The organism is Dorea sp. MB18-49, from assembly GCF_023669465.1.
Classification (GTDB): domain Bacteria; phylum Bacillota; class Clostridia; order Lachnospirales; family Lachnospiraceae; genus Dorea_A; species Dorea_A longicatena.
The window spans coordinates 230,687-346,029 of record NZ_JAMOYX010000001.1 but is presented as its reverse complement, the minus strand read 5'-3'; the positions used below and the strand labels follow the sequence as shown (position 1 = coordinate 346,029).

Sequence of the window (115,343 nt, the reverse complement as noted above, 5' to 3'; positions counted from 1 at the left end):
ATTTTCTCCGTATTTATTCACATAATTATTGCATTCATTGTACCACGATAGTTACAAATATTGTTATAACTGGCCATGAATTCCGGGATTTGTGGCCATGAATTCTTGAAAAAACGTCTGCTGATACAGAAAACTTACCATTGGCAAAGCTCCTTACAGATGTTTTGGCAGCCAAGCAGCTCCTTACGAACACATGGCAACACAAAAGAACTGCTATTTTAAGACTTTACTCCTAAAACAGCAGTTCTTATTTTTTCAATCATTTACTTCTAATATTTTCAACCAGCAGCTCGTACTTTTCTCATTTCCGATAGATATTCCATCTATTCCGCTTTATTCAGTCCCATGTCCTCACTCGCTTTTGTCACAGGAACTTCCACCATCACAGAGTTGTCATCAATCTCTACCGAATATGTCTTATGGATCAGGCAGTTCACCGGATCTTCTGTTGCAACAACTACTGCAAGTCTGTGTCCTGGCTCTACGGTATATCTTGTCGTATTGAGATATACGCTGTAATCGTGATATTCGCCTTTTTTAAGCTCGATACTGTTCTGTGCTGTCTCCGGCGCATAACCTGCTTCAGGATTACACAGATCTGCAAATGCACGTGTGATCACGCGGTATTTTTTATGTACAGTATTAAATTCTGCCTCATCAAATGCCGGAAGATCTCCACCATTAATGATTCCGCCTTCTTTTACTGTCGTGACCGGAACAATATTTCTTTCCGGATCTACAGTCTGGATACTGTCGAATTCTTCGTCACATACATCACAGAGAAGCACTGCAATCTCTACATCATCCATTTTGCCGGATACTTTGGAATTACCAAGCTGCATGGTCAGTGTATCCACATCGTTTCTGTTTTCCGGATCGAAATCTGTTTCGATATTTCCGTCTTTTAATGCTGCCTTTAAGTTCAGGCATACCGTTCCCTGTACAGTCACGGCTTTTTCAAATGGATCTGTCACATAGCGCTGAGCCATATTTGTAGACTTCAGTGCCATCACATCATCGAAGTTTTCTGCACTGACACCAGCTTTTTCCCAGTCTGTATCAATCACTGTCTTACTCTCTTCTTTTGAAGTAAGCTTCATGGTATACTCTGTTTCCCATGCACTTTCTGTTTCCCATTTTTTCTGATCATAGTTCGTCTGAGCAAGTACTTCCGGCATCTTTTCGGCACCATTTTCTACTCCGTACAGATAATGGGATATCCATTCATTTACGATATCATCATAGAATTTTCCATCGATCAGGATTCCGTAATTCTTATTCGCCATGGTCGGTGTGATATGCGGCCCCTGATGAAGGATCAGTTTCACTGTCTGCCCTGCCTGTTCGAATGCGGTATGCATCATTTCGAACTGTTTTGTAGATACATTTTCGTCGTTGAATCCATGTACAATCAGTGCACTGCACTTGATCTGGTCTGCATGCAGACGATAGTTTCCGGCTCCCCAAAATTCCGGATCATAGTCGAATCCGCATTTTAACTGCTGAAGACTTAATTCATGATGGAATGCTGCAATATCATCCAACTGTTTCTCAGATAATGTCTCATCGTTATAACGGCTGGAACAGAAATATGCCAGGAAACTGTTCAGCATCTCTTTCGGCCAGTAGCGCTGTGCACCCTGCATATTCTGCTGTGTATACCAGTCTGCGATACCTGCAACCGGAACGATTGTTTTCAGGCCTTCTACGCCTGTGGTTGCAACTGCAAACGGCATGGTTCCGGCATAAGATCTTCCGGTCATGGCAACATTCCCATTCGCCCAGTCTGCCTTCGTCTCGATCTTTCCTTCACGGTCTGCGTAAGCCACTCTGTCGCCATGCAGCCATTCTACAACAGATTTGAATGCATCTCTTTCATACTCTGAACCGACATAGTTGAATCCATCTGAGCCAAGCGCTCCGAATCCGGCACTTACAACCACTGCAAAGCCGCGCACCAGATAATAATTGAAGTTATCCAGATTTTCATATACCATGCTGTTATTGTTTCCTTTATCCGGATAATACCAGTCTGCCGGATCTGCCTTTAATGCAAGATCCATGGCACTGATCATTCCTTCCGGGATACGTGCAGGCACTTCTTTGTCAAGATCTGCAAAATCAATTTTGCGGTATTCTTTGCTTTCCACTTCTTTCATATGATCGTATCCGTCTGCCTGTACACCGGCACAATACGGACGTGCCTCATATAACGTTGCCGCCTTATAATTGCCTTCTACGGCACTTCTTGGAACCTGGATGAATGCTTTAACGAGATCTCTCTTTCCGTCTCCATCCATGTCATAGTCAGATTCCACATATACACAGTATCTTACGATACTTGATGTCGCAGGATCGTATTTTTCTCCTGTCTTTCCGTCTGTGAATTTGAAAACAGGCTGTGCAAGTCCATTTTCGAATACCGGTACTTTACTGTAATTCTTTTCTTCCATTGTAAAAACCTCTCTGATTCAATATTTTACCTAAGGAATATTGTACCACGCATTTCGGAACCGGGCAAATTTTCTTTCTGAAAATATCTGGAAATAACTGATACAGAAAAATGCGTAAAAACAGTTTTTTATCTGTTTTTACGCATCTGTAATATATCCAAAATCGTATCATACACTGACGGATTGTCTTTGATCACAATCGCCAGTTTTTCTTTTGCCTGATTCAGCTGATGAAAAAGAAGTCTCACATTTGATTTTCTGCCTTCACTCGTTGTTATACGGGTTATTTCATAAGAAGCTTCACTAATCTTTCCCGCACGGAGATAACCGTCCTCATCATAATAATACTGTTCATCCAGTACGGCTACCAGGCAGTTCACATCCCGCATTGCCGGATTCTGATAGAGATATCCCCGTCTCGCATAGCCTTGCATCAAACATACTGCTTCTGTATCATCATTCGCATACACCACTTCAATATTAGGATAGCCCTTCTGCCCTTTTCTCCGCGACAGATCCAGCATGTTCTGAATAAAGGAAGAAAGTTCTGCATTTGTACGGATACGGTTCGTCATATGAAAGCTCTGCACATCCGGCAGGCTCGCAAGTCTTTGCGATATTTCACGATCCAGTTCTTCAGGCGAGATCATGTCTTCCGTATCACTGGAGAAGATTATCGGAATCTGCTTTTTACATTCTTCTAATATCTTTAATTGCTCCACAGAAAGCAGATGTGCCTCATCCACCAGAATAGCACTGTATGGCTTTAAGAATGTATCAAACGCTTCTTCCGCACACACATTTTCTGTCATCGTCTGCTTTGCTGCCTGAAGTGATAACTGACGATCCGACAGAAAATCAATCCGGCGCAGACGTTTATGTAAAATTCTCCAGTCCTCTCCTGATTCTCCGCAATGAATCATGCAGACTCTCTGACGTACCGACAGCTTCATCGCAAGATCATACAGAAGCAATGTCTTTCCCGTCCCCGGAAGTCCGCTGAACCAGTAATAGTCGGAATGTTTTGCTCGGATTCCTTTCAGGATCTGTCGTTCGATATCTCTTTGCTGTGCCGTTAGAAAATATTCTTTCTGTAAAAAGCGTTCCGGCTCTCTGAGCGGTGAGATCAGATAGAGTTCTGCGCGGAACAGTTCTTCGATATTCCCGTCATAATCCGGACTTTCTCTTTTCAAAGCTCTGCATAATTCGTCCCAGTCTGCCTCTGCGATATGATCATGATTCGTCAGTCTTACCAGACGGTTCTGGCTGCTGATATAAGTATACGAATGAATCGTTCTTCCAAGCACCGACAGATAATAGCGGTTCTGCAAAAGCTGTCTGCGAATGGCCTCATCCGATACCACACCACTTTTTAACTCAATATTTACAATCTGGTCTTCTTTGATCTGAAGAAGATCAAATTCTTTTCCCAGTCTCGGAATCTGAAACGAATAAAAGAAACGAAGTGCATATACATCCTCCATACAGGTTTCCAATTCGGCTGTCAGTGCTTTCATACTTTCCAGTTCCCATTCCCGCATTTTCAGAAAATAGTCTCTTCCGGATAACTGACGTTCCAGTTTTTGCAGCTGTTCGATATTCTGATTTCTTGTGATCGTATAAATGGATATAGATTTCATTTTTTAATCTTTAACCCTCTTAGATATTCTTTCTGCTCTGGCGTGATCCGGTAACTTTCGATAGCTTTTTGGATCGTCTTATTATGCGTCCAGACATCTAATTTTTGCTTTTCGATAAACGGGAGAATCTTATCATACTGCTTTGCAAGCGCCGTCGCAAAATACCATGCACGCATCATATTTACATAATATTCTTCCGAACGAATCTGTGCCACTTTCTCCGGGTACTCCATCTGAAATGCATCTTCCAGATAATAGCGCATCAGCATACTGATACCGAACCGGATGGTATATGCATGGTCGGATTCCATCCATCGGTATACTTCATCTATAAATGTATCCAGATGTTTCTTCACTACCTTGACCGCAAGCATATCGCAGGTCGCCCAGTTATCAATATACGGAAGAAAACGTTCCAGTTCTTCCAGACATGTGTCATAGTCTTTAATCTGTTCGATCAAAAGTCCATGCAAATTATTTTCTTCGTAGTACTGATGTGGCAGTATCTGCAGATATTCTTTTGCTTCATCCGTTTTTCCATACTTCTTCGCAAATACACGAAGTGCCGGCGTCCGGACACCGATGATCTTTTCTTTGTTGACTGTCGGCATTAGTTTTGCATGGAAGTCGCGGTATTTTAAGTCTTGCAGCTCAAAAAGACGGGTTTGTACGTTGGTTATGATTGTTGTTTTATTCATATTTTCATCCTTGATTCTTATATTTCCCATGTCAGGCATATGATCTTTTATTTATTATATCGCTATTGCGATACAATTTCTATTGTTTTAAACGCATTAAACAGCACTTCTCCTCTTTTTTCTTGCCAAAAAAACTCTCACACAAACCCCCACAATCAATCCAACAACAATTATCGCCCAAAGCGACATCTGTTCCGACATCGGCAATGTTCCCCATTCATCTTTGCGCAAAAAGAACCATAACATATAACACAGGAAATAAATCACTGAAAACACCCCTTCGATCCAGGGATTCGAATATCTCAGCTTCCTTTCCGGGATTTTCTTATCCAGGTAATATGCAGCAAAGAACAGTGCACCCCATACAGCCCAGCATATAATATTCACACACATAGGTCCGTGTGAAAAAAGAGGAACCTGCAATACCGCAACCGCTGCAATTCCTAATATATATATGATCATCTGAATTTTATACAATAACGGCTCATCCAGCGATGCAATCCAGGCTTTTTCTGTCTCTTCCTGATAGTGTTCCGGTTCAATCCTTTTTCCAAGCATGAATTCACTGACACTGATATCCAGTATCTGACACAGTGGCTCGATCAGACTGATGTCCGGGAATGATTTTCCATTCTCCCATTTTGACACAGCTCTGTCTGTCACGCCCAGTTCTTCTCCCAGCTGCTTCTGCGTCAGATTTTTTTCCTTCCTGCATGTCGATATAAACCTTCCAAGTTCTAATGGTTCAACCATATGCGTCACCTCCTGTCGGCTTTATTATGCCATATTTCTCCCAGAAAAGCACTCCACTTATGGTTGAACGCCTCTAAATGCCGCTAATTCTCACTAATTCTTATGAAAATGGAATCAGATATCACTGAAGCGGCATCTGCGGATTCACCCATAATACTTTCACCGCATTTTCATCTGCCGGATCATCCTCTTCTTTCTCCAATGATTCCTTCACAAATTTTTCGACCCTCGCCGGAGCCTTTTTAACTTCATCATTTTCCTGCCACAGGATCTTTTTCTCACCGGATCTTCCGATATAGTCAAATTCCGATACCTTTGTTCCATTTTCTGTGACGATCTGTCCATCTTCGAACGGAATGACATATGCAGCCTCTTTGAATGTAATATACATCACTCTTGCAAATGGATTTATACTCGAATCCATAGATATTTCATATGTGGCAGTGTTCTTTGGCTCGCGCACGGCTCCAACCGCATCTTTACCTGCTGCCGTATTTGTATCTGTGTCTGTACCTGTCTGAGGATAAGACAGGCCTGTGATTCTGCGCTTACTCTTCACATGTACATACAGTCTGCCATCCTTTAACTGATACACTTCTTCTGTCTTTATATCTTTTGCCGCAATTCTCGACAAATGATAAGACTGAACAGCATCCGAAGACAGAATCACCATCAGCATCATACAAATCAGTAAAATAACTCCGCCTGCCATGACAATTCTTCGGTTTAATCTTTTTGAGACCTTTTCTGAGAACTCCCGAAAGACTTTCCACTCTTCGTCCATGCCTCCTGTTTCATCTGCTTCTATCGGAATCTCGCAATCCATCTTTTGCAGATATGTTCTGCAGGATTCGCATTCTTTTATATGTTCTTCTATTGCATTTCTGCTTTTTTCGCTGCATATATCATCCTGATATAATGGCAGCAGATCTCTGATGATTTCACATGGAATCTTTGCCATTATGTACTCCTCCTTTCCATAATCTCCTGAATCTTCACACGGGCTCTGTGATAGGTAACTCTCGCCCATGTCTCCTGCTTTCCAAATATCTGTGCAATCTCTTTATAATTCAATTCTCCAAGCACCTTTAGTGTAAATACCTCTTTATAAGGTTCGTCTAGATAATGAAGGATCTGATAAACCGTCATGGCTTCGTCCTTCCGAAGCATACGTTGTTCGGGTCCTTCCGTTTTTCCATCTCCATATGCCTGTTCTGTCAGTTCCTGATCCGTACGGTGTTTCTTTCTGGCATAAGAAATGTATTCATTCCTGGCAATCTGACACAGCCAGGATTTGATACTGCATTTTCCCTGGAAATGCTTTACTCCTTTTAGTGCTTTGAAAAATGTCTCCTGTGTGATCTCTTCTGCAATGTGCGGATCCTTACTCATTGCGAGAACGAAATAATACACATCCTGAAAATAGGTTTTATAAATTTCTTCCAACTCAAGCTTCAAGTACCTGTCACCTCCCTTCTGTTATCTATTAGACGCATGAATTCCATTTTTGTTACAGCCTTTTACATTTATTTTAGAATAATCTGCAAAATATGTCTTGCATCCTTTGATATAAAAAACTCCCTGAGCCCCAAAGACTCCGGGAGTTTTATATCTTTATATGTTCGAAAAAGCTCACTCTGCCGTAACCGCCATCGTCCTGTGGATCTTCTTCCTTACAAACCAGAAGCAGATCACCTGCATGATGATCGTTGCGATCCAGGATACCGGATAAGACAGAAACAAGAAAGTCAGTGATCTGTGTGAAGGGAACAGTCCATAGATCCAGATAATCCGGACTCCGACCGTACCGATGATAGAAAGAATCATCGGTACCGTGGAATATCCCATTCCTCTCAGTGCTCCCGGGAACAGATCCATCAGACCGCACAGGAAATAGGTAACGGTTGTATAAGAAAAGATTTCCATACCGTATTTGATAACATCTGCCTGATTACTGTAAATATGCAGAAGTTCCGGTCCGAATATGTACACACTGCTTCCGAGGATCAAAGTTACCACAACTGAAAGGATCATACAGTCAATCAGAACCCTGTCCATACGTTTTAATTTCTTCACTCCGTAGTTCTGGCTTGTGAAGCTCATACAGGCCTGTGTGAAGGAGTTCACCGACACATATAAGAATCCGAAAATATTATTCGATGCCGTATATCCTGCCATTGCGATCGATCCAAAAGAATTGACCGATGACTGCAGCATCGCATTTGAAATATTGATTACCGTGCTCTGGATTCCCGCCGGAACCCCGACTTCAAAAATCTGCTTCAGATACACGGATCTGATCCGAAGCTTTGCAAGGTGAAGCTGATAGCTGCTCTCTGTGTGATGCAGGCACCGGAGTACCAGGATACAGGATACCAGCTGGGATATAACGGTCGCAATCCCGACGCCTGCTACATCCAGATGAAAACCGATGACCAGGAACAGATTCAATACTGCATTAATCACTCCGGATACGATCAGGAAGATCAACGGACGTTTGGTATCCCCCACTGCCCTTAATATGGCTGCTCCATAGTTATACATCATAAAAAATGGCATACCGCAGAAATAAATCCGCATATAAAGTGTGGATTTGGCAATTACATCATCCGGTGTCCCCATAATTTCCAGTGCGCCTCTGGCAAAGACCACTCCAATCACCGCCATCGCCACTCCGCTTACCAGAGCAAGTGCAATAGCCGTATGTACCGTCTCCGACATTTCTTTTGTTTTTCCGGTCGCATAATATCTCGCTGCAAGTACATTTGCTCCCAATGAGATTCCGATGAAAAGATTGGTAAACACATTGATCAGTGCCGTTGTCGAACCCACCGCTGCGAGCGCCTGACTTCCGCTGAAACGTCCCACTACCACGATATCCACCGCATTGAACATCAGCTGTAAGATTCCTGACAGCATCAGTGGTATGGAAAATGAAATCAATTTGTCCATGATGGTTCCATTGCACATATCAATCTCATATTTATTTTTCTTCAAAACAACTCTCTCCTTTTATAGTAATATCTTCAATCAAAGCATAAAGCCGTATTTTTTATTGTAGCATAGATTTACCGTTTGTGAACATTTAATTATTAATTCGTTTTACATGTGTAAAGACATTTTCCTTGACAGAACATCAAAAACAACCTATAATCACTTAGCTTATATGTTTTCATTTACATTCATTGTAAACATCCATATCAGTAAATATAAAAAACGTATCTCTGCAATGTTTCCCCACTATCTGAAAAGGAAGCATCTCAGAGATACGTTTTTTATTTATTAGAACATCTTTTAAAAATTAATATCTTCGATCCTAATTCTCTTCCGCATAGAACACATTCTTATCCAGTGCCTTGTTCTGGTGTGCAACGATTGTTGTACATACAGCATCACCTGTGATATTAACGGCAGTTCTTGTCATATCCAGGATACGGTCGATACCCATGATCAGACCAATTGCCTCAACCGGAAGTCCGACAGAATTGAATACCATTGTCAGTGTTACCAGACCTACACTTGGCACACCGGCCGTACCGATGGATGCAAGTGTTGCAGTTCCGATTACAGTAATATAATCTGTCATACTTAAGTGGATTCCGAATGCCTGTGCGGCAAATACAACGGCTACCCCCTGCATGATCGAAGTACCATCCATATTGATGGTCGCTCCAAGAGGAATGGTGAAAGATGATATCTTCTTAGATACACCCACCTTCTTGGACAGGGTATCGATTGACAGCGGAATCGTTGCATTTGATGTTGCTGTTGAGAATGCGAAGGCCATAACCGGGAAGAACTTCTTGATAAATTTCAAAGGATTCAGTCCGGTAAATATCTTCAGTAAGATCTGGTATACACCGAAACACTGGATTGCCAGTGCGATCAATACACCGATCATATATTTTGCCAGCGGTACAAATGCACTGAATCCGATGTTTGCAAATGTGCGGCTGATCAGGCAGAAGACACCAATTGGGGCAAGTGCCATGATCATCATCGTCATTTCCATCATGATATCATTAAACTGGCTGAAGAAGTTCGCAACTGTCTCTGCACGTTCTCCTAATTTTGCAAGGATCACACCGATGATCAATGCAAATACGATGATCTGCAGCATCTCTCCGCTTGCAAGAGAATTAATCGGGTTATCCGGGATAATATTTAACAACGTGTCTGTCAATGAAGTAGCCTTCATAGTTTCTACAGATGCTGCATTAGTCTTGATCGTGCTCATGTCCAGTCCCACACCCGGATTGATCAGGTTTCCGACAGACAATGCTACGGTAACCGCAAGTGCTGTTGTTGCCAGATAAAAGATCAGTGTTCTTGCACCGACTGTACCAAGCTTCTTCGTATCCCCGATCGACATACTTCCGCACACAAGCGAACAGAATACCAGTGGTACAACCAACATCTTCATCAGTTTGATAAAGCCTTGTCCGACCACGTACAGTACACCTTCTACGATAATGTCGTCTTTGATATGTCCACTTGGAACCGCATAACATAAAATAATTCCAAATATCGCTCCTGCAAGCAATGCAATAAAAATCTTCGTTGTAAGTCCTATTTTCTTCTTTTCCTTCTTCTGTGTCTCTCCCATATTAGTCCTCCATTCTCTCATCCATATATTCTTTCAGTGAAGCTCTCCAGTCCGGCATCTCGTATACATTGATGATACGAAGGATAAAATTATCCAGAACCGCATATGCTGGTCTTGTAGAAGAAAGATCCGATTCGCTGGTCACTACCGGGCGCAGAGTGATCCTCTTTCCTGCAAGTTTCAAAACTTCCTGCGCAAATTCATAACGATTACATACACCCTGACAGGTTGCATGGTACGTTCCGTATTCATTCGTTTTGATCAGATAAAGAATAATACGTGCCAGGTCTTTTGCACTGGTCGGAGAACCAAACTGATCTGATGCAATCAGAAGTTCATCCTTTGTATCTGCTGCATGAAGTACGCGGTTTACAAAATTATTGCCATTTCCATACACCCAGTTACTGCGCAGGATGAAATGCTTGTGTGTAAATTCCTTTACATAATTCTCCCCTGCTCTCTTGGAACGTCCGTAAACGGTCTTCGGATTTGTGTCATCGAACTCCGTATATGGGGTATGCCGGATTCCGTCAAATACATCATCCGTGGATATCTGTACCATCTTGGCCCCTGTCTTTCTTGCCACAATACTTAAATTTCTTGCTCCCAGCGCATTCACACGGTATGCAAGCTCCGGTTCTTTTTCACAGAGATCTGTATCTGTGACTGCTGCACAGTTGATGATCACATCCGGACGGTTGATCACTCCGAAATTCAGCACCTCATCGGTGTCCGTAATGTCTAATTCTTCCTTATCTGTGTTAAACACTTCCATTTCCAATGGATCCAACACTTCATTGATGGCCGATCCGATCTGTCCGGATGCACCAACAATCCATAATTTTAACATATCTGCTTCCTCCTCATCTGTCGGGACTGGCTGACGCCAGTCTCTCTGCTTTCCTTTTAATATAGCTAGTATACACAAAAAAACCGTCAGTTTCAATTCTTAACCAACGGTCTCAAATCTACTCCTCTATGGTATTTTTTTCCACACATCGGTAATGTCAGCGTTTTTACTGACCTCCTGCACCACTTTTGTGCTGCTTATATGTAGAATATCTTTCCCTTCATTCTGCATAAATACAAACACCGCAAACAGAATCATACAAATAAATGTACGAATTCCCAGGCTTCCCTGTTCTGCCTCTTCCTCACCATACAGTTCACTATAAGATGCCCTGTATCTAGGATGTATTGCCGGTATCCCGGATTCCTGATAGCTGTAACGTGTCTGTTCCAGAAGTTCTCTTCTTCGCTTTTCCGCTTCATTCACATGCGCTCACCTCTGAAACAATATATGAGATATCTGTTTCACTCATGTGCAAAACTTACTGCATACAGGCTCTTTTTCATGTTTTCTAAGAGTTTCTGCTTAACGATCTGCCAATTCTTTTACGATATCTTCCCATGTCAGACCTTTTTCTACCATCAGAACCATTGCATGATACAGGAAATCCGCGATCTCATATTTGACTTCTTCCGGATTCGGATTCTTTGCTGCGATCACAACTTCCGTTGCTTCTTCTCCAATTTTTTTCAGGATCTTATCAATTCCCTTATCAAACAGATAATTCGTGTAAGACCCCTCCTTTGGATTCTCTTTACGGTCTACGATCGTGTCATATACCGATTCAAAGATCCGAAGCGGATTCGTCTCATCATAGTCAATTCCTACAAGCGGCTGGAAGAAGCAGGTCGGATTACCGGTATGGCATGCTGCTCCGATCTGATCTACTTTTGCAAGCAATGTATCCAGATCACAGTCAATCGTCAGGGATTTTACATACTGGAAATGACCGCTCGTCTCCCCCTTTACCCAGAGTTTCTGCCGGCTTCTGCTAAAATACGTCATCTTTCCTGTCTTGATCGTCTCATAGAAAGATTCCTCATTCATATATGCCAGCATCAGGATCTCCTGTGTCTTATAATGCTGGACGATGACAGGGATCAGGCCCTGATCATTGGTCTTAAACTGTGAGAACTCCATCATACTCTCAAAAGATGTCATCTTAATTCCTTCTTCCGTACACTTATCTTTGAATGCCACGCAATCAATATCTGTACGGCTTACATATCTTCCCGAAAGCCCCCGGACACCCGGGCATTTCAAAATTTTAAATAACTCTGACTCTTCTTCCGTATCCGTAATGATCACACACGGTACATCTGTTACATTCATAATGGAATTCAGATCCAGTCTGTGCATAAAGACAATTTCACTGCTGTAATCCTGGATCAGATGCTGATGTTTGAACAATGCATCAAAATCATTTAATGATACCGCAAGCTTCTCTTTTCCGAATCTTTTTGCCGCATCCTCAATCAGTTTGACACTATCCGGCTTAGAGAAATTCAGCATTGCCCGTTTTGCACCTGTATACAGAATCTTCTTAATATCTTCCTGGCGTCTGATATTGCCGCCTGCGATCATCGGGATCCTGATCACACGATTGATCCGTTTCATCAATGTGATCGTTTCATCATGTTCTTCATCCGAATCTGAGAGATCCAGCACGATCAGTTCATCTGCACCGTGATCACTGTAATATTTTGCAAGTTCAATTACGTCTTTGGATACAACAGTCGGATCATCAATCCATCTGACCGCTTTCCCGTCTTTTATGAAAATGCAAGGTATTAATCTTTTATAACTCATGTCTGTCCGTCTCCTTTTAGAGGCTTCCCTTTGTGGTCCATGCCTCTTTTATCCTTGGCTCTTCCATTGTCGCCATATCAAGTGCTTTTCCGAACGCTTTAAACAGCGCCTCCGCCTTGTGATGATCGTTGATACCATCCAGAATCTTCAGGTGGATATTCATCATTGCGCTGTAAGAAACTGCGTAAAAGAATTCCCTTACCATCTCAGTATCCATCTCACCCATCTTATCTGACACAAACTCTGCATTATAATTCAGATATGGTCTTCCGGAGAGATCCACCGCACAAAGTGCGAGTGTCTCATCCATTGGAAGCATAAAGTGGCCATAACGTTTGATTCCGGCTTTATCTCCTATTGCTTCCAGAATAGCCTGTCCAAGTACGATTCCCGTATCTTCGATGGTATGATGACTGTCCACTTCCAGATCCCCTTTCGCATGTACCGTCAGATCGAACAATCCGTGTCTTGCAAATCCATTCAACATATGATCAAAAAAACCGATTCCTGTATCAATCTCCGTCTTTCCGGTTCCATCCAGGTTCAGAGTTACCGTAATATCCGTCTCCTTTGTCGTTCTTGTCCTGGTGACTGTTCTGTTCATAGCTCCTCGCCTCCTTATTTTTCTGCTGTCTTCTACTCTTCGCCCTCAAAACGGACTTTGATAGAATTGGCATGTGCCGTCAGCTGCTCTGCCTCGGCAAATGCTTCAATATCTTTATGTATATCGCGTAATGCTTCTTCCGAATATCCGATGATACTTGATTTTTTAATGAAATCATCCACAGAAAGCGGTGAGAAAAATTTTGCTGTACCATTGGTTGGAAGAACATGGTTCGGTCCTGCAAAATAATCTCCCAGTGGTTCACTTGCGTATTCCCCGATAAAGATGGCACCGGCATTCCTTACTTTTGTCATCACATCATATGGATTCTTTGTCTGGATCTCCAGATGTTCGGATGCGATCTCATTTGCAATATCAATCACATCATCCATCGTATCTGCGACCAGGATATAACCGTAGTTGTCCAGTGATTTCCGGATGATCTCACTTCTGGAAAGTTCTTTTAAGAAACCATCCACTTCATCCGATACTTTCCGGGCAAGTTCTTCAGATGTTGTGACCAGGATTGCAGATGCAAGTTCATCATGCTCTGCCTGTGAAAGAAGATCTGCTGCCACAAATCTTGGATTTGCCGTCTCATCTGCAATAACAAGAATCTCGCTTGGTCCGGCAATTGCATCAATGCTTACATAACCATAAACTGCTTTTTTCGCCAGAGCAACATATATATTTCCAGGTCCTACGATCTTGTCGACTTTTGGAATGCTCTCTGTTCCGTATGCCAGAGCAGCAATCGCCTGCGCCCCGCCGACTTTATAGATGACATCCGCGCCGGCTTCATGTGCTGCAACCAGCGTGTTTGGTGTCACTTTTCCATCTTTTCCGGGCGGTGTGACCATCACGATCTCATCAACTCCGGCTACCTTTGCAGGTACAATGTTCATCAATACAGAAGATGGATATACAGCTTTCCCGCCCGGCACATATACACCGACTCTGTGAAGTGGTGTGACTTTCTGTCCCAGGATTGTTCCGTCCGGTTTGCTGTCGAACCAGCTGTACTGTCTCTGTTTTTCATGATACGTACGGATGTTCAGAAGAGCTTTGCGGATGATCTCCACCAGTTTTGGATCTACTTCTTTATATGCCTCTTCAATCTCCTCTTCTGTAACCTTAATATTGTCTGCAGTGATATCTGCATGATCAAATTTCTTCGTATATGCAAATACTGCCTGATCCTTTTCTTCTTTTACATGAGCGAGGATTTCCTGAACTCCCTGTTCATACTGACCGTAATTATTCGGGCTTCTCTTCAGAAGATCCTCCAGTAAGTTCTCTTTTGCATCTTTTGTCAAACGCTGTATTCTCATAGCCTTAACCGCCATCCTCTCATTTTATTTTCTTTCTGTCTGTACAGTATTATACCTGCTCCCGCAGTCTTGTCAGCAGGTCTTTGATTCTTGCGCTTTCCATACGCATACTGACCGGATTCACGATCATCCTAGCAGACAACGGACATACTTCCTCCAACACTTCCAGACCATTTTCACGGAGGGTTGACCCTGTCTCTACAATATCCACGATCACTTCGGACAGTCCGACGATCGGTGCAAGTTCAATGGAACCATTTAACTTAATGATCTCTACAGTCTGGTGCTTCGTGTTATAGAAATAATCTTTTGCAATATTCGGATATTTTGTTGCTACCCGGATCAGTTCATGATGCTGCAGAAGTGGTGCGGCATCTTTGTATCCGCATACACACATCTTACATTTTCCATATCCAAGATCCAGTACTTCATGTACCTTACGTCCTTCTTCCAGGATTGTATCTTTTCCAACGACTCCGATATCCGCTGCACCATATTCTACATATGTCGGAACATCCGGTCCTTTTGCAAGAAAGAAACGGAGTTTCAATTCTTCATTGGTGAAAATCAGCTTCCTGGAATCTTTATCTTTCATCTCTTCACAGGTAATCCCGATTTTCTCAAATAATTCTAATGTCTGTTTTGCCAGACGTCCTTTCCCCAGGGCAAATGTCAGGTATCTCATAATGTCTAACTCCTATCTGTACTATTCACGATCTTCTGCTCTCCGGTAACGAGATTGACCATCGTTACTTCTCCGGTCTCCTCGATATATACCAGACTTCCGGCATAATAATCATTTCCGTAACGGATATAATCTTCCAATCCACTGTTTTCATCCTTCTTCAGAAGTTCTGCATTCTTGGCTTTTCTACGGAAATCCTTCGCAAGGCGGATTGCTTCAAGCTGTCTTCCTTCCGCATATATGATGATCGTATTCTTTCTTGGATATACGATGCGGATCTTCTGACGGGTCAGTGCACTCACCAGTTCATCAATTACAATCGCAAAACCGATAGATGGTGATTTCTTACCGAACTTTTCGATCAGATGGTCATAACGTCCCCCCTTTACAACTGCATCCCCGGTTCCGTAAGTATAACCACGGAACACGATTCCTGTATAGTATCCATAGGTTCCTGTCATGCTCAGGTCAAAAGTGACAAATTTTTCCACTCCGTAATAGCGCAGGATGTGGTATATCTTCTCCAGGCGTCTGATTGCCATCACACCTTTGGAATTCGGCGCAAGGTTTTCCGCTTTTTCCAGGATATCAATTCCTCCGATCAGTTCATTCAATGCTGAAAATGCTTCTTTGGAGCTTCTCTTTGCCTGAATACTGTCCAGAAATTCTTCTACACCGAAGTAATTGCGGTTACCGATCAGTTCTCTTACTCTTTCTTCCGCCTCTTCATCCAGACTTGCATCTTCGATCAGGCTCTGGAAGAAATCAACATTGCCGACGCAGAGCTGGAATTCTTTCAGGCCGATCGTCAGCATTGATTCGATCACCAGAGCAAGCATCTCTGCATCTGCTTCTACTGAATCATCTCCGACAAATTCCGCACCCATCTGCGTTGTCTCTCTTAAACGTCCCTGATAGCTGGAATGGTTCACGAATGTATTCCCTGTATAGCACAGACGGATTGGAAGATTCTCATCTTTAAACAACGTTGCCGATGCTCTTGCGATCGACGGTGTGATATCCGGTCTTAATACCAGTGTGTTTCCGTCTTTATCAAAGAATTTATAAAGATCATTGGCCGGTGTCGTTCCGATCTCTTCACGGAACACATCAAAATATTCGATCGTCGGAGTCTGGATATCATGATATCCATATAAATGAAATACTTTTTTCAATCTGCTTTCCAACGCAAGTTTCTTACCACATTCTACGTTATATATATCCCGTACTCCCTCCGGAGTGTGTAATTTCTTCTTCATATGTCCTCCAAGTAGTAATGTTCTTTTTGGTACTTTAGTGTGCTACCATGTTAAAAAATCACTTTGCATTATACGCAGTTTCACCTGTTTTGTCAAGTTCATCCCGAAGTTCCAGATCAAGATTCAGTGCATCCAAATACGGAACATAGCATCCACGGAAAAATTTCATAAAAAAGCGCTCATCCAGCTCATCAAAACGGAAGCTCTTTCGACCCCCGTTCTGCGCCCGCATCCAAAACTTATACAGTTCTTCAAAACGCATATAATATAAGATATTTCTGGAAGAATAGTAGATCAGGATAAATGCGATTCCCTGCTGTTTTTCAAAGTTCTTCATAAACTCTACCTGATGTTCATGAATATTCTGAAGCGGAAATGTCTCCGCCACACATTCTTTTGCATCAAAACACACCGGAATTCCCTGTACCGCTCCAATATAGTCGATCGTACTGCGCTGCTCAAAATAAGCGAGCGTGATCTGTCTGTGTTCTTTATCCATCCGCACCGGTGTGATCGGGGTCGGAATCTTCTGCATCAGTGCCAGATTCTTTTCCAGATACCACTCATTGGTACGGTTGACCATATCTTCTAATGTAGAACCTCTAAGGCCTCTCGAGTTCCATGTTCCCATGCTGTCTCCTTTATCAGTTTCCAGAAAACCTCCGGTACCTTTGCATAAAATGTCTTTCCGGAAAGATTCTCCAGTTCTTTCTTCATCCCCGGCATTGTAAGCTGATAAGCATGCAGTACCTGGTCTTCGATCTTCCATTCTTTTTTATAGCGGTCATTCCATTTCTTAAAGCCGTATTTGTAATCTCCGAGAAGCGGATGTCCGGTACTCGCCAGATGTGCACGGATCTGATGGGTACGTCCGGTGATCAGATGTACCTTCAGAAGCGTCATCTCTTCATTCCACGCGATCGGGACATATTCTGTTTCTATAGGAAGGCCTTTTGCATCTTTGGAAAAGCCTCCCTTTGAAAGGCTGACACGGTTCGTCTTCTCGTCTTTCACAAAATACCCCCTGATGTGTGCCGGCTCCGTGATCCTGCCCTTTACAATACACAGATAATATTTTTTCAGTGTACGTTTCTTGAATAATTCTCCCATCTGCTGTAAGCCTGCCAGACTCTTCCCGGCAACAATCAGACCGCTGGTATTCCGGTCCAGACGGTTGCAGATCGACGGGCGGAAGGTCTTAAGATTCTCTCTGGTGAGCTGCCCGGATTCCAGAAGATATGCTGTCACATTCTCCACTACCGATACATCTGTTTCCTTCGCCTTCTGTGACAGCATTCCGGACGGTTTATTGATAAATATCACATTCTGATCTTCATAGATCACGTCCAGCTTCACCGTATTCTTTATGCTTTCTTCCACCGTCTTTCCAGCTGCCTGAAATTTGGCAATGGTATCATCTGCCAGAAACAGTTTCACGCTGTCTCCTTTTTTCAGATGTTCGTTCCCGGTTGCTTTCTTTCCATTCAGCACAATATTCTTTTTACGCAGCATTTTATAAATAAAGCTTCCCGGTGCTTCGCTCAGATATTTGCGCAGCAGTTTATCCAGGCGTTGTCCCGCCTCATTGTCATGAATGATCAGTTCTTTCATATTCTCTTCTAACTCCCGCTGTTTTCTACATAGAAATGTTTAAGATGATCTTCCGGATCTTTTTTTCTCTTCGTAATGATTCTTTCTGTTCTACCGCTGCCATATTATTCATGCCCTCCGCACGCGATAAAAATGCAGTATAGTCATGGAAAATCTTCACCGTCATCTTATCATAATGATTGTCTTTCAAAATATCTTTGATATGACGGGCAAGTGCCGCCTCATCGGTCTTCGGATTGCTTGCATATCCGCAGACAATGTGCCCGGATACAACCACTGCATCCAGAGGCATAACCTTCTGTGAACTGGTAATGATCATATCATATGCCTTCAGGATCAGAGGTGCTTTTTCCTCCAGCTCCTGGTATTTTGCTTCTTCAATACTCTTATATGGTGCCATTGTGATAAATTCCACCAACATCTTTGCTGCCGGAAGGCATCCGACTACCGCTACAACGGTAAGCAGATTCAGTCTGGATCCGGTCTGAATATATCCAGTTACAAAGATTGCGATCACAATTGCAAATTCTACGACCGCTCCCAGAAGATATTTCTGTTTTCTTGCCTTTACATATCCCGGCTGTCCTTTTTCTGTTCTCATATTGTCTGTCCTTTTTGTTTTCTATTTATAATTTTTCTGTAATCGTCTTTTTCTATCATGAAAAAACATTTTCCCAAGCTCATAGACATTCCGTATATGCCTTTATAAATCCGCATGGTTGATCTTCATCATCCCCCATACAAGCAGGCGATCCGGAAGGATCTTGGAAAGGATTCTGGAACCTTTCATTGCTGCTCCATATACCGAAACGCATCTTCCACGCACGCTGTCTGTAAGTGCCTGTGTCACCACCGCTTCCGGTTCGGCACAGAGTGCTTCTTTTTCACTTGCCGCAAGCGCACCGGCCCGGTCAAAGAATTCTGTACGTACCGGTCCCGGACACACTGCCGTTACCAGGATTCCCCGTTTCTTCAATTCTGCTGCCAGTCCCTGTGAAAAACGCAGTACATATGCTTTGGAAGCCGCATATACACAGAATCCCGGCTGTGCACAGAACGAAGCTGCCGAAGCCAGATTGACAATCCGGCTGCCTTTCGACAGATATGGCAGGCAGATTCCTGTCATTCTGGTGAGTGCTGTACAATTCAGATCAACCATGCCACACTGTTCTTTCAGATCAATGTCACTGACGTTACCGATCTTTCCATATCCTGCCGCATTTACAAGCATCCTTACATCTGCCTGCCGGCGATCCAGTTCTCTTTGCAGTTTTTCGAAAATATAGTCTCTCTGCATATCCCCGTCGAAGATCCTGACCGGGATCTTTACCTGTTCCTGCAGATTTTTCAGACGGTCTGTCCGTCTTGCCACTACCCATAATTCATCCAGGTTCTTATACAGCTGCGGGATCTGAAGCGCAAATTCCCTGCCCATTCCCGACGATGCTCCTGTAACGATCGCTATTTTCAACTTTAACACCTCTCTACATCCATCCGGCTGCCGGTTTTTCATCATTTTCCCTTTATGCTATTTCTCTTGCTGTTATTTCTTCTTATGCACATTCCGGATCGATTTCTTTTTCTGTCTGCTTCTATCCGTTCCTGTATTCTGTCTGCTGTTCTGTCTGTCACTTTGCACAGTATTTCTTCTGGAATGCTCGTTTTTGTTTTTCCCACGGTCATTCCGTCCCGGTTTTCCGGAAGACTTCTGATTCTGCGTTTTCTGTCCCGGTACTTTCTGCTGTGATCTGCCTTCGAATTTTCTCGGGCGTATCAGACAGTGTTTATCAAATCCTACCAGATCCATGCGGTGTGCCTTCTTCAGAGCCTCCATGACCAGATCATAATTCTTCGGATCCCGGTACTGGATCAGAGCTCTCTGCATTGCCTTTTCATGCGGATTCTTCGGCACATAGACCGGCTGCATCGTTCTTGGATCCACGCCTGTATAATACATACACGTCGAGATCGTTGACGGTGTCGGATAAAAATCCTGTACCTGTTCCGGCATATATCCAAGATCCCGGATATGCTCTGCTAGTTCTACCGCATCTTTCATTCTGGATCCCGGATGTGAAGACATCAGATACGGCACAAGATACTGATCTTTGTGGATCTTCTGATTCATCTTATTGTACTTTTTCACAAATTCCTGATATACACTGTTCTCTGGTTTTCCCATCAGTGTAAGAACATCATCCGATACATGCTCCGGTGCAACCTTTAACTGTCCGCTTACATGATAACGGCAGAGTTCCTCCAGAAATGCATCACTTTTATCCGCAACAACATAATCGAACCGGATTCCCGAACGGATGAATACCTTCTTCACTTTTGGAATGTCACGCAGTTCTTTCAGAAGTTTGATATAGTCTCTGTGATCTACTTTCAGATTCGGACACGGCTTCGGGAACAGGCACTGGCGGTTCTTACACACGCCACGTGTAAGCTGTTTTTCGCAGGATGGCTGGCGGAAGTTCGCCGTCGGACCTCCTACGTCGTGGATATAGCCTTTGAAGTCCTTTTCCTGCGTAATCATCTTCGCCTCATCTAACAGCGACTCGTGGCTTCTCACCTGCATGATCCTTCCCTGATGGAAAGTAAGTGCACAGAAGCTGCAGCCGCCGAAGCAGCCACGGTTGCTGATCAGACTGAACTTGACCTCTGAGATTGCAGGTACGCCGCCGTCCTTCTCATAAGAAGGATGGTAGGTCCGCATATAAGGCAGTCCGTAGACATCGTCCATTTCCCCTTCCGAAAGCGGAAGTGCCGGTGGATTCTGTACTACATACAGATGATCATTATATGGCTCTACCAGCCTTTTCCCGGCAAATGGATCGGTATTGCAGTACTGTGTATAAAAGCTTCTTGCATACTCCAGCTTATCCTGCTTCATATCTTCGTATCCCGGAAGAATCTCCGCGTCATAGACACTGTCCAGACTCTTCGTCTTATAAACCGTTCCAGCGATAAATGTGATATCACTGACCGCAATACCGCTGTCCAGAGCTTCTGCGATCTCAATGATCGAATGTTCTCCCATTCCATAAGATATCAGATCTGCACCGGAATCCAGCAGGATCGAACGTTTTAATTTGTCTGACCAGTAATCATAATGTGCCAGTCGTCTGAGACTTGCCTCGATCCCTCCGAGGATGATCGGTGTCTTCTTATATACCTGACGGATCAGGTTACTGTATACAACCGCTGCGTAATCCGGACGCTTTCCCATCACGCCTCCCGGCGTATAAGCATCCGTTCTGCGGTGCTTTTTCGACACGGAATAATGATTCACCATCGAATCCATATTTCCCGCAGAAACAAGGAATCCCAGTCTCGGTTCTCCAAGGATCGTAATGCTGTTCTTATCTTTCCAGTCCGGCTGCGCAATGATACCGACTTTAAATCCATGCGCTTCCAGAAGTCTCGTAATGATCGCATGTCCGAAAGACGGATGGTCTACATAAGCATCTCCGGAAATATAGACAAAATCCAGCTGTTCCCATCCCCGTTCTTCCATATCCTTTTTACAAATCGGTAAAAATTTATTTTCTGACATTCTCTATCTCCTCTTCTGTCAGCAGCCGGTATTCTCCGGGCTTCAGATTTTCATCCAGGCACAGGGTTCCCATGCGTTCTCGCTTCAGATAAGTAACTTCTTTACCCACTGCAAGGAACATCCGCTTCACCTGATGGAACTTTCCTTCATGGATCGTAAGGCGGATCTCAGATTCTTCTGCGCTCTTCATAATGTCAAGTTTTGCAGGTCTTGTCATCTCTTCTTCCTCTGCGCCGATATCGATTCCTTCTGCGAACCGCTTTACATCCTCTTCTGTAACCATTCCATCTATTTTTGCATAATAGACTTTATCCACATGCTTTTTCGGTGCCAGCAGACGGTGTGCCAGATCTCCGTCATTCGTGATCAGAAGTAATCCTTCCGTATCTTTATCCAGTCGTCCGACCGGGAAAAGATCCTTTCGTTTCTTGTCTTTGATCAGATCGATCACCGTAGTATCTCTCCGGTCCTCGGTCGCCGATACCACGCCGCCCGGCTTGTTCAGCATATAATATTCATACGACACATAGGAAATGTTACGGCCGCCTATTGTAACTTCATCGCATGTCTCATCAATCTTCGTATCTGCTGCTTTTACCACCGTCCCGTTAACGGTAACTTTCCCCTGACGGATCTGCTTCTTTACCTCCTGGCGGGTACCCACACCCATCTCTGCCAGATATTTATCCAGACGCATCATCTTAACACAGCCTCCATCCCGGCAGATATTTGTTCTTCAACGTACCATTCGATACCTTTCCCCATCCAAGCGGGAATCCGTCTACACAGACCAGATACCAGCCTTTTGCCTTTCTCTCTGTCAGATCATCTACATCCAGCGTCTCCCCTTTCAGATAACGTCTGACTCTTTCATCTTCGCATGGAAGATCGATGATCTGTGCATATTCATCCTTTTTCAAGCACATGGCAAATGCCTGGCTCGGTTCAAAACGGTTCTTCTTCAGTTCTCCAAGCAGCAGTCCGGTTCTTAAGAAACGGATTCCTCTCACATCCGGAAGCCCTTCCGGCATATAGTAAATGCGCTCTCCATGGATATCCAGTCTGGAACCATCCAGTTTCCATGTTACCTGTTTCATGAATTCTTCCAGATCTGCCGGAATTTTTCCTGATTTCTTCTTTGGTTTCAGCTCTTTTGCCGGCAATGGTTCTCCCTTTTGCAGAAGGGCAACGTAATGTCCCTCCCCTTTCATCTTGTGCGGGAAGATGCGGACTGTTTTTTTCAGTTCTTCATCCTTTTCTTCTGTCACTTCCGGTATTCCCGGGCAGAATCCCTCATAGTTTTCCATCGGAAGTACATGGAATTCCGGATATTCTTTTTTCAGGTGTTCAATGATTCTCTCATTTTCACTTGGATCAAATGTACACGTCGAATACAGCATGAGACCGCCCGGCTTTAACATTCTTGCAGCCTGCAGGATGATATTTCTCTGCAGATTACTGAAGAATTCCGGTCCGTGTTCTTCCCATGCTTTTACCATCTTTTTATCTTTTCGGAACATTCCTTCTCCGGAACATGGTGCATCGATCAGGATCTTGTCAAAATATTCCGTAAAATAATTCTCCAGACGTCCTGGTTCCTCACTTAACACCAGAACATTTCCGATTCCGAATACCTCAATATTCTTAAGCAGTCCCTTGGCTCTCGAACTGCTGATATCGTTGGCGATCAGCACGCCTTCTCCCTGTAATTTTGCTCCTAATTCTGTCGCCTTTCCTCCCGGAGCCGCACATACATCCAGAACCTTATCTCCCGGCTCTACCGGAAGACGGTTCGCCGGTGTCATGGCACTCGGCTCCTGAAGATAATAAAGGCCGGCAAAATAATACGGATGCTTTGCAGGAGACACTTTGTCCCCGTCATAATAGAATCCATTTTCGATCCACGGGATCTTTCTGATCTCAAACGGACATATCTTTTCAAACTCTTCTACCGAGATCTTGCCTGTATTCACTCGCATGCCATAATATCTTGGTTCTTCATAACAGGCAATATATTCGTCAAATTCATCTCCGAGAAGTGCACGCATCTTTTCTTCAAATGCTGCTGGCAGATTCATATATTTCTCCTCCGTCGTTATTATTTACAATTTTTAAGTACCAGTTTCAGGAATTCCCAGCTTCTCTGCGTAGACGCAATATCCAGACGTTCATTATAAGAATGAATATCCAGAACATCCGGTCCGCAGGATACGCAGTCCAGATCCGGACGTTTTCCGAGGAAGATTCCACACTCCAGTCCACCGTGGATAATGCAGATCTCCGGCTCTTTTCCATAAACTTCTTTGTATGCTTCTACCATGACCGGACGGAGTTCTGACTGTGGCTTGTACTGCCATGCCTGATATTCGCTGGAAAGCGAACCGCTTCCTCCGAATGCTTTTGTCACAGCATCTACTTCTTCCAGCACCTGCTGCTTTCTGCTGTCTACTGCACTTCTGATCAGGAATGCTGCCTCCACTCCATTTTCTTTCATAGATACCACACCGAGATTTAAAGAGGTCTCTGTCGCGCCGGCTACTTTACGGCTGTATTCTTTTAATCCATTCGGGCATGCCGTCAGGTATCCTACTACTTTTTGCGTAGTACCTTTTGAGAACACTACTATATTTTCTACTTTTTCAGTTTCTGTTTTTACAGTCAGGCCTGGTTCTTCTCCCATGAATTCTGCATTCCATATACTTTCCATGTCCCGGATCATAGCAAGGATCTCTTCGCAGTCTTCCGGTTCTGCAAGGATAGACACGTGTGCTTCCATCGCAATAACGTTGTCTTTCGAGCCGCCATAGATTTCGCTCAGACGGTAATTCTTCTCTCCTGCAATATGATACAGCAAACGTGCCATCATCTTATTCGCATTACCACGTTGTCTGTGGATTTCTTCGCCGGAATGTCCGCCCAGAAGCCCCTGGATCGTAATCTTGATCACCTCTCCGGATGCAGTCTCCTTTTCTACCGGGATCAGTCCCTGATAACGGACTCCGCCTGCGCATCCAACCGTCAGCGTCTTCTCTTCTTCCGAATCCAGGTTGATGAGTTTCTTTCCTTTTAATACTGACAGGTCGATAGCCTCGGCACCTTCCATTCCAAGCTCTTCATCTACAGTAAATACTGCTTCGATTGGTGGATGTGGAATATCTTCGCTGTCCATCAGTGCAAGCGCCATTGCAACCGCAACGCCGTCATCTCCTCCAAGCGTGGTATCTTTCGCCTTTAAAAATCCATCTTCTACATATAATTCCAGTCCGTCATTTTTAAAATCATGTGTGGAATCCGATGTCTTTTCGCATACCATATCCATATGTCCCTGCAGGATCACCGGTTCACTTTCTTCATATCCAGGTGTTCCAGGCTGGAATATGATCACGTTATTCACTTCATCCTGAATCACTTTTAAGTCTCTTTCCTTTGCAAATGCCACCAGATAATCACTGATACGTTTTGTATCGCGGCTTCCTCTCGGGATCACACTTATTTCTTCAAAAAACCGGAAGACTTCTTTCGGTTCTAATTCATTTAATACTGCCATTTTCCTACACTCCTTCTATATTACACTGTTATCTATTATCTAACAGTCTTCATAAAAAATCAACCTTATCCATACAATGAATTAACAAGGTCCTCCGGGAGATTCCTATGTCCAGACGTCATTTTCTTACCATTCCGATACTGATTTTTTTCTTATGTATGCTGTCATTTCCACAGACAGTCTTTGCCGGTGCCAGTTACGGACTCCTCCTGTGGTTCCGGCATGTCCTTCCCACATTACTTCCCTATATGGTCCTGATCAATATTCTGATCCGCACCCCTGCACTTCACTGGATCTGCCACATCACATCACCGTTTCTATGTCCGCTCCTTGGCACTTCTTATTATGGCACATTTGCAGTACTCACTGGCTTCTTATGCGGATATCCGATGGGTGCCAAGACAGCTTCCGACCTTCTGGACGCTCAGAAAATTTCGCGTTCGGAAGCCTCTTACCTTTTGTCTTTCTGCAACAATACAAGCCCTGCTTTCATCTTAAGCTATGTTGTCATTCAGAATCTGAAAAAGGATTCTATTTCCATTCCCTTTCTTCTTATTCTTACACTTACGCCTCTTATGATGAGCTTTGTCTTTCGTCTTTTCTACCGCGCAAAAGACCATATCCATCCATTTTCACACATGATGCAGGTTTCTTCTTCAACTGCTTCACAGTCTGAAAATTTATCCGGTAATTACTTCGACCGTTGTATCATGAATGCATTCGAATCCATCACAAAGGTCGGTGGATATATGATGATGTTCTCTGTCCTGATTCAACTGCTTGCGTCTGCTCTTCCAGACAATACAGCCTCCCTTCTTCTGTATTCCAGCCTGGAGATCAGCACCGGAATCCGACGGCTTGCGTCATCCGCACTGTATACCTCCCATAAGATTATTCTGTGCGCTGCACTTACCTCTTTCGGCGGCTGGTGCTGTATTGCCCAGACATATTCCATGATCTCCGGCAATCACTTACCAATCCTGCCCTATATAGCAGAAAAACTGGCCACCGCATTGGTAACCAGTCTTCTTATCTCCGCTTACATATATGCTATTTGATTGTATCTTAATCCAGTGTGTCATCTTCCTGAATATCATAACCAGAAACTGACATATCATTCGGATACTGATTCTCATCATCCAGATAATCATCCTGTCCATAAGCATCCTGCTCATAATTATTCTGCGGATATTCTTCTGCAGGATATTCATCCTGTGGATACTCCGACTGTACACTCTGTTCTGTCTCCGGCGGAACATCCAGCTCTGCTCTGTTGTTACGCACCATGTCATAACATTCCTGAAGAGAATTTACAAGACTGTCATACTTCGATGTATACGTATCCAAGGTACGTCCGATCGCACTCTCTGCCTGAGAAAGAAGATCATCTGTATAATGAATGGCTCCGATACGAATCTGGTTTGCATCATTTGTTGCATTATCCAGAATCTGCTGTGCCTGTGCAGTTGCTGCAGTTACGATCTCATTTGCCTGCGCATACGCCTGCTGCATGATCTCATGTTCACTTACCAGCTCATTTGTCTGAATCTGTGCTTCCTGAATCATTCCGTCTGCTTTTGCCTGTGCATCAGCCAGAATTGCGTCTTTGTTCGCAATAATCTTCTGATAACGCTTGATCTCATCCGGTGTCTTCATACGAAGTTCTCTTAACAGTTCATCCATCTGGTCTTTATTTACAATAATTTTTGTTGTCGACAGCGGCTGGAATTTACAACTGTCAATATACTCTTCAATTTCCTCTATGATCTGCTCAATACGGCTGCTCATAATATTTACACTCTCCTTTTATGTTTCATTTTCCCCCAGACTTTCTGCTCTATGTAATCCGGCACAAACTGGGATATATCTCCTCCGAAGGCTGCCACTTCTTTTACCGTGGTAGAACTCAAATACGAATACTGCAGATTCGTGATCAGAAATATCGTCTCCACATCTGACGCAAGTTTATGATTGGTCTGCGCCATCTGTAATTCATATTCAAAATCAGTGATTGCCCGAAGTCCCCTTATTACAATCTTCGCATTCAGCTTATGGGCAAAATCCACCAATAATCCTTCAAATGGAATAATCTTAACATTTGGTATGTCTTTCGTTACTTCCTCTAACATTTTAACACGTTCTTCTACGGAAAACAACGGGGTTTTTGCTTTATTATTCAGCACTCCGACTACCAGTTCATCTACCATTTCAGCAGAACGTTTTATGATATCCAGATGTCCGTATGTGACCGGGTCAAAGCTTCCCGGATAGATTCCTGTTAACATATTTCTTTCCTTCCCGCAGGTTCCAAAAATACATGCTTATTTGTCTTATATTCTTTTTCTTTGATAATGTTATATCCAAGATCTTCTGCATAATCAAAGTCTGTCTCTTTAGAAGCCTCTACAATGATGATTCCTTCCTCTGCCAGCAGCGATGATTCTGCCAGATAAGTCAGCACACTTTTTTCCAGTTCATGATTATACGGTGGATCCATAAAAATATAATCAAACTGTTTTTCTCCTTCTAATTTATAGAGTGCTGTCATCACATCCATCTGCATGGTCATCCCTTTTCTTTCAAAATGTGTCTTCTGAAGGTTCTCTTTGACACACGCCATGGCTTTCGGATTCTTCTCTACAAATACCGCTTCCATTGCTCCCCTGCTCAGAGCTTCGATCCCGATCCCGCCGCTTCCGGCAAACAGATCCAGAAAGATACTGTCGTACAGATATGGAGCGATCATGTTAAATAATGTCTCCTTGATCCTGTCTGTTGTTGGTCTGGTATCCATGCCTTCCAACGTCTTTAACTGTGTTCTTCTTGCACTTCCTGCAATGACTCTCATATTCTATCCCCTCTCTTTCCTGTCTGTTCCAAGCTTTCTGTAACGGTTCATACAGGCATAGATTTCCTGTATACGCGGTCTTGCAAGATTTCCCGGTACGGTATTTCCTTCGCACACACCGGCAAGCCCTTTTTTATCCAGAACGTTCTCTACCTGTTCTATGGCCTGTCCAAGTGTCTTCCTGCCATCAAATATCTCCTCTTCCAGGAAACGTACGATCTGCCCCAGTGTATTTAACTGCTCACTGTCCACAAGCTGTTCCACATACCGCAGATCAATCGTCTCATGACCGATCATGACCGCATCGCGTCCCATTGTTTTTAATTTCACCCTGCCTTTCTGGCGGATGCCCGGATTCTTACGCACCTTCCGGTCAAACGATGGCTGTTCCGGCTTTTCTTCCGGAAACTTCAATGCCGGATAGTCTGAAGCCGCTTCCTTTGCCAGTTCCGTGATTTCTCTCGGAACATACTTATCCATCTGAATGATCTGATCCGCGATCTGGAAATAGGCTCCGGAGCTTCCAGCTACCAGCACCGTCGATATTCCATATTCCTGATAAAGATCCCGCACACGCTCAATAAACGGTGTAATCGGCTCCATGTCACGGTGGATCACCTGCTGCATCAGCTCATCTCTCACCATAAAATTCGTTGCACTCGTATCTTCATCGATCAGAAATACCTGTGTTCCTGCTTCCATACTTTCTATCACATTCGCCGCCTGTGACGTACTTCCGCTTGCATCTTCCGTGTCGAACGCATACGTATCTTTTCCGTTCGGCAGATCATTGATAAACATGGAAATGTCTGTATGCCGGATGCTTCTGCCGTCTTCTGCGCGGATCTTCATTGCAGTATCATCTGTGACTACATATTCCCTGCCATCTCCTGCAATATGAGGATATACACCACTCTCCAGTGCTTTCAAAAGCGTTGATTTACCATGATAGCCGCCACCTACAACCAGAGTGATTCCCTTTCGTATTCCCATTCCGGTGAGCACTCCTTTATATGGAAGCTTCATCGTAACTTTCATAGAATCCGGCGAGACAAACGGCACCGCATCCTTCATCGGTCTCTGGGAAACGCCCGATTCTCTCGGAAGGATCGAACCGTCAGCAACAAATGCTATCAGTCCCTCTTTTTTCAGCTGTTCCCGGATATATTCCTGATCCACGGCAAGTTCTGCCGCCTGCTTCACTGCATTCTGGTCCATATTCTTATAATACAAGGCTTTCTCCACACACGCCGGCAGATACTGATACAGAATCTTAATCAGCTCTCCTGCCTGGATCGTACGTCCTCTTGCCGGGAATCCGACCTCAAACCGGACAATAATATTCCCTGTCTTTTCCTCTATCTCACAGGCCGTACGTTCCAGCACTTCCTGACCACATCGTGTCACCTGGATGATCCCGCTTTTTCCGGAACCGTGTGCCTGAAACGAGTACCGTTCCAGTTGCTTTGCAAAATTCCGCAGCAGATAATCTGCCACAGCCATCTTTTTACATTTGCTGTCATATAGATTTCCCGGAATCCGGGCCGCTCTTCCTGCCACCTGTATATGCAACCTGGACGGTGCCGCAAACGGATCTCCCTGTACATGATCAATCCCCAGTATATATGTTCCAAACTGGTATGCGCCTCTGGTATCCTTATATGCCGGATATCCTCTGTGATCAATGCGCTCCAGTATCTGTTTTAAATCTTCTGATGTCTTCATATTTATAATGTTACTGTTCCTTTTTATTCTCTATTCTATCCTTTACAGATCTGTCTATCTTATTCACTATTCTCTTTCTCGCAGATCTGCTTTTCTTATTCGCTTCTCTCTTTCCCGCAGATCTGCTTCTCTTATTCGCTTCTCTGGATTCTACAGATCCACAATTCTTGCTCTGTGATGGATCGCCGGAAGATACTTCTGAAGCAGATCTTTCGTTTTAAATTTCAAATGGCTGGTGTTGATTCCCGGGTTGCAGCCGAACCATTCTGCCTCTGCAACTTCCTTATCTATAATTACCTGCACATAATCATCTTCATCGGTCAGAAGCCCTGCAACACTTGCTGATCCCGGTGTTGTGCCAAGATGTTCCAGCATCTTCTCCGGCGGCGCAAATGACATATGGGACACGCCCAGTTTTTTACTGAATGAAGAAGTGTCAAATGCTTTGTCTGCCGGCATTACCAGCAAAAAGAAGGTTGTCTTCTTCTGGTTACAGAGGAAGACATTCTTCCGGATCTCTGTTCCGATCGCTTTATCCACTTCTGCACATTCTTCCATCGAAGATGCCGGATCATTATCCACCTGTTCATATGGTATTTTTAATTTTTCCAATGTATCGTAGAATTTCCGCTCTAACGGCATTCTTTCGTCTGCCGGTGCTTTCGTTCTTATTTCACTGATATACATAACAATAAACCTCCGTTTCCGATATTTATACTTGTTAACATTATATCGAATCTGCACAGTGATTGCAATTTTTACATTACAATTTTATCCGTTATGAATTTCTGTTTTTTTCATTCTATGTTATACTATAGTTGGTATTTTATATATTTTCAAAAGGTCATAAAGGAGAAAAAAGACATGAAATACGTATTAGCATCAGCTTCTCCCAGACGGCAGGAGCTGCTTACCCAGGCAGGATTCACATTCGACGTAATCCCGTCTGCAGTCGATGAAAAGATCACCAAAGATATTCCGTCCGATGTCGTGATGGAACTGGCGCACCAGAAAGCTCTTGATGTATATGAATCAAAGATAAAAGACAATCCCGCATATCAGGGTGAAGACTGTATCGTCATCGGTGCCGACACCATTGTGTCTTATCGCGGTGAGATTCTTGGGAAACCAGCAGATAACGAAGAAGCCTTTGATATGCTTTCCATGCTCGCAGACCGCACACATCAGGTCTATACCGGAGTTACATTTGCAGGGTGTATCCGTGGGCAGCAGATCTTACATACATTCTACGAAAAAACGGATGTCACCTTTTATCCGGTCACAAAAGAGGATCTTCATGCTTATGTTGACAGCGGTGATTCTCTTGACAAAGCCGGCGCTTACGGCATCCAGGGCGCATTTGCCATCCACGTAAAAGGGATCGAAGGTGATTATAATAATGTAGTCGGCCTTCCGATCGCACGACTCTACCATGAACTTGATTCCATTTTGCCAAAGGAGAAGATACATTATGCATTCTAGCCGGAGTAAACAGAAATACGAAAAATCCGCACTCCGTATCTCCATCACAGGAAGTACGATTTTCGTAATCCTGGAGATCGTTATGGCGGTCATCACAAGGTCGCAGGCCGTCCTTCTGGACAGTGTCTATGACGGCGTCGAGATTCTGATGGTATTCGTATCACTTTCACTGGTTCCGCTGATGTACAAGCCGTCCAGCGAAAGCCACCCATTTGGTTACCAGCAGATTGAATCCTTATTTGTTGTTGTAAAAGGTGCGATCATGATTGCTGTTACCGTCGGACTGATCATTAACAACATCCAGATCATCTTCCACGGCGGCCAGCATGTCAACTTTTCCATGGTTGCGTATTTTGAAATGAGTGCCACCTTAGTCAGTATTGCTGTGATCTTCCTGCTTCGCAGGATGAACAGTAAACTGACTTCACCGATCGTGATCATGGAGATCCAGGAATGGCAGATCGACTCTGTCGCATCGTTTGGTATGTGCATCGCATTCTTTCTGCCGCAGATCATAACCGGAGAATGGTTCCAGCCTTTGATTCCTTATCTCGACCCGATACTGGCGATCATCCTGTCCCTTTTTATGCTTCCGGTTCCGATAAAAACCGTGATCACGGGACTTCGGGACCTGTTCTTACTCCCTCCGGAGGAAGAAACGGTTCAGGAGATCAAAGAGATCGTATCTCCGATTCTTGCCACATACGGGGACACAAAATTATATTATGATATCCTGCGTACCGGACGGAAATTATGGATCAGCGTGTATATCACCATGAACCGTGATATGATCTCTATTTCCAAGTTCAAATCCGTGCAGAAAGAGATCATTCAGGCTCTTTCAAAAGAATATCAGGACTTTTATTTTGAACTGCTTCCGGACATTGAATACACTGGAGATACAGAGGTCCCTGAGCCTGTTCCTGATGAAGAAGAAACTTAATCTGCAAAACCTGCCACTGGCAGATTTTCTTGTATACTTTGGTATGCGTAAGAGGCTGCCGGCAAAATCGCCGGCAGCCTCTTTTTGAAGGTAGTTCTATGAATCAAAATTGTGGTAACGTCTGAATCATTTGTATTTCTGTATCTTCTTATATTTATTTACGCTTACTTGCTTTCGTATTTTGCGGCAGCATCTTCGATAGACGCTCTCATGATCAGCATCAGCTCATCGATCTGTTTCTTCGTTACGATAAGTGGTGGAATCATACGGTTTACGCTGTCTCCGATGGCTGTGATCAGTGCCATTCTGTCCAGGCATCCGTGTTTTACTTCTACTGCGATTGGAATATCATATTCGCATCCAACCAGAAGTCCACGTCCTCTTGCTTCTTTTACATGTGGGAGTTTTGCAAGTTCCTGTTTCATGTATTCTCCCATTTCTTTTGCATTTTCACTTAAGTTGTTATCAAGAATCTCTGTTACTGATGCAAGACCTGCTGCACATGTTACACAGTGTCCGCCATATGTAGAGCCATGTGTTCCTGCTGTAAATGCTTTTGCTACTTTTTCAGTTGCACAGCATGCTGCTAACGGCATTCCGCCTCCGACTGCTTTTGCCATAGATACTGCGTCTGGTTTTACACCATATCCCATGTAAGCCATCGGTGCTCCGGTACGTCCCCATCCTGTCTGAACTTCATCAAACAGAAGTAACATATCTTTCTCGTCACATAATTTACGAAGTCCTTCGATGAATTCCTGTGTTGCAGGATGAACACCGCCTTCGCCCTGTACAGGCTCAATCATGATTGCGATTGTATTCTCTGTTACCTTTGATTTGAAATCTTCAAGGTTATTATATTCTGCATAATCGAATCCAGGAAGCATTGGTTTGAATCCCATCTGAATTGCATTGTCCGGCTGGCCTGTTGCAGACATTGCTCCGTAAGTTCTTCCATGGAAACCATGTTTTGCTGTAATGATGTGATATCTTTCCGGTCCGAAATTATCTACACCATATTTTCTTGCCATCTTGATCATACACTCATTTGCTTCAGTTCCGGAGTTCTGATAAAAGATCTTATCCATTCCGATCGTATCACAGATCTTCTTAGCCAGTAATGCCTGTGGAATGGTGTATGGATAGTTGAATGTATGCATGATATCATCTAACTGATCCTTGATTGCTGCAATGACTTTTGGATTTCTGTTACCACAGCTGTTAACGGCAACCCCACCGTAGAAATCCAGATATGCATTTCCTTCTTCATCGTACAGATACATACCTTCTGCTCTCTCTGCAATGAAATCATATCTCTCATAAGTCTCCACCATATACTTATTAACCATGTCCTTCAGTTCTTGTGCTGTAAGTCCCGTATCCTTTAATCTCATAATAAAACTCCTCACTTTCATCCATCCTAAAAATTTGTTGAATAATTATGATCTCGTTCGTCTTCCTATCCTTTTATCACTCTATCAATAGAACGAAAAAAGGCACCACACCCTAACGGGTATGGCGCCTTTGCCTTTCAACGATTCACAGTATATACCTGTGTTTTGAAAACGTCAACATGTTTTTTGAAAAATTTTCAAAAATATTTTTCCAGACTGCTTCGCTAAAGTGTGCCACCGGCGGCTTTCCAGCATGCTAAGACACATATAGAACCTGTCACTGGCAGGTTCTATCGCATACTAAAGTATAAAAAATAGAGTGCCATACGACACTCTATTTCTGCACATATTAGTTATACTTACGTTTTCTAGCAGCTTCAGATTTCTTTTTGCGTCTTACGCTTGGTTTTTCGTAATGTTCTCTTTTACGAATTTCCTGCTGAATACCAGCCTTTGCACAGTTTCTTTTGAATCTGCGTAAAGCGCTATCTAACGATTCGTTTTCTTTAACGATTACATTTGACATAGACTCACACCTAACCTCCCCTCCAGTCCTATATTGTGCATCATACGACTGTTCGGGTATTTTTATTGCACTACATATGATTATAACATATTTTTTTCTCACGTCAACAACTTTCTTCCACTTTGGAAAAAATTGCAAAATTTCGCGAATTGACAGTAAAATTTTATGCAAGCTGTCCTTCTAATGCTTCTTTTGCAGCCTTCAGAGCATCCTCTACACCTGCCGGATTCTTACCGCCGGCCTGCGCCATATTCGGACGTCCGCCGCCACCGCCGCCAACTAATTTGGCAACTGCTTTGATCAGGTTACCTGCATGAGCTCCCTGTTTCATAGCTCCGTCTGTAGCGGTAGCCATCAGGCTTACTTTACCATCATTAACAGAAGCAAGCAGGATCACACCTTCGCCCAGCTTCTCTTTTAACTGGTCTCCAAGATCACGAAGGCCGTTCATATCTACACCTTCCAGGCTTGTAGCAAGGAATTTCACACCTTTTACTTCTTCTACCTGGTTCATTACATCACCCATGGCATCTTTTGCAAGTTTGCTCTTCAAGCTCTCTACTTCGCCCTTTAATACCTTATTTTCATTCATCAGATGAGAAACCTTCTCTTCGATGTTTTCCGGTGTTGCTTTCAGTAATTTTGCAGTCTCATGAAGCTTCTTCTCCTGAGCGCTGTAGTAATCCAGAAGTCCTTTGGATGTCAGGGCTTCAATACGGCGTACTCCGGCAGCCACACCTGTCTCGGACAGGATCTTGAATGCCATGATGTTTCCTGTATTCTTTACATGTGTACCACCACAGAATTCGATAGAGAAATCACCCATACTTACAACACGTACAATGTCTCCGTATTTTTCTCCGAACAGAGCTGCAGCTCCCGTCTTCTTAGCCTCTTCGATCGGCATATTTTTAATTACAACCGGAAGATTCTCACGGATCTTCTCATTTACGATATCTTCAACCTTCTGCAGTTCTTCTGCCGTCATGGCAGAGAAATGTGTAAAGTCGAAACGCAGTCTCTGTGCATTATTCAGAGATCCTGCCTGCTCTACGTGATTGCCAAGTACCATACGGAGAGCTTTCTGAAGCAAATGGGTTGCACTGTGGTTGTTCTCAGCAAGTGCACGGTTCTCTTTGTCAACCTTCAGAGTCACCTTGTCGCCGACTTTGATCATACCCTTTGTAACCTGGCCTACATGGCCGAATTTACCGCCTGCAAGCTTCACAACATCTTCTACGACAAATTCACCGTCTTCGGTACAGATGATACCTTTATCAGCTTCCTGTCCACCCATTGTTGCATAGAATGGAGTCTTGGCAACGATGATCGTACCCTTATCTCCGTCTGTCAGTGCATCTACAACTTCTGTCTCGCTTGTCATAGCTGTCACATCAGATTCAACCTCTAACTGATTATATCCGACGAACTCAGAAGATAATTCTGCATCCAGCTCATCATATACACTGGCATCTTTACCACTGTAGTTGTGTGTACCGAATGTTCCTTCGGATTTTGCACGCTGTTCTTTCTGTGCTTCTTCGAATCCTTTTTCGTCATAAGTCAGACCCTTTTCTTCCAGAATCTCACTTGTCAGATCGATCGGGAATCCATAAGTATCATAAAGCTTAAATGCGTTCTTTCCAGAGAGAACAGCCTCACCATTCTTCTTCATCTCTTCTTCCATGTCTGCAAGAATAGAAAGTCCCTGGTCAATTGTCTTGTTGAACTGAGCTTCTTCTTTGGCGATTACGTTAAAGATAAAGTCTTTCTTTTCTTCCAGTTCCGGATATCCGTCTTTCGATCCGTCAATGACAGTCTGTGCAAGTTTTACAAGGAATGCTCCCTTGATTCCAAGAAGTCTTCCATGACGGCATGCACGGCGGAGAAGACGTCTCAATACATATCCACGTCCGCTGTTTGATGGAAGGATACCGTCTGAGATCATAAATGTTACTGAACGGATGTGGTCTGTCAGTACTCGGATTGAAGTATCTGTGTTATCATCTTTCTGATATTCCACACCTGCCATGTTACATACATGGTCTCTTAAAGCCTTTAATGTATCGATGTCGAACATAGAATCTACATCCTGCACGATACATGCCAGACGTTCCAGTCCCATACCTGTATCAATGTTCTTCTGCTCTAATTCTGTATAGTTGTTATGTCCGTCATTGTCAAACTGTGTAAATACGTTGTTCCAGATCTCCATATAACGGTCACATTCACATCCGACGGTACATCCAGGCTGTCCACATCCGTATTTTTCCCCACGGTCATAATATACTTCTGAACATGGTCCGCAAGGTCCTGCTCCATGCTCCCAGAAGTTATCTTCCTTTCCAAAACGGAAGATTCTCTCTGCCGGGATTCCAATCTCTTTATTCCAGATCTCGAAGGCCTCATCGTCATCCTGGTAAATGGATGGATATAATCTATCTGGATCCAGTCCTACTACTTCTGTAAGGAATTCCCATGTCCAGTGAATTGCTTCGTCTTTAAAATAGTCTCCAAATGAGAAGTTACCAAGCATTTCGAAAAATGTACCATGTCTTGCTGTCTTTCCTACGTTCTCGATATCTCCTGTACGGATACATTTCTGACAGGTGGTAACACGTCTTCTCGGCGGTATCTCCTGTCCTGTAAAATATGGTTTCAATGGTGCCATACCAGAGTTGATCAGTAACAGACTCTTATCGTTATGAGGCACTAATGAGAAACTTTTCATTGCCAGATGTCCCTTGCTTTCAAAGAACTCAAGAAACATTCTTCTTAATTCGTTTACGCCATACTTCTGCATAATTTCCTCCTGCTCTACATTCATGTATCAAATCAGTATAAATATTTTTATCAATACTAACTTTTAATTATAAAGAGAGACAGGCGTTTTGTCAATCATTACGCCTGTCTCTTTTAAACTTAAATATGCATAAAACGCGCATAAAATATCGTCATGAACGACATTCCGGATTCTTGTTTTCTCATTCGGAACCCTCTTATTTTAACTCAATCTCACCGAGTTCCTTTGGTGGAAGCTGTTTGCTGGATGCTTTCACAAATTCCTGTACTTTCTTCTGTGCTTTCGGTACCGGAATATTCGTTCCTGCTCCGGCTACACATCCGCCCGGACATCCCATTCCTTCGATCAGACATCCGTTCATTCTTCCGATCTTCGCCATAGAAAGGATCTTCTTACAATCTGCAAGACCTTCTGCATGTTCGATCTTTACTTCCACACCCGGATAGTATTCATTCACACATTTTTCAATCGCGGATGCAACACCGCCTGCAACTGCATATCCACGTCCTACACCTGTTGCATTATGGAAAGATGACTCTGCTTCATATTCGGAAAGATCAATTTCCTTCGCATCGAACATTCCCTGTAATTCCTCAAATGTCACTACAAAATCAACATCACTTCTTACGCTTCTGCGCATTGCTTCCAGCTTCTTGGCCGCACATGGTCCGATGAATACTACTTTTGCATTCGGATGTTCTTTTTTGATCGTACGTGCAGTAGCGACCATAGGCGTCAGCTCCTGAGACACTTCATCGATCATATCCGGGAAATATTTCTTTGCCAGCATTGCCCATGACGGACAGCAGGATGTCAGAAGGAATGGAAGTTCTCCCGTTGTAACCTTTTCCACATAATGGTGTGCCTCTGCAACAGCTCCGATATCAGCTCCAAGAGCTACTTCGTATACCTGTGAAAATCCAAGTTCTTCCAGTGCTGCCTTTAAGTTTCTCGCATTGATATTATCTCCGAACTGCCCGGTAAATGCCGGTGCGATCTCAGCAATGATCTGCTCGCCTTCCGACAATGCTCTTGCAAGCTGGAAGATCTGGGATTTGTCTGAAATTGCTCCAAACGGACAGTTTACCATACACATACCGCAGGATACGCATTTGTCCGGATTGACATATGCACGTCCCACTTTATCGTTTTCAATCGCATTGACACCACAGGCTTTTGCACAAGGGCGCTCTTTCTTGGAGATTGCGTCATATGGACAGACACTCTTACATTTTCCACATTTGATACATTTTTCCTGATCAATGTAGGATTTTCCGTTCACCATGGAAATTGCACCCTTTGGACAGACTTCCATACAAGGATGTGCCAGACATCCTTTGCACATGTTGCTGACCTCATATCCTTTCGCCTCACATCTCATACATGCAGACGGGATAACCTGTATAAGCGGCGGCTCATAATATTTGTCTGATATGTTACTTGCTTCTACTCCCGCTGTCAGATGTACCGGTTTATCTTCAGGTCTGAGCGCAAGTCCCATTGCAAGTCTTACCTGCTCTCGTACAACTGCTCTTGCACGGTAGACACTGTCACGGTACTGTTCCGTCTCATCATTCACCAGCGCATATGGGATTGCTTCCATATCGTCGCATAAAGTATCCGCATCCGCTTTGAAACCAAGCGCTGCGACTTCTTCAAAGACTTTTCTTCTCAACCGTCTTACGGTTGTATTAATGCCTCTCATCATAGTTGGAGTTCCTCCTGTTTTTCCTTTGTCATTTTTATGACAGTCTATAGTTCTATTATAGACACTTGAGAAAATCTTATCAACTAATTTTGGGGATTAATTTATTAACTGGGTTGGCCTTTCGGTCCGGGTATCCACCAGCCTGTTGAATTAAGTACCAATTTACAGCAGAATAATATTATGCTCTCTGCAAGTCTCCCGCATCTCTTCCGGCCACAAACTTGCCTGCACCTCGCCGACATGAGCACGGTCAAGAAGCAGCATGCAGAGTCTGGACTGTCCAATACCGCCTCCGATGGTGTATGGAAGTTCTCCGTTTAACAGCATCTTATGATATGGGAGATTCTTTCTCTCTTCGCATCCTGCTTTTACAAGCTGCTCTTCCAGAGCTTTTTCATCTACACGGATACCCATGCTGGAGATCTCAAGTGCACAGTTCAGTGTCTCGAACCAGAACAGGATGTCTCCGTTTAACTGCCAGTCATCGTAGTCTGGTGCACGTCCGTCGTGCGGCTCGCCGCTTGCGAGTTTGTCACCGATCTTCATCAGGAATACACAGCCGTGTTCTTTTGTGATCAGATTTTCTCTTTCCTTTGGAGTCTTATCCGGATACATGTCTTCCAGTTCCTGGGAAGTGATGAAATAGATGTCCTCCGGAAGTTTCTTCACTGCCTGTGGATATTTGTACCATACCTCATGTTCCATATGTTTGATGATCTTGAAGATATTACGTACGGTAGCTTCCAGTGTCTCAACAGTACGTTCTTCTTTTTTGATCACTTTTTCCCAGTCCCACTGGTCCACGTAGCAGGAATGTAAGTTGTCAAGTTCTTCATCTCTGCGGATCGCGTTCATATTTGTATAAAGTCCTTCACCCGGCTGGAATCCATATTTGTATAATGCCATACGTTTCCATTTTGCAAGGGAATGTACAACTTCGATTGTCTCTCCCGGAACGCCTGCGATATCGAACTGTACCGGTCTTTCCACACCGTTCAGGTCATCGTTCAGACCACTGCTTTTTTCTACAAATAACGGTGCAGAGATTCTCTCCAGATTCATCTCTTTTCCGAATTCCTTCTGGAACGTGTCACGAATGTACTTGATTGCTTCCTGTGTCTCTCTTACGCTTAAGCGAGGGTCATAATGTTCTGGTAATATTAATCCCATTTTTTCTGTCTCCTTTTTGTCTGTTGTATATTTTTATGAAATTCTTTGCTCACTGATTACTCTTCTCCAAATACTCTCTGTGCATAATATACGGACTGCATTGCATCTTTGCCGTAAAAATCTGCCCCGATCATATCTGCATAATCCTGATTCAGCACAGCTCCACCTACCATGACTTTACATTCAGGTTTACGTTCTCTCAATAACTTGATGGTCTCTTCCATGCTTACAACCGTTGTTGTCATAAGCGCACTTAAACCTACCAGCCGGATATCCTGCTCAACTGCAGTATCTACGATCACTTCCGGCGGTACATCTTTCCCCAGATCGATCACATCAAAACTGTAATTCTCCAGAAGGACTTTTACAATGTTCTTACCAATATCGTGAATATCTCCTTTTACCGTTGCGAGAATAACTTTATTCTTCGCCTGGACTTCCCCGCCTTCCTGTGCGAGTACGTCCTTGATCACTGCAAATGCGATCTTTGCCGCATCGGCACTCATCAGAAGCTGCGGCAGGAAGACAGTTCCCTTTTCAAATCCTTTTCCCACCGTATCCAGTGCCGGGATCAGGTGTTCATTGATGATCTCCAGCGGTGCCTGTTCCTTTAACAGTTCTCCTGTTGCATGATGCGCTTCTTCTTTCAGACCTTTTTCGATGGCCTCTTTTAAAGTCAGTTCTGCCTTGGCTGCCGGTGCAGGCGTTCCTGCTTTCTGACTGCCATATACACGGATATAATCCTCGCAGTTCTTGTCGTAATTCATCAGCGCACAGAATGAATAGTAAGAACACATCATATCTTCCGAAGACGGATTGATGATTCCGGCACTTAAGCCATTCTGCATGGCCATCGTATAGAAATTCGAATTGACTGCCGGACGGTACGGAAGTCCGAATGAAATGTTCGATACACCAAGTACCGTACATACACCGTAAGTCTCTCTGACTTTTTTCAGTGCTTCCAGAGTGACCTTTGCTCCTTCCGGCTCGGAACTGATCGTCATTGCCAGCACATCGATTACAATGTCCTTTTTGTCAATGCCATATTTTTTCGCTTCTTCAATGATCTTTCCTGCCACACGGACTCTTCCATCTGCCGTTGCCGGGATTCCATCCTCGTCGATCGTAAGCCCGATCACAACACCTCCGTAACGCTTAATAAGCGGGAAGACAGCATCCATATTTTCCTGTTTTCCATTTACAGAGTTCACCATCGGCTTACCGTTATAGATGCGCATCGCCGCTTCCATTGCTGTGATATCAACGGTATCGATCTGAAGCGGCAGGCTTGATACGCTCTGAAGCTCCATGATGACTTCTTTCATCATCGCCGGTTCGTCAATATCCGGAAGTCCTACGTTGACATCCAGAATATGTGCTCCCTTATCCTGCTGCGTAATCCCCTCTTTCAGGATATAATCCATGTCGTGGTCTTTTAATGCCTGTTTGAATTTCTTCTTACCGGTCGGATTGATTCTCTCTCCGATAATCATCGGCTTGCCGCCAAGGATGACCGCATGTCCGTAAGAAGATACCATTGTGATATCTTTCTTTGTTGCCGGCTTTACGCTCATCTCTCTGGTCGTCTCAACCATCTTCTGGATATGTGCAGGTGTTGTTCCACAGCATCCGCCGATCACATGTGCTCCCATCTCTACGATCTTTGCCATATATCCGGCAAACTGTTCCGGTTCTACATCATAATAGACTTCTCCGTCACGCTGCTTCGGAAGTCCTGCATTCGGTTTTACGATGATCGGAACCGATGCGTATTTCAGAATATCCTCCAGAATCGGAAGCATCTGCTCCGGTCCCATACCACAGTTGATTCCCAATGCATCTACACGAAGGCCTTCCAACATGGTAACCACCGCCGGAACATCTCCTCCTGTCAGGAGTTTTCCCTTTTCATCGAAGATCATAGTTGCAAATACCGGAAGTGAAGTATTCTCTTTTGCAGCAAGTACTGCTGCTTTCACTTCGTAACTGTCACTCATGGTCTCGATATGGATCAGATCAGCTCCTGCCTGTTCTCCATAGATCATCGTTTCTTTAAATGCATCATATGCATCTTCAAACGAAAGATCTCCCATTGGCTTTAATAACTTACCGGTTGGTCCTACATCTAATGCTACATAAGTCTTTCTTCCGTCGTGCACGCCACGTTCTGCAGCCTTTTTTGCATTCTGGATTCCTGCTGTTACGATTTCTTTGAGTCCATACTTGGAATCATGAAATTTGATCGCATTAGCACCAAATGTATTACTTAAGACGATATCACTGCCTGCCTCAAAATATGCCTTATGGATATCGATGATTTCTTCTGCATGTTCCAGGTTCCAGACTTCCGGTAGTTCTCCCGGCTGTAATCCCTTTGACTGAAGAAGTGTTCCCATTCCACCGTCAAAGTACAATAATTCTTTTCCCAGTCGTTCTAATAACATTTGTCTGCTCCTATCCTCTTTCTTGTATCTTATGATCTGCGGTATGCGCAGTCTTTCTTCTGACACGCCTCACAACCTTTGATATGGCAGGAAGTCTCTGTTTCACTGAGACCGATCACTGCCGTCACCGATTTTGACGGTGTCAGCATATTGCCGCCGGTAAGTGTCAGCCCGATCTTCTTTGCCGTATCCAGCATACGGAGGATCATATCCTGATGTGCAATATCAAAGTCTCCATATCCAGGACTGAATCTCGGTCTGATATAATAACCCTCTTTCTTCATATCTGCTTCCAGAGCAGTCTGCCATTCATCCAGATATTCTTCCAGCATAGCAGCCGCACACGCCTGAAGTGTTACCACTCTTGCCATATCTCCGATGGAATATTTCCGCAATAGCAGATCAACTTTCGGTCCAAGCGTTGCACCCAGCAGCACTGCTTTTTTACATCCCGTCAGATTTTTATAAAGATTTTTACTGTGGATATCCAGATTTCCCAGAAGGATTCTTCCACTCTCCGGGAATTCTAATTCAAAAATGCGGTAGACGATCCTGCCGCACGCCGCCTGGGAAAGCTCTTCAAAACAGCTTTCCACAAGCTTTAGCGTATGATCATCTACCGCATGTCTGCCATATCCCAAGTAACGAATTGCTTCTTTCGTTCTTGCGTCCATTTTGTTTCCTCTATTTATTCAGAATCTCTGAAAGATTTGCCTGGATTGCCGCAGCAACCTCCGGTTTATTCATAGAATATACGTGAACATGGTTAATGCCATTTGCGAACAGATCGATGATCTGGTCTGTCGCATACGCAATACCTGCCTGCTGCATTGCTTTCGGATTATCTCCAAAGCGATCTACGATTGCTTTGAATCTCTCCGGAAGGTTGGTTCCGGACATAGACAGAATTCTCTTTACCTGATTTGCATTTGTTACCGGCATGATTCCCGGAATAACCGGAACGGTAACACCCTTTTCTCTCGCTCTATAGAGGAAATTATAAAGAATATTGTTATCAAAAAACATCTGTGTAGTCAGGAAATCTACACCACAGTCTACTTTCTGTTTCAGATGTGCAATATCATCCTTCTTATGTTCGGACTCTACATGTCCTTCCGGATAACATGCAGCCCCGATGCAGAAATCTCCCTGACTCTTGATATCCTCGATCAGCTCATATGCATACTGATAATGATTCGGAAGTGGGAATTCACTCTCTTGTGGAATATCTCCTCTGAGAGCAAGGATATTCTCAATTCCTGCTGCCTTTAACTGATCGATTACCTGATGCACTTCTTCTTTTGTTGATGATACACAAGTAAGATGTGCAAGGCTTGGTACATTATATTTATCTTTGATATGTGATGCAATCTTTACAGTATTCTTACTGGTACCGCCGCCTGCACCATATGTAACACTCATATATGACGGTTTCAATTCTGCAATTGCTTCTGTCGCCTTTAATACTCCTTCATATGCTGCATCTGTCTTCGGAGGAAATACCTCAAAAGAAAGATGCGGTGTCTTTTCTACTAATATATCACTGATTTTCATATTTTTTCTGTCATTCTCCTTTAGTCTGTTTTTACATTCCTTCGTATAATTCTTCGTACTGTTTTGCAGAATTCTTCCATGAGAAGTCTTTATTCATGGCACGTTCAACAATCTTGTTCCAGTCACGTTTCTTATCATAATAGATCTGTTCTGCATAACGTACAGTTGCCAGCATCTCATGTGCATTGTAGTTCATGAAACTGAATCCTGTACCAGTCTTTTCATACTCATTGTATGGTTCTACTGTATCTTTCAGACCGCCTGTCTCACGGACGATCGGAACTGTTCCGTAACGTAAACTCATCAACTGGCTGAGTCCGCATGGTTCAAACAGTGACGGCATAAGAAATGCATCACAGGACGCATAGATCTTATGAGACATTGCTTCTGAATAATAAATGTTTGCAGATACTTTTCCAGGATATTTCCATGCGAAATGGCGGAACATATTCTCATACTGTTCTTCTCCTGTACCAAGCGCTACGATCTGTACTGCATCCTGACACAGTTCATCCATTACATATGCAACAAGATCAAATCCCTTCTGATCTGTCAGTCTGGATACGATACCGATCATCATAGTTTTATGATTCTCTTCCAGACCAAGTTCCTTCTGAAGTGCGATCTTGTTCTTGATCTTCTCTTTACGGAAATTGCTGACATCATAATTTCTCTCGATCTTATTGTCTGTCAGTGGATTATAATCTTCATAATCAATTCCGTTCACAATTCCAGACAGGCAGTTTGCTCTTGCATTCATAAGACCGTCCAGTTTCTCGCCATAGAATGGTGTCTTAATTTCCTCTGCATAAGAGTTACTTACCGTCGTTACTCTGTCCGCATATACGATTCCACCTTTCAGGTAGTTTGCATCCTTGTATGCTTCCAACTTATCCGGTGCGAAATAATACTGTGGTAATCCGGTAATGTCTCTGACACGCTTCGGATCCCATGTTCCCTGGAACTTCAGGTTATGTATAGTCATCACCGTCTTGATTCCACGGTAAAATTCATTGCCATATCTGAAATTATCCAGATAGACCGGAACCAGTCCTGTCTGCCAGTCATGGCAGTGAATGATGTCTGGTCTGAAATCGATCAGTGGAAGTGCACTTAATACAGCTTTTGAGAAGAATGCGAATTTCTCAATATCCGCATACATATCACCGTATGGTGCATATCCGTTAAAGTAATATTCGTTATCTATAAAATAAAACTTAATTCCGTCGTATTCCATTTCAAGAACGCCAACATACTGTTTTCTCCAGTTCAAGTCCATATAAAAATGAGTATGATACTGAAGTTTTTCTTCCCATTCGTCTTTCATGCACATATACTTTGGAAGCATTACGCGCACATCGTATTTTTCTTTATCAAAATATTTCGGTAATGATCCGACAACATCGGCAAGTCCTCCTGTTTTGATAAATGGGACTGACTCAGATGCCGCAAATAATATTTTCTTCATTGCATTTCCCTCCCAACCTTAGAATACTTTATCATTATAACGTATTTTTATTCAGAATAAAAGGGTTGTTTAGCGGTTTTTATTTTCCAGTCGGATCGTATCTGCGATCAATGCTATAAATTCTGAATTTGTAGGTTTTCCCTTTCTATTACTTACTGTATATCCAAATAACTCATCCAGCGTATCAAGCTTTCCACGGCTCCATGCAACTTCGATTGCGTGACGAATTGCTCTTTCCACTCTGCTTGCCGTTGTCTGATGCATCTTGGCAATTGTAGGATACAAAACCTTCGTAATCGCATTCAACACATCCATATCATCCACTGCCATAATGATCGCATCCCGCAGATAATGATATCCTTTTATGTGCGCCGGTATTCCGATTTCATGGATCATATCCGTCACACGAGTCTCTAGATTATATTCTTGCTTTTTGGAAACTGCATTCCGGCTTTCGGATTCCGAACTGTTCTTTCTCTCCCCGTTTCCCGCATCTTTGATCCTGCTTAAGATCATATCATTGTGAAATGGTTTCATCACATAGTAACTTGCTCCTTTTCGGAAGGCATCTTCTGTAATTCTTTCCTGTCCGACAGCTGTCACGATAATAAATTCCGGTCGTTTGGTAATCTGCTCATCCATATTTACTTTTTCCATCACACTTAATCCATCCATCTTTGGCATGATCAGATCCAGTAATACAACATCCGGTTTCTTTTCTTTGATCAGATGATAGATATCTTCACCGTTATCAGCTTTTCCTATCAGATTCAAATCCTGGTCTTACTCTATGATTTCACCCAGCATATCCAAAATTCTTTCATTGTCGTCAGCGATTGCTACATTAACTTCTCTCATTTTACGTAATGCCTCCTTGTCCCTTAATAATTATGTCGAGTTTTATTATATATTTTCCTCAATTTTCGAACAAGAAAATACTGTCGTAAAAACATGACCTGCATCGACAAAATTCTGATTATTCTACATATTTCAGCATATTTTCGATAAAAATCCCATAACCCCTCGTTGGATCACTGACAAATACATGGGTAACCGCACCCGCTATCTTTCCATTCTGGATAATTGGTGTTCCCGACATTCCCTGAATGATTCCGCCTGTAATTTCCAGCAATTTTGGATCTGTCACTTCTATTTCGAGTCCTTTATTTTCCTCTCTGGTATGTTTGTCAATTTTTGTAATACGAATTTTATACTCTTTTACTTTTCCTTCCACACAGCATCGGATTTTTGCATCTCCTTTTTTTATTTCATCCGTCTGCATTATCTCCATCGGATCCGTGTCCTGAAACAGGTTTTCTGTGCGGTCAAGCGTTCCAAAAATCCCACAATCCGTATTTTTATCAATTTTTCCAAGCACATTATATCTGTTATAAACAATGATTCCTTCAATGCCTCCTGGATTACCGTCAATTCCTTTCTGGATACTTCGTATACTGGTTTCGTATACTCTTCCATTTCGAATCTCCATAAGTGCATTCGTATCTGTGTCATGAATTCCATGTCCAAGTGCTCCAAATCTGCTGTCAGAATTAAGAAATGTTACTGTTCCAAGTCCCTGTGCATTGTCCCTTACCCATATCCCGAGCATGCAATTATTTTTTTTGCTCCTGACCGGTTTTACCTTCACTTCCAGATATTCCGAATCTCTGCGCAGCTTTAAAATCACATCTGTTCCATCTGTAGTTTTTAATATCGTCTGTAGTTCTTTTTTATCCCTGATCTTCGTTCCATTGCATTCTACGATATAATCACCGGCCTTTACCAGATGTCTTGCCGGTTCCAGTCGTTCACCGTCTGTTCCTGTAACCTTCTCTGTTCCAAGAACCATGACTCCTTCTGTTTCCAGATAGATTCCGATCGGCATACCTCCCGGGATCACCGTATTGTCAGACACCGTCCCCGCGCTTACTTCCTCTTTTTCGTTACGTTCCATTTTTTCCTTCACTGAATATCCCGTGTAAAAAAAGACAGAAAAAACAAGTGTTATGATCAGACATTTTCGATACCAATATTTTCTCATGTTCCACACCTCAAAAAAAGATAGACATCCCTGCAAGAATGTCTATCTTAGTATGTGGTATTTTATAAAAAATACTCTGGATCTGTATACTTTTTATTTTATCTGACCTGCCAGATTTTTCATCTCTTTTGCGCTTTGGATCACGGTATCTGTAATTTTTGCACCGCCGAGGATCCTTGCCAGCTCTTCTACCGACTTTTCTTCTGTCAGCGGATAAATGTGTGTACGCGTCACTGCATCCTCTGTCTTTTTTTCAATCAGAAAATGCTGATCTGCCATCGCTGCAATCTGTGCAAGATGTGTAATACAGATCACCTGATGTTCTTTTCCGATCAATGCCATCTTTTCCGACACTTTCTGTGCCGTACGTCCGCTGATACCAACATCAATTTCATCAAAGATCAGTGTCTCAATCTCATCTTTATCTGCCATTACAGCTTTGATCGCCAGCATGATTCTGGAAAGCTCACCACCGGAAGCAACTTCTGTCAATGGTTTCACCTGCTGTCCCTGGTTGAGCGAAATACGGAATTCTGCATCATCAATGCCATCTTTGGAATATTCTTTCTTTTCCGCAAAATGTATCTCAAACTGCACCTGTTCAAAATTCAGGTCTTCCAAGCCTTTCTGGATCTTCTTTTCCAGCATGTTTGCCTTCTTCTTTCGAAGAGTCGAAAGTTTCTGCGCCCTTTTAAGATAATCCTGTTCCAACTGCTCACAGGATGCTTTCAATTCCTGCATATACGCATCATAGTTTTCCAGAATTTCAATTCTTTCTTCCTGCTTCTTACAGTACTCCATGATCTTTTCATACGAGTTACCATATTTCGTCTTCAGATGATTGATCTCATTTAACCGTTTTTCTGTTTCATAAAACTCTTCATCCGAAAATTCACAGTTTTTCTGATACTCCGCCAGTTCGTGATTGAAATCATTTAACAGATTATCTACATCCGCAAGCTGCGAATATAACTGCGCAAGCTGCTCATCAGCATCTGAAACTTCCGACAGGGTTCTAAGTGCCCTTCCGAGCTTTTCGCTTGCGCTTTCCCCATCTCCGCCTGTATACTGATAGCTTTCGGTCACGCTCTGGACAATCCGCTTTCCATTGCACATACGACGGTAAAGTGACTCCAGCTCTTCGTCCTCATGCTCTTTTAATTCTGCCTGCACGATCTCATCGACTTCGAATTGTAAAAATGCCAGTTCTTTCACCCTTTCGGATTCATCTGCTCCTGCCTCTGACAGTTCTTTTTGTTTTTCTTTGTACTGCCGCCATATCTCTACGACTTTTTCTTTCTGTCTCTTCGTCTCTTCACCTGCAAAAGCATCAACGATCGCCAGATGATTCTTTTTATAAAGCAGTGACTGATGTTCATGCTGTCCGTGAATATCGATCAAAATCGATGATACTGCTTTAAGTGTCGCCATCTGTACTGTCTCGCAATTGATCTTGCTGACACTTCTTCCTTCCATCAGTCTTCTCTGCAGTGTAATAAACCCATCTTCCGGGTAAATATCCAGTTCTTTTAATTTACGGATCTGCCGTTCATTTTCGACTGAAAATGTCAGCTCCACCAATCCGTATCTCGCTCCCTGGCGAAGAATGTCTTTCGTGTATCTTCCGCCAAGAGCAAGATTGACCGAGCCTAGAATGATTGACTTCCCGGCACCGGTCTCTCCTGTTAATATGTTCAGCCCTCTGCCAAACTCTACTTCGATCTCATCGATCAAAGCCAGGTTTTTCACATGCAAATATTGTAACATGCATCCTCCTATAAGATAATCTTGCTGATCTTGTCCATTACTTTTACCGTGTCATCCACGCTTCGTATTGCACACATAATCGTGTCATCTCCCGCAATACTTCCGACAATTTCATTCCATTTCATTGCATCCAGTGCCGCACATACAGCACTTGCCATTCCGGCCACTGTCTTGATCACCAGAATATTCTGTGCCATATCCATAGACAGATACCCTTCTCTTAAAACACGGATATATTTCTCACTCATTCCATTCTCATTATGCTGGTGCAGTGCATATCTCTGTTTTCCATTTTCTGAAGGTATCTTTGTAAGTTTCAGGTCACGGATATCTCTGGATACCGTTGCCTGAGTAACTTTGAATCCCTCCTGGTTCAGATATTCCGCCAGTTCTTCCTGCGTTTCAATATGATATTTATTAATCAATTCAATAATCTTCGCATGTCTGTTAACTTTCATATCATCAATTTCCCTTCATCTTTCTCCGTAATATTTCCAAAAAACTGATTTTATTAATCTTCATGATTTTTGTCGACTCTTTTGCCTTGCAAATGGTCAGACGATCTCCTGTCTCAAGCGGCACGCTGGTCGCACCGTCAAATGTAACCAGTACTTTTTCTATATTGCCTCTGCGTCCTTCTCCGATCTCAATCACGATCTCATCGTCGGAAGACAGAACAATGCTTCTTGTGTTCAACGCATGAGAACAGATTGGTGTGATCACAGTAAGAGACGCCGTAGGTTCTACGATCGGACCTCCCGCCGACATATTATATGCTGTAGAACCGGTTGGTGTGGAAATGATGATTCCATCCGCTTCATAGGAATTCAACAGTTCCCCGTTTACGAACAATTTAAAATATATAATACGCAGATCATCACCTTTACGTGACACAACAATATCATTAAGTGCAACATCTTTCTTTCCGTTCGGAAACATGCCTTCCAGCATCATACGCTCTTCATACAGATAATCACCTTTCAGCATCTGTGTGATATCTTCTGCCAGATTGCTTACCTCTACCTCTGTAAGATACCCAAGCGTTCCCATGTTGATACCCAGAATCGGAACGTCTCTTTTCCAGAGCGTTCTTGCCACTTCAATCAAACTCCCGTCACCGCCAATCACGATTGCACAATCGATCATGTCCGGAATCCGTTCCCTGATAATATTTTTCTCTGCATCTTTTTCACACAATATACAGCTTCTTCCCGCTATCTCCAGTAATTCCTTTACTTTTTCCGTCACCGCATGATTCGTATCTTTTCCATCATTTGTAACGATCCAAAACTTTTTTAACATCTGTCTCTAACCTTTCGCAAGTGTCGCAAATGACTGATCTACCGTCTTTTCGACATCAATCTCAGGCGAAATTCTGTCAGTCGCTTCGCATTTCTGTAAGTGGACCAGATATTCGATATTACCTTCCGGTCCTTTGATCGGAGAAAATTCCAGATTCAGCACTTCAAATCCGATAGACATTGCATAATCAATCACTTTATGGATGACTTCTATATGCGTACTTTTTTCGCGTACAACGCCTTTTTTCCCAACCTTTTCTCTTCCCGCTTCAAACTGTGGCTTGATCAGTGCAACTATCTGTCCGTCTTCCGTAAGATAATTACGAATCGGAAGTAACACTTTTGTAAGCGAAATAAATGATACATCAATAGATGAAAACTGTACCGGTTCTCCAATGTCTTCCGGTGTGACATAACGAATGTTCGTTTTTTCCATACATACAACTCGTGGATCCTGTCTGAGTTTCCAGTCAAGCTGTCCGCGGCCCACATCAATCGCAAATACTTTCACAGCACCATTCTGCAACATACAGTCCGTAAAGCCTCCTGTAGAAGAGCCTACATCTGTACATACCTTTCCTTCTACACTGACATCAAAATTCTTGATCGCTTTTTCCAGTTTCAGACCGCCGCGGCTGACATATGGAAGAGTATGACCTCGCACTTCGATCGTCGCTTCTTCCGGAAATGTAGTTCCTGCCTTATCTTCTTTCTGTCCGTCTACATATACGATCCCGGACATAATGATTGCCTTTGCCTTTTCTCTGGAAGCCGCCAGATTTCTTTTTACAAGTAATACATCTAATCGTTCTTTCATAATTTCTCCTGTTATCTACATTGTCTCATACATCTTACAGATCTGTGCCGTCATGGATTCTACGTCCAGACCAGTCTCTTTGCGCAGGACATCTACATTACCATGTTCTACATAATCATCCGGGAGTGCCAGAATCTGCACTCTCACATCTGCACCGGTCCTCATCAGATATTCACTTACATGTTCTCCAAATCCTCCGGATTTTACGTTTTCTTCAATCGTAACAATCAACCGATGCTTCTTTGTAAGCCGGTCCAGCATCTTGGCATCTAACGGTTTTATAAATCTCGCATTAATAAGCGAGCAGTCATAGCCTTTCTCTTTTAAATCTTCTCTTACCTTCAGTGCCTCTTCAAACATATGCCCTACGAAAATAATTGCAATATCACTTTCTTCATACAATATCTCACTTTTTCCGTATTCAATCGGACTTCTGAATTCCGGACAGACATCACATGCACTCCCCCTCGGATAGCGGATCGCGATCGGTCCATCATATGAGATACCAAATCTCACCATATCCGCCAGTTCCCATTTGTGTTTTGGTGACATGATTACCATGTTCGGGATACTGCTCAGATAAGACAGATCAAAAATTCCCTGATGTGTCTCTCCGTCATTGCCTACTAATCCCGCTCTGTCCACGGCAAACATCACAGGAAGATTCTGAAGTGCCACATCATGAATCATCTGATCATAAGCTCTTTGAAGGAAAGAAGAATATACCGCAAATACCGGTTTCATCCCGCCTGCCGCAAGTCCTGCCGCAAATGTCACTGCATGTTCTTCCGCAATCCCCACATCAAAAAAGCGGTTCGGATATTTCTTTCGGAATCTCGCAAGACCCGTTCCATCTGCCATTGCTGCAGTGATCGCCGCAAGTTTATCATTTCTTGCCGCTTCATCACACATTACTTTTCCAAATACATCTGTATATGAATCTTTTTTCTTCGGTTTTTCCGGTTCACCGGTCTCTACCTGGAACGGTCCGATCCCATGGAATTTATCCGGCTGTTCTTCTGCCGGTTCATATCCTTTTCCTTTTTTGGTAAGGACATGCAATAACACAGGTCCCTCAATCTTCCTTGCTTCTTTTAATGCACGTACCAACATTGGTATGCTGTGTCCCTGAATCGGTCCCAGATATGTAATTCCCATATCTTCAAAAAACATTCCTGGTACGATCAGCTGCTTCAGACTGCTTTTCGTCTTACGGATATGTTCAATCATAGGATCTCCTACAACCGGTACATTATGAAGCATATTCGTTACACCTTTTTTCAAATCTGTATAAAAATCCGCAGTACGAAGCTTCGCCAGATAATCCGACATTCCACCTACATTTTCGGAAATCGACATATGATTATCATTCAAAACAATAATAAAATTCTTCTTAAGCCTTGAAGCATTGTTCAAAGCTTCATAAGCCATACCTCCGGTCAGAGAACCATCCCCGATCACAGAGATCACACTGTAATCTTCTTTTTGCAGATCTCTTGCACATACATATCCAAGCCCCGCAGAAATAGAAGTCGAGCTGTGTCCCGTGTCAAATGCATCGCATGCACTTTCCTTTCTCTTTGGGAATCCGCTCATTCCACCATATTTTCTCAGGTCATCAAATCCATCTTTTCTACCGGTCAGGATCTTATGCGTATAAGACTGATGTCCGACATCCCATATAATCTTATCTTTCGGAAGATCAAAAACCAGATGTATTGCCATCGTAAGCTCTACCACGCCAAGATTTGATGCAAGATGACCACCGGTCCTGCTGATCTTTTCGATCAGAAACTGTCGGATTTCCTGTGCCAGTTCCGGCAGTTCCTCTGGTGCCAGTTTTTTTATATCATTTGCTTTTTGAATTCTTTCTAACATAACCAGGTATCCCCTCTATCTGTCTCTGTGGATCAACTGTATCAGCAGTTGTTCCAGATATTCATTCTCCCCTGAAAGCTGGTGAAGCAGATCTATTGCCTGATTGGATAATTCTTCTACTCTTTTTTGTGCCTGCTCAATTCCCAGAAGTGTTACATATGTTGTCTTCTGATTTTTTTCATCACTGTGGATTGGTTTTCCCAGTACTTCTTCCGTACTGGTCACGTCCAGGATATCATCCTGAATCTGGAATGCAATGCCCACATAATGTGCTATCTTTTCGACCTTTCGTACATCCTCTTCTTCTGCCCCTCCGAGAATTGCACCAATCATCATAGCACATTCGATCAGCGCTCCTGTCTTCAACTCATAAATCGTATCCAGAACATCTTTCGGCACAGCATGTCCTGTTTCTTTTACATCGATCACCTGTCCGCCGATCATTCCATAGACACCTGCTTTTCTGCCAAGGACACTAAGGGCACGTCCGATTTTAAGGCTCTCCTGCGGTGCTGTCTCAAACGCACGAAATGCTGTCTCAAACGCATAATTTAAAAGTGCATCCCCTGCCAGTATCCCCATATCTTCTCCATAGACAATATGTGTAGTCTTTCTGCCTCTGCGATATTCATCGTTGTCCATCGCAGGAAGATCATCATGAACCAGAGAATACGTATGAATCATTTCAAGCGCCGCCATAAATGGACAAAGCGCTTCTGTTTCATCGCCAAATAATCTGCTGGTCTCTCTCATTAACATTGGCCGTAGTCTTTTTCCCCCTGCCATCAGACTGTATTCCATAGCTTCCATGATCACCTTCTGATACCCTTCCGGTTTTGGAAGATATTCTTTCAGGATTTCTTCAATTTCGGCTACTTTCCTTTTCATCTGTACTGTAAATTCTTCTTTAGAATTCATGTTCCTCACCCTCTTCATCCAGTAACAGCATCTTCTTTTCTACCTTATCGATTTTACTGTTACATGCTTTCAGCATATCCATACCCTGATGATACAACCGGAAAGATTCCTCCAGCGAAATCTCCCCGTCTTCCATCTCTTTTATCGTCTGTTCCAGATCTGAGAAAATCTCCTCAAGGCTCTGGTCTTCCAAAGATTGTTCCTTTTTTTCTGCCATTGCATTTCTCCCGGTATCTGTCTGTTATCTTAATAATCCTTATATTTTATATGTCTTTTTCTGCACAGCTTTAACAGATGTACGGATGAGTCCATCCGTTACATATACTGTCAGCTCATCACCCATTTCCACCTGACGGATACTCTTTACAACACCACCGTCTGCTTCTTCCACATAGGCAAAGCCCTGGTTCAGCTTTCTGACCGGAGACAATCCATTCAGCTTTTCAATCTGAATCGCCAGGCGATGTCTTGCTTCTTTTACCCGGTCTCTCATCAGCGTTCGAAGTTCCTCTTCCAGTTCTATCAGTCTTTGCTGTTGATCCTGCAGTTTGTGACGTGGATGCAGATAAGAAAGCCTCACATCCAATTCTTTCAGTCGTAACCGGTTTATACGAATCGTTCCTGTCATGCTCCGATTCATTCTCAATCTGCATTCATCCAGATATCCCTGTAACTGTCTGTAATCCCAGACTGCAAGTTCTGCCGCCGCCGAAGGTGTCGGTGCACGCAGATCTGCCACATAATCTGCAATTGTCACATCTGTCTCATGGCCCACTGCCGATATCACAGGAACCTGACAGTCAAAAATTGCCCTTGCCACGCACTCATCGTTAAATGCCCACAGATCTTCGATCGAGCCTCCTCCTCTTCCGACAATGATCACGTCTACATTTTTTGTCTCCAGCATACGGATTCCACGCACGATTGATTCTTTCGCTCCCTCTCCCTGTACCTGTGCCGGATACAGAAGTAACTGTACATACGGATTACGTCTTGCAGATATATTCATGATATCCCGGACTGCCGCTCCTGTCGGTGCAGTCACTACGCCGATTCGCTTCGCATATCTCGGAATTGCTTTCTTATATTCCGGTGCAAACATTCCCATCTCTTCCAGTTCCTGCTTCAGCATCTGGTATTTCTCATAAAGTGTGCCTTCTCCGTCCAGACGGATCTCCTGCGCATAGAGCTGATAAGAGCCTGTTCTTTCGTAGACATTCACCGAACCAAGTACAATGATCTGCTGTCCTTCTCTCATATGAAAAGAGAGCCCGCCTCGCTGCCCCGCAAACATGACACAGGCAATCGTTCCGGACTCATCCTTTAATGAGAAATATATATGTCCCGATGTGTGATACTTACAGTTAGAGACTTCTCCTTTTACATAGATACGGTTCAGCATAAAGTCCTGGGTGAACATATTCTTTATATAAGAATTCACCTGTTTTACTGTATATACATTTCGAGCCATTCTCTACCTCTGATTAATCTGCAAGTTTTGCCAGTACTCCATTTACAAATGATGCACCGTCTTCACTGCTGTATTTCTTTGCAAGATTGACAGCTTCGTTGATCGCAACACCTGTCGGAACGTCCTCGTCCCACTTCATCTCGTAGACTGCAAGTCTTAAGATTGTAAGATCTACCTTATTCATACGGCCAGTCTTCCATCCTGTTGTATGTTCATTGATCAATGTGTCGATCTCATCAATCTTCTCTATAATCTTCTGTGCTTTCTGGCTGATATACTGCATATCTTTTTCCGTGGCACCTTCAATCTGCTCCAAATACAGTTCTGTCTGCGTTCCCTGTTCTGACTCTTCATTAAAATCAGCACCAAATATTAACTTAAAGATATGTTCTCTCTGCTCTGTTCTCTTCACTTATGCTTCCTCCGGTATCTCGACTCCGGCAACACGAATATTCACATCTGCCACCTCAAGTCCTGTCATGTTCTCAATTGCAGTTTTTACTTTTTCCTGCACTTTAGAAGTAATCTCTTTTATGCTGTATCCATAATTAAGATTTAATGCCAGGGATACAGTTACAATGCCATCCAGTACATCTACCTTTACACCCTTGGATAAAGACTTCATTCCAAGTTTGCTGATCAGTTCTCTTGTTGCATTACCTGCCATAGAAGCAACACCTTCTACTTCCATTGCTGCAAGACCTGCAATAATAGCTACAACTTCATCTGCAATCTTTACTTCTCCAAGATTTTCATCTGTTTTTATTGTATACGTATTCTTTTCTTCTTTACTCATCTTTTCAGAAACCTCCCGTCTGGTTTTTCACTGTCTTTTATTATAACAAACTTACATACATTTGAAAACCCCCAGTCAGCCTGGGAGTTTTATTTCTGTTTATATTTTTATGATCTGCCAAATTCCGTAAGTTTTAATCCATCATTTCTGTCTATCGTCATACGGATACTCCATTCATTCACGAACAGCAGTAATGGATGGCCTTTCAGATCTTTAACTTTCTTCATATCTGAAGTTCCTGTCAGCTTATCCAGATCAATCTCTTCATTTTCAATCCAGCGGATGTACTCATACGGAAGATTTTCCAGACGGATCTCTACATTATATTCGTTCTCCAGACGGTATTTCAACACATCAAACTGAAGTACGCCGACAACACCGACGATGATTTCTTCCATACCAGTATTGTATTCCTGGAAAATCTGGATCGCACCTTCCTGTGCGATCTGGTTGATTCCTTTGATAAACTGCTTTCTCTTCATCGTATCAACCTGACGTACACGTGCAAAATGCTCCGGTGCAAATGTCGGGATTCCTTCGTATGTGAATTTGTCCTGTGCTGTCGTCAATGTATCTCCGATTGAGAAGATCCCCGGATCAAATACACCGATAATATCTCCGCCATAAGCTTTACTGATCATCTTACGCTCACTTGCCATCATCTGCTGCGGCTGGGAAAGACGTACTTTCTTGCCACCCTGCATATGATATACATCCATACCGGCTTCGAATTCTCCGGAGCAGATACGCATGAATGCAATTCTGTCTCGGTGAGCCTTGTTCATATTGGCCTGAATCTTGAATACAAACGCTGAGAAATCTCCCTCTTCCATCGGATCGATCGGACCTCTGTCAGATATTCTCGGAAGCGGTGAGGTCGTCATCTGAAGAAAATGCTGAAGGAATGTCTCTACACCAAAGTTCGTAAGAGCGGAACCGAAGAAGACCGGCGAAAGTTCTCCTTTGCTTACCAGTTCCTGATCAAATTCTGCTCCGGCACCGTCCTGAAGTTCAATCTCCTCTTCCAGCTGTAATTTCTGGTCATCTGTAATAAGCCAGGAAATCTCCGGATCATTGATATCGACCTTCTTTACCTCTCCCTGAGTTGTTCCTTTTTTCGTATCGGAAAAGATCTCAACTTTTTTAGATGCTCTGTCATATACTCCCTTGAATTCTTTACCGGAACCGATTGGCCAGTTGATCGGACATGTGGCGATTCCAAGTTCATTTTCAATATCATCAAGAAGTTCAAATGTATCCATTGCCTCACGGTCCATCTTGTTAATGAATGTGAAGATCGGAATATGGCGCATCGTACATACTTTGAACAGCTTTCTTGTCTGCGCCTCGACACCCTTGGATGCGTCAATGACCATCACTGCGGAATCTGCCGCCATCAATGTACGGTACGTATCTTCCGAGAAGTCCTGATGTCCCGGTGTATCCAGAATATTGATACAGTATCCGTCATAATTAAACTGCAGTACAGAAGAAGTAACCGAAATACCTCTTTCTTTTTCAATCTCCATCCAGTCAGAAACCGCATGCTTTGCAGTTGCCTTTCCTTTTACGCTTCCCGCCTGATTGATGGCACCTCCGTAGAGAAGGAACTTCTCTGTCAGTGTCGTCTTACCTGCATCGGGATGTGAGATAATTGCAAATGTTCTTCTTTTCTTTATCTGATTCTTTACTTCATTCGTAATCTGTGACATATATTATACACTCCTAATTTATAGTATATCCGTTTATAGGCACTATTAGTCAGTATAACATATGTCTATAAAATGCTCAAATACATTTTTCCTGTATTTTCAAGGTTTTCCTGTGTTTTTAGATAATTACTTCGAATCTGCATTCACTGGATTGATCACAATATTCTGCGCTGCCACGCCCGTCTTTCTTGTCACAATGTCCTCGATCTGCGCCCGGTTCGCATCACTTAATTCCGAAGCACCTACGATCACATCTGCCTGATCATCCGTAATACTTACCACAGAATCGTTAAATCCTTTTGCCGCGAGCAGTGATTCTGCTGCCGCTTCTTTTTCTGCGATTTCTGTCATCTGTACCATCTGGTTCACTGCATTTTCTTTCTCTGCATCACTAAGATTCTTATTGTCGATAATGCTCTGTAATGTCTCTTTATTCTTGGAGCGTACCTGTTCCCTGCTCACCTTCGCCTGTGCTGCCACAGAACTTACCGTTCCGTTGGCGAGGACTGCTTCCCCAGGCGTTCCGTCTACACTGCCGTCATCTGTACTGCTGGCATTACCGTCTGTGCTGCCAGTATCTCCATCCTGACTTTTAATATCCCCAGATGATACAGATGTATCTTCATCAGAAATATCTAATAATTCCTTATTTGCAAGTTCCGAATTTGTTTCCTGTGTTTTCGTCTTACCTGGGAATAATTTGCCAGAGTAATTCATATACCCTGCTGCCGCGATCATTACTGCCAGCGTTGCAATCACAATCTGATTCTTTTTTGCGATCTTTTTCACTATCTTGCCCTCCTGCTCTTTCATACTGCTCTTAATTTGTCTGCTTTTTCATTATTCTAATCTTATGCGGTTCAATATCAAATAATGCCTGGACCGCACTGCTGATATTTTCTTTTACTACTGCATTTTCCCCACCGTCTGCGATCACTACCACACCTTCGATCTTGGGACTTAGTTCCTTACTCACATACGGGGATCCACTTCCTTGACTGTTGCTTTCACTGTCCGTCCTATACACCGTATTTTCTTTTTTGGATGTCTTTGACGACTGTCTGGTCCCTCCCTGGCTGTCTTCTTCCGTCACTGTTTCCTGATCCGATTCCGTATCCTTATCCAGTACCTTTTCCGCCGAGGATTTCAGCGTGATCATCACCTTTACTTCTCCGGCTCCTTCAATCTGCGATAAGGTTCGGCTCAGGCGGTCTTCCAGATAAGCTGTATACGCTTCCTCATCCGTTCCGGCAGATGTCCCGTTTACTGATTTTTCTGTATTATCGTTCGATGCGGACGACATATTTTCCTTTTTCTTTCCTGCAGGGACTGCAATCACCATCAGAAGAATTCCTGTAAGGAGCAGGATCAGAAGCTGATCTTTTCTTAGATTTTTTAATGAGAACTTTTTCCAGTTTCCAAGTTTATTTGAAAATAAATCACTCAGATTCTTTGCCGATTTCAATCTGCTCCACCTCGATTCTCCTGTTCTGGCTTACATTTTCATCTGAACTCCTGTCTGTGTTCGAATCTTGTATCTGATCCTCTGTATTCTGGCTGCCCGTACCCGAATTTTCTATGTTTTGATTCGCTACGTTCTGTCCATCTATATCGAGAATATCTTCCTGAACTTTCTGACTTTTTTCTTCCAGTTCACTGGTCCGAATCTTATATGCACTATCATGATAAATCTCTTCAAATGCGGCTCTCTTATCAAACAATTCCAGTACCGGTACAACCAGCATTGCCGCCAGAATCAGTCCCAGGAGAAAGCGGACATATTTTTGGAATCCATGATCCGGTATCATCTGCAGGATCACACTTCCAAGCACGGCAAAAAATGATAATTTCAAGATCCAGTTATAGATCATCTCCATCTGTTCCGCTCCTTCCCAGTCATGCATTTGTTACCGCCGCCACGATTGCGATCGTCAGCAGAAATAACACTCCCACGGTAAATACAATCTGCAGCAGTATCTGACATCCTTCTCCCACTGCTTCTACACATCCTGTGACACGTTCATCCGACACCATCTGGATCACGGCAGCCGCAAGCTTATAAAGCAGAGCCGTTCCCGCAGTCTGAACCAGCGGTATCACACACAGGGCAATGCAGATTACTGCTCCTGCCATTCCAATTCCATTCTTTACCAGCACTGCCGTTCCAAGCGCTACTTCCGTCATTCCGCCCAGAAGATTTCCTACTCCCGGAATTGCCTCTGCCCCTTTCAGCACAGTACTTCTCTTCACCGTATCGATCGCGGGACTGATCATTCCCTGAATCAGATTCGCACCGATGACACACGCAAGTGCCGTCTTCAGTGTCCAGCGGATGATCAGTTCCAGGAATTCCGATAATTTTCCCAGCATATCTTCCGGTCCCAGAAAGTTCAGAACACGGATGATCATATATACCCGCACCATCGGCAACAGTACATTTCCGATTATGATCTCAACCGCATAGATCAGGAACAGAACAAGATTATAAAAGGCCACTCCGGTCACGCTTCCCTTCGCAACCGCAACTGCCAGAAAGTAAACCGGATAAAACACTCCCATAAAAGCAGTGATATTACGTATCCCGGATTCCACCCACTGAATAACCACATCGAATGCCGCAACCGTCAGTGCCGCCAATAATATATAAATCATATAGAAACCGACACTTGCCACCTGTCGGTTCTGAAGGGTACCCGCGAACTGATTCATGAATGCTGCGATCATTGCGATCAGCAAAATATGTACCAGATTTTTCTTCCCTGTCTGAAGCAGATAAAACATCTGTTCTCCGGCAAATTCGGTAAGAAGTTTGACGGAAGATTTCAGATCTCCGGTTAAAATTTCTGATATTACTTCTTGAAATGCAATCCGTTTTTCAGGAAACAGTGAGCGTAAGGAATCATCGATTTCTCCATATTCAAATTCCGAAAGGATGGTTTCTTTTATTTTCTGTTGTTCCTGTTCTGCATCTTCCGCAGTATTTTCACTGTCTTCAGATAATTCATCTGCATAACAATATATAAGTCCTACATTTCTCGTCGATAAAAACAACAGAAAAAAAGCCAAAATACAGCAAATAAAAACACCTGCCAGTTTTTCACATTTCTTTTCACATTGCAGATTACAGCTCTCATTATCTTCCACATTCAATTTCTTATATTTCATATCGTATCTCATACCAGAAATCCCCGTATCGTCTGCAAAAGCGCACTTAAAACCGGAAGGCTCAAAACCAGAATCGTAATCTTTGCGAACACTTCAATCTGTAATGCGATCGTCTGATACCCCGCATCTTTACAGATTGCCGACGAAAATTCAGCTGCATATGTAATTCCCAGAATTTTCCACAATGTTTTAAAATAATCACTGTTAAGCCCTACTACATTACTGACCTCATTCAGTACATCTTTGAGCAGACTGATCTTTCCAAGCAGAGATGCAAAGATCAGCATGCCAAGAGCGATACTGATATAGATGCCATATTCCGATTTCCCGCTTTTGAACTGAAGTGCCAGCAGAACTCCTGCCACCCCCAGTATCCCAATCTACAGCATGCTCATGCGTTCCACCTCCCATGCCTGTACAGAATACATTTTTTACAACATATAGCCCCTTTCCTTTATAATGAAAATAAATTCTGGATGGATTCAAACAGATCATAAATATACGGCACGATCCAGAACAGTACCAGCAAAAGTCCTGCAAGACTGGTCAGAAAAGCCTGTTCTTCCCTCCCACTGTGCTTCAGCACCTGACACAGTATCGATACCAGAATCCCGACCGCTGCAATTTTAAATATCAGATTTATCGTCATACATACTCTCCCTTTTCTTACAAGAGGATGATTGCCAGAAATACCCCTCCGGTCACTCCGATACATTGATACAGACGGATTTTCTCCTTCTGTTCTGTTCTCATGTCCTCCATTTTCTGCTCCATTTGTTCCAGATACAGATCCAGTGTCCTTACCTGCATCTCGATATCGATTGTTCCCAATTCACCTCCCAGACGGATCAGGCTCTCCAGCATATCCTGTGGGATTCCGATTACCGGCAGATGTGTTCTCGTCTCTTCTTCCCATATTCCCGCCAGACTTGTACCCTGTCTGTTTTCCAGCCGCTCATACAAAGATAACAGCCACATCTTATACGGCTCCTGAGCTTCACTCCCTACACTCAGGAATGCTTCTGGAAGCACCCGTCTGGAATAACGAATCTCACTTCTGATCCGGAAAATTAATTTTCTCAGGTAACGCATCTGCCTGTAACATTCTTCAATTTTCGCCGCCTGCAGCATCCCCCAGCCGCTGCCCGCAAGAATCACCATGACTGCTCCGATTGCCTTTATCATTTTGCCATTTCCATTGCTTCTTTGTAAAGAAGACTGCCCCTGTTATCAAAGATCCCTTCAATCTGTCCTACGTGTGCATTATTTCCAAGTAAAATATACCGTTCAAATCTTCCCTCTCCGATCATCCGGTTGAACAACGGTTTCTTTCTTAATTCTTCCATAGACTCAGCATGTACTGTTGCCAGCATCTTACACCCACAGTGCATCGCATATTCAATGGCATGTACATCTTCCGGTGTCCCGATCTCGTCCACTGCGATCACCTGCGGTCCCATTGAACGGATCAGCATGATCATTCCCTCCGCTTTCGGGCAGCCGTCCAGAATATCCGTCCGGATTCCCAGATGATTCTGTGCCACGCCCATATAGCAGCCACCGATCTCCGAACGTTCATCCACCACTCCTACCGCAAGCCCCGGAATCCAGGAATTTCCTTCCGATATCTGACGGATCAAATCTCTTAACATCGTGGTCTTTCCACATCCCGGCGGTGATACGATTAATGTATGACACAACACCCGGTTACATACAATATAAGGAAATACCGCATCGGCGCATCCGATCATCTCATGCGCCACACGGATATTCACCGAAGAAATGTATTTCAGGTTCTTTACCTTTCCATTTTCCATAATAGCCTGTCCCGATAATCCCACTCTGTGTCCTCCTTCAATTGTAATAAATCCCTGCCGCATCTCCTGTTCACATGCGTAAAGAGAATAATTACTGATGTATTCCAGCATTTCGCGGATATTATCTTTTGTCACCAGGTATGGACGTCTGGCTTTCGCTCCGGGGATAACTTCCGTGTCATGATACAGGAAGATCAGTGGTTTTCCTTCCCGAAGACGAATCTCCTGCAAGTATTCAAATTCCAGCTTTTCCTTTTGTATAATACTTCTGACATCCCATGGCAGGACTTTTAAGATTGTATCTTCTTTCATGTTCATCACCTCTTTACACCCATGTATATGTGGATGGATAGAGATTATGACTGGTATTTTTCTGGGGACGCAAAAAGGTGATATGAAATTTTGTGTTTTGTTTCATATCACCTTTATTCCTATATCCATTTTATACTTCTTATAATCACAAGATTATCCATTATTTTCAAAATTGCTCTTTGTTTGCAGCATTTCTTCTACTTGCTCTTTATCTAGTCCTATAAGTTCACTAATCTGGGCCGAATTCATTCCTCTATCATATAATCTCCTCACCAGACAAATTCTCTCTTCTGCTCTTTCTTCACGTAAACCACTCTCTCATCCTTCACGTCTGACTCAATTTGCCTTATTTTCCAATCTCTTTCCCATACTTTAGTAACAAAAACGCCCCAGGCTTCCACTACCGGAATCCTGGGGCATTCACATTACATCTTATATTAAATTTATAATCTTATTCCGCTACATCCTTCATAGAAAATGAGATTCTTCCCATCTTGTCCTTACCAAGGCATACAACCTTAACAACATCGCCAAGTGTCAGAACGTCTTCTACGCGGTTTACTCTTTCTTTGGAAAGCTTAGAAATGTGTACCATTCCTTCTTTTCCAGGTGCAAATTCAAGGAATGCGCCGAAGTCTTTGATGCTGACAACTTTTCCTTCCAGAACCTGTCCTGCTTCGAAATCTGTTACGATAATGTGGATCAGCTTCTGCGCTTCTTCCATGCTCTTAGCATCTGTTCCGCAGATAGATACGGCACCGTCGTCTGTGATGTCGATCTTCACGCCTGTCTGCTCGATGATCGCGTTGATTGTCTTTCCACGCTGTCCGACTACATCGCCGATCTTCTGTGGATCGATCTGCATCTGAACGATCTTTGGAGCAAATTCTCCAACCTGTGCTCTTGGAGCATCGATTGCTTTATTCATAACTTCATCAATGATGTAAAGTCTTGCTTTTCTTGTCTTAGCGATAGCTTCTTCAATGATCGGTCTTGTCAGTCCATGGATCTTGATATCCATCTGGATCGCTGTGATACCTTTGTGTGTACCGGCTACCTTGAAGTCCATATCTCCGAAGAAGTCTTCGAGTCCCTGAATATCTGTAAGTACAAGATAATCATCATCTGTATCACCTGTAACAAGTCCACATGAGATTCCGGCTACTGCAGCCTTGATCGGTACACCTGCTGACATCAGTGACATAGAAGATGCACATACACTTGCCTGAGAAGTAGAACCATTTGATTCAAATGTCTCAGATACAGTACGGATCGCATATGGGAATTCTGTTTCGCTTGGAAGTACCGGAAGCAGTGCACGCTCTGCCAGTGCTCCATGTCCGATCTCACGACGTCCCGGTCCTCTGGATGGCTTTGTCTCACCTACAGAGTATGATGGGAAGTTGTAGTGGTGCATATATCTCTTTGTTGTCTCTGCTTCATCCAGACCATCCAGTTTCTGAGCTTCAGAAAGTGGTGCCAATGTACAGATGTTGCAGATCTGTGTCTGTCCACGAGTGAACATTGCAGAACCATGTACTCTAGGAATCAAATCAACTTCTGCTGCAAGTGGTCTGATCTGGTCGATCTCTCTTCCGTCCGGACGTTTGTGGTCTTTTAAGATCATCTTACGTACCGTCTTCTTCTGGTACTGGTATACAGCCTCAGGAAGAACTGCAAGCCACTCTTCATTTTCAGCAAATGCTTCTTCTAACTTTTCTGTTACGACACGGATATTTTCTTCTCTTGTCTGTTTATCATCAGAGAATACTGCTACTTCCATCTCTTCCGGAGTAACGATCTCTTTGATTGCTGCAAAGAGTTCTTCCGGAACTGCACAGCTTTCATATTCGTGTTTTGGTTTTCCACACTCTGCTACAATTGTATCGATGAATGCGATTACTTTCTGGTTTAATTCATGTGCCGCAAAGATTGCATCGATCATCTGCTGCTCTGGAACTTCGTTTGCTCCGGCTTCGATCATGATGACTTTCTCTCTTGTAGAAGCAACCGTTAAAGCCATATCAGATACTGCTCTCTGAGCTGCTGTAGGATTGAATACGAATTCTCCGTCTACCAGACCTACCTGTGTAGTAGAGATCGGTCCGTCAAACGGGATATCGGAAATTGTTGTTGCGATTGCTGCACCAAGCATAGCTGTAAGCTCCGGAGCACAGTCCTGATCTACAGATAATACAAGGTTCTCCAGTGTTACATCGTTACGGTAATCCTTTGGGAACAGTGGTCTCATCGGACGGTCGATTACACGGCATGTAAGGATAGCATTTTCAGATGCTTTTCCTTCTCTCTTATTGAATCCTCCAGGAATCTTTCCTACTGCATACATTCTTTCGTTGTATTCCACGCTCAGTGGGAAGAAATCGATTCCGTCTCTTGGCTTCTCTGAAGCAGTTGCTGTACAAAGTACAGTTGTGTCACCGTAATGCATTAATACAGCACCATTTGCCTGTTTTGCAACTCTGCCTACGTCAACTTTTAAAGGTCTTCCGGCGAGTTCCATTTCAAATGTTTTATACATAAATGTTTTCTCCTTTATTTTTCTTTTGTGGTTCAAGATTACCCCGAAACTACTGAAAAACACATTTTTCACTATGCAAATGCCATATAAAGCAGCATTTCTGCATCAAATATACTTTTCAGTGGTCTCGGTGAAGCTTTCCCAATCCACAATCTTAGTTATTATAACATACCCTTACATAAAAAGCTACACCAAAAACACTTACTACTGCAGAAACTGCCACTTCGAAAAGCATCCCCCAAAAATTGCCAGCAAAAAACCTTACAGATAATAACTTTTCACCGATATCAGGCAACGAAAAAGGGACATTCTTCCGAATGTCCCCATAAAAAGCATGAATTATTTTCTTAATCCAAGTTTCTCGATCAGTGCACGATATCTTTCGATGTCTGTCTTCTTCAGGTATGCAAGAAGTCCTCTTCTCTGTCCTACCATCTTAAGAAGTCCTCTTCTTGAGTGGTGATCCTTTGGATTAGCTTTGAAGTGATCTGTGAGATCATTGATTCTTGCTGTCAGGATAGCGATCTGTACTTCCGGTGATCCTGTATCTCCTGCTGTTCTACCATACTGTGCTACGATCTGTTCTTTCTGCTCTTTAGAAATCATGTTTGTTTCCTCCTATATACTCTTAATTAAAACGCCTGATATTAAGTAACGGTTGGAGTTTCCAGTTACCGAACACCGGCTTCAACGTTGCTTAGTATATCATATGAAATTCCTCGTGTAAAGAGAAATTTATACAATTCCGAAATATTCCATTCCTTTTGCAATATCCTTATCGATCTGTCTTTTCAGTGCATCAATTCCGTCAAATTTCTGCTCCGGTCTCCGGAATTTTTTAAGATTAATCCGTACTTTTTCCCCGTATGCATTTCCGGAATATCCGAAAAGAAATGCCTCGATCAACAGCTTCTTTTCTTCTGTCACGGTCGGTTTGATACCGACATTGGCAATTCCCGGATAAGTCTTTCCTTCGATATCTATCTTACAGAAATAGACTCCGTGCGCCGGCACGATCTTTCCTTCCGGCCATGCTACATTCAGCGTCGGGAATCCAAGCGTACGGCCAAGCTGTCTGCCATGTTCAACCGTTCCTTCTACTTCAAACGGATAACCAAGCAGAGTTTCTGCCAGCCCTACATCGCCCTCTTTTACTACTTCTTTTACATAAGTACTGCTGATAATCCGGTCGTGATAACGTTCTTTTTCTATAACGATCAGTTCATAATCATACTGGTCTGCATATTCCGCCAGCATATGCACATCCCCGCGTTTCTCACATCCGAATGTAAAATCTGTCCCTACCACGATATATTTCGCACGAAACAGATCATGGATGATCTCCTGTATAAAATCTTCCGCACTCTTCTGACGAAAAGATTCGGTAAACGGGCATTCGATCAGGTAATCGACCTCATCTTTTACCCTTTCCTGTCGTTCCTCTCCGACCATCAGAAGTTCCGGGGCAATCCCTTTTTCCTTCCATAACGGTCTCATGTCAAACGAACATACGATACTGTTTATATTCTCCTGTTTTCCTAATTCACGGACCTTTGTCACAAGCATCTGATGGCCTCTGTGTAATCCATCGAACTTTCCAAAAGTCACTGCTGCCCTTCCGTTTCCGTTATATTCCGCAAGCTCTCTGATATACTGCATAGTCTTTTCTTCCTCGTTTACTCGTTAAAAAACATCTTGACGATGTGGTATTTTTTTTCTTTCCACTGGTAAATGGCGATGAATTTACCTGATTCATCATACAGACGCACCTGAGTTTCTTCGTCTTGTCCGCATGCCTCTTTTAACATTTTAAGATCCAGAGGATTCCCATTCTTAGCAAATGCCTTCCAATCATCTTTCACCGTGATTTTCGGATAAGACGGGAACATCGCATCGATCGGTACCAGAAGCTCTGCAAGCTTTCCTTCCTGCTTCAAGGTTTCGATTTCATCCAGCGTTTTCGCATCTTCAATCCGGAACGTTGACACCCTTGTACGGATCAGTGATTCCATGCAGCCTCCGCATCCGAGTTTCTCACCTATATCATGACAAAGCGTACGGATGTAGGTCCCTTTCGAACACGATACTTCCATACGGACTTTCGGAAGATCAATCTCAAGAATCTGAATATCCAGGATCTTAACCGGACGTGCTTTTCTCTCTATGACCTTTCCTTCTCTGGCAAGCTCATATAATTTCTTTCCATTTACCTTAAGAGCCGAATACATTGGAGGAATCTGTTCATAATCTCCGATAAATCCTTCAATAGCTTCTCTGACTTTTTCTTCGGTCAGTGCCTCTGTTGACTTTTCTTCCAGAACTTCACCTGTAATATCCTGTGTATCCGTTGTCTTGCCAAGAAGCAACACTGCTTCATATGTCTTGTTCTTGTCAGTCAAAAGATCACAAAGCTTGGTTGCTTTTCCAAGACACACCGGAAGGACACCTGTCGCATCCGGATCAAGTGTCCCTGTATGTCCGATCTTCTTTTGTCCGACGATCCCGCGAAGTTTCGCCACCACATCATGGGATGTAAATCCCTTTTCTTTATACACATTGATAATTCCGTGTATCATAGTTTACTGCTCCTGTGTCTTTTCCAGTTTTTCCATCTGTGCCTCAATCTGTTTGGACAAATTATTCAGCACATCAAACGGTGTTCCCGCCATTGTAAATCCGGATGCCTTCTTATGACCGCCGCCGCCAAAATACTGTGCGATCTTGCTGACATCGATTTTCTCTTTGGAACGGAGGCTTACTTTGAATTCATTCTGTTTCAACTCATACATGAATACAGCAATCTCTACTCCTTCTGTCACGCGAAGCTGGCTTACAATTCCTTCCAGATCTTTTGGTCCCACACCGTAAAAATCCATCACATCTTTCCGAATATAGGACGCGATACCTGTTCCATTTAAAAACAGGATACTTTCCATCAGTGCACGGCCCATCACAAGATTCTGCGCATAAGATTTCGCATAGAATGTATCTTCTATGATCTTTGGTCCGTCAATGCCTTTTTCCAGAAGATTTGCGGCCACCCGGAATGTCTCCGGTCCGGCGCAGGAATACTGGAATACGCCTGTATCATGCACAATTCCAAGGTACAGTGCTTCCGCCACATTTTGGGAAATCTTCTCTTCATCCAGAAGTCCGTATACCAGTTCTGATGTCGAACTTGCTTCCGGAACGATATGATTTACATCTGCAAAGCCGATGTTACTGATATGGTGATCCACACAGAACGTATGCTTTGCTTTATTAAATAACGTTTTAGAATACTCCAGTCTGTCTGTATCCCCGCAGTCCAGGGAAATGAAGAGATCATATACTTTCTCTTCATCATCCACAGACTCCAGGATTGTCTCTGTCCCTTTTAAGAAATGAAACGATTCCGGGATATCTTTCAGATAAATATCCACGGTTTTATCACTGTAGTTTTCACGGATATACTGTCCGAGTCCCACACAGGAACCCACACAGTCTCCATCCGGACGCACATGTCCGCCGATCGCGATCGTGGACACGTTCTCCAATACTTTATTCAGCATCTTCCTCAACACCTTCCGTTTTCAGGTCTTTGGTTACTTCATCAATCTTCTTTGACATATTCACACCATACTCAATGGACTGATCCAGTACAAACTTGATCTCAGGTGTATTACGCAGATTTAGTGTTCTGGCCAGTTCACGACGGATATAGCCTTCTGCACTCTGCAGCCCCTTAATTGTCTGCTCCTGCTCATAAGCATCTCCAAGTACACTGATATATGCCTTACACGTCTTAAGATCCGGTGCAACTTCTGCAGCCACGACCGAAGTCCACGGTGCAACACGCGGGTCTTTTAATCCCCCGCGGATGATGTTCGATAACTCATGCTGCACTTCTGTATTTACTCTTGTATTCTTAATGCTTCTTTTTCTCATTTATATCAACTCCTAGCGTGGAATCTCTACCATCTTGAATGCCTCTACGAGGTCTCCTTCTTTGATGTCATTGAAGTTTGCAAATACGAATCCACATTCGTAACCTGCTTTTACTTCTTTTACATCATCTTTGAATCTCTTCAGAGATGCCAGAGGTCCTTCAAATATTACAATACCGTCACGTGTCAGGCGGACAGAGCAGTCTCTTTCAAATACACCATCCAGAACATAAGATCCTGCAATTGTTCCGACTCCGGAAGCCTTGAATGTCTGACGTACTTCTGCGTGTCCGAGTACCTTCTCCTCAAATACAGGATCCAGCATACCCTTCATAGCTGCTTCTACATCTTCGATTGCATTGTAGATGACACGGTACAGACGGATATCTACACCTTCACGGTCTGCTGTTTCTTTTGCTGTTGCATCCGGACGAACGTTGAATCCGATGATGATCGCATTTGATGCAGAAGCCAGACTTACGTCAGATTCATTGATTGCACCAACGCCACCGTGAATGATCTTAACGACTACTTCATCATTAGACAGCTTCAGTAAGCTCTGTTTGATTGCTTCTACAGATCCCTGTACATCTGCCTTTACTACGATACCAAGTTCTTTTAAGTTGCCTTCCTGAATCTGTGTAAACAGGTCATCCAGAGAAAGTTTAGATTTTGTCTCTTCCAGAAGTTTTACCTTGCTCTGTGAAATGAATGTCTCTGCAAAGTTTCTTGCTTCTTTTTCATTTCCACATCCGACGATAACTTCTCCGGCATTCGGTACATCGTTAAGTCCAAGGATCTCTACCGGTGTAGACGGACCTGCTTCTTTGACTCTTCTTCCCTTGTCATCCATCATGGCTCTTACTTTACCAAATGCAGAACCTGCTGCGATTGGATCTCCGACACGGAGTGTTCCCTTCTGAACCAGGATATTTGCAACGGAACCTCTTCCCTTATCCAGTTTTGCTTCCAGTACAAGACCTCTTGCACGGCGGTTTGGATTGGCTTTTAATTCCATTACTTCTGCTGTTAAAGCAATCATTTCCATCAGATCTTCCAGACCTTCTCCTGTCTTGGCAGATACCGGAACGAAGATTGTGCTTCCACCCCAGTCTTCCGGAATCAGTTCGTATTCTGTCAGTTCCTGTTTTACACGGTCAATGTTGGCACTTGGTTTATCCATCTTGTTGACAGCTACGATGATCTCTACACCTGCAGCTTTTGCATGGTTAATCGCTTCTACTGTCTGCGGCATAACACCATCGTCTGCTGCTACTACGAGAACTGCGATATCTGTAGAGCTTGCTCCACGCATACGCATTGCTGTGAACGCCTCATGTCCCGGAGTATCCAGGAATGTGATCTTCTCTCCGTTGATCTCTACAACATAAGCACCGATGTGCTGTGTGATACCGCCGGCCTCACGGTCGATGACATTTGTATGACGGATTGCATCCAGAAGGGAAGTTTTACCGTGGTCAACGTGACCCATAACGCAGACTACAGGCGGACGTTTCTTCATCTTCTTTTCGTCCTCTTCTTCTTCTTTTAGAAGTTCTTCGATCACGTCTACAACTTCTTCTTTCTCGCAGAGAACGTCGAATTCCAGCGCGATCTCTTCTGCTGTCTCATAATCGATCTCCTGGTTCACCGTAGCAACTTTTCCCTGCATAAAGAGCTTTTTGATAATTACAGACGGAACAATCTTCATCTTATCAGCCAGTTCTTTGATTGTCAGAACCTCTGGGATTGTGATCTGTTTGATCTCTTCCTCTACCTTCTGCTCTTTCTGCTGTGGTTTCTGAAGCTGCTGTTTTGGCTCGTTTTTCTTCTTGCCCTTTGGCATTCTTTCTTCATCATCACGACGATAATCTTTCTTCTTGTGATCGTCTTTTCCCTTGGCATTCTTTCTCTGTGGTTTCTGTCCTTCGATTGCAGGAGCCGGAATGCTTGGGTTGTTCTTTCTGTCATTTCTTCTGTTGTCGTTTCTGTCTCCGAATTTACGTCCCTGTCTGTCATCGCCACGGTTATTGTCTCGTCTGTTATCACGGTCTCCCTGGTTTCTGTCGGAACGTCCGTTCTGCGGGCGGTCTCCTCTCTGGAATCTCTGTCCGCCTCTTCCTTCCTGGCGGTCACCGTTACGTCCGTCTCTTCCGCCACGTCTTTCACCACCACGGTTATTTCTGTTATCGGATCTGTCGTTTCTATCAGATCTTTCATTTCTTTCAGATCTCTCCGGTCTTTCACTTCTTTCCGGACGTCTGTTCTGTGTTCTTTCTGCTGCCGGCTTCTCTGTCCTCTTTGGAGCCTGTGCTTCTTCTGCAGACGCATTCTGTGCTGCAGAACGGTCAGAACGTCTTGCCGGACGGCCGTTATTTACCTGCATCGGTTTTCCCTGTCCGGAATTCTGACGATTTCCTCCGGATCTTCTTCCTTTGTTACCACCGTTCTGTGCATTCTGCGGACGTATTACATGCACGATATTCTTTTTCTTTGGTGTTTCTGATTTTTGTGTATTTTCGTTTGTATTTGTTTCTATATCTTTATTATTTGACATATAATCTGCCTCCTCTATGCAATTGTCTGATTCTCTGTGTCTATATGCTTCCGGATTCCTTTTGCAAATCCCTCATCCAGGATAACCAAAGATGCACGGAACTCTTTTCCCATTGCATGCCCCAATGTATCTTTATCTTTGTAAAAATAGATCGGGACCTGATAAAAGTCACACATGTTCTGAAATTTCTTCTTGGTATTATCGGATGCATCGTCTGCAACGATCACAAGATATGCCCTTCCGGATTTTACTTCTTTCTCCGTACAGAACTCCCCGCTTGCAACCTTGCCGGCTTTCGTGGCAAGACCGATCATAGATAATGCTTTATTCTGACTCAAGTACTTCCATCTCCTTTTCCAGTGCTTCATACACTTCTTTCGGGATAGCCTGCTTAAAGGATCTCTCCAGGCCCTTATTCTTCACTGCTTTTGCAAGGCAGTCACTGTTCGGGCAGAGATAAGCACCGCGTCCGTTCTTTCTTCCTGTTGCATCCAGTAGAAATTCTCCCTCCGATGTGCGGATGACACGAATCATCTCTTTTTTACTCTTCATTTCCTGACATCCTACGCATTTACGCATAGGAACTTTTTTATTTGCTCCCACGAATTATCACCTATTCCTCTGTATCCTCTACTTCATCGAATGTGATCTCTGCGTCGTCATCATCATATTCAGCATCTGCTGTGTTCTCTACATCGAATTCTTCTGCATCGTCATCGTACTCTTCTTCGTATACGCCTTCGCTTAATTCCATGTAGTTCTCCGGAAGTTCACCGGATTCGATTGCCTGTGTCTCATTCTTGATGTCGATCTTATATCCTGTCAGTCTTGCTGCCAGTCTTGCATTCTGACCTTCTTTACCGATAGCCAGTGATAACTGATAATCCGGAACGATAACGCTTGCTGTCTTTTCATCCGGATCAGCCATTACAGAAATAACCTTTGCAGGGCTTAATGCATTCTCGATCAGGATTGCCGGATTGTCACTCCAGTTGATGATGTCGATCTTCTCGCCGCGCAGTTCATTGACGATCGCATTGACTCTGGCTCCGTTCATACCAACACATGCACCGACCGGATCCACATCAGGATCGTTAGACCATACAGCGATCTTTGTTCTGCTTCCTGCTTCTCTTGCGATACTCTTGATCTCTACGATACCGTCCTTTACTTCTGTAACTTCTGATTCAAACAGACGTTTTACAAGTTCCGGATGTGTACGGGATACCAGGATCTTAGGTCCCTTTGTCGTATTCTTTACTTCTACGATATATAATTTGATACGTTCTGTCGGTTTGAAGACCTCACCTTTTACCTGCTCATTCTCTGTCAGCATAGCATCTGCTTTACCAAGGTTGATGCTGACATTCTTTCCAACATAACGCTGTACGATACCTGTCACGATATCTTTTTCTTTTTCAAAATACTGATCGTATACAACCTTACGCTCTTCTTCACGGATCTTCTGTAAGATCAGGTTCTTTGCATTCTGTGTTGCAATACGTCCGAATGATTTGGACTCGATCGGAATATGCACGATATCACCAAGCTCGAACTTGCTGTCGATCTCTTTTGCATCTTCCAGACTGATCTGCTCCAGTTTGTCTTCCACTTTTTCTACAACCGTTTTCTCAGCGTATAACTGATACTCACATGTCTCCTTGTTCATGATCAGTTTGATGTTGTCTGTCTTACCGAAATGGTTCTTACAGGCATTCATCAGTGAATTTTCAATGGCGTCTAACAGTGTCTCTTTACTGATATCTTTCTCTTTCTCCAGTATATTTAACGCTTCTAATAATTCTGTATTCATGGTCTGTTCCTCCTTACTTATCCATGCCGTTTAAAAATCAAATGCTAATCGGATCAGTGCGATCTCGCTTTTTTCAAATGTTTTCTCAGTCTCATCTTCCATCTCGATCGTAACCGTTGTCTCATCGTAATCCTTTAAGATCCCGGTGAATTCCTTCTTTCTGTCGATCATACGGTAGGTTCTGATCTCAACTTCTTCTCCAAGGCTTCTCTTGAAGTCCTTTTCCTTCTTCAGTGGTCTGCCAAGTCCCGGTGAGCTGACTTCCAGAATATACGAATCTTCGATATAATCTTTCTCGTCCAGAATATCGGAAAGTCTGCGGCTTACAACCTCACAGTCATCCACTCCGATTCCACCCGGTTTATCAATATATGCACGAAGGTACCAGTTACTTCCTTCTTTTACATATTCGACATCCACCAGTTCAAATCCATACTCTTCCACGATTGGAAGCAGGATCTCTTCTGTTTTCTGTTCATACATTTCTCTTTTTGACAATCTAAAATCCTCCTTATGCAGACCTTACTTATCTATGTTTCTATATCAGTCGGCACTCTCTTATCTGCACATACTTTGATATGCAACAAAGAAGAGTGAACAATATGTCCACTCTTCTGCCGATTGATTTATGTAACTAAATTAACTATAGCACTGTTCTTTTGTAAAATCAAGGGATTTTGCGTATTTTTTACACTTTTCCGTGTTTGAACGCCATCATCATCTCATTTGTCAGGCTTAAGTCTTCTGCCTCTACCGGCATCTTATCCCGTTCAAACCACTCCGCCATGGCAAGTTCATCGGTATCCAGTGTGATACCGTCCTCCCCGTCCAGTTCACAGAAGAATCCCATCAGCAGCGTATCGGTAAATGACCACGGCTGGCTCTTATAATACCGCAGGTTCTTCACCTTCAGTCCGACCTCTTCCATGACCTCACGCCTTACCGTCTCTTCAATAGATTCGCCTGTTTCATTAAATCCTGCAAGCAGTGCATACTTTTTGTATTCTCTTCCCGCATACTTTGACATCAGAATCTTATCCCCATGTGTGACAGCTATGATCACCGCCGGACAGATCTTCGGGAATTCCATCATACCGCAGTCCGGGCAGCGCATCATACGCTCTTTGTCGTCATGCACCATCGGCTGTCCGCAGTGACCGCAGAACTTCCGCGACTGATACCAGCGGTAAAGCTGCCATCCCGTCACTGCCGCAAACTGTCTGTATTTCGGTCTTGCCTCGCGGAAATACTGATTGTCCTTCAGTTCGAATCCCGGGAAATTCTCCGGGTCAATTCCTTCTGCCAGATAATATCCCTGTCCGTCAATTGAAAAGAGATACGTATACTCTTCATATACATCCGGATTGTAAACTGCCGCCTCTTTAAATGTAAGGAACGAGATCTCCTGATCCTCAATCTTCACCAGGATCTTTCTTCCTTCATAATATAAGATCACGCTGTCTTCCTTTGGCGGATCCGGTACATATTCATTTCTATATACATGTGGTTCTATGTTCTGTATCATATCGTTTACCCTCTGTATTTGGTTCCTGTTCCGTCTCGTTTTGCAAGTTTCAGGCGGTTCAGGGTAACTTCTTTTTCATGGTATGAAATCTTACACTCGGTTCCTTCTTCAAACAGATACACATCTGTCAGTGCATCGTCTTTCTTCAGACGGATGCCGCGCACTCCGATCGCACCTTTCTTCTTCTCCGTCACTTCTGCTGCCGGGAAGCGTAAGAAGAATCCGTCCGTTGTCTGCAGTACGATATGCTGGTTCTCCGTCACAACCTGAATCTTCACGACCTCATCTTCCGGCTGAAGCTTAGTTGCTGTAATGGTACGCTTTGTTACCTGGAATTCCGTTCCTTCGACCTTCTTGATCATCCCCTGCTTTGTGGCAAACAAAAGCTTCGCATACCGCATCTGTTCGGAGTCGCAGATGTACACGATCTCTTCCTGCGTGCTGTCATAATTACTGATATTGTCGATCGGCTGTCCCTTGTCACGGAATTTTCCATATGGGATATCCATCACTTTCACCTGATGCATCTTTCCATCTTTTGTGAAAATGCAGATCTTGCCGGTATTCATGCAGTGCAGGATGTATTTATTCTCATTATCTGCCGCTTCTTTATTACGCTCATAAGTACTTACATCTACCGTCTTCGCATATCCGAAACGGTCCATTAAGAACACAACTTCCTGTTCTTCGACTTTCTTCTCTTCAAATACAGCTTCTTCTGCATTCTCTACAACCGTACGTCTCTTTCTTGCGAATTCCTTCTTGATACGGTCCAGATCTTCCATGATAACTGCTGCCATCGAATCGTAATTATTCAGGATATCTTCATATTTTTCAATCTTAGCCAGCGTCTCTTCATGTTCTTTCTGAAGTGCTTCGATTTCCAGACCGATCAGCTTGTACAGACGCATCTCCAGGATCGCTGTTGCCTGACGCTCTGTAAATCTTAACATTCCCGCCATCTTTTTGGAAATGGAGGACTTGAACTTAATGTTCTCTGTCTCCCCGTTCATCAGACATGCCTTTGCGTCTTTTACATTCTGGCTTCCTCTTAAGATCTCGATGATCAGATCGATCACGTCACAGGCTTTGATCAGACCTTCCTGGATCTCTTTTTTATCCTGCTCTTTCTTAAGTAATGTCTTATATTTTCTCGTCGCCATATCGAACTGGAAGTCTACATGTGCCTCGATGATACGCTTCAGGCCCATGGTCTCCGGTCTTCCGTCCGCAACTGCCAGCATATTAACTCCAAAGGTATCTTCCAGTCGGGTCTTCTTATAGAGCATATTGGTCAGATTCTCTACATCCGCACCTTTCTTCAGGTCAATGACGATACGGATTCCTTCTTTGGACGACTGATTGGAAATATCCACGATGTCTGTTGTCTTCTTGGTCTCTACCAGATTGCAGACATCATTTAAGAATTTCCCGATTCCCGCACCGATCATGGTATAAGGAATCTCTGTGATGACCAGACGTTTCTTTCCGCCCTTCATATCTTCTACTTCAACTTTTCCACGGATTTTGATCTTTCCGGTTCCTGTCTCGTAGATCTCCGGCAGGTCGTCTTTGTTGACCACGATTCCACCTGTCGGGAAATCCGGCCCTTTGATATATTTCATCAGCTGTCTGGTCGTGATCTCCTCATTTTTCATATAAGCTTTGACACCGTCTACAACCTCTCCCAGATTGTGTGTCGGGATACTGGTTGCCATACCGACCGCGATACCTTCCGCACCGTTCACCAAAAGGTTCGGGATACGCACCGGAAGTATGACCGGTTCCTTCTCCGTCTCGTCAAAGTTCGGCATGAAGTCTACAATATCCTTGTCCAGATCAGCCAGATACGCTTCCTGTGTGATCTTCGCAAGTCTCGCCTCAGTATAACGCATTGCGGCTGCACCGTCTCCTTCGATCGAACCGAAGTTACCGTGTCCGTCTACAAGGATCATTCCTTTTTTAAATTCCTGTGCCATGACCACCAGTGCGTCATAGATGGAACTGTCTCCGTGCGGGTGATATTTACCCATGGTATCTCCGACGATACGCGCACATTTACGGTACGGTTTGTCATACCGGATCCCCAGTTCGTGCATATCGTAAAGTGTACGTCTCTGTACTGGTTTCAGTCCGTCTCTTACATCCGGCAGGGCTCTGGCAATGATTACGCTCATTGCATAATCGATATATGATTTTTTCATCACGTCCGAATATTCGGTTCTGATGATCTGTGAATCCTGCATTGTATTTCTCCTATCCTATATATCTCTATATATCAAGTTCCGCTTCTGTCGCATTTTCATAAATAAATGAACGTCTTGGCGGTACTTCTGATCCCATCAGCATCTCGGTTACGCTGGATGCCATTCTTGCGTCTTCAATCTCTACCAGTTTCAGAAGTCTGGTTTTCGGGTTGAGGGTTGTCTCCCACAACTGTTCTGCATCCATCTCTCCCAGACCTTTGTATCTCTGTAAGGTAAATGGACCGTCATGCGTCTTTCTGTATTTTTCCAGTGCTTTATCATCATACAGATATTCTTCCTCGCCTTTCTTCGGCATCGCCTTATAAAGAGGCGGCATCGCAATATAGACATGTCCTTCGAAAATCAGTTCCGGCATAAAGCGGTAGAACAACGTCAAAAGCAGTGTCGAGATATGGGCACCGTCCACGTCGGCATCGGCCATGATGATGATCTTGTCATACCGCAGCTTGCTGATATCAAAGTCATTTCCATATCCTTCGGAAAATCCGCAGCCAAATGCATTGATCATCGTCTTGATCTCTGCATTCGCCAGCACTTTATCGATACTTGCTTTTTCCACGTTCAGGATCTTACCACGGATTGGAAGGATTGCCTGGAACATACGGTCTCTGGCTGTCTTCGCAGACCCCCCGGCAGAGTCTCCCTCTACGATGAAGATCTCACATTTTGATGCATCACGGCTTTCGCAGTTCGCAAGCTTTCCGTTACTGTCAAAGGAATATTTCTGCTTGGTCAGAAGATTCGTCTTCGCACGCTCTTCCGTCTTACGGATCTTTGCCGCCTTCTCCGCACAGCCAATGACTTTCTTAAGCGTCTCCAGATTACGGTCAAAGAAACGGATGATCTCATCGTTCGTGACCTTACTGCAGGCCTTTGCCGCGTCCGGATTGTCAAGCTTGGTCTTCGTCTGACCTTCAAATCTCGGATCCGGGTGCTTGATCGATACGATTGCCGTCATACCGTTACGGATATCGGCTCCGGTAAAGTTTGCATCCTTTTCTTTCAGAATACCAAGTTCTCTTGCATACTGGTTGATCGCCGTTGTAAATGTCGTCTTGAATCCGGTCAGATGCGTTCCTCCTTCTGCATTGTAGATATTGTTACAGAAGCCAAGTACATTTTCATGGAACTCGTTGACGTACTGGAAGGCCACTTCTACTTCGATGCCTTCTGCTTCCCCTTTGAAATACACCGGATCATGTACGACTTCTTTTTTATGATTCAGTTCACGGATGAATCCAAGGATTCCGTCCGGCTCATGATAAATGATCTGTTCCGGGTCTGCTCCCCTTTTATCTTCAAATACGATTTTCAGATCCGGATTCAGATAAGCAGTCTCATGAAGACGGCTCTTTACCTCTTCTGCTTTGAACTTTGTCTTTTCAAATATCGTATCATCCGGAAGAAAATTCACTTTCGTTCCGGTCTTTCTTGTCTTTCCGATCGTCGGCAGTAATCCGTCTTCCAATTCGATCACCGGTTTTCCCTGTTCATACCGGTCATGGTGGATATATCCGTCCCTGCTGATCTGCACATCCATATAGGTAGACAGCGCATTTACAACAGAAGAACCGACACCATGCAAACCTCCGCTGGTCTTGTATGCCGAATCGTCGAATTTTCCGCCCGCATGAAGTGTCGTGTATACCACACGAGCTGCCGATACTCCTGTTGCATGAAGGTCTACCGGTACACCACGTCCGTTATCTGCGATCGTTGCCGAACCGTCTTTTTCCAGTGTCACATGAATCTCGCTGCAATATCCGGCAAGATGCTCATCCACCGCATTATCCACGATCTCATAGATCAGATGGTTCAGACCTTTGGTTGAAACACTTCCTATATACATTCCGGGTCTTTTTCTTACCGCTTCCAGTCCCTCCAGGATCGCGATACTTCCCGCATCATATGTATTCTTTTTCGCCATTCTTTCTATATCCTTTCTCCGTTTCCATCTGTATGACAGACATTGAAAAACATCACATCTGATACCTTCCACAAGTATCATACAGATTTTCCCATACTTTGGATATCTTATCATAAAAATATTTTCGAATCAAGACAGCACCTGATGCAGAAGCTCTGCAAGAAGTTCCATGGCATTTCGCATCTCTTCTACTGTATTCGTCTGTGCTCCTGCCTCGACCAGAAGTGTCTTCGGTTTGAAATGCATGTTATAGCGGTATGCCCGAAGGAAAATGTGTCTGGCAAATCCCGGATAATATTTGGCTGCTGCAATCTCCATCTGAAGGGAAAATGCCAGATTGTCTTCCAGATATGGATTCGGAAGATAACTGATATTTCCATTTGCCCGCGTTCTGCTGAGTCCGTTGAAGAACATGATCTGCGCCGTCTGTCTGCCATCCACCTCTGTCACAAGATGTGTCCCTTCCGCCACACCGTCCCGGTGGAGGTCGATCACCACTTCTATGCTTGGATTATCTTTTAATATCTTCTGCACATCCGGTTCCGCAAGCTGATATGCTTTGCTGCGGTCCAGTTTGCCATTTACCAGATCATAAACACCTGTGTGATGATACGTCTCGATTCCATACTTTTGATTCAAAAGATCTGTCAGATACGTTCCCATACCTACAATCGATGTATTCGCATCCCCCGGAACAGAATCTTTAAACTGCTCCTGGGAATGTGTATGATAGATCAGCACCTTCGGTCCGGCTGCCTCTTCATTAGAATTGGAATTCAGCTTCATATTCTTTCCAAGCAGCCGGTCTGCATTGATCAGATTTGCATCCGCCATCGTACTGCTGTCCACTGTGTAAAAATGGCTCATCAGATATTCGTAATCTCTTAATTTATCCATGGATATGTCTACTTTAGCCTCCGGTATCTTCACCATCTCCTGCTGCGTGACACTTTGCTCCTGCGTAATGAGCTTTCCATTTTCATCCACGGCATTTTCATCATTTGCCTGCTTTTCTAATATCATGGCATAGGTCTGGGAATCTTCGGCGATAGTATCCTCTTTTTCCGCTGACAGATAGGTTCCAATCGGGAACAATTTCATCACTGTCTGTGTCACATCCTCTGCAGGACCTCCGACATGGTCTTTTTCCGATGTATAAGTCAGTGTCGTCATTATATTTCCGACAGCACAATCTGCAATGACCTCTTTTTCTTTTTCCAGGAATGATATTTTCAGTTCTCGTACTGTTCCATTTTCTTTTATTACATGACCTCTTATGAAACAGGTCAGAAGTATTCCAGCACTGCCCCAGGCTGCACACTTCATATATTTTTCCAACATTCTCTGCCTGTCTTTCTTTTTCACATTTTTAACACCTCTGCCGTTTACTGATTTTTACGATATCTTAGTTCTTACTATAATTATGGCAATATTGTAAATGTTATGACTGCATTATTTTTTCTTTCCCCGCAAAAAGCATATTCATTGCTTCTGAAATTGTATAACTGATTCGTCTTACTGTATCATCAATATCTTTTGGTGTCACAAACATACCATTCAGATGCGGAGCAATCAATTCCTTTACCAGTTCATATTTCTCTGCGGAATTATATCCCTGCAATACCACTCCCACCCCTTTTAATGTTTCTGATGTTTCCAGTGCCGTAATAAAGTTCTCCATTGTATCATTCACAATGGTTGCCGCATCCACAACTGTCGGCACTCCGATTGCAATGACCGGAATTCCCATCGTATCTTTTGTAATCTCACTTCGGTGATTTCCAACCCCTGCTCCCGGATAAATTCCCGCATCAGAAATCTGTATTGTCCGGTTCAGTCTTTTGGTACTTCTTGCTGCCAGTGCATCAATTACCATAATCAGATCAGGGGTTGTCTCATTTACTATTCCCCGTATAATTTCTGCAGACTCCATCCCGGTCTGTGCCATCACTCCCGGAACGATCGCACTTACAATCCTGCTTCCGCCTTTTCCCACTGCATACCTTCCATATTCCTGCACAATATGTCTGGTAACATTCAACTGATCCACCACATACGGTCCCAGTGCATCCGGTGTCACTTCACGATTGCCAAGGCCTACAACAAGTACCGAATATCCTTTTTCCTGATTTTCTTCCGTATCTTTCATATATTTTTCCAAAAAATCTGCCAATGTCTCCGATATTTCCCTGTGATACCCTTCATCTGCAGCTGCCATATTCGGCGCTTCCAGTGTCAGATATGTTCCCACAGGTTTTCCCATCGACTTCGCCCCATTTTCCGTTTCAATCCTGACCGTTGTGATCTTAATCTCCTTTTCTTCATCATACTCCTCTTCCAGAACGACACCTGATACTTCCACATGATCCGATTCAAACCGTTCTTTCTGTTCCATCGCAAGATCCGTCCGTATCTTATACTTCTCCACCATCATTTTTATCCATCCTTTCTCAAATTAATGCTAGTTTTTCCAATATTTTCAGAAATATGTATTGACAGATTCCAATTCATGCCCTAAAATAAATTCGTATGTTTCGTTAGATCGTCCGTGTCCGGCTCTAACGAACTGGAAATCGAATTAAAAAAATCGAAATACATTGTTATCGGAGGTGGACAAATTGGCTAATATCAAATCTGCAAAGAAAAGAATTTTAGTAAACGAAACAAAAGCTGCTAGAAACAAAGCAATCAAGTCTAAAGTAAAAACTTGCGTAAAGAAAGTTGAAACAGCTGTAGCTAACAAAGATGCCGCTGCTGCTGCAGACGCATTAAAAGTTGCAATCGTTGAAATCAACAAAGCTGGAAGCAAGGGTGTTTACCACAAAAACACATGCTCTAGAAAGATTTCCCGTCTGACAAAAGCTGTTAACGGAATTGCTTAATAATAGAGATTAAACTCGAGTTGCAAAATTTTTAGAACCCGGATCATCCCGTCAATGATCTGGGTTTTTTTCTATTTAATTCATCATCGCGGCCTCTCAGTCCACGAGAAAGACTTGGTATTCTGTTTGTTGCTGGATGTCACAATGCAGAAGTTCTAAGGCAGTCCGCCTTCCCTAAGGGCAAAAGCCACTCCGCTCAAACTCACCCCTACGGGGCTCAAACAGTTCGCTCCGGATAACCAGCTTAGTGAATTAACTAGAAAAAGGATACAGCAATCGCCGTACCCTTTTCGTATGTATTCTTATTCTAACAAATCTGATGATTAGTTGTTGATCAGTTTGTCTTCTCCATTCCAGCTGTAGAGCTTTCTGATCTCTGCTCCGACTTTCTCTGATGGATGTTCTGAAGCAAGTTTTCTCATAGCTTTGAAGTGTACCTGACGTCCTGCTGGAGACATGTCTAATAAGAAGTCTTTTGCAAATGTTCCGTCCTGGATGTCTGTCAGAATCTGTTTCATAGCTTTCTTTGTCTCAGCTGTAACGATCTTAGGTCCTGTTACATAGTCACCATATTCAGCTGTGTTAGAGATAGAGTATCTCATTCCAGCGAATCCTGACTGATAGATCAGGTCTACGATCAGTTTCATCTCATGGATACACTCGAAGTAAGCGTTTCTTGGATCATATCCAGCTTCGCAAAGTGTCTCGAAACCAGCCTGCATAAGTGCACAAACACCACCGCAAAGTACTGCCTGCTCACCGAAGAGGTCTGTCTCTGTCTCTGTTCTGAATGTTGTCTCAAGAAGACCAGCTCTTGCTCCACCGATTGCAAGACCATATGCAAGTGCACGATCCCAAGCTTTTCCTGTAGCATCCTGCTCTACAGCGATAAGGCAAGGTGTTCCTTTTCCAGCCTGATACTCACTTCTTACTGTGTGTCCCGGTGCCTTAGGAGCGATCATTGTTACATCTACATTCTTTGGTGGGTTGATGCATCCAAAGTGAATGTTGAAACCATGAGCGAACATTAACATGTTACCTTCTTCAAGGTTTGGTTCGATATCTTTCTTGTACATATCTGCCTGTAACTCATCGTTGATCAGGATCATGATGATGTCAGCCTGTTTTGCTGCTTCAGCTGCTGTGAATACTTTGAATCCCTGAGCTTCAGCTTTTGCCCATGATTTACTTCCTTCATAAAGACCAACGATAACATCGCATCCAGACTCTTTTAAGTTCAGAGCATGTGCATGTCCCTGGCTACCATAACCGATGATAGCAATCTTCTGTCCCTCTAATACTGATAAATTACAATCTTCCTGATAAAAAATTCTTGCTGCCATTATAGCATACCTCCTAAAAAATAAATGATTTTTTATTTTCTTAAACAAGGGGTCGCCCTTCCACCGGGCTCGTCTCTGTTTAATGTCTGATTAAAATGTGTTACTGTTTGTCCATTATAATATATCAATTATAATGTGTTGATGTTTCCTTCCTGATCAATGACTGTTACATCCTTGATTCCTCTCTGCAATCCGGTAATACCTGTTCTTGCAAGTTCAAGAATCTCGTAACCTTCCAGAAGTTCCAGAAACGCATCTACTTTTGAACCATTTCCTGTCAGTTCCACCATCAGGGAATCCTTCTCTACATCAACAATCTTCGCGCGGAATATATCCGCCACAGATATGATCTCCGTTCTCTCCGTCTTATTCGCCCGAACTTTCACCATGATCAGTTCACGATATACCGAATCTTCCGGCTGAAGTACTTTGATCTCAATGACATCTTCCAGCTTTCTGACCTGCTTTTCGATTTGCGATAAGATCAGCTCATCTCCGCTGGCCACAATGGTAATTCTGGTAAATCTCGGATCTGCCGTAACTCCGGCAGTTATACTGTCGATACTGTATCCTCGTCTGCTGAACAGTCCGGATACACGGCTTAATACACCGGGATTATTGTCTACCAACAATGAAAATACTCTTTGCATATTGCACCTCTTTTCTATCATTTATAAAAAACAGAGTGCGTTCTGTTTTTTTATAATAACAACTACTTCTTCTTTTGTCAAGTATTGGCACCCATATTTTTACATTTTTCACAAAATGCAGGATTACCGCATTATTTCAAGATGATCCCGGCAATGTCTTCCGGCGTCCCGGCAACGTATACTGCGCCCGCTTTTTCCAGTTCTTCACGGTTGCCGAATCCGTATAATACCCCCATACAGTCAAGCCCTTCCTGCTTTGCCCCAAGCACATCATGTTCACGGTCACCGATCATCAGTATCCTCTTCTTATCCTGCATCCGGCAGGTATCGATCAGATATCCGATCACCTCTGCCTTACTGCCTCTGCCTCCGTCCAGTTCCATACCTGCCACATATTCAAAATATTGATCCAGGTCAAAATGTTCAATGATCCTTCTCGCATATACTTCCGGTTTGGACGTCGCGACAAAAAGTCTTTTTCCTGCTGCCTTCAATGCCTTTAATGATTTTTCAAATCCGGGATACACCGAACACTCAAAAATCCCCGTATCCTGATAATATTCCCTGTAATACTCCACCGCCTTCCAGCTTTTCTCATCGTCAAATCCATAGAATCTGGCGAACGAATCGGTAAGCGGCGGACCGATGAATTTATATAATTTTTCCCGTTCGGTCTCTTCGATTCCGAATTTCTCCAGCGCATACATCACCGAATTCGTAATTCCCGGTGAAGAATCGATGATCGTGCCATCCAGATCAAAGAAACAGATATCATACATTTTATCAAGCTTTTCTTTTTCCATATTCTCTACCTGCCTGCTTCAAAAAATACCGGAGCTGTCCTTCTGCGTTTTTTCCGCATTCGTCACACCCCCGGTATTATTATAACCGTTCCCTCTATACTTTTGCAAACTGTATCATCCAGAGAAGCAGAAGATGCACCGGATAAAATCCGTAGAAAAACCATTTTTCCCAGCCGTGTGCTGTTTTATCTGCTTTATTATACATACACTGTATAACCACTCCCGATGCTGCCGGCCCGATACAGGCACATGCAGAATGTATGAGCGCACTCTCCAGCCCGCAGTCCGCCCTGTATGACAACACATTCAACAGAAAGAAGAGTCCCACTGCTTTTCCATATGCCAGTGATACTTTTTTCCTGTCCCCATATGCATTTGCAAACAGCATCGTAAATACCGGTGCCAGAAGTGCCCAGTCCGTCCAGAGCGAACAGATTACCAGCACGCACAGCCATAGCATTTTCTCCCCTTTATGTTTTACGTGATCTGCAACCCACACCACTCCCAGACATAGAAGAAGGCTGAACATCATGTTCAGGTTCGTCTGTTTCAATGCCAGCATGAAGGGGATCTGTGAAAGGATCCCAAATACAAGCAGCCGCAGTGCATAGTTCTTTACAGATCTTGTGTAATGATATCCTTCCACAAGGAAATAGCACATAGTAATGGCTGTAAAATACCCGATATCAACCATAACTTCCTGCCCTGTACTGCCTTCTTTTAAAAATATATAGGCAAAATGATTACAGAACATAGCTGCCATTGCCAGATATTTTATTGCATTTCTACTCATACTTCCCTCTCCATTTTCATTCTTCGATATTTCTGATAAATCCGACATAGGTCGCTCCAAAATAAACTACATATACGCCAAAGAACAGGGCGAATGAAATTGCAAAATACTGTAACACCGGTGTACTGACTCCTGTATAAAAGTTAAATCCGGCACCCATATACACCGCTATGATCCCGCTGATCACTGCCGAAAGGATTGCCGGACACAGATAATACCCGGACAGCTGACGGAATACGGTCTGTTGGATCTCGCGTCTTCCAAGGCCGATTTTCGAAAGCACCTGGTAGCGGAACCTATATTTTGCCGAATCGCTCAGCTGTTGTACCGATAGCACCGTCAATGCAATACACAAAAATACCAGCCCGATATACATACATGGGAATGTGATGCAACTCATCATATATCTGACCTCAGCCGATGCATTTTCCCGCACAAGATTCACCGCAGCATATGTGACAATGGTATCCGTACCATAACATACATTATCATCGTCTTCTTCCATGTATGTATGACCGGCATAATCATGTTTATCTGACAGATCATCCAGCTTATTCTGCAGGTTATCCGGTACTTTTTTCTTCACACTTACCGCAAGTTCCGAATAGTACGGTGTCATCTGCTGTATCCGTTCATCCGGCACAACGATGATATAATCGCCGCCGTTATGTCCGTCCTGCGAAAATGATTCGGTGCAGATCTTCCTACAGGTCAGTGTCTCTCCTCGGTCCTGAAGCTTCACGTCATCCGTAAAATCTCCGGTTTCCTTATATACTCTTTGCTTCATCTGAAGGATATATTCATTTTTTTCAAGCGTTTCCGTGGAATATCCCAGCATTTTTCTCAGATGATTGTAATCACTCAGCCCCATATATGTATCATATCTGCAATATGCATCATCATCGGAACCTTTACGTATCTTTTTCTCATCCGGTGTTCCGTCTTCTCTGCGGTACTCATCTCCAAAATACCGCAGATGCGTATACAGCCATGTATTCATTGTGTTCGTATGATTTTCATAAATACGGTACACGCACGAATCCTTTACACCTGCTTCTTCTCCGACAATATCCAATTCCTTTGCAAAATCATATTCCGGATTCTGACTGTTCACCTGTACATCAAATGGAAATTTCATCTCTAAAACCTGATTCTGCCAGTCCGTAAACATTAATGCAACCGAGCACCCCAGAAATGCGACCATAAAAAGCACCGTAAGTGTTCCCATGGTAAACCGCATCGTTTTCAATTTAGATGCAAACTGACGCAGCAGGAACAGATTCTGCCCCCGGTAGACCGCATTTCCTTTTTTCTTCACATAGCAGATGATCCATGCGGAAAGCCCTGTATAAAACACATACATTGTAATAAACAGACCCGTCAGAAATACTGCTGCCCCTCCCGGCGACTGTATATTTCCGCTCAGTATCCAGACACCGAACGCAAAGATGAACAGAATGGAAAACGGCAGTAATAACCGCTTTATTTTTTCATTCTTTTCTTTTAATTCCTCATTCTTCTGATTTTCTCTCATCAGATCATGAATGTTCATCTTGCGGAATTTCCGGCTGCACCGGAACAGTGCCAGCAGATAACATCCTGCAAAGCAGCACACAGTCATAAGGAAACAATATCCATTGAATTCCAGATGGGGTCTTAGTTCCACCTGTATGACACTATAAAGGACAACGAGCAGCACCTGCTGAAGCAACATTCCAAGGCTCAGTCCTATCACAAAGGAACACACACCGAGCAGCAGATTTTCTTTCATATAAAGCCCGGACACTTCCTTTTTATTCATTCCGATCAACAGATAGATACCGAATTCACGGCTCCTTTTTTCCAGCATGAACCGTACCATATAATTGATCAGCCATGCAACGATCAGTACAATAAAGAATGTGGCAATACCGATCATCGCTGCCATTATCGCTGCCATTTCATACATTTTCTGAAGATCCTTCGAAAAAATGATACTGTTAAATGCAAACATCAATGATACCACAAATGTCATCGTCAGCACATACACCAGATAATCTCTGGCGGAACGTCTGACATTGCGCAGTGCAAGCTTACCGAACATCTGACAGTTCACCTCCTGTCAGAGATAATACATCCAGGATCTTATTCAGAAATTCCCGCCTTTCTTCCACTCCTCTTACCAGTTCATGGAATATCTTTCCATCTTTCAGGAAAAGAATACGGCTGCAGTAGCTGGCTGAAAACGCATCATGTGTAACCATGAGGATCGTAGAGTGCATATCATGATTCATCTTGCGGAATGTTTCGAGCAGCATCTGTGCCGCTCTGGAATCCAGCGCACCGGTCGGCTCATCTGCGAGGATCAGTTTCGGACGATGAATCATCGCTCTGGCACAGGCACAACGCTGCTTCTGGCCACCGGATACCTGATAGGGGAATTTATCCCGGATTTCTTCGATATCAAGCAGCTTCAATATGTGATCACATTTCTCTTGGATCTCTCTTTTACTCTTGCTGTGCAGCGTCATTGCCAGCACAATATTCTCTTCTATCGTAAGTGTATCTAACAAGTTGTAATCCTGAAATATGAATCCAAGATTGTCTTTCCGAAATTCCGCCAGTGCCTCATCACTCAACTCTGTAATATCCGTTTCTCCGTAGTATATATGCCCTGCAGTCACACGGTCAATCGTAGACAGCATATTCAAAAGTGTTGTCTTTCCGGAACCCGATGCTCCCATGATTCCCACAAATTCTCCTTTTTGGACGCAAAAGCTTACCCTGTCTACCGCTTTGGTGATGTTCGTATCACTTCCGTAATATTTTTCCACATCACACACCCGGATCTCTCCATCCGGGATTCTGCCTCCTGCCAGGATTCTGTCTGTTTTTTTCTCTGTTGTCTTGCCATGCTTTCTTATTCTTCTCATCCATATCATCCTTTCCGGTCTTTTTGTAATACTCTTTTTCATCTCTACTTTACCCGTCCGGACCAGAAAGATGTATCGATGTATCTTTCAGTTATCTTACATTTTTGAAAGATAACTGCTGACCGGAAATGTAAGGATCATCTTCGTGCCTTCACCACGGACAGATTCCGCCTCGATGGCAATTCCAAGCTTTTCACACAGCCGTCTGCACAGATAAAGACCCATCCCCGTAGATTTCTTACCATTTCTTCCATTGGAACCGGTAAAACCTTTTTCAAAGATTCTGGACATCTCTTCTTCCCGTATTCCGGTTCCGTTATCTTCTACGATCAGCCGGACACCATGACCGTACCTTTCCGTGTAAATATGAATATACGGATGGACCTTTGGATTCTCACTTTTATATTTCACACTGTTCAGCATAAGCTGGTTCAGTATAAAAAGGATCCACTTTTTATCGGTATACGCAAGATCAGGGCACTCCACTTCCCCGCGCACTCCGTTACTAATTAGATAATACTTATTTTTTATCAAAATTTCAGAAGCCGCCTTCCCAAGGTCTGTCTCTTCAATCATATAGTCTTTGTATACCTTTTCCATTCTGGCATAATACAGAACCATATCTACGTCATTTTCAATCCGTTGATTCTCAAGACTGATCTGTCTGGTCACTTCGTCTTTATGATTCTCACACACAAGCTGGATACTGGTAATCGGTGCTTTGATCTCATGCACCCAGCTTTCGATATAATCCCGATAATCATTCTGTTCATCTTCAAGCATACGGATCCGTTCGATCACAGATTTATTCGATCGTCTGATCAACTCCCGGTAGATCCGATCTTCCAGATATGGTGAAGCTGGCAGCAATTCTCCAAGCAGATATCTCTGATCTACATTTTCCAGAATATGTTCTGCCCTGTCAAAATATTTCTTCCTGCGATAATATCCTGTCACAATCCATATCCCAAGGATGATCCACCAGAAAATGAGAATCAGTGCAGCTGCGTTTCTGTTATACCCTGTAATATAGAAGAACCCCATCAGTAATATCATACACAGGAGGTGCAGCAGACATATTAGAATCTTATCTTTTATATATTCCGAAAATCTCATATGCGGTACCCCATTCCCCGTTTTGTCTCAATGAAATCCGTCACTCCGATGTCAGCCAGTTTTCCTCTGAGTCTTGTAACATTCACACTTAATGTATTGTCATCTATGAAGACTTCATTGTCCCACAGGTATTCGATCATATCCAGTCTCGGAACAATCTCACCCTTTTTCTGATATAGAAGATGCAGGATCTTCAACTCATTTTTCGTAAGATCCGTCTTTTTTCCTTCATGCTCTATGCAGCCTCCCACAACATTTAGGATTACACCTTTATATTCCATGTTCAAGGCATTACCCCTTGATTTCTCTGCATTTTTATCAGTAGTTCTTTTTAGTACTACGCCTATTCTTGCCAGCAGAATCGGTGGATTGAACGGTTTCGTGATATAATCATCTGCCCCTTTCAAGATTCCGGTCAGTTCATCCATGGAATCTGTCCGGCTGGTCAGAAATATGATTGGAATATCTGAATGTTCTTTCAGCTTCGTACAGATGTCAAAGCCGCTTTCCCCCGGAAGATTCCAATCCAGGAGTACCAGATCCGGTGCCGGTATCATGCTGCATATCTGCTCTGCCGTATCTTTAAATTCTTCGATTATCTCTGCTTCATAAAAAGCATTTTCCAGGAGCTGTTTTAATTCCTTTCGGATACCCGGATCATCTTCTACAATAACAATCTTCATGTCGTTCTCCTCATGATGTTCCTTTTATAATTATACTGATAAATACAGAACAGATTGTAGAAAATACGCTTTTACATTTTCCACAATCTGTTCATTATAGTATATAACATACGTTGAATATGTTTGTATTATTTCACAAGAAGTGATGTTCCAGTCATCTCAGCCGGCTGTTCCATACCCATCAGTTCGATCAGTGTAGGTGCAATATCTGCCAGGCATCCGTCTTCTTTCAACTTGTATGCAGGATCTGCATTTACAAGGATGAATGGTACAGGATTGGTTGTATGTGCTGTAAATGGCTCTTTTGTCTCTTCATCGATCATGTACTCTGCATTACCGTGATCCGCACAGATGAACATCTGTCCGTCAGCTTCTTTTAATGCTTCGTAAGCCATTCCTACACACTCGTCAACTGCTTCAATCGCCTTTACAGCAGCTTCGATTACACCTGTATGGCCTACCATATCAGGGTTCGCAAAGTTGATCACGATCACATCATATTCGTCTGATTTGATTGCTGCAACCAGTTTGTCACATACTTCATATGCGCTCATCTCCGGTTTCAGATCATAAGTAGCAACCTTAGGAGATTTTACAAGGATTCTGTCTTCCCCTTCATTCGGTTCCTCTACACCGCCGTTAAAGAAGAATGTTACATGTGCATACTTCTCTGTCTCAGCGATACGCGCCTGTTTTTTGCCATTCTTTGCGAGGAATTCACCAAATGTATTGGTGATCTCTTCTTTTACGAATGCAACCTTTTTATTCTCGATTGTAGCGTCATATTCTGTAAAGCATACAAATGTTGTCGTGATTCTGTTTCCTCTTTCAAATCCGTCAAAGTTGTCGTCACAGAAGGTTCTTGTAAGCTCTCTTGCTCTGTCCGGACGGAAGTTGAAGAATACTACCGAATCATTTTCTTTGATCGTTGCAACCGGTGCGCCGTCCTTTGTTACTACAAATGGTACAACGAACTCATCCGTTACATCTGCATCATAAGAAGCCTGGATTCCCTCTGTAGCAGAAGCAGCTGTCTCGCCTTCGCCTGCTGAAAGTGCCTTGTAGGCCTTTTCTACACGATCCCAGCGGTTATCACGGTCCATTGCATAATAACGTCCGGAAACACTTGCAACCTCTCCTACGCCGATTTCTTTCATCTTAGCTTCTAACTGCTCTACATACTCTTTTCCTGAAGCCGGTGGTGTATCACGACCGTCAAGGAAGCAGTGAACGTATACTTTCTCAAGTCCCTGTCTCTTAGCCAGTTCCAGAAGGCCGAAAATATGTCCGATGTGGCTGTGAACACCACCGTCAGATACCAGCCCCATCAGGTGCAGTGCAGAATCATTCTTCTTGGCATTCTCACATGCAGCCAGAAGTGCTTTATTCTCAAAGAATACACCATCTTCAATTGCCTTTGTGATCTTTGTCAGTTCCTGATAAATGATACGTCCGGCACCCATATTCATATGGCCAACTTCTGAGTTACCCATCTGTCCGTCCGGAAGTCCTACTGCAAGTCCGCTGGCATTTCCTTTTACACATGGATATTCTGACATCAGTTTATCCATAACAGGTGTTTTTGCCATAGCAATTGCATTACCTTCTGTCTTTTCATTCAGTCCATAACCGTCTAAGATCATAAGTACTGTTGGTTTCTTACTCATTTTTAATATCACCTTTCGTCTTAAATATCACTTTTACAGCATAAAACCGCAGGAAGCAGTCAAACGAAAGCCTCCTGCGGCTGATTTTCTAAATCTTATTTGTAGTTTACGATCTTTCCGAAATCAGCTTTCAGAGATGCTCCACCTACAAGTCCGCCGTCGATATCAGCCTGAGCGAATAACTCTGCTGCATTTCCAGCGTTTACAGATCCGCCGTACTGGATACGGATAGCTTCTGCTGTAGCTTCATCATATACTTCAGCGATGCATGCACGAATACCAGCGCAAACTTCTTCAGCCTGCTCTGTAGTAGCTGTCTTACCTGTTCCGATAGCCCAGATTGGCTCGTAAGCGATCACTGCTGTCTTAGCCTGATCAGCTGTTACATTCTGGAATCCAACTTTAACCTGCTGACGGATGAAGTCCATTGTTACACCCTGTTCTCTCTGCTCCAGAGTCTCTCCACAGCACATGATTGGTGTAATACCATGCTCGAAAGCTTTCAGCATTTTCTTATTTACTGTCTCGTTTGTCTCTGCAAAGTATTCTCTTCTTTCAGAGTGTCCAAGAACAACGTATTTTACTCCTGCATCTGTAAGCATAGCCGGAGAGATTTCTCCTGTATATGCTCCGCTTTCTTCAAAATACATATTCTCAGCACCAACCTGGATATTTGTTCCCTTTACAGCCTCTGCTACAGGGATAATGTCGATTGCAGGTACGCAGAATACTACGTCTACATCTTCATTAGCTACTAATGGTTTTAATTCTTCAACTAAAGCTACTGCTTCACTTGGAGTTTTGTTCATTTTCCAGTTTCCGGCTACGATTTTCTTTCTTGCCATCTTTCCAAATCTCCTTATTCTATTTATCGTTAGCTGCTGCTACACCCGGGAGTTCTTTTCCTTCAAGGAATTCAAGAGAAGCTCCACCACCTGTTGAAATGTGTGTCATCTTATCTCCATATCCCAGCTGGTTAACTGCTGCTGCAGAATCTCCTCCGCCGATGATTGTTACAGCGTCTGTGTCTGCAAGTGCTTTTGCAACCGTTTCTGTTCCTTTTGCAAATTTAGGCATCTCGAAGCATCCCATTGGTCCGTTCCATACAACTGTCTTAGCATCTTTTACTGCATCGCTGAAGATCTTAGCTGTCTCTGGTCCGATGTCGAGTCCTTCCCATCCTTCTGGGATCTCTCCAGCTTTTACTACCTGAGTATTTGCATCATTAGAGAAATCATCTCCGACAACGTTATCTACAGGAAGAAGAAGTTTTACACCTTTGGCTTTTGCTTTTTCGATCATGTCAAGTGCATACTGGCAGTAATCTTCTTCCAGAAGGGATTTTCCGACTGTTCCGCCCTGTGCTTTTGCAAATGTATATGCCATTCCTCCACCGATGATCAGAGTATCTACTTTGTCAAGAAGGTTCTCAATTACAGAAATCTTGCTTGAAACTTTTGCTCCGCCAAGGATTGCTACGAATGGTCTTTCCGGATTGTTGACTGCATTTCCAAGGAAATCAATTTCTTTCTGCATAAGGTATCCAACAACTGCTGTATCTACGTATTTTGTAACTCCTACGTTAGAGCAGTGTGCACGGTGTGCTGTTCCGAATGCATCGTTAACAAATACGTCGCAAAGAGAAGCGAGATCTTTACTGAATGCATCTTCATTCTTTGTCTCTTCTGCTCTGTAACGTGTGTTTTCAAGGAGGATAACATCTCCATCTTTCATCTCAGCTACTGCTGCTTTCGCATTTGGTCCAACAACTTCCGGATCAGCTGCAAATTTTACTTCCTGTCCAAGGAGTTCTGAAAGGCGAACTGCTACAGGAGCAAGAGATAATTCTGGAACCGGCTGTCCCTTTGGCTTTCCAAGATGAGAGCAAAGGATAACCTTTCCGCCATCAGCGATTAATTTTTTGATTGTAGGAAGTGCTGCAACAAGACGATTCTCGTCTGTAATCTTTCCATCGATAAGCGGAACGTTGAAGTCACATCTTACAAGTACTTTTTTCCCTTTTACGTTAATGTCATCTACAGATTTTTTATTAAGCATAGTACTGCCTCCTGGTTATATATTTTATAACTGCAAAAAGGGTCCGGCCCAATAAGACCGGACCCTTTGTGAGTCTTAATTCATGCTCTAAATTATGCTAATTCAGAGAAGTATTTGATTGTTCTTACCATCTGGCTTGTGTATGAGTTCTCATTGTCATACCAAGAAACAACCTGAACTTCTGTAGTTCCGTTTTCCAGTGGAAGTACCATTGTCTGAGTAGCATCGAATAATGAACCATATCTCATTCCAACGATATCGCTAGATACGATTTCATCTGTGTTGTATCCGAAGGACTCTGTAGAAGCTGCTTTCATAGCTGCGTTGATTTCATCAACTGTTACATGTCCTTTTACAACTGCTGTAAGGATTGTTGTAGATCCTGTAGGTGTTGGTACACGCTGAGCAGATCCGATTAACTTTCCGTTCAGTTCTGGGATAACAAGTCCGATTGCTTTTGCAGCACCTGTGCTGTTAGGTACGATGTTAACTGCAGCTGCACGAGATCTTCTGAGGTCACCTTTTCTCTGTGGTCCGTCAAGAGTCATCTGATCTCCTGTGTAAGCGTGAATTGTGCACATGATACCAGACTCGATTGGTGCAAGATCGTTAAGAGCTTTTGCCATTGGAGCCAGGCAGTTTGTTGTACAAGAAGCTGCAGAAATTACTGTATCTTCTGGTTTCAGTGTTTCGTGGTTTACGTTATATACGATAGTTGGCAGGTCGTTTCCAGCTGGTGCGGAAATAACAACTTTTCTTGCTCCTGCTTTGATATGAGCAGATGCTTTTTCTTTAGATGTATAGAATCCTGTACACTCCAGAACTACGTCTACACCAATCTCTCCCCAAGGAAGTTCTTCAGCGTTAGCTTTAGCATAGATTTTGATTTCTTTTCCATCAACGATGATAGAATCATCTGTTGCTTTTACAGTATCAGCTAAAGCGTATTTTCCCTGTGAAGAATCATATTTTAACAGGTGTGCAAGCATCTTAGGAGATGTTAAGTCGTTGATTGCTACAACTTCATATCCTTCTGCTCCGAACATCTGTCTGAATGCAAGACGTCCAATACGTCCAAATCCATTAATCGCTACTTTTACTGCCATGATTAATTCCTCCTAAAGTTTGTTTATTAACTACTTATGCAGTCTACATTGTGAAATCTTTCTCAAGCCCTTTAGAAGCTCTATCAAGACCTCTCAACTGCTAATAATTGTACTTTATCTGATACAAAATTTCAAGAGGTTTTCCTATTTTTATATAAGTTGCTTAAAAACAGGCTTTTGTTCAAAAAATTCTGTATAATATTTAAAGCCACAGGACTTCAAAATTTCTTCTGCCTTTGCAAAATCATACGCAATATGCTCAGGTTTATGTGCATCGGCTCCAATCGTAATGATCTCACCGCCAAGCTCACGATAACGCTTCAATACATCCGGATGTGGATGTGCGAACGGAAGTCCATACTTCAATCCGGCCGAATTCACTTCCAGACCCTTTTCCTTCTCAATCAATAGTTTCAAAATCTCGTCTATAATATCCGCATAATCTGTATACGAATATTCTTTTTCCCTTGATTTTCCATATCTTACAACATAATCCAGATGACCAAGTGTCTGAAAGCAGTCCGAAGTTCTCACATTTTCCAGCGTTGTCTCCATCATCAGACGGTACGCCTCTTTGTCAGTACGGTCTGTAAAAAGCTTTTCTGCCGCAGGATCAGTATATAATATGTTCCCTTCCGCATCTTTCTTATACGGAACATTGTGAACCGATCCAATCACGAAATCAAACGGATATTTCTTCGTCAGTTCTTCATAATAATCTTTCAGATATGTCCTAAGTCCCAGTTCTATTCCAATCCTGATATTCAGTTTTCCTGCATATTCTTCCTGAAGTTTCTGCATTTCCACAAAATAAGCATCCACATCAAAGATACCTTCTTCTCCCCATTCCAGATCATCCTTGTCAAAATGATCCGTAAAGCAAATGGTTTTCAACCCTTTTCTGACTGCCTCATCCGCCATATCGCGTGGACAGGCTTCGGAATCCGTTGAAAACCATGTGTGCATATGCATATCCGCCTGTATCATAACTTATTCCTCTTTATTTTGTATTTTATCAATATTCTTTATGTTTCCTACTTATCCGCAATGATCGTTCCGCCGCCAAGTACATATTCTCCGTCATATAATACGACAGCCTGTCCCGGTGTGATCGCTCTCTGCGGCTCTTCAAATGTACAGAGGATCTCATCTTCTCCCGTCTTTTCAACGGTACACCATGCACCTCTGTGATTATAACGAATCTTCGCCCACACTCTTTTCGGCTCTGTCAGATCTTCTACCGTCATGAAATTCACCTGATCTGCGCGCACATAACGGGACATAGATTCCTCATTTGATCCCACTACAACTTCATTGGTTTCCGGGCGGATCTCCAATACGAACACCGGATGTCCGAGAGACAATCCCAGACCTTTTCTCTGTCCCACCGTATAATGAATGATTCCTTTATGTTTTCCGACAACCGTTCCATCCGAAAGCACGAAATTACCCGGCGTAATCTTTGCATCTGAATTTTCTTCGATATAAGACGCATAATCTCCATCTGACACAAAACAGATATCCTGACTGTCCGGCTTATGTGCAACAAGAAGGCCTATTTCATCTGCCATTGCACGGATCTGATCTTTTGTATATTCTCCAACCGGCATCAGTGTCTTCGAAAGCTGATCCTGTGTAAGGTTATAAAGTGCATATGTCTGATCTTTTGCCGCAGTCGCAGAATTACGGATTGCATATCTTCCATTCGACAGCTTCTCTACCCTGGCATAATGTCCCGTTGCTATATACTCCGCACCAATATCAAGGCTTCGCTTTAACAATGATTCCCATTTCACATATCGGTTACAGGCGATACACGGGTTCGGCGTTCTGCCATGCAGATAATCATCGATAAAATAATCAATGACATTTTCTTTAAATTCTTTTTTAAAATTCATGACATAATACGGAATATCCAGCGCTGCTGCCACTCTTCTGGCATCATCCACTGCACTGAGTCCACAACAGCCGCCATGTTCTTCCATCGCGGCTTCTTCTTCATCCTGCCAGATCTGCATCGTGACTCCTATTACATCATATCCCTGATTTTTTAAAAGCCAGGCTGCCACGGAGGAGTCAACCCCTCCGGACATCCCGACTACAACTTTTTTCTTTTCCATATAAAGTTCTCCGGCTTAATATTCTTCCTCTTCCGCCTCTTCACCTTCGTGAATATCAGACTTCGGTTTCTTGAGTCCTTCAATCTTGATATCATGCTTTTCTGCATAATCCCATAAAGCTGCGTGGATTGCTTCCTCTGCAAGCAGTGAGCAGTGCACTTTTACCGGCGGAAGTCCATCCAGAGCTTCCATAACTGCTTTATTCGTAACTTCCATAGCTTCCTGGATTGTCTTTCCTTTTACCATCTCTGTTGCCATACTGCTTGTTGCAACTGCGGCACCACATCCGAATGTTTTAAATTTTACATCACGGATGATCTGATTGTCGTCGATATCAAGGTAAATTCTCATGATATCTCCACATTTTGCATTTCCTACGGTTCCAACGCCACTGGCATTTTCAATTTCTCCTACATTTCTTGGATGTTCAAAATGATCCATTACTTTTTCTGAATACATATCTAAATTACTCCTTTTGTCTTTTTATCTAAATGTTTTGACTGTTTTGTCCGAATGTGTTCTGTACACAATCTGAATTATTTCTCGCCCTGTTTTTTCTGTTTTTTAATGAAGTCTTCATACAGAGGAGACATTTCTCTTAAGTGCGCAACGATCTCTTTCAGATTATCTACAACATAATCGATATCTTCTTTTTCAATTTCTTCGTTCAATGTCAGTCTTAATGATCCGTGAGCGATCTCATGAGGCAGACCGATGGCAAGCAGAACGTGTGATGGGTCTAATGATCCGGATGTGCATGCAGATCCGCTTGATCCACAGATTCCTTTCATGTCAAGTTTGATCAGAAGCGACTCACCTTCTACGAACTGGAAGCTGAAGTTTGCATTATTTGGAAGACGGTCTGTTCTGTGTCCGTTCAGACGACAGTATGGAATTTCATTCAGCACTCTGTCGATCAGATAGTCTCTGACTTCTCTTTCTTTTGCTGTTCTTTCTTCCATGTTGGCTGCTGCACGTTTTGCTGCTGTTCCGATTCCTACGATTCCAGGAACATTCTCTGTACCTGCACGACGCTTTCTCTCCTGTGCTCCACCATGGATAAACGAACGGATCTTTACGCCCGTACGGATATACATGATTCCGATTCCCTTTGGTCCGTTGAACTTGTGTCCGCTGGCGCTTAACATATCAATGTGGCATTCATCTACATTGATCGGAAGCTGTCCGAAAGCCTGTACTGCATCGGTATGGAACAGAATGCCATGTTCATGAGCGATCTCACCGATTTCCTTGATTGGCTGGATGGTACCGATCTCGTTATTTGCAAACATAACAGAGATCAGGATAGTTGTCGGACGGATCGCTGCCTTTAAGTCATCCAGTTTTACTTTTCCGTCTTCATCTACATCAAGGTATGTTACCTCAAATCCTCTTTTTTCAAGATACTCTGCTGTATGAAGAATCGCATGATGCTCGATCTTTGTTGTAATGATATGGTTACCTTTGTTCGCATAAGCTTCGGCTGTACATTTTAAAGCCCAGTTATCAGATTCAGATCCACCGCCTGTAAAATAGATCTCATTTGATTTTGCACCGATCATTTCAGCGATTGCATCTCTCTGCTGGTTGATCACTTCTTTGTTTGCAGCGGCAAAGCTGTAAACACTGGATGGATTTCCGAATTTTTCTGTAAAATACGGAAGCATTGCTTCTACAACTTCCGGTGCTGTCTTTGTTGTTGCTGCATTATCAAGATATAATAATTTACTCATTTTATCTCCTCCATTTTCTTTGTATATTCTGTAATGTTTTTGTTTATCAGAATTTTTGTCTGCCGATTACTGGCTGCACTTTGGATTTTCACATTCTCCGTCCGGATTAATGCTTTTACTCTCCTGTATCAGCTCATCCAGCATGATCTGATTCACCGTATCATTAATACTGTCATTAATCTTCTGCCATACATACTTTGTCACGCATCCGTCCGATGCCATGCAGCCTTCTCCTGTTGTAGTATCAAATGCCGCACATTTGACCGGCTCCAGACTTCCCTCCAGTGCTCTTAAGATATCTCCGACAGAGATTTCCGACGGTTTTTTCGCCAGTACATATCCGCCAGAGGCTCCACGAATACTTTTCACCAGCCCTGCCTTTTTCAGAAGTGCAACAAGCTGTTCCAGATAGCGTTCTGAAATTTCCTGTCTTGCGGCCACGCTTCCGATCGACACCGGTTCTTTCTCACTGTATCTGGCAAGATCTATCATGGCACGCAGTCCATATCTACCCTTCGTGGAAAGTTTCATCTTATCACCTCTTTTTAATCCCCAGTATTTTACTAGGATTTTTACTCCTGTAGAATATCACTGCTTTTTAGTTCTGTCAAGCACTATTCTTGAATAACTTATAAAGATACAATTCTCATATATAAAGGAGCCGATTATGTCCGGAAAGCGCGCTCTCATCCGTGGAACAGCTATTTTGACCATTACAAGTTTTGTCACCCGTTTTATGGGATTTTTCTATCGCATTTTTTTGGGTCATACCTTTGGCGAAGAAAATGTAGGCCTTTATCAACTTGTATTTCCTGTATATGCCCTTGGCATCTCTTTTTCCTCTGCTGGAACCGAACTTGCTCTTTCCCGCTGCGTTGCACAGGAAAATGCTGCAGGCCATCCGGAAAAAGCAAAAGAATTATTAAAAACCGGCCTGATATTTACATTTGTTCTTTCCTGTATTCTGACCATTTTTTTACAGCACAATGCACATATGACCGCCATCTCTTTTCTCCATGATTCCAGATGCGAAGAACTGCTGATTTTATTGTCCTATACGTTTCCTTTTGCTTCAATCCACAGCTGCATCTGCGGCTATTCGCTTGGCTTAAAGCAGACAAAAATTCCTGCTGTTTCCCAACTTTTTGAACAGACATTCCGTATTTTATTCGTGTTTCTTTTCTGTTATTACCGCACCAGCCATCAGCTGGATCTTTCCATCTCTTTTGCCGTTGTTGGTCTTGCTATGGGGGAGATCTTTGCATCTTGCTATTGCCTGTACTCTATACACCACACAGCTTCGAAACAAGTGCAGAATTTGCTTTCTGCAAGTACTTTCTGCATCCATCTTTCCAGGCTTTTCAGACACGCCTTTCCTCTTACTGCCAGCCGGGTATTATTGAACATTCTGCAAAGTATAGAAGCCGTATCCATCCCCGTTTTTCTTCAGTATTCCGGAATGTCTTCTTCTCTGTCTTTGCAGGTATATGGAGTTCTGACCGGTATGGCACTTCCTTGTATTCTGTTTCCTTCTGCTATTACCAACGCTGTATCCTCCATGCTTCTTCCTACAGTGGCCGAAATTCAGGAAATGAAAGAGAAGCGCAGACTTCAGGCTATCATTTCAAAAATCGCTTGTTCCTGCATATTTCTTGGATGTTTCTGTTGTATTTTCCTGCTAATATCCGGGAAATGGATTGGAATCTTTCTGTTCAAAAGTCCGCTTGCGGGTAGTTTTATTCTCACGCTTTCCTGGATTTGTCCGTTTTTATACACTAACACGGTTCTTCTTAGCATGATCAATGGTTTGGGAAAAACTACTTTTTCTTTTATTATCAACTTTTTAAGTCTTTGCATACGGATTGCAGGTGTATGTCTTTTTATACCTATATGGGGCATAAACGGATATCTTACAGGTCTGCTGATCAGCCAGATCTTTTTGTTTTTGTGCTGTATACTTCGTCTCGTAATCTACATAAAGAATTTTTCATAAAAAGATCGACACACAGTATGTTTGCATTTCATACTATGTGTCGATCTTTATCGCCATGCGTTCGTAAGGAGCTGCCATTGGCAGGTCCTGTAGATCACCTACAATGTTTTCAGAAACATTCTGATAATGACAGGATTCACATAACATTCTGTTATCATTCCCAACAACACCAGCATTATCAGTTTTATAGTTTTTCCGGAATTCCACCTGACTACAGGATATTCCAGCATATATTCAAACAATAGTATCCCGGACAAAATATAGAATACGCCCTGTGGCATAACAGCAATCACGCAAAGGACAATCCCTTTAATTCCAAGTCTGGCAATGGCCGTACAGATCACCATTCCAACGCAAAAACCCAGCCATATTACTGTTAATATCACCGCACTTTTTCTATACCTTGTTCCAGCTGCCGCCGTAAGAATCAGTAGAAATACCCCTCTGTTTTTTATCAGGTACCAGAAATACTCCTCATATACGATCTCTAACCGGTTATATTGTTCCAGAAAAAACTGATTAAAAATTCCAATGTCGAGTATATACTCCTTCATCCAGAGATTCGCACTGCATATTCCCAGTACAAATCCTGTCATTCCAGCCAGAAGCACATATTTTTGTTTTGTCTGTATCTTCACATATCATTCTCCTTTTTTCAGATTCAGATATCTTATTATATGTGCTCTTTGGGTGGATATGATTTTATCCGTGCAGATACTTTGATTCATATGCAAGGATTGCTGCCATAGTTTTTGAATCCTGTATCTTTCCTTCAAAAATCATCTGTTTCAACTCATCCAATTCATAAGCTTTTACATCCACAAATTCATCTTCATCAAGGCTTTGCTCTCCCGGTATCAGATTTCTTGCGACAAAAACTTCGATTCTTTCATCGCAAAATGCAACCGTTGTCCGAATTGTAAGTATCCATTCCAGATTTTCAGAACTGTATCCCGTTTCTTCTTTTAGCTCTCTCGCTGCGCATACAATCCCCTCTTCATTCGGATCATCCAGTTTTCCAGCCGGAATTTCCAATGTGTCTCGTTCCAACGCATTTCGGTACTGTTTTACCATCAAGATCTTTCCATCCTCCATAACCGGGATAACTGCAGCAGCGCCGTCATGATGAATAAAGTCCCATTCTTCTGTATTTCCATTTGAAAATTTCATATGATCCTTGTATACTTTTAAAACCGTTCCCTGATACGCCAGATCTCTTCCTGTACGTATTACATCTTCACTCATTCTTACTTCCTCCTGCTATTCTTTCAAAAGTATCTTTTTTAACTTCAGCCACTCTACAGGATCTGCCACCTGTAGAACTTGCCCGTGGCAGCATCTTTCGGATGTTTGGTAACCGGCTGTTTCTCATACATACTTTTGTACACAAAATAAGAACCGGTTGACCAAAAATCAACCGGTTCCTGTCATTTCATTTATCTTCTACTTGGCATAGTCTGTAACTCGTGATTCACGAATTACATTAACTTTAATCTGTCCTGGATATTCTAATTCAAATTCAATCTGTTTCGCAATATCTCTGGCCAGTAATACCATATCTGCATCAGATACTTGTTCTGGAACTACCATAACACGAATCTCTCTACCTGCTTGAATTGCAAAAGATTTATCAACACCCTTGAACTGGTTGGTGATATCTTCTAATTGTTTTAACCTGTTTGTGTATGTCTCTAATGTTTCTCGTCTTGCGCCCGGCCTTGCTGCCGAAATCGTGTCTGCAGCCTGTACCACACACGCAATCAGAGTTTCCGGTTCTACATCTCCATGATGTGCCTCTACAGCATTGATAACTGTAGGAGATTCTTTGTATTTTCTACAAAGATCCACACCAATCTGAATATGTGATCCTTCTACATCATGATCGATCGATTTACCGATATCATGAAGAAGTCCTGCACGTTTTGCAAGTCTGACATCTAATCCGATCTCTCCCGCAAGAAGTCCGGATAACTGTGCCACTTCAATCGAATGCTTCAGTGCATTCTGTCCATAGCTTGTTCTGAACTTCATACGTCCGAGAAGTTTAATCAGTTCCGGATGAATTCCATGCACACCGACTTCCAGTGCCGCTGCTTCACCCTCTTCACGAATCATCGTGTCAACTTCTTTCTGCGCCTTTTCTACCATCTCCTCAATTCTTGCCGGATGGATACGTCCGTCAACAATCAGCTTCTCCAGCGCGATTCTTGCCACTTCTCGTCTTATCGGATCAAATCCGGAAAGGACAACTGCTTCCGGTGTATCATCAATAATGAGTTCCACACCCGTCAGTGTCTCTAAAGTACGGATATTACGTCCTTCACGTCCGATAATTCTTCCTTTCATTTCATCACTTGGAAGCTGTACAACCGAAATTGTAGTTTCCGCAACATGATCTGCCGCACATCTCTGGATTGCAGTTACGACGTACTCTTTCGCCTTCTTATCTGCCTCTTCCTTTGCCTGCGCTTCTAATTCCTTGATCATCTTTGCAGTGTCATGTTTTACATCTTCTTCAACAGTTTTTAACAAATATTCTTTTGCCTGTTCGGAGGTAAGTCCTGAGATTCTTTCTAGTTCCTGTACACGCTGCTGACTCAGCTCTTCTACTTTCGCTTCACGCTGTCTCAGCTCTTCTTCCTTCGCTGTAAATCCTGCTTCTCGTCTTTCAATGGCCTCTGATTTTTTATCAAGAGTTTCCTCTTTGGAAAGTACACGCTTCTCGTAACGCTGCAATTCCGATCTGCGTTCCTTTGTCTCTTTTTCAAGTTCGTTCTTATTCTTGATAGACTCTTCCTTGATTTCTAAAAGAGACTCCTTCTTCTTGGCCTCCGCTGTCTTTACTGCATCATCAATGATTTCTCTTGCCCTTGCCTCTGCATTACCAATCTTGGATTCTGCATTGTTCTTCAGGTTTGAGACTGTCAAAAAATGACTGATCACAGCGGCCACAACGATAAGTACGACTGCTACAGCAATCACTATTCCTATCGGCACAGGAGCACCTCCTTATTTAATTTTCATTGTACGATTATTACAACAGTTCAATTTTATACTTTTTACACAAATATGTCAAGCTTTCACTCGCAAACTTGTAACACATTGCGAACATCCTGATAACTGAATCCTTTACGCATCAGATAGCCCATCATTTTCTGCTTTTCCTTCGCATCCGCTGTTTCCGGGTTATAATTTCGTTTCCGCATCAGCGCTTCGATCGCCTGTCTGGAATCTTCTTCCCCGTAGTCCGCTTCTTCAAATACCTGTTCTACAATTTCTGATGAAACGCCTTTTTGCACAAGTGCCGCATAGAGTTCTTTTTTGCTTTTCCGTTCCTTCCTGCTGTCAATAAAACTTCTCGCATATTCCACATCATTAATATAACCAAATGACTTCACATACCGGATTGCCGCCTCAACTGCATCTTCCGCATAACCGCCCTGTTTCAATTTAGTCCGAAGCTGCGATTCCGTTCTTCCCATATCAGAAAGCAGATGCATTGCCCGGAGCTTCGCCCTTTTGGTAATAATCTGCTGAAGACTGTCATAGATATCGTCTTCGATCACAGATTCTTCCGCTATATGATAACGGGACAGTTCGCCCTTATACAATGTAAAAGCAAACTGTCCGTCTAAATATACTTTATATCTCGTCTTTGACAGCGGTTCGATCTTCGTAACCGTCATCATAGATTATTCTTCCTCTTTTGTAATTCCTTCTGCAGTTGCAGCTTCTTCGTTCTCTTCCACGTCACCTTCCGCTCCAATGTGATAGTGTGCACGGATCTTCTGCTCCAGTTCTTCCATGATCTCCGGATGTTCAGAAAGATATGTCTTCGCATTCTCTCTTCCCTGTCCAATCTTGTCTCCATTGTATGCGAACCAGGCACCACTCTTGCTGACCAGATCACACTTCACTGCAAGATCAAGGATATCTCCTTCTTTGGAAATTCCTTTACCGAACATAATATCGAATTCCGCCTCTTTAAACGGAGGTGCAATCTTATTCTTCACAATCTTTACACGTGTTCTGTTACCAACCATCTCACCGCTCTGTTTCAGAGTCTCAATTCTTCTGACATCCATACGTACAGATGAGTAGAACTTCAGCGCGCGTCCACCGGTTGTTGTCTCCGGATTACCGAACATCACACCTACTTTCTCACGCAGCTGGTTGATAAAGATGACCACACAGTTGGACTTGCTGATTACCGGTGTCAGCTTACGGAGTGCCTGGGACATCAGTCTTGCCTGAAGTCCGACATGGCTGTCTCCCATATCTCCTTCAATCTCCTGCTTTGGTACCAGCGCAGCAACCGAATCCACTACGATGATATCCATCGCTCCGGATCTTACCATTGTCTCTGTAATCTCCAGAGCCTGATCTCCACTGTCCGGCTGTGAAATATACAGCTCATCAATATCTACTCCGATATTCTTCGCATAAACAGGATCCAGCGCATGCTCTGCATCGATAAATCCTGCAATACCGCCTCTCTTCTGTACTTCTGCGATCATATGTAATGCGACTGTTGTCTTACCACTTGACTCTGGTCCGTAGATCTCTACGATACGCCCCTTTGGAACTCCGCCGAGCCCCAGTGCAAGGTCCAGGCTTAATGATCCTGTCGGAATCGTCTCAACTGCCACCTGTGCTGCCGGATCTCCCAGACGCATAACTGTTCCTTTACCAAAATCCTTCTCTAATTTTGCAATTGCCGCATCTAATGCACGCTTCTTATCTTCATTTGCCATTATAATTCTCCTTTTCCGTTCATCGAACGAGTGTTCGTTCTCTGGTTAATATAGTATTATACTTCATCCCGAATGTCAATATTTAATTTTCCCTCATTACTTTTCTTTTGTATATCTCGGAGTATTTTACAGAAATGTAAAAGAATACAACCATCTGTGATCCAGATATATTTAACATATCACATAAAACTTTCCGGCGTCAAGATAATCCCCCGTTTTCTTCCGTCTTTTCATTTTTAAAGTCTTGCGTTTTTTACAACCCAGCATATGCACCACCAAACCGTTCTTTTCTTTACTGTCTTCTTTATACTTAACGGGTATTCTGCTATTTTTTGACTTTCCAGATAATATGTCAGCATTCCAACCTTTTCACCTTTTTTCAGCGGTGCATTCCAGTATTTTGCAAGTTCCAGCTTTGCCTGTAATTCTTCCCCGTCTCTTATAAGGATTTTGGAGTTTTCTTCCGCCGATCTCTCAATTTTCACAGGAACGTTCAGGCAATACTGATACGGCTTTTTATCATCCACGCCACCGGCAACTTTTATTTCCGGTATCTGCATTTTTTTATCTATTTCCCGATATTGATAATGCTCCAGCCCATACTCCATCAACTTCCTGGTATCCTTCCATTTATATCCTTTATTATTCGGCCATCCACATGCAAGAAGCGCTACAATAAATGTACGTTTATCCCGCCTCAGGCTTCCTACATAACAGTATCCTGCATCTGCCGTAAATCCTGTCTTGCCACTTAATGCCCCGTCCATCATATCCAGAAATGCATTATGATTATGACAGGAAAATGACCGTTTCTTTTCCGTATTCTGGAACTGATATTCCTTTGCCCGGGTAACTTCGAGAAATGTCTCTTTTTCCGTGGATATCATGATGCAATAACGCATGATCTTCGCCAGATCTTTGGCCGTCGTAGAATGTACACCCTCTGCATCTTTAGCATCCAGCCCGTTCGGTGTAATAAAATGCGTGTCCTTGCAACCGATCTCTGCCGCTTTTGCATTCATTTTCTCTGCAAATTTTTCGACACTTCCAGCAACTCCTTCGGCCACTGCTACCGCACTGTCATTGTGCGATTCCAACATCAGAGAATACAGCAGATCTTTTAGATAGAATGCTTCTCCTCTCTGCATTCCCAGATGCACCTTCGGCTGTGACACAGCCTGATCCGATACCTCTACCGTCTGGTCCGGATGTTCTTTCAGATACTCCAGCGCGATGATACACGTCATAATCTTTGTTGTGCTTGCCATTGGCCGAATTACATCTGCTTCTTTTTCAAACAATACACGACCGCTGTCCGCATCTATCAGCACTGCCGATCTTGCATAAAGATTTTCCGGTTCATCTCCGAATATCCGGCCGGAATTTTGTGTTACAGTTTCTGCATTCTCTTCCCATCTTTTATTTCTTATTTCCAGGCTTCTCTCGCGGCATGCCATACCCATGCCGGCAATTAATGCTGCTAACAAAAGGACTGATATCACTTTATGTGGTCGTCTTTTCATATCCTTCCACCCCGGCGCATACTCCGTTGTGAAAATATATGCCCGGTAACGCGAAAAAATCACTCCACCTGTTTCTGACACATGAAATGATTTTTCTTTCTATTATTTATATATCCAATTTTAACTGTACTTCTTCTTCTGCTTCTTCTTTAAACGTCTCTACCTGTTCCGGATTCGGACTTGGAAGGTCATCCAATGAATGAATACTGAACCTTCGCAGAAATTCTTCCGTTGTTCCAAAAAGAATTGGTTTTCCCGGAGCATCCATTCGTCCTCTTTCTGATACAAGATTATATTCTACCAGTTTATTTACCGCATGATCTGACTTCACACCACGTATCTTTTCAATCTCAAGCTTTGTAACTGGCTGCTTATAGGCAATGATCGATAGTGTCTCAAGTAAAACATCCGTAAGGACATGCTTCTTCGGCTGCGATGCCACACGGATCAAATATTCATACATCTCCGTCTTCGTACACATCTGATACGCACCGTCCAATTCTATGATGCGGACGCCTCTGTCTTCCGCCACATATTTATCCATCATTTTATGTATTACTTTACGCGTAGTTTCTTCATCCTGTTCCAGCGCTCTTGCGATCTTTCCGATCTCTACAGAATCCCCCATTGTAAAAAGAATCGCCTCGATGATCCCTTCCATCTGTTTTATTTTTAACTTTGCCATGTTATCTTCCTTATACTTCTTCAACTTTTGATGTAATCATAATCTCATCAAATGGCTGATCCTGCTCTATAAAGATCACGCCTTCCTTCATCAACTGTAAGATTGCAAGAAACGTAACAACCACCTGTACCTTGGAGCTTTGCTTTTTTAATAGCGCCCGGAATCCAAATTTCCTGTGCGACCTGGCATATTCCGTCACATAATCAAGCTTGTCCGGAAGTGTTACTTCTTCTTTCTCAATTTTTCCAAATTTACTTCGTACCGGATCAACCTTACTTTCCTGTCTTTTCATTACTTCTTTGAAAATACGGTTAAGCTGCACCAGTGTCAGATCTCCCAGAAGTTCATCCAAGTTCACCGGCGGTACATATCCTTTTACCTCATCCGGAATCGTCGCCGACTTATACATAACCCGGTCACCGTCCAGTTCACGGTCTTTTAGTTCATATGACATGAATTTATACATCTTGTATTCCAGCAATTGTTCTACCAGTTCCTGTCTCGGATCCTCTTCTTCTCCTTCTTCATTCACTTCTTTTGGAAGGAGCATTCTGCATTTGATATCCAGAAGTGTCGCTGCCATCACAAGAAATTCACTCATAATATTCAGATCTTCTTTCTGCATGGCTTTAATATATTCCATATATTGATTCGTGATCTCGACGATCGGAATGTCGTAAATGTCTATTTTATTTTTTTCGATCAAATGTAACAGCAGGTCTAACGGACCTTCAAATACCTGTAATTTTACCGGAATCCCCATACATATCCTCCATTATCATAACTTAATTATTATACAGGACATTTGGAAATTACTCAAGTCTTTATCTTTCATTTCCGGATAATTCCAGAACAATCAGCTCCGGCCAGTTCCACAGTCTTAACGGCACCGAATGCGTCCCAAGTCCGCGGCTTACAACTGCTGTCTGTTCTCCTTCCGGGTAAATTCCCCCGGAATACTTTGGAAACAGTGTAAAATTCGTCGAAATGACTCCACCGATCCCCGGGAGTTGTACCACACAGCCGTGATAATGCCCGCCCAGGATCAGATCTGCCCCATATGCCAGATATTCTTTCATATATCCCGGATGATGTGCAAGCAGAATCTGATAATCATCCCCGTGTTCTCCGATACGGTCTGTGATTTCTTTTAACGAAAGTTCTTTCTTTCCAAATCTTGCATACGCTCCAAGCGGGATCTCCAGGCCAGAAAGTTTCACAGGCACTTCGTCCAATTTTACTGTCTCTGATGCATTCTCTAACATGTGGATTCCAGATGCCGTCAGTGCTTTTTTGTACTCTTCATAAGATTGTTCATACTTATCCGGCAGTTCTTTTAATTTCTGTTCATGATTACCATTTGCACAATAAACCGGGCAGATTCCCGGCAGTTTTGCAAGAAAATGAACCGTCTTATCATAAGAATTTCCATCCTTTCTGACCAGCATATCACCGCCGATCAGAATCAGATCCGGATGCTGATTCCGAATACTTTCCAGCAGGCGTTCATTCTCTTCTCCATACATCCGGTTGTGTAGATCGCTTAAGAATATAATCTTTTTTTCCCTTTTGATTCCATTTAATTTCTGTGAGCAGATCCGATACTTCGTCACGCGGAAATCCCGCAGTTCTCTTATCATTTCTATCAGGCAGTACACTATAAAAACTGCCACAATTATCAGAATTATTTTTATCAATTTCTACTTCTCCTTTACATCCGGGTTTATTATATAATTCTTTCTGTTCATTTTCAATTAATTGTGCTAAAATTCATTCTTGTAGGTTATTCAATTCATTATAAGGAGGTTTTTGTTATGAATATACCAGAACGAATCTCCGCTCTTCGCGCATTAATGGAAGAACGAGGATATGACGTCTACATGGTTCCTACCGATGATTTTCATCAGAGTGAATATGTCGGCGATCATTTTAAAGTAAGAGAATATATCACAGGATTTACAGGTTCTGCCGGAACTGCTGTCTTCACAAAGGATGAAGCAGGCCTCTGGACTGACGGAAGATATTTTCTTCAGGCTGACCAGCAGTTAGCCGGAACAGGCGTAAAGCTCTATAAGATGGGCGAGCCTGGCGTTCCTACAGTAGAAGAATTTATTGCTTCTGCATTACCTGAAGGTGGTACACTCGGATTCGACGGACGTGTCGTTGCCATCGAAGAGGGAGCTGCACTGGAAGAAGCCGTTGCTTCTAAAGATGCCAAGATCAACTATTCCGAAGATCTTGTCGGAGAAGTATGGGCAGACCGTCCTGCGCTTTCTGAAAAGCCGGCTTTCGCACTCGGCGAAGAATACACAGGTGAAAGTACAGAGAGCAAACTTGCACGTGTCCGTGAGGCTATGAAAAAGGCAGGTGCCGATGTACATGTTATCGCTGCACTTGACGATGTATGCTGGATCACGAATTTACGTGGAGATGATGTAGATTTCTTCCCATTATTACTTTCTTATGCAGTCATCACAATGGACGAAATGAAGCTTTACATCGATGAACGCAAATTAAATGACGATATGAAAGCTGATCTTGCAAAGAACAACATCACCATCCATCCGTATAATGCAATCTATGAGGACATCAAGAACTTAGACACCGCATCTACAGTTCTGGTAGACCCGAACCGTCTGAACTATGCACTGTTCAACAACATTCCTGGCGGCACAAAGGTTGTTCAGCAGGTGAACCCGACAATTGCAATGAAGGCAAAGAAAAATGATGTCGAGATCAGAAACATCATCAACGCTCATAAAAAAGATGCCGTAGCCATGACAAAATGGATGTACTGGCTGAAGACAAATATCGGCAAGATCGAGATCACAGAGCTCAGTGCTGCTGCCAAACTGGAAACATTGCGTAAAGAACAGGAAGGTTACTTATGGCAGAGCTTTGAACCAATCTGCGCTTCTGCTGAGCATGCTGCGATCGTTCACTATGAACCGACTCCGGAGACAGATGTTCCTCTGACACAGAACGGATTATTCCTGACCGATACAGGCGGAGGATACTTAGAAGGTTCTACCGATATCAGCCGTACTTTTGCATTTGGTGAACTCACACAGCAGATGAAAGAAGATTTCACAACTGTATTACAGTGTAACTTCAATCTTGCACATGCCGTGTTCCTTGAAGGAACTACCGGATACAACCTGGATGTTCTGGCCAGAATGCCGGCATGGAGACGTGGCATCAACTTTAACCACGGTACCGGACATGATGTCGGATATCTGATGAACATCCACGAAGCTTCCTGCGGATTCCGCTGCGCAATCCGTGAAAAAGAGCAGGCTCCTCTGATGGACGGACTTGTCATCACAGACGAACCTGGTATCTATATCGAAGGCAGCCACGGAGTCCGTACTGAAAATGAACTTCTGGTAAGAAAAGGTCCTAAGAATGAATACGGACAGTTCTTATACTTCGAGCCTATCACATATGTTCCGATCGATCTGGATGCAATCATTCCAGAGATGCTGACAGATCAGGAACGCGAGCAGTTAAACGAGTATCATAAGAAAGTTTATGAGATTGTTGCTCCGCATCTTAATGATGAGGAACGTGAGTGGTTGAAGGAGTATACTCGGGCTATTTAATCTTGGGAACCGGACTCCCGGACCTCCACAAAACTTAACAAGCTATTCCTGTTCAGATTCCGTCGGCAGGAAAATCTAAAGGGACAAAATTCTGCTAAAAACAAAGTTCCGAAATCTGAAACTCGGCATACGCCTCAAACAGTCAAATTTCGAACCTCTAACGCAGAATTTTGTCCCTTAAGATTTTCCAACAACAACCTATTTCGAGCATATACTGCTTTTAAAGTACATACTCTTCCAGCACATTCTCTAATGCGCTTCTATAATTTTGTTTCTCGATTTCTTCTGTCGTGATGATGTCTATGGATCCGATTCTTTTACCGTTCAGGTAATACATTGTTTCACCCACTTTTTCACCTTTTTTTAATGGTGCTTTTACATTCTTATCTTTTCTGGTTTTATTTTCTATCTTGGTCAAATCTGCACCTGTGGTGTCTACATAGGTGAATGCACCTTGCTGGCGTACCTTTACCTGTTTTTCTCTGCCACCCCTGACTTCAACCGGTGATATCTTCTTTTGTTTCTTTTCTGTGTATTTCTGACATTTGCCGAAACCATAATTCAATAAAGTAATCGCGTCTCTGACTCTGGCTTTACTGTCATCTGCTGCCATGATCACGGCGATCAGATCAATATCATCTTTTCTTCCGGTTGCGGATATACAGAATTTGGCTTTACTGGTAGAGCCAGTCTTTAACCCGGTTGCATACTCATACTGACGGATCAGTTTGTTTGTATTCGTAAGTCCGAATTCTGATTCGCCCTTTTGGGTTTTATGTATGATATTCTCCATCCAGATGTTACAGTAATCAAAGATTTGAGGATATGTAGTGATCAGTTCTTTTGACATCAATGCAATATCTCTTGCCGTTGTCAGATGACCGTCTGCATCCAGACCGTTGCAATTTACAAAATGTGTATTCTTCATGCCAAGATCCTTTGCCCGTTTGTTCATCTTTGTAACAAATTCTTCTTCGTTTCCGCAGATGTATTCGGCCATCGTCACACATGCATCATTCGCACTTGCCACAGAGATACATTTAATCAGTGTATCTACCGTCTGTGTCTCCCCCGGCTCCAGAAATACCTGTGAGCCACCCATGGATGCTGCATATTCAGATGTTGTCACTTCATCCCCCAGCTTGATCTGCCCACTGTCCAGTGCATCGAATATTAACAACAATGTCATAACTTTTGTTACACTTGCAGGCGGTAATTTCTCATCCGGATTTTTTTCATATATGATCTGTCCTGTTGATGCTTCCATCAGGATTGCCGACGGTGCACTGATCTGCTCTTGTTGTCTTTTCTCATTCTCTGTATTATTTTCTTGTGAATTTTCCGGTTGATTCTCTTCCGACGGAACTGCATATGCAGGTTGTAAAAAGAGTACAAAAGACATTAGTATTGCGCTGATACATCGTCTATGCCGCATCTTTTTTGATTCCTCGCTGACATTTTTTCGATTATTATTATCTTACTCGGAGAAATTGTATATTATTCCATAACTCTATTGTTTTCCCTCACCAAAAATCATATAATAGACAGGAACACTTTTTGAAAGGATGACAAATTATGAAATTTATATACCCTGCAGTATTTCACAAAACCGAGGAAGGACATTATAAAGGATATTTCCCGGACCTGGAATGTTGTTATGGAGAAGGTGAGACTCTGGATGAAGCCATTGAAAGCGCCAATGAAGCGGCACGTGACTGGATCACACTGGAACTTTCCGAAGATGAACCGATGATCCCATACGTATCTGATATTGAAGATATCGAAGTAAAAGACGGTGAGATCATCCGCAATATCTCCATGAACATCCGTTTCTACGAAGGCTGGGACGAATAACCTGTGTATAAAATTTTTGAATCTGAAATTTCTTCCAGATTATGAAAACTCTTCTAGTGTATTAATTATATTTCTCCACATACTATGGATGTAACAACAAGGAAAAAGTTACAAAGTTACCAGAAGGAGGAGTATAAAAATGGCAAATCGTTCATCAAACAAAACAGCCGTACCTGAGGCAAAGGGTGCATTAGACAAATTCAAGTATGAGGTGGCAAGCGAACTTGGAGTTCCGTTATCAGACGGCTACAACGGAGACCTGACATCAAGACAGAACGGATCTGTCGGCGGTTATATGGTTAAGAAAATGATTGAACAGCAGGAAAAACAGATGGCAGGCAAATAGTCTGACACCGCCTGCAAAAGCTAGAAACGCAGACTGGAAAATTAAAAAAATCAACACATGATTTCTATTATTACAAAGTTGTCATGTGTTGATTATTTTTTGTTATATTCACAGAGTCTGCACATTGCGGCTTCTTTGTTATATCCGCCGGATCCATCTGCAGTGATTTCCTCCGTTATGTTATATCACAACTCCTGCCGCATTCTCATAATTCGGCAGTTTTCTGATCCATTCTTCATCTTCTTCCGTAAGCTGATCTGCGGCCTCATTTGCCATCTGAAGGATCTTCGCATCCTGATAGATATCTCCAAGCTTGAAATTCATAAGTCCGCTCTGGCGGATACCAAAAAGGTCTCCGGGACCACGTAGTCTTAAATCCTCGCTTGCAATCTTGAATCCATCATTTGAGTGATTTAGAATATCCAGCCGTTCTTTCGTTTCCTTTGATTTTGAGGCACTCATGAAGATACAGTAAGACTGATATTTTCCACGTCCCACACGTCCCCTTAACTGATGAAGCTGCGCCAGACCGAATCGTTCGGCATTTTCGATCATCATGACGGTTGCATTTGGCACGTCGATTCCAACTTCGATAACTGTGGTTGACACCAGAATCTGAATCTTATTTCTTCCGAACCGGTCCATAATATCGTCTTTCTGTGCCTGCTTCATCTTTCCATGCAGACAGGCCACCTGGA

At 43.1% G+C, this 115,343-nt stretch carries 110 protein-coding genes (1 of these 110 cut by a window edge); 8 read left to right on the top strand and 102 right to left on the bottom strand.

All coding sequences use genetic code 11. From position 1 onward, the window contains the following. Positions 1 to 323: 323 nt before the first annotated feature. From NCY30_RS01755 to NCY30_RS01645, 23 genes are all read right to left on the bottom strand, one after another. Complete coding sequence (locus NCY30_RS01755; RefSeq protein ID WP_250818419.1) at positions 324 to 2,453, bottom strand: CocE/NonD family hydrolase; 2,130 nt, start codon at positions 2,451 to 2,453, stop codon at positions 324 to 326. 128 nt (positions 2,454 to 2,581) lie between these two features. Next, entirely contained in the window at positions 2,582 to 4,093 is a 1,512-nt protein-coding gene (locus tag NCY30_RS01750) for an ATP-binding protein (protein WP_173787365.1), read from the bottom strand. Beyond that, on the bottom strand, positions 4,090 to 4,791 hold the full coding sequence (locus NCY30_RS01745; RefSeq protein ID WP_055193943.1) for a DNA alkylation repair protein: 702 nt from the start codon (positions 4,789 to 4,791) through the stop codon (positions 4,090 to 4,092). The genes NCY30_RS01750 and NCY30_RS01745 overlap by 4 nt, the downstream gene beginning before the upstream one ends. Positions 4,792 to 4,887: 96 nt before the next feature. After that, positions 4,888 to 5,544, bottom strand: a complete 657-nt coding sequence (locus NCY30_RS01740) for a helix-turn-helix domain-containing protein (protein WP_055181822.1) — start codon at positions 5,542 to 5,544, stop codon at positions 4,888 to 4,890. Positions 5,545 to 5,665: 121 nt separating this feature from the next. Further along, positions 5,666 to 6,505, bottom strand: a complete 840-nt coding sequence (locus tag NCY30_RS01735; RefSeq protein WP_250818418.1) for a zf-HC2 domain-containing protein — start codon at positions 6,503 to 6,505, stop codon at positions 5,666 to 5,668. Then, on the bottom strand, positions 6,505 to 7,002 hold the full coding sequence (locus NCY30_RS01730; RefSeq protein ID WP_250818417.1) for an RNA polymerase sigma factor: 498 nt from the start codon (positions 7,000 to 7,002) through the stop codon (positions 6,505 to 6,507). The genes NCY30_RS01735 and NCY30_RS01730 overlap by 1 nt, the downstream gene beginning before the upstream one ends. A gap of 174 nt (positions 7,003 to 7,176) precedes the next feature. Further along, the gene (locus NCY30_RS01725; protein ID WP_118308996.1) at positions 7,177 to 8,514 is read right to left on the bottom strand and encodes an MATE family efflux transporter; all 1,338 of its coding nucleotides are present in this window, start codon (positions 8,512 to 8,514) and stop codon (positions 7,177 to 7,179) included. A 346-nt stretch (positions 8,515 to 8,860) separates the two neighbouring features. Next, on the bottom strand, positions 8,861 to 10,150 hold the full coding sequence (locus NCY30_RS01720; RefSeq protein WP_044919544.1) for a dicarboxylate/amino acid:cation symporter: 1,290 nt from the start codon (positions 10,148 to 10,150) through the stop codon (positions 8,861 to 8,863). A gap of 1 nt (position 10,151) precedes the next feature. Next, on the bottom strand, positions 10,152 to 11,000 hold the full coding sequence (gene rfbD / locus NCY30_RS01715; protein WP_006426505.1) for a dTDP-4-dehydrorhamnose reductase: 849 nt from the start codon (positions 10,998 to 11,000) through the stop codon (positions 10,152 to 10,154). A 126-nt stretch (positions 11,001 to 11,126) separates the two neighbouring features. Beyond that, positions 11,127 to 11,426, bottom strand: coding sequence for a hypothetical protein (locus tag NCY30_RS01710; protein WP_022415495.1), 300 nt, complete (start codon positions 11,424 to 11,426; stop codon positions 11,127 to 11,129). 99 nt (positions 11,427 to 11,525) lie between these two features. Then, positions 11,526 to 12,809, bottom strand: a complete 1,284-nt coding sequence (hisIE, locus tag NCY30_RS01705) for a bifunctional phosphoribosyl-AMP cyclohydrolase/phosphoribosyl-ATP diphosphatase HisIE (RefSeq protein ID WP_173784662.1) — start codon at positions 12,807 to 12,809, stop codon at positions 11,526 to 11,528. 16 nt (positions 12,810 to 12,825) lie between these two features. Further along, on the bottom strand, positions 12,826 to 13,413 hold the full coding sequence (hisB, locus tag NCY30_RS01700) for an imidazoleglycerol-phosphate dehydratase HisB (protein WP_006426501.1): 588 nt from the start codon (positions 13,411 to 13,413) through the stop codon (positions 12,826 to 12,828). A gap of 32 nt (positions 13,414 to 13,445) precedes the next feature. Beyond that, positions 13,446 to 14,744, bottom strand: coding sequence for a histidinol dehydrogenase (gene hisD, locus NCY30_RS01695; protein WP_055181918.1), 1,299 nt, complete (start codon positions 14,742 to 14,744; stop codon positions 13,446 to 13,448). Positions 14,745 to 14,793: 49 nt separating this feature from the next. Then, positions 14,794 to 15,429 (bottom strand): ATP phosphoribosyltransferase, encoded by a 636-nt coding sequence (hisG, locus tag NCY30_RS01690; RefSeq protein WP_006426498.1) that lies wholly within the window; start codon positions 15,427 to 15,429, stop codon positions 14,794 to 14,796. Positions 15,430 to 15,434: 5 nt separating this feature from the next. After that, positions 15,435 to 16,688 (bottom strand): ATP phosphoribosyltransferase regulatory subunit, encoded by a 1,254-nt coding sequence (hisZ, locus tag NCY30_RS01685; protein WP_006426497.1) that lies wholly within the window; start codon positions 16,686 to 16,688, stop codon positions 15,435 to 15,437. Between the two features lie 58 nt (positions 16,689 to 16,746). After that, entirely contained in the window at positions 16,747 to 17,319 is a 573-nt protein-coding gene (locus NCY30_RS01680) for a Holliday junction resolvase RecU (protein ID WP_173784661.1), read from the bottom strand. Continuing rightward, positions 17,277 to 18,299: an RluA family pseudouridine synthase gene (locus tag NCY30_RS01675; RefSeq protein WP_173784660.1), complete on the bottom strand. Its 1,023-nt coding sequence runs from the start codon at positions 18,297 to 18,299 to the stop codon at positions 17,277 to 17,279. The genes NCY30_RS01680 and NCY30_RS01675 overlap by 43 nt, the downstream gene beginning before the upstream one ends. Before the next feature lie 25 nt (positions 18,300 to 18,324). Beyond that, on the bottom strand, positions 18,325 to 18,900 hold the full coding sequence (locus tag NCY30_RS01670; RefSeq protein ID WP_006426494.1) for a hypothetical protein: 576 nt from the start codon (positions 18,898 to 18,900) through the stop codon (positions 18,325 to 18,327). 102 nt (positions 18,901 to 19,002) lie between these two features. Then, complete coding sequence (locus NCY30_RS01665) at positions 19,003 to 19,815, bottom strand: SDR family NAD(P)-dependent oxidoreductase (RefSeq protein WP_173733343.1); 813 nt, start codon at positions 19,813 to 19,815, stop codon at positions 19,003 to 19,005. Positions 19,816 to 19,842: 27 nt separating this feature from the next. Next, a complete protein-coding gene (locus NCY30_RS01660) occupies positions 19,843 to 21,858 on the bottom strand; it encodes a YgiQ family radical SAM protein (protein ID WP_055181916.1) in 2,016 nt (671 codons plus the stop codon). Further along, a complete protein-coding gene (locus NCY30_RS01655) occupies positions 21,845 to 22,558 on the bottom strand; it encodes a pseudouridine synthase (protein ID WP_022415503.1) in 714 nt (237 codons plus the stop codon). Before NCY30_RS01655 ends, NCY30_RS01660 begins: the two co-directional genes overlap by 14 nt. Before the next feature lies 1 nt (position 22,559). Then, a complete protein-coding gene (locus tag NCY30_RS01650; RefSeq protein WP_006426490.1) occupies positions 22,560 to 23,936 on the bottom strand; it encodes an RsmF rRNA methyltransferase first C-terminal domain-containing protein in 1,377 nt (458 codons plus the stop codon). A 20-nt stretch (positions 23,937 to 23,956) separates the two neighbouring features. Then, positions 23,957 to 25,405: an aminoacyl-histidine dipeptidase gene (locus NCY30_RS01645; protein WP_173784659.1), complete on the bottom strand. Its 1,449-nt coding sequence runs from the start codon at positions 25,403 to 25,405 to the stop codon at positions 23,957 to 23,959. 107 nt (positions 25,406 to 25,512) lie between these two features. Between NCY30_RS01645 and NCY30_RS01640 the strand changes: the two genes are divergently transcribed. Beyond that, complete coding sequence (locus tag NCY30_RS01640) at positions 25,513 to 26,463, top strand: nucleoside recognition domain-containing protein (RefSeq protein ID WP_130096296.1); 951 nt, start codon at positions 25,513 to 25,515, stop codon at positions 26,461 to 26,463. A 7-nt stretch (positions 26,464 to 26,470) separates the two neighbouring features. On the opposite strand, the gene NCY30_RS01635 is transcribed toward NCY30_RS01640, so the two are convergent. From NCY30_RS01635 to NCY30_RS01615, 5 genes are all read right to left on the bottom strand, one after another. Next, complete coding sequence (locus NCY30_RS01635; RefSeq protein WP_006426485.1) at positions 26,471 to 27,193, bottom strand: hypothetical protein; 723 nt, start codon at positions 27,191 to 27,193, stop codon at positions 26,471 to 26,473. 5 nt (positions 27,194 to 27,198) lie between these two features. Next, on the bottom strand, positions 27,199 to 27,690 hold the full coding sequence (coaD, locus tag NCY30_RS01630) for a pantetheine-phosphate adenylyltransferase (RefSeq protein WP_006426484.1): 492 nt from the start codon (positions 27,688 to 27,690) through the stop codon (positions 27,199 to 27,201). After that, positions 27,684 to 28,253 carry a 16S rRNA (guanine(966)-N(2))-methyltransferase RsmD gene (rsmD, locus tag NCY30_RS01625; RefSeq protein ID WP_006426483.1) on the bottom strand — a complete coding sequence of 190 codons (570 nt, stop codon included), beginning with the start codon at positions 28,251 to 28,253 and terminating at the stop codon, positions 27,684 to 27,686. The genes coaD and rsmD overlap by 7 nt, the downstream gene beginning before the upstream one ends. Positions 28,254 to 28,256: 3 nt before the next feature. Next, the gene (locus NCY30_RS01620; RefSeq protein WP_006426482.1) at positions 28,257 to 29,978 is read right to left on the bottom strand and encodes an ABC-ATPase domain-containing protein; all 1,722 of its coding nucleotides are present in this window, start codon (positions 29,976 to 29,978) and stop codon (positions 28,257 to 28,259) included. Positions 29,979 to 30,128: 150 nt separating this feature from the next. Next, positions 30,129 to 30,665 carry a prolyl-tRNA synthetase associated domain-containing protein gene (locus NCY30_RS01615; RefSeq protein WP_006426481.1) on the bottom strand — a complete coding sequence of 179 codons (537 nt, stop codon included), beginning with the start codon at positions 30,663 to 30,665 and terminating at the stop codon, positions 30,129 to 30,131. A 177-nt stretch (positions 30,666 to 30,842) separates the two neighbouring features. On the opposite strand from NCY30_RS01615, the gene NCY30_RS01610 reads away from it, so the two are divergent. Both NCY30_RS01610 and NCY30_RS01605 read left to right on the top strand, forming a co-directional pair. Further along, positions 30,843 to 31,460 (top strand): Maf family protein, encoded by a 618-nt coding sequence (locus NCY30_RS01610; RefSeq protein WP_022415509.1) that lies wholly within the window; start codon positions 30,843 to 30,845, stop codon positions 31,458 to 31,460. Next, complete coding sequence (locus NCY30_RS01605; protein WP_006426479.1) at positions 31,450 to 32,403, top strand: cation diffusion facilitator family transporter; 954 nt, start codon at positions 31,450 to 31,452, stop codon at positions 32,401 to 32,403. Before NCY30_RS01610 ends, NCY30_RS01605 begins: the two co-directional genes overlap by 11 nt. A 164-nt stretch (positions 32,404 to 32,567) precedes the next feature. Here the strand turns inward: NCY30_RS01605 and NCY30_RS01600 are convergent, their stop codons facing one another. The 46 genes from NCY30_RS01600 to gpr form a co-directional block, all read right to left on the bottom strand. After that, a complete protein-coding gene (locus tag NCY30_RS01600) occupies positions 32,568 to 33,797 on the bottom strand; it encodes an aspartate aminotransferase family protein (protein ID WP_022415511.1) in 1,230 nt (409 codons plus the stop codon). Between the two features lie 349 nt (positions 33,798 to 34,146). Next, positions 34,147 to 34,323, bottom strand: a complete 177-nt coding sequence (gene rpsU / locus NCY30_RS01595; RefSeq protein WP_005603101.1) for a 30S ribosomal protein S21 — start codon at positions 34,321 to 34,323, stop codon at positions 34,147 to 34,149. Positions 34,324 to 34,486: 163 nt separating this feature from the next. After that, positions 34,487 to 37,126, bottom strand: coding sequence for an alanine--tRNA ligase (gene alaS, locus NCY30_RS01590; RefSeq protein WP_044919536.1), 2,640 nt, complete (start codon positions 37,124 to 37,126; stop codon positions 34,487 to 34,489). A 196-nt stretch (positions 37,127 to 37,322) separates the two neighbouring features. Continuing rightward, positions 37,323 to 38,834 (bottom strand): 4Fe-4S dicluster domain-containing protein, encoded by a 1,512-nt coding sequence (locus tag NCY30_RS01585; protein ID WP_006426475.1) that lies wholly within the window; start codon positions 38,832 to 38,834, stop codon positions 37,323 to 37,325. Between the two features lie 162 nt (positions 38,835 to 38,996). Then, positions 38,997 to 40,004: an aspartate--ammonia ligase gene (gene asnA, locus NCY30_RS01580; RefSeq protein WP_006426474.1), complete on the bottom strand. Its 1,008-nt coding sequence runs from the start codon at positions 40,002 to 40,004 to the stop codon at positions 38,997 to 38,999. Positions 40,005 to 40,060: 56 nt separating this feature from the next. After that, the gene (locus NCY30_RS01575; protein ID WP_006426473.1) at positions 40,061 to 42,451 is read right to left on the bottom strand and encodes a homocysteine S-methyltransferase family protein; all 2,391 of its coding nucleotides are present in this window, start codon (positions 42,449 to 42,451) and stop codon (positions 40,061 to 40,063) included. A gap of 29 nt (positions 42,452 to 42,480) precedes the next feature. Next, positions 42,481 to 43,125 carry a vitamin B12 dependent-methionine synthase activation domain-containing protein gene (locus NCY30_RS01570; protein WP_006426472.1) on the bottom strand — a complete coding sequence of 215 codons (645 nt, stop codon included), beginning with the start codon at positions 43,123 to 43,125 and terminating at the stop codon, positions 42,481 to 42,483. 10 nt (positions 43,126 to 43,135) lie between these two features. Continuing rightward, entirely contained in the window at positions 43,136 to 44,005 is an 870-nt protein-coding gene (metF, locus tag NCY30_RS01565; RefSeq protein WP_006426471.1) for a methylenetetrahydrofolate reductase [NAD(P)H], read from the bottom strand. 31 nt (positions 44,006 to 44,036) lie between these two features. Then, the gene (gene glgA, locus NCY30_RS01560; protein ID WP_250818416.1) at positions 44,037 to 45,473 is read right to left on the bottom strand and encodes a glycogen synthase GlgA; all 1,437 of its coding nucleotides are present in this window, start codon (positions 45,471 to 45,473) and stop codon (positions 44,037 to 44,039) included. Between the two features lie 69 nt (positions 45,474 to 45,542). After that, on the bottom strand, positions 45,543 to 46,247 hold the full coding sequence (gene spo0A, locus NCY30_RS01555) for a sporulation transcription factor Spo0A (protein WP_331476436.1): 705 nt from the start codon (positions 46,245 to 46,247) through the stop codon (positions 45,543 to 45,545). Positions 46,248 to 46,449: 202 nt separating this feature from the next. Continuing rightward, positions 46,450 to 47,514, bottom strand: a complete 1,065-nt coding sequence (gene spoIVB, locus NCY30_RS01550) for a SpoIVB peptidase (protein ID WP_006426468.1) — start codon at positions 47,512 to 47,514, stop codon at positions 46,450 to 46,452. A 93-nt stretch (positions 47,515 to 47,607) separates the two neighbouring features. Further along, positions 47,608 to 49,281 (bottom strand): DNA repair protein RecN, encoded by a 1,674-nt coding sequence (gene recN, locus NCY30_RS01545; protein ID WP_250818415.1) that lies wholly within the window; start codon positions 49,279 to 49,281, stop codon positions 47,608 to 47,610. A gap of 8 nt (positions 49,282 to 49,289) precedes the next feature. Further along, positions 49,290 to 49,739: an arginine repressor gene (gene argR, locus NCY30_RS01540; protein WP_006426466.1), complete on the bottom strand. Its 450-nt coding sequence runs from the start codon at positions 49,737 to 49,739 to the stop codon at positions 49,290 to 49,292. 4 nt (positions 49,740 to 49,743) lie between these two features. After that, positions 49,744 to 50,583, bottom strand: coding sequence for an NAD(+)/NADH kinase (locus tag NCY30_RS01535; RefSeq protein WP_006426465.1), 840 nt, complete (start codon positions 50,581 to 50,583; stop codon positions 49,744 to 49,746). Between the two features lie 6 nt (positions 50,584 to 50,589). After that, positions 50,590 to 51,399 (bottom strand): TlyA family RNA methyltransferase, encoded by an 810-nt coding sequence (locus NCY30_RS01530; RefSeq protein ID WP_006426464.1) that lies wholly within the window; start codon positions 51,397 to 51,399, stop codon positions 50,590 to 50,592. 15 nt (positions 51,400 to 51,414) lie between these two features. After that, positions 51,415 to 53,277, bottom strand: coding sequence for a 1-deoxy-D-xylulose-5-phosphate synthase (dxs, locus tag NCY30_RS01525; protein ID WP_022415519.1), 1,863 nt, complete (start codon positions 53,275 to 53,277; stop codon positions 51,415 to 51,417). Positions 53,278 to 53,292: 15 nt separating this feature from the next. Further along, entirely contained in the window at positions 53,293 to 54,195 is a 903-nt protein-coding gene (locus NCY30_RS01520) for a polyprenyl synthetase family protein (RefSeq protein WP_006426462.1), read from the bottom strand. Next, positions 54,185 to 54,412, bottom strand: coding sequence for an exodeoxyribonuclease VII small subunit (xseB, locus tag NCY30_RS01515; protein WP_006426461.1), 228 nt, complete (start codon positions 54,410 to 54,412; stop codon positions 54,185 to 54,187). The genes NCY30_RS01520 and xseB overlap by 11 nt, the downstream gene beginning before the upstream one ends. A 39-nt stretch (positions 54,413 to 54,451) precedes the next feature. Continuing rightward, positions 54,452 to 55,666: an exodeoxyribonuclease VII large subunit gene (gene xseA, locus NCY30_RS01510; protein WP_055181902.1), complete on the bottom strand. Its 1,215-nt coding sequence runs from the start codon at positions 55,664 to 55,666 to the stop codon at positions 54,452 to 54,454. A 13-nt stretch (positions 55,667 to 55,679) separates the two neighbouring features. Further along, the gene (nusB, locus tag NCY30_RS01505) at positions 55,680 to 56,078 is read right to left on the bottom strand and encodes a transcription antitermination factor NusB (protein ID WP_022415520.1); all 399 of its coding nucleotides are present in this window, start codon (positions 56,076 to 56,078) and stop codon (positions 55,680 to 55,682) included. Further along, on the bottom strand, positions 56,079 to 56,462 hold the full coding sequence (locus NCY30_RS01500) for an Asp23/Gls24 family envelope stress response protein (RefSeq protein ID WP_006427558.1): 384 nt from the start codon (positions 56,460 to 56,462) through the stop codon (positions 56,079 to 56,081). A 107-nt stretch (positions 56,463 to 56,569) separates the two neighbouring features. Beyond that, a complete protein-coding gene (locus NCY30_RS01495) occupies positions 56,570 to 58,174 on the bottom strand; it encodes a peptide chain release factor 3 (RefSeq protein ID WP_055181901.1) in 1,605 nt (534 codons plus the stop codon). 126 nt (positions 58,175 to 58,300) lie between these two features. Then, positions 58,301 to 58,963 carry a SpoIIIAH-like family protein gene (locus NCY30_RS01490; protein ID WP_044920015.1) on the bottom strand — a complete coding sequence of 221 codons (663 nt, stop codon included), beginning with the start codon at positions 58,961 to 58,963 and terminating at the stop codon, positions 58,301 to 58,303. Positions 58,964 to 58,994: 31 nt separating this feature from the next. After that, positions 58,995 to 59,639, bottom strand: a complete 645-nt coding sequence (locus NCY30_RS01485) for a hypothetical protein (protein WP_330608821.1) — start codon at positions 59,637 to 59,639, stop codon at positions 58,995 to 58,997. After that, a complete protein-coding gene (locus tag NCY30_RS01480; protein WP_250818414.1) occupies positions 59,614 to 60,078 on the bottom strand; it encodes a stage III sporulation protein AF in 465 nt (154 codons plus the stop codon). Before NCY30_RS01480 ends, NCY30_RS01485 begins: the two co-directional genes overlap by 26 nt. Next, positions 60,071 to 61,339, bottom strand: coding sequence for a stage III sporulation protein AE (locus NCY30_RS01475; protein WP_250818413.1), 1,269 nt, complete (start codon positions 61,337 to 61,339; stop codon positions 60,071 to 60,073). The genes NCY30_RS01480 and NCY30_RS01475 overlap by 8 nt, the downstream gene beginning before the upstream one ends. Positions 61,340 to 61,347: 8 nt before the next feature. Next, positions 61,348 to 61,704 carry a SpoIIIAC/SpoIIIAD family protein gene (locus NCY30_RS01470; RefSeq protein WP_442873326.1) on the bottom strand — a complete coding sequence of 119 codons (357 nt, stop codon included), beginning with the start codon at positions 61,702 to 61,704 and terminating at the stop codon, positions 61,348 to 61,350. A gap of 89 nt (positions 61,705 to 61,793) precedes the next feature. Further along, the gene (gene spoIIIAC, locus NCY30_RS01465) at positions 61,794 to 61,988 is read right to left on the bottom strand and encodes a stage III sporulation protein AC (RefSeq protein WP_006427565.1); all 195 of its coding nucleotides are present in this window, start codon (positions 61,986 to 61,988) and stop codon (positions 61,794 to 61,796) included. 17 nt (positions 61,989 to 62,005) lie between these two features. Beyond that, positions 62,006 to 62,524 (bottom strand): stage III sporulation protein AB, encoded by a 519-nt coding sequence (locus tag NCY30_RS01460; RefSeq protein WP_006427566.1) that lies wholly within the window; start codon positions 62,522 to 62,524, stop codon positions 62,006 to 62,008. After that, positions 62,521 to 63,468: a stage III sporulation protein AA gene (gene spoIIIAA, locus NCY30_RS01455; protein WP_055181897.1), complete on the bottom strand. Its 948-nt coding sequence runs from the start codon at positions 63,466 to 63,468 to the stop codon at positions 62,521 to 62,523. Before spoIIIAA ends, NCY30_RS01460 begins: the two co-directional genes overlap by 4 nt. 451 nt (positions 63,469 to 63,919) lie before the next feature. Next, a complete protein-coding gene (locus tag NCY30_RS01450; RefSeq protein WP_250818412.1) occupies positions 63,920 to 66,007 on the bottom strand; it encodes a polyribonucleotide nucleotidyltransferase in 2,088 nt (695 codons plus the stop codon). Positions 66,008 to 66,346: 339 nt separating this feature from the next. Continuing rightward, entirely contained in the window at positions 66,347 to 66,613 is a 267-nt protein-coding gene (gene rpsO / locus NCY30_RS01445) for a 30S ribosomal protein S15 (protein WP_006427570.1), read from the bottom strand. A gap of 129 nt (positions 66,614 to 66,742) precedes the next feature. Then, the gene (locus NCY30_RS01440) at positions 66,743 to 67,666 is read right to left on the bottom strand and encodes a bifunctional riboflavin kinase/FAD synthetase (protein WP_006427571.1); all 924 of its coding nucleotides are present in this window, start codon (positions 67,664 to 67,666) and stop codon (positions 66,743 to 66,745) included. A gap of 17 nt (positions 67,667 to 67,683) precedes the next feature. Beyond that, the gene (truB, locus tag NCY30_RS01435) at positions 67,684 to 68,583 is read right to left on the bottom strand and encodes a tRNA pseudouridine(55) synthase TruB (RefSeq protein ID WP_130096286.1); all 900 of its coding nucleotides are present in this window, start codon (positions 68,581 to 68,583) and stop codon (positions 67,684 to 67,686) included. 3 nt (positions 68,584 to 68,586) lie between these two features. Next, positions 68,587 to 69,558 carry a DHH family phosphoesterase gene (locus tag NCY30_RS01430; RefSeq protein WP_195369214.1) on the bottom strand — a complete coding sequence of 324 codons (972 nt, stop codon included), beginning with the start codon at positions 69,556 to 69,558 and terminating at the stop codon, positions 68,587 to 68,589. Further along, positions 69,548 to 69,934, bottom strand: coding sequence for a 30S ribosome-binding factor RbfA (rbfA, locus tag NCY30_RS01425; protein ID WP_006427574.1), 387 nt, complete (start codon positions 69,932 to 69,934; stop codon positions 69,548 to 69,550). Before rbfA ends, NCY30_RS01430 begins: the two co-directional genes overlap by 11 nt. A gap of 12 nt (positions 69,935 to 69,946) precedes the next feature. After that, positions 69,947 to 72,490, bottom strand: coding sequence for a translation initiation factor IF-2 (gene infB / locus NCY30_RS01420; protein WP_081019563.1), 2,544 nt, complete (start codon positions 72,488 to 72,490; stop codon positions 69,947 to 69,949). A 14-nt stretch (positions 72,491 to 72,504) separates the two neighbouring features. Next, entirely contained in the window at positions 72,505 to 72,828 is a 324-nt protein-coding gene (locus NCY30_RS01415; RefSeq protein ID WP_044920021.1) for a L7Ae/L30e/S12e/Gadd45 family ribosomal protein, read from the bottom strand. Then, positions 72,815 to 73,069 carry an RNase P modulator RnpM gene (gene rnpM / locus NCY30_RS01410; protein ID WP_006427577.1) on the bottom strand — a complete coding sequence of 85 codons (255 nt, stop codon included), beginning with the start codon at positions 73,067 to 73,069 and terminating at the stop codon, positions 72,815 to 72,817. The genes NCY30_RS01415 and rnpM overlap by 14 nt, the downstream gene beginning before the upstream one ends. Before the next feature lie 34 nt (positions 73,070 to 73,103). Then, a complete protein-coding gene (gene nusA / locus NCY30_RS01405; protein ID WP_055214134.1) occupies positions 73,104 to 74,303 on the bottom strand; it encodes a transcription termination factor NusA in 1,200 nt (399 codons plus the stop codon). A 30-nt stretch (positions 74,304 to 74,333) separates the two neighbouring features. Beyond that, on the bottom strand, positions 74,334 to 74,801 hold the full coding sequence (rimP, locus tag NCY30_RS01400; protein WP_250818411.1) for a ribosome maturation factor RimP: 468 nt from the start codon (positions 74,799 to 74,801) through the stop codon (positions 74,334 to 74,336). 190 nt (positions 74,802 to 74,991) lie between these two features. Next, positions 74,992 to 75,828 carry an NAD(+) diphosphatase gene (gene nudC, locus NCY30_RS01395; RefSeq protein ID WP_022415535.1) on the bottom strand — a complete coding sequence of 279 codons (837 nt, stop codon included), beginning with the start codon at positions 75,826 to 75,828 and terminating at the stop codon, positions 74,992 to 74,994. Between the two features lie 5 nt (positions 75,829 to 75,833). Beyond that, a complete protein-coding gene (locus tag NCY30_RS01390; RefSeq protein ID WP_250818410.1) occupies positions 75,834 to 78,074 on the bottom strand; it encodes a DNA gyrase/topoisomerase IV subunit A in 2,241 nt (746 codons plus the stop codon). Positions 78,075 to 78,099: 25 nt separating this feature from the next. Further along, positions 78,100 to 80,022, bottom strand: coding sequence for a DNA gyrase/topoisomerase IV subunit B (locus NCY30_RS01385; protein ID WP_250818409.1), 1,923 nt, complete (start codon positions 80,020 to 80,022; stop codon positions 78,100 to 78,102). A 129-nt stretch (positions 80,023 to 80,151) separates the two neighbouring features. Further along, positions 80,152 to 81,363: a stage II sporulation protein P gene (locus NCY30_RS01380; protein WP_006427583.1), complete on the bottom strand. Its 1,212-nt coding sequence runs from the start codon at positions 81,361 to 81,363 to the stop codon at positions 80,152 to 80,154. Between the two features lie 100 nt (positions 81,364 to 81,463). Continuing rightward, on the bottom strand, positions 81,464 to 82,453 hold the full coding sequence (gene gpr, locus NCY30_RS01375; RefSeq protein ID WP_044920047.1) for a GPR endopeptidase: 990 nt from the start codon (positions 82,451 to 82,453) through the stop codon (positions 81,464 to 81,466). 187 nt (positions 82,454 to 82,640) lie between these two features. Here gpr and rpsT point away from each other — a divergent pair, with 187 nt between their 5' ends. Beyond that, a complete protein-coding gene (rpsT, locus tag NCY30_RS01370; protein WP_022415540.1) occupies positions 82,641 to 82,904 on the top strand; it encodes a 30S ribosomal protein S20 in 264 nt (87 codons plus the stop codon). Between the two features lie 323 nt (positions 82,905 to 83,227). Here the strand turns inward: rpsT and ilvC are convergent, their stop codons facing one another. From ilvC to NCY30_RS01285, 17 genes are all read right to left on the bottom strand, one after another. Next, on the bottom strand, positions 83,228 to 84,247 hold the full coding sequence (gene ilvC / locus NCY30_RS01365; protein ID WP_055214036.1) for a ketol-acid reductoisomerase: 1,020 nt from the start codon (positions 84,245 to 84,247) through the stop codon (positions 83,228 to 83,230). Between the two features lie 128 nt (positions 84,248 to 84,375). After that, on the bottom strand, positions 84,376 to 84,897 hold the full coding sequence (gene ilvN / locus NCY30_RS01360) for an acetolactate synthase small subunit (protein ID WP_022415542.1): 522 nt from the start codon (positions 84,895 to 84,897) through the stop codon (positions 84,376 to 84,378). 131 nt (positions 84,898 to 85,028) lie between these two features. Beyond that, positions 85,029 to 85,700, bottom strand: a complete 672-nt coding sequence (locus NCY30_RS01355) for an HAD family hydrolase (protein ID WP_006427588.1) — start codon at positions 85,698 to 85,700, stop codon at positions 85,029 to 85,031. A gap of 94 nt (positions 85,701 to 85,794) precedes the next feature. Further along, positions 85,795 to 86,493 carry a TraX family protein gene (locus tag NCY30_RS01350; protein WP_161143146.1) on the bottom strand — a complete coding sequence of 233 codons (699 nt, stop codon included), beginning with the start codon at positions 86,491 to 86,493 and terminating at the stop codon, positions 85,795 to 85,797. A gap of 16 nt (positions 86,494 to 86,509) precedes the next feature. After that, the gene (locus NCY30_RS01345; RefSeq protein WP_250818408.1) at positions 86,510 to 88,576 is read right to left on the bottom strand and encodes an ABC transporter permease; all 2,067 of its coding nucleotides are present in this window, start codon (positions 88,574 to 88,576) and stop codon (positions 86,510 to 86,512) included. Then, complete coding sequence (locus tag NCY30_RS01340) at positions 88,566 to 89,405, bottom strand: ABC transporter ATP-binding protein (RefSeq protein ID WP_022415546.1); 840 nt, start codon at positions 89,403 to 89,405, stop codon at positions 88,566 to 88,568. The genes NCY30_RS01345 and NCY30_RS01340 overlap by 11 nt, the downstream gene beginning before the upstream one ends. A gap of 96 nt (positions 89,406 to 89,501) precedes the next feature. Next, positions 89,502 to 90,521, bottom strand: coding sequence for a sensor histidine kinase (locus tag NCY30_RS01335; RefSeq protein ID WP_161158834.1), 1,020 nt, complete (start codon positions 90,519 to 90,521; stop codon positions 89,502 to 89,504). Next, on the bottom strand, positions 90,518 to 91,204 hold the full coding sequence (locus NCY30_RS01330; RefSeq protein ID WP_055193756.1) for a response regulator transcription factor: 687 nt from the start codon (positions 91,202 to 91,204) through the stop codon (positions 90,518 to 90,520). The genes NCY30_RS01335 and NCY30_RS01330 overlap by 4 nt, the downstream gene beginning before the upstream one ends. A gap of 128 nt (positions 91,205 to 91,332) precedes the next feature. Continuing rightward, entirely contained in the window at positions 91,333 to 92,871 is a 1,539-nt protein-coding gene (gene gpmI, locus NCY30_RS01325) for a 2,3-bisphosphoglycerate-independent phosphoglycerate mutase (RefSeq protein WP_250818407.1), read from the bottom strand. A gap of 95 nt (positions 92,872 to 92,966) precedes the next feature. Further along, entirely contained in the window at positions 92,967 to 93,716 is a 750-nt protein-coding gene (gene tpiA / locus NCY30_RS01320) for a triose-phosphate isomerase (RefSeq protein ID WP_006427595.1), read from the bottom strand. A 19-nt stretch (positions 93,717 to 93,735) separates the two neighbouring features. After that, positions 93,736 to 94,929 carry a phosphoglycerate kinase gene (locus tag NCY30_RS01315; protein ID WP_006427596.1) on the bottom strand — a complete coding sequence of 398 codons (1,194 nt, stop codon included), beginning with the start codon at positions 94,927 to 94,929 and terminating at the stop codon, positions 93,736 to 93,738. 92 nt (positions 94,930 to 95,021) lie between these two features. Continuing rightward, positions 95,022 to 96,035 (bottom strand): type I glyceraldehyde-3-phosphate dehydrogenase, encoded by a 1,014-nt coding sequence (gap, locus tag NCY30_RS01310; protein WP_006427597.1) that lies wholly within the window; start codon positions 96,033 to 96,035, stop codon positions 95,022 to 95,024. Between the two features lie 150 nt (positions 96,036 to 96,185). Then, positions 96,186 to 97,022 (bottom strand): histidinol-phosphatase HisJ family protein, encoded by an 837-nt coding sequence (locus NCY30_RS01305; RefSeq protein WP_055302822.1) that lies wholly within the window; start codon positions 97,020 to 97,022, stop codon positions 96,186 to 96,188. A gap of 47 nt (positions 97,023 to 97,069) precedes the next feature. After that, on the bottom strand, positions 97,070 to 98,155 hold the full coding sequence (gene mnmA / locus NCY30_RS01300; protein ID WP_055181892.1) for a tRNA 2-thiouridine(34) synthase MnmA: 1,086 nt from the start codon (positions 98,153 to 98,155) through the stop codon (positions 97,070 to 97,072). A 15-nt stretch (positions 98,156 to 98,170) separates the two neighbouring features. Continuing rightward, positions 98,171 to 98,614 carry a Fe-S cluster assembly scaffold protein NifU gene (gene nifU, locus NCY30_RS01295; RefSeq protein WP_006427601.1) on the bottom strand — a complete coding sequence of 148 codons (444 nt, stop codon included), beginning with the start codon at positions 98,612 to 98,614 and terminating at the stop codon, positions 98,171 to 98,173. Between the two features lie 77 nt (positions 98,615 to 98,691). After that, on the bottom strand, positions 98,692 to 99,888 hold the full coding sequence (gene nifS, locus NCY30_RS01290) for a cysteine desulfurase NifS (protein WP_161169985.1): 1,197 nt from the start codon (positions 99,886 to 99,888) through the stop codon (positions 98,692 to 98,694). Positions 99,889 to 99,954: 66 nt separating this feature from the next. After that, positions 99,955 to 100,419 carry an RrF2 family transcriptional regulator gene (locus NCY30_RS01285; RefSeq protein WP_006427604.1) on the bottom strand — a complete coding sequence of 155 codons (465 nt, stop codon included), beginning with the start codon at positions 100,417 to 100,419 and terminating at the stop codon, positions 99,955 to 99,957. A gap of 136 nt (positions 100,420 to 100,555) precedes the next feature. On the opposite strand from NCY30_RS01285, the gene NCY30_RS15285 reads away from it, so the two are divergent. After that, positions 100,556 to 101,881 carry a polysaccharide biosynthesis protein gene (locus tag NCY30_RS15285; RefSeq protein WP_334303054.1) on the top strand — a complete coding sequence of 442 codons (1,326 nt, stop codon included), beginning with the start codon at positions 100,556 to 100,558 and terminating at the stop codon, positions 101,879 to 101,881. Positions 101,882 to 101,979: 98 nt separating this feature from the next. Here the strand turns inward: NCY30_RS15285 and NCY30_RS01275 are convergent, their stop codons facing one another. The 9 genes from NCY30_RS01275 to NCY30_RS01235 form a co-directional block, all read right to left on the bottom strand. After that, complete coding sequence (locus tag NCY30_RS01275) at positions 101,980 to 102,519, bottom strand: hypothetical protein (RefSeq protein ID WP_022414956.1); 540 nt, start codon at positions 102,517 to 102,519, stop codon at positions 101,980 to 101,982. A 64-nt stretch (positions 102,520 to 102,583) separates the two neighbouring features. Beyond that, on the bottom strand, positions 102,584 to 103,126 hold the full coding sequence (locus NCY30_RS01270) for an NUDIX hydrolase (RefSeq protein ID WP_006427608.1): 543 nt from the start codon (positions 103,124 to 103,126) through the stop codon (positions 102,584 to 102,586). 198 nt (positions 103,127 to 103,324) lie between these two features. Next, on the bottom strand, positions 103,325 to 104,878 hold the full coding sequence (gene rny, locus NCY30_RS01265) for a ribonuclease Y (protein WP_055181889.1): 1,554 nt from the start codon (positions 104,876 to 104,878) through the stop codon (positions 103,325 to 103,327). An 83-nt stretch (positions 104,879 to 104,961) separates the two neighbouring features. Then, entirely contained in the window at positions 104,962 to 105,567 is a 606-nt protein-coding gene (locus NCY30_RS01260; protein WP_055193931.1) for a regulatory protein RecX, read from the bottom strand. Positions 105,568 to 105,573: 6 nt separating this feature from the next. After that, positions 105,574 to 106,635, bottom strand: a complete 1,062-nt coding sequence (gene recA / locus NCY30_RS01255; protein ID WP_022414953.1) for a recombinase RecA — start codon at positions 106,633 to 106,635, stop codon at positions 105,574 to 105,576. Positions 106,636 to 106,871: 236 nt separating this feature from the next. Then, positions 106,872 to 108,158: a D-alanyl-D-alanine carboxypeptidase family protein gene (locus NCY30_RS01250; RefSeq protein ID WP_250818406.1), complete on the bottom strand. Its 1,287-nt coding sequence runs from the start codon at positions 108,156 to 108,158 to the stop codon at positions 106,872 to 106,874. Positions 108,159 to 108,264: 106 nt separating this feature from the next. Beyond that, positions 108,265 to 108,843, bottom strand: a complete 579-nt coding sequence (scpB, locus tag NCY30_RS01245) for an SMC-Scp complex subunit ScpB (RefSeq protein WP_006427622.1) — start codon at positions 108,841 to 108,843, stop codon at positions 108,265 to 108,267. 10 nt (positions 108,844 to 108,853) lie between these two features. Further along, positions 108,854 to 109,606 (bottom strand): segregation and condensation protein A, encoded by a 753-nt coding sequence (locus tag NCY30_RS01240; RefSeq protein WP_006427623.1) that lies wholly within the window; start codon positions 109,604 to 109,606, stop codon positions 108,854 to 108,856. 61 nt (positions 109,607 to 109,667) lie between these two features. Next, entirely contained in the window at positions 109,668 to 110,540 is an 873-nt protein-coding gene (locus NCY30_RS01235) for a metallophosphoesterase (protein WP_243858538.1), read from the bottom strand. Between the two features lie 117 nt (positions 110,541 to 110,657). Here NCY30_RS01235 and NCY30_RS01230 point away from each other — a divergent pair, with 117 nt between their 5' ends. After that, positions 110,658 to 112,445, top strand: a complete 1,788-nt coding sequence (locus NCY30_RS01230) for an aminopeptidase P family N-terminal domain-containing protein (RefSeq protein ID WP_161158830.1) — start codon at positions 110,658 to 110,660, stop codon at positions 112,443 to 112,445. A gap of 220 nt (positions 112,446 to 112,665) precedes the next feature. Here the strand turns inward: NCY30_RS01230 and NCY30_RS01225 are convergent, their stop codons facing one another. After that, positions 112,666 to 113,847: a D-alanyl-D-alanine carboxypeptidase family protein gene (locus NCY30_RS01225; protein ID WP_309440527.1), complete on the bottom strand. Its 1,182-nt coding sequence runs from the start codon at positions 113,845 to 113,847 to the stop codon at positions 112,666 to 112,668. Between the two features lie 173 nt (positions 113,848 to 114,020). Between NCY30_RS01225 and NCY30_RS01220 the strand changes: the two genes are divergently transcribed. Both NCY30_RS01220 and NCY30_RS01215 read left to right on the top strand, forming a co-directional pair. Beyond that, a complete protein-coding gene (locus NCY30_RS01220; RefSeq protein WP_250818405.1) occupies positions 114,021 to 114,299 on the top strand; it encodes a type II toxin-antitoxin system HicB family antitoxin in 279 nt (92 codons plus the stop codon). Between the two features lie 139 nt (positions 114,300 to 114,438). Further along, on the top strand, positions 114,439 to 114,645 hold the full coding sequence (locus NCY30_RS01215; protein WP_028085823.1) for an alpha/beta-type small acid-soluble spore protein: 207 nt from the start codon (positions 114,439 to 114,441) through the stop codon (positions 114,643 to 114,645). Positions 114,646 to 114,825: 180 nt separating this feature from the next. Here NCY30_RS01215 and recG read toward each other — a convergent pair whose 3' ends face one another. Then, a protein-coding gene (gene recG, locus NCY30_RS01210; protein WP_250818404.1) for an ATP-dependent DNA helicase RecG crosses the window boundary here: on the bottom strand, positions 114,826 to 115,343 show its 3' portion. It continues 1,516 nt past the right edge of the window; 518 of the gene's 2,034 nt are visible here — the last part of the coding sequence; its start codon lies off the right edge, out of view; its stop codon occupies positions 114,826 to 114,828.

Excerpts from the sequence above, each read along its gene's own strand:
- NCY30_RS01640 (WP_130096296.1), top strand. The coding sequence starts at position 25,513 with ATGTCCAGACGTCATTTTCTTACCATTCCGATACTGATTTTTTTCTTA.
- recA (WP_022414953.1), bottom strand. The coding sequence starts at position 106,635 with ATGGCAAATGAAGATAAGAAGCGTGCATTAGATGCGGCAATTGCAAAA.
- glgA (WP_250818416.1), bottom strand. The coding sequence starts at position 45,473 with ATGAAGAAAATATTATTTGCGGCATCTGAGTCAGTCCCATTTATCAAA.
- NCY30_RS01660 (WP_055181916.1), bottom strand. The coding sequence starts at position 21,858 with ATGTCAGAAAATAAATTTTTACCGATTTGTAAAAAGGATATGGAAGAA.
- NCY30_RS01675 (WP_173784660.1), bottom strand. The coding sequence starts at position 18,299 with ATGAAAGAACTGATCATTCATGACAATGAGGCGGGACAACGCCTGGAT.
- NCY30_RS01680 (WP_173784661.1), bottom strand. The coding sequence starts at position 17,319 with ATGGGAACATGGAACTCGAGAGGCCTTAGAGGTTCTACATTAGAAGAT.
- NCY30_RS01725 (WP_118308996.1), bottom strand. The coding sequence starts at position 8,514 with ATGTGCAATGGAACCATCATGGACAAATTGATTTCATTTTCCATACCA.
- NCY30_RS01650 (WP_006426490.1), bottom strand. The coding sequence starts at position 23,936 with ATGAATCTGCCAGCAGCATTTGAAGAAAAGATGCGTGCACTTCTCGGA.
- NCY30_RS01305 (WP_055302822.1), bottom strand. The coding sequence starts at position 97,022 with ATGATACAGGCGGATATGCATATGCACACATGGTTTTCAACGGATTCC.
- NCY30_RS01720 (WP_044919544.1), bottom strand. The coding sequence starts at position 10,150 with ATGGGAGAGACACAGAAGAAGGAAAAGAAGAAAATAGGACTTACAACG.
- NCY30_RS01335 (WP_161158834.1), bottom strand. The coding sequence starts at position 90,521 with ATGAGATTTTCGGAATATATAAAAGATAAGATTCTAATATGTCTGCTG.
- NCY30_RS01225 (WP_309440527.1), bottom strand. The coding sequence starts at position 113,847 with ATGTCTTTTGTACTCTTTTTACAACCTGCATATGCAGTTCCGTCGGAA.
- spoIVB (WP_006426468.1), bottom strand. The coding sequence starts at position 47,514 with ATGAGAAAATATTGGTATCGAAAATGTCTGATCATAACACTTGTTTTT.
- ilvN (WP_022415542.1), bottom strand. The coding sequence starts at position 84,897 with ATGCAAAGAGTATTTTCATTGTTGGTAGACAATAATCCCGGTGTATTA.
- NCY30_RS01605 (WP_006426479.1), top strand. The coding sequence starts at position 31,450 with ATGCATTCTAGCCGGAGTAAACAGAAATACGAAAAATCCGCACTCCGT.
- NCY30_RS01475 (WP_250818413.1), bottom strand. The coding sequence starts at position 61,339 with ATGAAATATAAGAAATTGAATGTGGAAGATAATGAGAGCTGTAATCTG.
- tpiA (WP_006427595.1), bottom strand. The coding sequence starts at position 93,716 with ATGGCAAGAAAGAAAATCGTAGCCGGAAACTGGAAAATGAACAAAACT.
- NCY30_RS01330 (WP_055193756.1), bottom strand. The coding sequence starts at position 91,204 with ATGAAGATTGTTATTGTAGAAGATGATCCGGGTATCCGAAAGGAATTA.
- NCY30_RS01270 (WP_006427608.1), bottom strand. The coding sequence starts at position 103,126 with ATGAGTGAAGATGTAATACGTACAGGAAGAGATCTGGCGTATCAGGGA.
- NCY30_RS01340 (WP_022415546.1), bottom strand. The coding sequence starts at position 89,405 with ATGAGAAGAATAAGAAAGCATGGCAAGACAACAGAGAAAAAAACAGAC.
- NCY30_RS01250 (WP_250818406.1), bottom strand. The coding sequence starts at position 108,158 with ATGAAAAGACGACCACATAAAGTGATATCAGTCCTTTTGTTAGCAGCA.
- NCY30_RS01575 (WP_006426473.1), bottom strand. The coding sequence starts at position 42,451 with ATGTTATTAGAACGACTGGGAAAAGAATTATTGTACTTTGACGGTGGA.
- nudC (WP_022415535.1), bottom strand. The coding sequence starts at position 75,828 with ATGATACAGAACATAGAACCACATGTATATAGAAATGAATATGTACCG.
- rpsU (WP_005603101.1), bottom strand. The coding sequence starts at position 34,323 with ATGTCAAATGTAATCGTTAAAGAAAACGAATCGTTAGATAGCGCTTTA.
- NCY30_RS01440 (WP_006427571.1), bottom strand. The coding sequence starts at position 67,666 with ATGCAGTATATCAGAGAGCTTGCGGAATATAACGGAAACGGAAGGGCA.
- NCY30_RS01670 (WP_006426494.1), bottom strand. The coding sequence starts at position 18,900 with ATGAGAACAGAAAAAGGACAGCCGGGATATGTAAAGGCAAGAAAACAG.
- NCY30_RS01345 (WP_250818408.1), bottom strand. The coding sequence starts at position 88,576 with ATGTTCGGTAAGCTTGCACTGCGCAATGTCAGACGTTCCGCCAGAGAT.
- NCY30_RS01215 (WP_028085823.1), top strand. The coding sequence starts at position 114,439 with ATGGCAAATCGTTCATCAAACAAAACAGCCGTACCTGAGGCAAAGGGT.
- dxs (WP_022415519.1), bottom strand. The coding sequence starts at position 53,277 with ATGTTAGAAAGAATTCAAAAAGCAAATGATATAAAAAAACTGGCACCA.
- NCY30_RS15285 (WP_334303054.1), top strand. The coding sequence starts at position 100,556 with ATGTCCGGAAAGCGCGCTCTCATCCGTGGAACAGCTATTTTGACCATT.
- NCY30_RS01530 (WP_006426464.1), bottom strand. The coding sequence starts at position 51,399 with ATGAAAGAACGATTAGATGTATTACTTGTAAAAAGAAATCTGGCGGCT.
- alaS (WP_044919536.1), bottom strand. The coding sequence starts at position 37,126 with ATGCAGAAGTATGGCGTAAACGAATTAAGAAGAATGTTTCTTGAGTTC.
- hisIE (WP_173784662.1), bottom strand. The coding sequence starts at position 12,809 with ATGAGTTATAAAAGATTAATACCTTGCATTTTCATAAAAGACGGGAAA.
- NCY30_RS01460 (WP_006427566.1), bottom strand. The coding sequence starts at position 62,524 with ATGATAAAGGCAATCGGAGCAGTCATGGTGATTCTTGCGGGCAGCGGC.
- truB (WP_130096286.1), bottom strand. The coding sequence starts at position 68,583 with ATGATACACGGAATTATCAATGTGTATAAAGAAAAGGGATTTACATCC.
- gpr (WP_044920047.1), bottom strand. The coding sequence starts at position 82,453 with ATGGTGGAGAAGTATAAGATACGGACGGATCTTGCGATGGAACAGAAA.
- NCY30_RS01350 (WP_161143146.1), bottom strand. The coding sequence starts at position 86,493 with ATGAGTAGAAATGCAATAAAATATCTGGCAATGGCAGCTATGTTCTGT.
- NCY30_RS01615 (WP_006426481.1), bottom strand. The coding sequence starts at position 30,665 with ATGTATATCAGTGAAATAAGAACGAAAGCACCGGCAGACGAAAGAATG.
- scpB (WP_006427622.1), bottom strand. The coding sequence starts at position 108,843 with ATGGCAAAGTTAAAAATAAAACAGATGGAAGGGATCATCGAGGCGATT.
- NCY30_RS01750 (WP_173787365.1), bottom strand. The coding sequence starts at position 4,093 with ATGAAATCTATATCCATTTATACGATCACAAGAAATCAGAATATCGAA.
- NCY30_RS01285 (WP_006427604.1), bottom strand. The coding sequence starts at position 100,419 with ATGAAACTTTCCACGAAGGGTAGATATGGACTGCGTGCCATGATAGAT.
- argR (WP_006426466.1), bottom strand. The coding sequence starts at position 49,739 with ATGAAAGTTAACAGACATGCGAAGATTATTGAATTGATTAATAAATAT.
- NCY30_RS01315 (WP_006427596.1), bottom strand. The coding sequence starts at position 94,929 with ATGCTTAATAAAAAATCTGTAGATGACATTAACGTAAAAGGGAAAAAA.
- NCY30_RS01230 (WP_161158830.1), top strand. The coding sequence starts at position 110,658 with ATGAATATACCAGAACGAATCTCCGCTCTTCGCGCATTAATGGAAGAA.
- metF (WP_006426471.1), bottom strand. The coding sequence starts at position 44,005 with ATGAAAATCAGTGATATATTAGTAGAAAAGACACCGCATCTTTCTTTT.
- ilvC (WP_055214036.1), bottom strand. The coding sequence starts at position 84,247 with ATGGCAGCAAGAATTTTTTATCAGGAAGATTGTAATTTATCAGTATTA.
- NCY30_RS01645 (WP_173784659.1), bottom strand. The coding sequence starts at position 25,405 with ATGGCAGTATTAAATGAATTAGAACCGAAAGAAGTCTTCCGGTTTTTT.
- NCY30_RS01735 (WP_250818418.1), bottom strand. The coding sequence starts at position 6,505 with ATGGCAAAGATTCCATGTGAAATCATCAGAGATCTGCTGCCATTATAT.
- NCY30_RS01385 (WP_250818409.1), bottom strand. The coding sequence starts at position 80,022 with ATGGCGAAAAAGAATACATATGATGCGGGAAGTATCGCGATCCTGGAG.
- NCY30_RS01585 (WP_006426475.1), bottom strand. The coding sequence starts at position 38,834 with ATGATGAGAGGCATTAATACAACCGTAAGACGGTTGAGAAGAAAAGTC.
- nifS (WP_161169985.1), bottom strand. The coding sequence starts at position 99,888 with ATGAGTAAATTATTATATCTTGATAATGCAGCAACAACAAAGACAGCA.
- asnA (WP_006426474.1), bottom strand. The coding sequence starts at position 40,004 with ATGGGATTAATATTACCAGAACATTATGACCCTCGCTTAAGCGTAAGA.
- rbfA (WP_006427574.1), bottom strand. The coding sequence starts at position 69,934 with ATGAGAAAAAGAAGCATTAAGAATACAAGAGTAAATACAGAAGTGCAG.
- NCY30_RS01495 (WP_055181901.1), bottom strand. The coding sequence starts at position 58,174 with ATGTCACAGATTACGAATGAAGTAAAGAATCAGATAAAGAAAAGAAGA.
- rpsO (WP_006427570.1), bottom strand. The coding sequence starts at position 66,613 with ATGATTTCTAAAGAGCAGAAAGAACAGATCGTAGCACAGTATGGTAGA.
- NCY30_RS01480 (WP_250818414.1), bottom strand. The coding sequence starts at position 60,078 with ATGCATGACTGGGAAGGAGCGGAACAGATGGAGATGATCTATAACTGG.
- NCY30_RS01740 (WP_055181822.1), bottom strand. The coding sequence starts at position 5,544 with ATGGTTGAACCATTAGAACTTGGAAGGTTTATATCGACATGCAGGAAG.
- NCY30_RS01380 (WP_006427583.1), bottom strand. The coding sequence starts at position 81,363 with ATGTTGGAAAAATATATGAAGTGTGCAGCCTGGGGCAGTGCTGGAATA.
- infB (WP_081019563.1), bottom strand. The coding sequence starts at position 72,490 with ATGTCAAATAATAAAGATATAGAAACAAATACAAACGAAAATACACAA.
- NCY30_RS01620 (WP_006426482.1), bottom strand. The coding sequence starts at position 29,978 with ATGAAGACATCAGAAGATTTAAAACAGATACTGGAGCGCATTGATCAC.
- NCY30_RS01755 (WP_250818419.1), bottom strand. The coding sequence starts at position 2,453 with ATGGAAGAAAAGAATTACAGTAAAGTACCGGTATTCGAAAATGGACTT.
- NCY30_RS01665 (WP_173733343.1), bottom strand. The coding sequence starts at position 19,815 with ATGATGAAAAACCGGCAGCCGGATGGATGTAGAGAGGTGTTAAAGTTG.
- coaD (WP_006426484.1), bottom strand. The coding sequence starts at position 27,690 with ATGTTAACAGGAATCTATCCGGGAAGCTTTGACCCGGTCACATACGGA.
- NCY30_RS01430 (WP_195369214.1), bottom strand. The coding sequence starts at position 69,558 with ATGCTGAATAAAGTATTGGAGAACGTGTCCACGATCGCGATCGGCGGA.
- gpmI (WP_250818407.1), bottom strand. The coding sequence starts at position 92,871 with ATGAGTAAGAAACCAACAGTACTTATGATCTTAGACGGTTATGGACTG.
- hisB (WP_006426501.1), bottom strand. The coding sequence starts at position 13,413 with ATGAACAGAACAGTCACCAGGACAAGAACGACAAAGGAGACGGATATT.
- nifU (WP_006427601.1), bottom strand. The coding sequence starts at position 98,614 with ATGTATTCAGAAAAAGTAATGGATCATTTTGAACATCCAAGAAATGTA.
- NCY30_RS01390 (WP_250818410.1), bottom strand. The coding sequence starts at position 78,074 with ATGCAGGATTCACAGATCATCAGAACCGAATATTCGGACGTGATGAAA.
- NCY30_RS01610 (WP_022415509.1), top strand. The coding sequence starts at position 30,843 with ATGAAATACGTATTAGCATCAGCTTCTCCCAGACGGCAGGAGCTGCTT.
- hisG (WP_006426498.1), bottom strand. The coding sequence starts at position 15,429 with ATGAGATACCTGACATTTGCCCTGGGGAAAGGACGTCTGGCAAAACAG.
- NCY30_RS01220 (WP_250818405.1), top strand. The coding sequence starts at position 114,021 with ATGAAATTTATATACCCTGCAGTATTTCACAAAACCGAGGAAGGACAT.
- rnpM (WP_006427577.1), bottom strand. The coding sequence starts at position 73,069 with ATGCGTAAATGCGTAGGATGTCAGGAAATGAAGAGTAAAAAAGAGATG.
- hisZ (WP_006426497.1), bottom strand. The coding sequence starts at position 16,688 with ATGAAGAAGAAATTACACACTCCGGAGGGAGTACGGGATATATATAAC.
- hisD (WP_055181918.1), bottom strand. The coding sequence starts at position 14,744 with ATGAGAATACAGCGTTTGACAAAAGATGCAAAAGAGAACTTACTGGAG.
- xseB (WP_006426461.1), bottom strand. The coding sequence starts at position 54,412 with ATGGCAGAAAAAAAGGAACAATCTTTGGAAGACCAGAGCCTTGAGGAG.
- nusA (WP_055214134.1), bottom strand. The coding sequence starts at position 74,303 with ATGAATACAGAATTATTAGAAGCGTTAAATATACTGGAGAAAGAGAAA.
- NCY30_RS01570 (WP_006426472.1), bottom strand. The coding sequence starts at position 43,125 with ATGGACGCAAGAACGAAAGAAGCAATTCGTTACTTGGGATATGGCAGA.
- NCY30_RS01655 (WP_022415503.1), bottom strand. The coding sequence starts at position 22,558 with ATGATGCGTCTGGATAAATATCTGGCAGAGATGGGTGTGGGTACCCGC.
- NCY30_RS01450 (WP_250818412.1), bottom strand. The coding sequence starts at position 66,007 with ATGTATAAAACATTTGAAATGGAACTCGCCGGAAGACCTTTAAAAGTT.
- NCY30_RS01260 (WP_055193931.1), bottom strand. The coding sequence starts at position 105,567 with ATGACGGTTACGAAGATCGAACCGCTGTCAAAGACGAGATATAAAGTA.
- spoIIIAA (WP_055181897.1), bottom strand. The coding sequence starts at position 63,468 with ATGAAAGAAGATACAATCTTAAAAGTCCTGCCATGGGATGTCAGAAGT.
- spoIIIAC (WP_006427565.1), bottom strand. The coding sequence starts at position 61,988 with ATGACGATAAATCTGATATTTAAAATTGCAGCGGTCGGGATTCTGGTA.
- NCY30_RS01500 (WP_006427558.1), bottom strand. The coding sequence starts at position 56,462 with ATGAGTAAAGAAGAAAAGAATACGTATACAATAAAAACAGATGAAAAT.
- rsmD (WP_006426483.1), bottom strand. The coding sequence starts at position 28,253 with ATGAGAGTCATTGCAGGAAGTGCAAGAAGAACACAGTTAAAGACGTTG.
- NCY30_RS01635 (WP_006426485.1), bottom strand. The coding sequence starts at position 27,193 with ATGAGCAGCCGTATTGAGCAGATCATAGAGGAAATTGAAGAGTATATT.
- xseA (WP_055181902.1), bottom strand. The coding sequence starts at position 55,666 with ATGGCTCGAAATGTATATACAGTAAAACAGGTGAATTCTTATATAAAG.
- NCY30_RS01745 (WP_055193943.1), bottom strand. The coding sequence starts at position 4,791 with ATGAATAAAACAACAATCATAACCAACGTACAAACCCGTCTTTTTGAG.
- recN (WP_250818415.1), bottom strand. The coding sequence starts at position 49,281 with ATGTTACAATATTTGCATGTGAAAAACCTGGCTTTGATCGATGAGATC.
- NCY30_RS01355 (WP_006427588.1), bottom strand. The coding sequence starts at position 85,700 with ATGGAAAAAGAAAAGCTTGATAAAATGTATGATATCTGTTTCTTTGAT.
- NCY30_RS01535 (WP_006426465.1), bottom strand. The coding sequence starts at position 50,583 with ATGTTAAAAAAGTTTTGGATCGTTACAAATGATGGAAAAGATACGAAT.
- NCY30_RS01600 (WP_022415511.1), bottom strand. The coding sequence starts at position 33,797 with ATGAGATTAAAGGATACGGGACTTACAGCACAAGAACTGAAGGACATG.
- gap (WP_006427597.1), bottom strand. The coding sequence starts at position 96,035 with ATGGCAGTAAAAGTAGCGATTAATGGATTTGGACGTATTGGACGTCTT.
- mnmA (WP_055181892.1), bottom strand. The coding sequence starts at position 98,155 with ATGGAAAAGAAAAAAGTTGTAGTCGGGATGTCCGGAGGGGTTGACTCC.
- rfbD (WP_006426505.1), bottom strand. The coding sequence starts at position 11,000 with ATGTTAAAATTATGGATTGTTGGTGCATCCGGACAGATCGGATCGGCC.
- NCY30_RS01240 (WP_006427623.1), bottom strand. The coding sequence starts at position 109,606 with ATGGGGATTCCGGTAAAATTACAGGTATTTGAAGGTCCGTTAGACCTG.
- NCY30_RS01520 (WP_006426462.1), bottom strand. The coding sequence starts at position 54,195 with ATGAATTCTAAAGAAGAATTTACAGTACAGATGAAAAGGAAAGTAGCC.